General features: G+C 62.2%; 84 protein-coding genes and 1 pseudogene (1 of these 85 running past the window's edge). 41 read left to right on the top strand and 44 right to left on the bottom strand.

The window, feature by feature from the left end; genetic code table 11:
- Nucleotides 1–181: pseudogene (locus tag L6D82_RS21130) on the top strand (hypothetical protein); the annotation flags it as partial.
- A 201-nt stretch (nt 182–382) separates the two neighbouring features.
- Here the strand turns inward: L6D82_RS21130 and L6D82_RS21135 are convergent.
- Entirely contained in the window at nt 383–1,339 is a 957-nt protein-coding gene (locus L6D82_RS21135) for a threonine dehydratase (protein ID WP_102718720.1), read from the bottom strand.
- 97 nt (nt 1,340–1,436) lie between these two features.
- Here L6D82_RS21135 and L6D82_RS21140 point away from each other — a divergent pair, with 97 nt between their 5' ends.
- Nucleotides 1,437–2,282 (top strand): helix-turn-helix transcriptional regulator, encoded by an 846-nt coding sequence (locus L6D82_RS21140; protein WP_102687437.1) that lies wholly within the window; start codon nt 1,437–1,439, stop codon nt 2,280–2,282.
- Nucleotides 2,283–2,448: 166 nt separating this feature from the next.
- The gene (yghU, locus tag L6D82_RS21145; RefSeq protein WP_236191454.1) at nt 2,449–3,288 is read left to right on the top strand and encodes a glutathione-dependent disulfide-bond oxidoreductase; all 840 of its coding nucleotides are present in this window, start codon (nt 2,449–2,451) and stop codon (nt 3,286–3,288) included.
- Nucleotides 3,289–3,341: 53 nt separating this feature from the next.
- On the opposite strand, the gene L6D82_RS21150 is transcribed toward yghU, so the two are convergent.
- Both L6D82_RS21150 and L6D82_RS21155 read right to left on the bottom strand, forming a co-directional pair.
- On the bottom strand, nt 3,342–3,833 hold the full coding sequence (locus L6D82_RS21150) for a DUF2269 family protein (RefSeq protein WP_236191455.1): 492 nt from the start codon (nt 3,831–3,833) through the stop codon (nt 3,342–3,344).
- A gap of 2 nt (nt 3,834–3,835) precedes the next feature.
- Nucleotides 3,836–4,963 (bottom strand): saccharopine dehydrogenase family protein, encoded by a 1,128-nt coding sequence (locus L6D82_RS21155; protein WP_236191456.1) that lies wholly within the window; start codon nt 4,961–4,963, stop codon nt 3,836–3,838.
- Nucleotides 4,964–5,313: 350 nt separating this feature from the next.
- Here L6D82_RS21155 and glcD point away from each other — a divergent pair, with 350 nt between their 5' ends.
- From glcD to glcF, 3 genes are read left to right on the top strand one after another with little or no spacing between them, the layout of a single operon-like run.
- Nucleotides 5,314–6,813 carry a glycolate oxidase subunit GlcD gene (gene glcD / locus L6D82_RS21160; protein ID WP_236191457.1) on the top strand — a complete coding sequence of 500 codons (1,500 nt, stop codon included), beginning with the start codon at nt 5,314–5,316 and terminating at the stop codon, nt 6,811–6,813.
- A complete protein-coding gene (gene glcE / locus L6D82_RS21165) occupies nt 6,813–7,877 on the top strand; it encodes a glycolate oxidase subunit GlcE (protein WP_236191458.1) in 1,065 nt (354 codons plus the stop codon). The genes glcD and glcE overlap by 1 nt, the downstream gene beginning before the upstream one ends.
- A 3-nt stretch (nt 7,878–7,880) precedes the next feature.
- Complete coding sequence (glcF, locus tag L6D82_RS21170) at nt 7,881–9,098, top strand: glycolate oxidase subunit GlcF (RefSeq protein WP_236191459.1); 1,218 nt, start codon at nt 7,881–7,883, stop codon at nt 9,096–9,098.
- Between the two features lie 16 nt (nt 9,099–9,114).
- Here glcF and L6D82_RS21175 read toward each other — a convergent pair whose 3' ends face one another.
- Nucleotides 9,115–9,342 (bottom strand): hypothetical protein, encoded by a 228-nt coding sequence (locus tag L6D82_RS21175; protein WP_085748376.1) that lies wholly within the window; start codon nt 9,340–9,342, stop codon nt 9,115–9,117.
- A gap of 251 nt (nt 9,343–9,593) precedes the next feature.
- Between L6D82_RS21175 and L6D82_RS21180 the strand changes: the two genes are divergently transcribed.
- Nucleotides 9,594–10,364: a helix-turn-helix transcriptional regulator gene (locus L6D82_RS21180; RefSeq protein WP_102718727.1), complete on the top strand. Its 771-nt coding sequence runs from the start codon at nt 9,594–9,596 to the stop codon at nt 10,362–10,364.
- Between the two features lie 65 nt (nt 10,365–10,429).
- On the opposite strand, the gene L6D82_RS21185 is transcribed toward L6D82_RS21180, so the two are convergent.
- The 5 genes from L6D82_RS21185 to L6D82_RS21205 all read right to left on the bottom strand — a co-directional run bounded on the left by L6D82_RS21185 (nt 10,430) and on the right by L6D82_RS21205 (nt 41,494).
- A complete protein-coding gene (locus L6D82_RS21185) occupies nt 10,430–12,385 on the bottom strand; it encodes a MacB family efflux pump subunit (RefSeq protein WP_102718728.1) in 1,956 nt (651 codons plus the stop codon).
- Between the two features lie 2 nt (nt 12,386–12,387).
- Nucleotides 12,388–13,536 carry a macrolide transporter subunit MacA gene (gene macA, locus L6D82_RS21190; RefSeq protein ID WP_085748379.1) on the bottom strand — a complete coding sequence of 383 codons (1,149 nt, stop codon included), beginning with the start codon at nt 13,534–13,536 and terminating at the stop codon, nt 12,388–12,390.
- A gap of 66 nt (nt 13,537–13,602) precedes the next feature.
- Nucleotides 13,603–21,903, bottom strand: a complete 8,301-nt coding sequence (locus L6D82_RS21195) for a non-ribosomal peptide synthetase (RefSeq protein WP_236191460.1) — start codon at nt 21,901–21,903, stop codon at nt 13,603–13,605.
- Nucleotides 21,900–34,898, bottom strand: coding sequence for a non-ribosomal peptide synthetase (locus tag L6D82_RS21200; protein ID WP_236191462.1), 12,999 nt, complete (start codon nt 34,896–34,898; stop codon nt 21,900–21,902). Before L6D82_RS21200 ends, L6D82_RS21195 begins: the two co-directional genes overlap by 4 nt.
- A gap of 185 nt (nt 34,899–35,083) precedes the next feature.
- On the bottom strand, nt 35,084–41,494 hold the full coding sequence (locus tag L6D82_RS21205) for a non-ribosomal peptide synthetase (protein ID WP_236191464.1): 6,411 nt from the start codon (nt 41,492–41,494) through the stop codon (nt 35,084–35,086).
- Between the two features lie 490 nt (nt 41,495–41,984).
- On the opposite strand from L6D82_RS21205, the gene L6D82_RS21210 reads away from it, so the two are divergent.
- The 4 genes from L6D82_RS21210 (at nt 41,985) to L6D82_RS21225 (ending at nt 45,493) form a co-directional block, all read left to right on the top strand.
- Complete coding sequence (locus L6D82_RS21210; protein ID WP_179695468.1) at nt 41,985–42,779, top strand: helix-turn-helix transcriptional regulator; 795 nt, start codon at nt 41,985–41,987, stop codon at nt 42,777–42,779.
- A gap of 62 nt (nt 42,780–42,841) precedes the next feature.
- Nucleotides 42,842–44,260, top strand: a complete 1,419-nt coding sequence (locus L6D82_RS21215; RefSeq protein WP_236191465.1) for an efflux transporter outer membrane subunit — start codon at nt 42,842–42,844, stop codon at nt 44,258–44,260.
- Nucleotides 44,261–44,411: 151 nt separating this feature from the next.
- A complete protein-coding gene (locus L6D82_RS21220; RefSeq protein WP_039770777.1) occupies nt 44,412–45,017 on the top strand; it encodes an SCO family protein in 606 nt (201 codons plus the stop codon).
- On the top strand, nt 45,017–45,493 hold the full coding sequence (locus L6D82_RS21225) for a copper chaperone PCu(A)C (RefSeq protein WP_085748386.1): 477 nt from the start codon (nt 45,017–45,019) through the stop codon (nt 45,491–45,493). Before L6D82_RS21220 ends, L6D82_RS21225 begins: the two co-directional genes overlap by 1 nt.
- Nucleotides 45,494–45,576: 83 nt before the next feature.
- Here L6D82_RS21225 and L6D82_RS21230 read toward each other — a convergent pair whose 3' ends face one another.
- The 3 genes from L6D82_RS21230 to L6D82_RS21240 all read right to left on the bottom strand — a co-directional run bounded on the left by L6D82_RS21230 (nt 45,577) and on the right by L6D82_RS21240 (nt 48,339).
- Entirely contained in the window at nt 45,577–45,993 is a 417-nt protein-coding gene (locus tag L6D82_RS21230) for an organic hydroperoxide resistance protein (protein WP_236191467.1), read from the bottom strand.
- Between the two features lie 158 nt (nt 45,994–46,151).
- Nucleotides 46,152–47,165 (bottom strand): ABC transporter substrate-binding protein, encoded by a 1,014-nt coding sequence (locus L6D82_RS21235; protein ID WP_236191469.1) that lies wholly within the window; start codon nt 47,163–47,165, stop codon nt 46,152–46,154.
- A gap of 142 nt (nt 47,166–47,307) precedes the next feature.
- Complete coding sequence (locus L6D82_RS21240) at nt 47,308–48,339, bottom strand: sterol desaturase family protein (protein WP_236191471.1); 1,032 nt, start codon at nt 48,337–48,339, stop codon at nt 47,308–47,310.
- Nucleotides 48,340–48,626: 287 nt separating this feature from the next.
- Between L6D82_RS21240 and L6D82_RS21245 the strand changes: the two genes are divergently transcribed.
- The gene (locus L6D82_RS21245) at nt 48,627–50,837 is read left to right on the top strand and encodes an LTA synthase family protein (RefSeq protein ID WP_236191473.1); all 2,211 of its coding nucleotides are present in this window, start codon (nt 48,627–48,629) and stop codon (nt 50,835–50,837) included.
- 49 nt (nt 50,838–50,886) lie between these two features.
- On the opposite strand, the gene L6D82_RS21250 is transcribed toward L6D82_RS21245, so the two are convergent.
- Complete coding sequence (locus L6D82_RS21250) at nt 50,887–52,923, bottom strand: TonB-dependent receptor (RefSeq protein WP_236191475.1); 2,037 nt, start codon at nt 52,921–52,923, stop codon at nt 50,887–50,889.
- 326 nt (nt 52,924–53,249) lie between these two features.
- Here L6D82_RS21250 and katG point away from each other — a divergent pair, with 326 nt between their 5' ends.
- Entirely contained in the window at nt 53,250–55,517 is a 2,268-nt protein-coding gene (gene katG / locus L6D82_RS21255; protein WP_102687419.1) for a catalase/peroxidase HPI, read from the top strand.
- Nucleotides 55,518–55,585: 68 nt separating this feature from the next.
- Here katG and pepN read toward each other — a convergent pair whose 3' ends face one another.
- From pepN to L6D82_RS21285, 6 genes are read right to left on the bottom strand one after another with little or no spacing between them, the layout of a single operon-like run.
- Nucleotides 55,586–58,243, bottom strand: coding sequence for an aminopeptidase N (gene pepN, locus L6D82_RS21260; RefSeq protein ID WP_236191477.1), 2,658 nt, complete (start codon nt 58,241–58,243; stop codon nt 55,586–55,588).
- 10 nt (nt 58,244–58,253) lie between these two features.
- A complete protein-coding gene (locus tag L6D82_RS21265) occupies nt 58,254–59,084 on the bottom strand; it encodes a DUF2797 domain-containing protein (RefSeq protein WP_236191483.1) in 831 nt (276 codons plus the stop codon).
- On the bottom strand, nt 59,081–59,341 hold the full coding sequence (locus tag L6D82_RS21270; RefSeq protein ID WP_007956913.1) for a YeaC family protein: 261 nt from the start codon (nt 59,339–59,341) through the stop codon (nt 59,081–59,083). Before L6D82_RS21270 ends, L6D82_RS21265 begins: the two co-directional genes overlap by 4 nt.
- A gap of 30 nt (nt 59,342–59,371) precedes the next feature.
- Nucleotides 59,372–60,241: a rhomboid family intramembrane serine protease gene (locus L6D82_RS21275; protein WP_236191485.1), complete on the bottom strand. Its 870-nt coding sequence runs from the start codon at nt 60,239–60,241 to the stop codon at nt 59,372–59,374.
- Complete coding sequence (locus tag L6D82_RS21280; protein WP_172829526.1) at nt 60,238–61,212, bottom strand: metallophosphoesterase; 975 nt, start codon at nt 61,210–61,212, stop codon at nt 60,238–60,240. The genes L6D82_RS21275 and L6D82_RS21280 overlap by 4 nt, the downstream gene beginning before the upstream one ends.
- Nucleotides 61,209–62,099: an NAD(+) kinase gene (locus L6D82_RS21285; RefSeq protein ID WP_007956919.1), complete on the bottom strand. Its 891-nt coding sequence runs from the start codon at nt 62,097–62,099 to the stop codon at nt 61,209–61,211. The genes L6D82_RS21280 and L6D82_RS21285 overlap by 4 nt, the downstream gene beginning before the upstream one ends.
- Before the next feature lie 115 nt (nt 62,100–62,214).
- Between L6D82_RS21285 and L6D82_RS21290 the strand changes: the two genes are divergently transcribed.
- Nucleotides 62,215–63,165 (top strand): DUF1853 family protein, encoded by a 951-nt coding sequence (locus tag L6D82_RS21290; RefSeq protein ID WP_085748394.1) that lies wholly within the window; start codon nt 62,215–62,217, stop codon nt 63,163–63,165.
- Here L6D82_RS21290 and L6D82_RS21295 read toward each other — a convergent pair.
- Both L6D82_RS21295 and L6D82_RS21300 read right to left on the bottom strand, forming a co-directional pair.
- The gene (locus L6D82_RS21295; RefSeq protein WP_236191486.1) at nt 63,162–64,445 is read right to left on the bottom strand and encodes an arsenic transporter; all 1,284 of its coding nucleotides are present in this window, start codon (nt 64,443–64,445) and stop codon (nt 63,162–63,164) included. The two genes, L6D82_RS21290 and L6D82_RS21295, sit on opposite strands and share 4 nt — an antisense overlap.
- Nucleotides 64,446–64,547: 102 nt before the next feature.
- Nucleotides 64,548–65,105 (bottom strand): NADPH-dependent FMN reductase, encoded by a 558-nt coding sequence (locus L6D82_RS21300; protein WP_007956924.1) that lies wholly within the window; start codon nt 65,103–65,105, stop codon nt 64,548–64,550.
- A 185-nt stretch (nt 65,106–65,290) separates the two neighbouring features.
- Between L6D82_RS21300 and L6D82_RS21305 the strand changes: the two genes are divergently transcribed.
- Nucleotides 65,291–65,527: a hypothetical protein gene (locus L6D82_RS21305; RefSeq protein WP_007956926.1), complete on the top strand. Its 237-nt coding sequence runs from the start codon at nt 65,291–65,293 to the stop codon at nt 65,525–65,527.
- Nucleotides 65,528–65,612: 85 nt separating this feature from the next.
- Nucleotides 65,613–66,506, top strand: a complete 894-nt coding sequence (locus L6D82_RS21310; RefSeq protein WP_102717734.1) for a LysR family transcriptional regulator — start codon at nt 65,613–65,615, stop codon at nt 66,504–66,506.
- Here the strand turns inward: L6D82_RS21310 and L6D82_RS21315 are convergent.
- From L6D82_RS21315 to L6D82_RS21335, 5 genes are all read right to left on the bottom strand, one after another.
- Nucleotides 66,472–67,086, bottom strand: a complete 615-nt coding sequence (locus L6D82_RS21315) for a GNAT family N-acetyltransferase (protein ID WP_236191487.1) — start codon at nt 67,084–67,086, stop codon at nt 66,472–66,474. The genes L6D82_RS21310 and L6D82_RS21315 overlap by 35 nt on opposite strands.
- 14 nt (nt 67,087–67,100) lie before the next feature.
- Complete coding sequence (locus L6D82_RS21320; protein WP_085608958.1) at nt 67,101–69,356, bottom strand: Orn/Lys/Arg family decarboxylase; 2,256 nt, start codon at nt 69,354–69,356, stop codon at nt 67,101–67,103.
- A 154-nt stretch (nt 69,357–69,510) separates the two neighbouring features.
- Nucleotides 69,511–70,275 (bottom strand): DNA polymerase III subunit epsilon, encoded by a 765-nt coding sequence (dnaQ, locus tag L6D82_RS21325; RefSeq protein ID WP_085748398.1) that lies wholly within the window; start codon nt 70,273–70,275, stop codon nt 69,511–69,513.
- An 83-nt stretch (nt 70,276–70,358) separates the two neighbouring features.
- Nucleotides 70,359–70,820: a ribonuclease HI gene (gene rnhA, locus L6D82_RS21330; RefSeq protein WP_003224162.1), complete on the bottom strand. Its 462-nt coding sequence runs from the start codon at nt 70,818–70,820 to the stop codon at nt 70,359–70,361.
- 91 nt (nt 70,821–70,911) lie between these two features.
- A complete protein-coding gene (locus tag L6D82_RS21335; protein WP_102687410.1) occupies nt 70,912–71,670 on the bottom strand; it encodes a methyltransferase domain-containing protein in 759 nt (252 codons plus the stop codon).
- 65 nt (nt 71,671–71,735) lie between these two features.
- On the opposite strand from L6D82_RS21335, the gene gloB reads away from it, so the two are divergent.
- The 8 genes from gloB (at nt 71,736) to fabI (ending at nt 82,453) form a co-directional block, all read left to right on the top strand.
- A complete protein-coding gene (gene gloB, locus L6D82_RS21340) occupies nt 71,736–72,503 on the top strand; it encodes a hydroxyacylglutathione hydrolase (RefSeq protein WP_085748416.1) in 768 nt (255 codons plus the stop codon).
- A 99-nt stretch (nt 72,504–72,602) separates the two neighbouring features.
- A complete protein-coding gene (locus L6D82_RS21345) occupies nt 72,603–74,081 on the top strand; it encodes a transglycosylase SLT domain-containing protein (protein ID WP_102687409.1) in 1,479 nt (492 codons plus the stop codon).
- Between the two features lie 176 nt (nt 74,082–74,257).
- A complete protein-coding gene (locus L6D82_RS21350; protein WP_102717737.1) occupies nt 74,258–76,090 on the top strand; it encodes an extracellular solute-binding protein in 1,833 nt (610 codons plus the stop codon).
- Nucleotides 76,087–77,928 (top strand): extracellular solute-binding protein, encoded by a 1,842-nt coding sequence (locus L6D82_RS21355; RefSeq protein ID WP_085748401.1) that lies wholly within the window; start codon nt 76,087–76,089, stop codon nt 77,926–77,928. The genes L6D82_RS21350 and L6D82_RS21355 overlap by 4 nt, the downstream gene beginning before the upstream one ends.
- Before the next feature lie 4 nt (nt 77,929–77,932).
- Nucleotides 77,933–79,006 carry a microcin C ABC transporter permease YejB gene (locus L6D82_RS21360; RefSeq protein WP_007956943.1) on the top strand — a complete coding sequence of 358 codons (1,074 nt, stop codon included), beginning with the start codon at nt 77,933–77,935 and terminating at the stop codon, nt 79,004–79,006.
- 1 nt (nt 79,007) lies between these two features.
- On the top strand, nt 79,008–80,027 hold the full coding sequence (locus tag L6D82_RS21365; protein WP_085698849.1) for an ABC transporter permease: 1,020 nt from the start codon (nt 79,008–79,010) through the stop codon (nt 80,025–80,027).
- Between the two features lies 1 nt (nt 80,028).
- Nucleotides 80,029–81,639, top strand: a complete 1,611-nt coding sequence (locus tag L6D82_RS21370) for an ABC transporter ATP-binding protein (RefSeq protein WP_007956946.1) — start codon at nt 80,029–80,031, stop codon at nt 81,637–81,639.
- Between the two features lie 19 nt (nt 81,640–81,658).
- A complete protein-coding gene (gene fabI / locus L6D82_RS21375) occupies nt 81,659–82,453 on the top strand; it encodes an enoyl-ACP reductase FabI (protein WP_007956947.1) in 795 nt (264 codons plus the stop codon).
- 113 nt (nt 82,454–82,566) lie between these two features.
- On the opposite strand, the gene L6D82_RS21380 is transcribed toward fabI, so the two are convergent.
- From L6D82_RS21380 to L6D82_RS21395, 4 genes are all read right to left on the bottom strand, one after another.
- Entirely contained in the window at nt 82,567–83,532 is a 966-nt protein-coding gene (locus L6D82_RS21380) for a sensor domain-containing diguanylate cyclase (protein ID WP_236191488.1), read from the bottom strand.
- Between the two features lie 61 nt (nt 83,533–83,593).
- A complete protein-coding gene (locus L6D82_RS21385) occupies nt 83,594–84,172 on the bottom strand; it encodes a hypothetical protein (protein ID WP_102687405.1) in 579 nt (192 codons plus the stop codon).
- A gap of 1 nt (nt 84,173) precedes the next feature.
- Entirely contained in the window at nt 84,174–86,336 is a 2,163-nt protein-coding gene (locus L6D82_RS21390) for a xanthine dehydrogenase family protein molybdopterin-binding subunit (RefSeq protein WP_236191489.1), read from the bottom strand.
- A gap of 18 nt (nt 86,337–86,354) precedes the next feature.
- Entirely contained in the window at nt 86,355–86,810 is a 456-nt protein-coding gene (locus tag L6D82_RS21395) for a (2Fe-2S)-binding protein (RefSeq protein WP_007956954.1), read from the bottom strand.
- Nucleotides 86,811–87,050: 240 nt separating this feature from the next.
- On the opposite strand from L6D82_RS21395, the gene L6D82_RS21400 reads away from it, so the two are divergent.
- Nucleotides 87,051–87,881, top strand: a complete 831-nt coding sequence (locus L6D82_RS21400) for an alpha/beta fold hydrolase (protein WP_102687403.1) — start codon at nt 87,051–87,053, stop codon at nt 87,879–87,881.
- Nucleotides 87,882–87,916: 35 nt separating this feature from the next.
- Here the strand turns inward: L6D82_RS21400 and L6D82_RS21405 are convergent, their stop codons facing one another.
- Nucleotides 87,917–88,309 carry a GFA family protein gene (locus L6D82_RS21405; protein ID WP_085667809.1) on the bottom strand — a complete coding sequence of 131 codons (393 nt, stop codon included), beginning with the start codon at nt 88,307–88,309 and terminating at the stop codon, nt 87,917–87,919.
- A 109-nt stretch (nt 88,310–88,418) separates the two neighbouring features.
- Between L6D82_RS21405 and L6D82_RS21410 the strand changes: the two genes are divergently transcribed.
- On the top strand, nt 88,419–89,567 hold the full coding sequence (locus L6D82_RS21410; protein WP_085748407.1) for a GGDEF domain-containing protein: 1,149 nt from the start codon (nt 88,419–88,421) through the stop codon (nt 89,565–89,567).
- A gap of 38 nt (nt 89,568–89,605) precedes the next feature.
- Entirely contained in the window at nt 89,606–90,277 is a 672-nt protein-coding gene (locus L6D82_RS21415) for a class I SAM-dependent methyltransferase (protein ID WP_085748408.1), read from the top strand.
- Nucleotides 90,278–90,282: 5 nt separating this feature from the next.
- Here the strand turns inward: L6D82_RS21415 and L6D82_RS21420 are convergent, their stop codons facing one another.
- The 3 genes from L6D82_RS21420 to L6D82_RS21430 all read right to left on the bottom strand — a co-directional run bounded on the left by L6D82_RS21420 (nt 90,283) and on the right by L6D82_RS21430 (nt 93,200).
- Entirely contained in the window at nt 90,283–91,437 is a 1,155-nt protein-coding gene (locus L6D82_RS21420; protein ID WP_236191490.1) for an NnrS family protein, read from the bottom strand.
- Nucleotides 91,438–91,439: 2 nt separating this feature from the next.
- Entirely contained in the window at nt 91,440–91,688 is a 249-nt protein-coding gene (locus tag L6D82_RS21425) for a transmembrane sensor/regulator PpyR (protein ID WP_085748410.1), read from the bottom strand.
- A gap of 165 nt (nt 91,689–91,853) precedes the next feature.
- On the bottom strand, nt 91,854–93,200 hold the full coding sequence (locus tag L6D82_RS21430; RefSeq protein ID WP_236191491.1) for an FG-GAP repeat protein: 1,347 nt from the start codon (nt 93,198–93,200) through the stop codon (nt 91,854–91,856).
- A gap of 148 nt (nt 93,201–93,348) precedes the next feature.
- On the opposite strand from L6D82_RS21430, the gene L6D82_RS21435 reads away from it, so the two are divergent.
- Both L6D82_RS21435 and L6D82_RS21440 read left to right on the top strand, forming a co-directional pair.
- The gene (locus tag L6D82_RS21435) at nt 93,349–93,852 is read left to right on the top strand and encodes a VOC family protein (protein ID WP_085748412.1); all 504 of its coding nucleotides are present in this window, start codon (nt 93,349–93,351) and stop codon (nt 93,850–93,852) included.
- Between the two features lie 35 nt (nt 93,853–93,887).
- Complete coding sequence (locus L6D82_RS21440) at nt 93,888–94,718, top strand: helix-turn-helix transcriptional regulator (protein ID WP_236191493.1); 831 nt, start codon at nt 93,888–93,890, stop codon at nt 94,716–94,718.
- A 93-nt stretch (nt 94,719–94,811) separates the two neighbouring features.
- Here the strand turns inward: L6D82_RS21440 and L6D82_RS21445 are convergent, their stop codons facing one another.
- A complete protein-coding gene (locus L6D82_RS21445; protein WP_236191495.1) occupies nt 94,812–95,183 on the bottom strand; it encodes a DUF6124 family protein in 372 nt (123 codons plus the stop codon).
- Between the two features lie 327 nt (nt 95,184–95,510).
- The gene (locus tag L6D82_RS21450; RefSeq protein WP_102717744.1) at nt 95,511–96,098 is read right to left on the bottom strand and encodes a LysE family translocator; all 588 of its coding nucleotides are present in this window, start codon (nt 96,096–96,098) and stop codon (nt 95,511–95,513) included.
- Between the two features lie 142 nt (nt 96,099–96,240).
- On the opposite strand from L6D82_RS21450, the gene L6D82_RS21455 reads away from it, so the two are divergent.
- A complete protein-coding gene (locus L6D82_RS21455; RefSeq protein WP_236191500.1) occupies nt 96,241–96,996 on the top strand; it encodes a type 1 glutamine amidotransferase domain-containing protein in 756 nt (251 codons plus the stop codon).
- A gap of 8 nt (nt 96,997–97,004) precedes the next feature.
- On the opposite strand, the gene L6D82_RS21460 is transcribed toward L6D82_RS21455, so the two are convergent.
- Both L6D82_RS21460 and L6D82_RS21465 read right to left on the bottom strand, forming a co-directional pair.
- A complete protein-coding gene (locus L6D82_RS21460; RefSeq protein WP_236191508.1) occupies nt 97,005–99,242 on the bottom strand; it encodes an ATP-binding protein in 2,238 nt (745 codons plus the stop codon).
- Nucleotides 99,239–99,844: a biliverdin-producing heme oxygenase gene (locus L6D82_RS21465; protein WP_085748309.1), complete on the bottom strand. Its 606-nt coding sequence runs from the start codon at nt 99,842–99,844 to the stop codon at nt 99,239–99,241. Before L6D82_RS21465 ends, L6D82_RS21460 begins: the two co-directional genes overlap by 4 nt.
- A 274-nt stretch (nt 99,845–100,118) precedes the next feature.
- Here L6D82_RS21465 and L6D82_RS21470 point away from each other — a divergent pair, with 274 nt between their 5' ends.
- A complete protein-coding gene (locus L6D82_RS21470) occupies nt 100,119–100,739 on the top strand; it encodes a LysE family translocator (RefSeq protein WP_236191510.1) in 621 nt (206 codons plus the stop codon).
- On the opposite strand, the gene L6D82_RS21475 is transcribed toward L6D82_RS21470, so the two are convergent.
- Nucleotides 100,736–101,149 carry a VOC family protein gene (locus tag L6D82_RS21475; RefSeq protein WP_102717749.1) on the bottom strand — a complete coding sequence of 138 codons (414 nt, stop codon included), beginning with the start codon at nt 101,147–101,149 and terminating at the stop codon, nt 100,736–100,738. The genes L6D82_RS21470 and L6D82_RS21475 overlap by 4 nt on opposite strands.
- A gap of 109 nt (nt 101,150–101,258) precedes the next feature.
- On the opposite strand from L6D82_RS21475, the gene L6D82_RS21480 reads away from it, so the two are divergent.
- Both L6D82_RS21480 and L6D82_RS21485 read left to right on the top strand, forming a co-directional pair.
- A complete protein-coding gene (locus tag L6D82_RS21480; protein ID WP_236191512.1) occupies nt 101,259–102,341 on the top strand; it encodes a bifunctional transcriptional activator/DNA repair enzyme AdaA in 1,083 nt (360 codons plus the stop codon).
- 57 nt (nt 102,342–102,398) lie between these two features.
- A complete protein-coding gene (locus L6D82_RS21485; protein ID WP_236191581.1) occupies nt 102,399–103,025 on the top strand; it encodes a DNA-3-methyladenine glycosylase family protein in 627 nt (208 codons plus the stop codon).
- A 237-nt stretch (nt 103,026–103,262) separates the two neighbouring features.
- Here L6D82_RS21485 and L6D82_RS21490 read toward each other — a convergent pair whose 3' ends face one another.
- The 3 genes from L6D82_RS21490 to L6D82_RS21500 all read right to left on the bottom strand — a co-directional run bounded on the left by L6D82_RS21490 (nt 103,263) and on the right by L6D82_RS21500 (nt 106,462).
- Nucleotides 103,263–104,360 (bottom strand): extracellular solute-binding protein, encoded by a 1,098-nt coding sequence (locus L6D82_RS21490; protein ID WP_102687391.1) that lies wholly within the window; start codon nt 104,358–104,360, stop codon nt 103,263–103,265.
- 2 nt (nt 104,361–104,362) lie between these two features.
- A complete protein-coding gene (gene aguA, locus L6D82_RS21495; RefSeq protein WP_102687390.1) occupies nt 104,363–105,478 on the bottom strand; it encodes an agmatine deiminase in 1,116 nt (371 codons plus the stop codon).
- 99 nt (nt 105,479–105,577) lie between these two features.
- Nucleotides 105,578–106,462: a LysR substrate-binding domain-containing protein gene (locus L6D82_RS21500; RefSeq protein WP_085698792.1), complete on the bottom strand. Its 885-nt coding sequence runs from the start codon at nt 106,460–106,462 to the stop codon at nt 105,578–105,580.
- Between the two features lie 123 nt (nt 106,463–106,585).
- On the opposite strand from L6D82_RS21500, the gene L6D82_RS21505 reads away from it, so the two are divergent.
- Complete coding sequence (locus L6D82_RS21505; protein ID WP_236191515.1) at nt 106,586–107,074, top strand: GFA family protein; 489 nt, start codon at nt 106,586–106,588, stop codon at nt 107,072–107,074.
- 34 nt (nt 107,075–107,108) lie between these two features.
- On the opposite strand, the gene L6D82_RS21510 is transcribed toward L6D82_RS21505, so the two are convergent.
- Nucleotides 107,109–108,314, bottom strand: a complete 1,206-nt coding sequence (locus tag L6D82_RS21510) for a molybdopterin molybdotransferase MoeA (protein WP_236191583.1) — start codon at nt 108,312–108,314, stop codon at nt 107,109–107,111.
- Nucleotides 108,311–108,850, bottom strand: coding sequence for a molybdenum cofactor biosynthesis protein B (gene moaB, locus L6D82_RS21515; RefSeq protein WP_085608999.1), 540 nt, complete (start codon nt 108,848–108,850; stop codon nt 108,311–108,313). Before moaB ends, L6D82_RS21510 begins: the two co-directional genes overlap by 4 nt.
- Nucleotides 108,851–109,148: 298 nt before the next feature.
- On the opposite strand from moaB, the gene L6D82_RS21520 reads away from it, so the two are divergent.
- From L6D82_RS21520 to L6D82_RS21550, 7 genes are all read left to right on the top strand, one after another.
- Nucleotides 109,149–110,048 (top strand): LysR family transcriptional regulator, encoded by a 900-nt coding sequence (locus tag L6D82_RS21520; protein WP_236191518.1) that lies wholly within the window; start codon nt 109,149–109,151, stop codon nt 110,046–110,048.
- Between the two features lie 253 nt (nt 110,049–110,301).
- The gene (gene fdhD, locus L6D82_RS21525; RefSeq protein ID WP_085748300.1) at nt 110,302–111,144 is read left to right on the top strand and encodes a formate dehydrogenase accessory sulfurtransferase FdhD; all 843 of its coding nucleotides are present in this window, start codon (nt 110,302–110,304) and stop codon (nt 111,142–111,144) included.
- On the top strand, nt 111,141–111,626 hold the full coding sequence (gene moaC, locus L6D82_RS21530; RefSeq protein WP_085748299.1) for a cyclic pyranopterin monophosphate synthase MoaC: 486 nt from the start codon (nt 111,141–111,143) through the stop codon (nt 111,624–111,626). Before fdhD ends, moaC begins: the two co-directional genes overlap by 4 nt.
- Nucleotides 111,623–111,874 carry a MoaD/ThiS family protein gene (locus tag L6D82_RS21535; protein WP_007957033.1) on the top strand — a complete coding sequence of 84 codons (252 nt, stop codon included), beginning with the start codon at nt 111,623–111,625 and terminating at the stop codon, nt 111,872–111,874. Before moaC ends, L6D82_RS21535 begins: the two co-directional genes overlap by 4 nt.
- Nucleotides 111,875–111,877: 3 nt before the next feature.
- A complete protein-coding gene (gene moaE, locus L6D82_RS21540; RefSeq protein ID WP_085748298.1) occupies nt 111,878–112,339 on the top strand; it encodes a molybdopterin synthase catalytic subunit MoaE in 462 nt (153 codons plus the stop codon).
- A 391-nt stretch (nt 112,340–112,730) separates the two neighbouring features.
- The gene (gene chrA / locus L6D82_RS21545; protein ID WP_236191521.1) at nt 112,731–114,074 is read left to right on the top strand and encodes a chromate efflux transporter; all 1,344 of its coding nucleotides are present in this window, start codon (nt 112,731–112,733) and stop codon (nt 114,072–114,074) included.
- A gap of 425 nt (nt 114,075–114,499) precedes the next feature.
- Nucleotides 114,500–115,343, top strand: partial view of a glutamine synthetase family protein gene (locus L6D82_RS21550; protein ID WP_236191525.1) — the 5' portion only. Its footprint extends 521 nt past the window's final position; the window shows 844 of its 1,365 coding nt (coding positions 1–844); its start codon is at nt 114,500–114,502; the stop codon falls past the right edge of the window.

A 115,343-nucleotide genomic window follows, 5' to 3' on the forward strand; every position in this document is an offset into this window, starting at 1 on the left:
GATTTCTTCAACAACTTCAACCACTTGCGCTTCCGATCTCTCGTTAGCGGGAGGCGAATTCTACAGCGTTACACGCTGCTGTCAACACCTCTTTTTCTCCGCTTTCGACCGAGAAGATCGAACCGTTGAAAGCGCCAGACAAACCGGCATTTCCAACTCCTCCCAGGCTTCGATGAACTGAAGCGACCCGCCTTCGAAAACTACTTAACTCATTGAATCTCAAGGAGTTTTCCGTTTCGACTGCGCCGGAAGTGGGCGAATTATAGAGACTCAGAATCTGCCGTCAACCCCTAATTTGCGTTTTCTATCAAGAGAGGGAAAAAGGCCGTTTCTATATAGAGGCGAATGTATAGCTGTCACTGAATGCCGAGCCCGCCAGAAATCAACCAATCACCTTCGCATACACCGACCGGTCAATATTCCCCCCGGACAGAATCACCCCGACCTTCTTCCCCTCCATCCTCCCACGCTCCTGCATCAACGCAGCCAACGCTGAGGCGCCTGCACCCTCTGCAAGGTTATGGGTATCGGTGTAATACACACGCATGGCTTCGGCAATCTCGCCTTCGCTGACCGAGACGATCCTCGCCGCCCCTTCCTTATAGATGTCGAACGCCTGCGCAATCGGCTTGCGCACAGCCAGGCCATCGGCAAAGGTATTCGCCGACGCCGTTTCGCAGATCACATTCGCTTCGAACGACAGCTTGGCAGCCGCGGCCTCCGTCGACACCACGCCCACCACTTCAGTGTTCAGTCCTAGTGCGTCGCGAGCAGCAATGACACCACAGATCCCTGATCCGCAACCGATGGGCACGTACACCGTATCCAGATCCGGCGCCGCACCGAACAGCTCCAGCGCATAGGTCGCCACGCCCTTGACCAGTTCAACGTGAAACGGCGGCACCAGAAAAAGGTCATGCTCCTGCGCCAGGCGCGCCGCCTCTTCACGGGCCTCGTCAAAATCGCGCCCGTATTCGACCACTTCACCACCAAAGCCACGCATGGCGTTGTTCTTTTCCAGCGAATTGCCCTGCGGCACCACAATCAGCGCTTTCAGGCCCACGGCCCCCGCTGCCAGCGCCAGACTCTGACCGTGATTTCCACGCGTCGCGGAGACGATGCCTTTGACTGTCGGATGTTCACGCCGCAACCAGTGCATAAAGGTAATACCACCTCGCACCTTGAAGGCACCGGTCGGCGTGTGATTTTCATGCTTGACCCAAACGGTGCAGCCCAACCGCTCGGCCAGCAACGGCCAACGGTATTGGGCGGTAGGCGGCATCACCTGGTAAACCTGGCGGGCAGCGTTTTCGATATCGTCGCGAGTGAATGCGTGCATTTAGGTGGCTCCCTGAACTTTGGCCCAGTCTAGGCACGGACGCACCACGTCGGCTTTCAAAAAACTGACCTGACTTTTATCCGACCTCTTCTCTACTATGGTGGTCATGAACCATCGAAACCGGCGCCACCCCATAACCGTCGCTGAACCGATACGTCGTATCGAGGCCGGTCCGTGGGCGATCGAACTGCTGCCGGGCGCAGCCTACTCGGCGCGGTACGTGGCAACCCAGTCAGCGATCGGCTTTGCCTTCGACAGCCAGCACGGCGTGCACGCGATTGGTACTGACCGGATACGCCCCTTCGATGCGATGCCCAATGGCCTGGCGTTTGTTCCGGCTGGATGTGACGTGCTGTCCGAGTCGCCCATGGGCGGCGAGTACCTGCGAGTGATACGCACCGACGGCAAAGCACTGGCGGGTGACCGGGCGTTCAACAATCGCATCGACCCGCAGGCCATTCACCTCGCGTCGCGAATGCGCAGTGCGCTGCTGCAAGCCTCTCTGGATGATGACTGGGAACGCTGGGCGCTCGGTCTGGCGGAACGGGTCGAAGGTCATGAAGCGGTGTCGTCTCCAGGCTCGATCACCAGCAGCCGCATGCGCCTGCTGGATGATTTCATCGACGCCGGTCTCGGCAGCCCGCTCGCCGTCCCGGCGATGGCGCAATTGCTGGAGTTGTCCGAGGGTTACTTCATGCGTGCCTTCAAGCAGGCAACCGGCAAAAGCCCCCACAGTTACCTGATCGACAGACGACTGGCCAAAGCCCGAGCGTCAATGCGCGATACAACGGACAGTCTTTCGCAGATCGCCCTCGCCTGCGGTTTCAACTCGCAGGCGCATATGACCACAGCCTTCAAACAGCGCCTCGGCGTGAGTCCGGCGCAATTGCGCACAGATTCGCGCCATAGCTCTGTTACCGACAAACAACATTCTTCTATATAGAAGAAGCGGTCACCCGGCAGCTGCCCGGCATGTCTTTAGTCAAACCATTTCAGCGAACAACCAGTGGCATTCAAACGCCCTTCTGTGGTGTCCTGTTCGACAAGAGCCCGGCACGCTCACCGTCCGGCTCACTCCATTCCGGCATGCAACCGATGAGGTCCGTTTCATGAGCAAGGCGCCCTACGCACCACCCAAGGTCTGGAAACACATCGCTCCGTCCGGCGGCCAGTTCGCCAGCATCAATCGCCCGACTGCCGGGCCAACGCACGACAAGACGCTGCCGGTCGGCAAGCATCCGTTGCAACTGTATTCGCTGGCCACGCCCAACGGCGTGAAAGTGACCATCCTGCTTGAGGAGTTGCTGGCGCTCGGACGCACCGACGCCGAGTACGACGCCTGGCTGATCCGCATCAACGAGGGCGACCAGTTCTCCAGCGGCTTTGTCGAGATCAACCCCAATTCGAAAATTCCGGCGCTGCTGGATCGCAGTGTAGAACCGACCATTCGCGTCTTCGAATCCGGCTCGATCCTGCTCTATCTGGCGGAAAAATTTGGCGCTTTCCTGCCCAGCGACCTGGCGGGGCGCACCGAAACCCTGAACTGGCTGTTCTGGCAAATGGGCTCAGCGCCCTATCTGGGTGGCGGCTTCGGACATTTCTATGCCTATGCGCCGGAAAAACTCGAATACCCGATCAACCGATTCACCATGGAAACCAAGCGGCAGCTGGATGTGCTCGATCGCCGCCTGAGCGAAAGCCCCTACCTTGCCGGCAATGACTACACCATCGCCGACATCGCGGTCTGGCCATGGTACGGACAACTGGTGCGCAACAACGTGTACTCCGCCGCCGAGTTCCTTTCCGCTCACGAATACACCCACGTGCAACGCTGGGCGCAAGAGATTGCCGAACGGCCTGCGGTGATTCGTGGCCAACGCGTCAACCGGACGTGGGGCGATGAAGCGAGCCAGGTTCCTGAGCGACATCAAGCAAGCGATCTGGATTGAGCTTCGCCTGATACACGCGACGCCCGGTGCGGATTTATCGGGCGTTGCGTTCGCTACACCAACAGGTTGGCCCACTGCCCCGGCGTCATCTTCGTCACCATCAGCAGCACGATCACGAACATCCCCAGAAATCCGGCAATCCCCATCCAGGACCATTTTCGGTACACGCAGCTGTACTCATCAGGGAGCCCTGCCCCGGTCTCGACCGCGCTCGAAGCCATCACGTGCAAACGCTTTTGAAGCACCAGTACCGGCAACCAGAGCGAGCCGACACACAGGAAAATGATCAAGGAGGTCAGCACCCATTCCGTGGTCAGGGGCAGTCCGGCAAGCCTGGTCAACCCGTAACCCGTCGCGATCTGGATAAAGCCCGCCGGCGTGGTGATCCAGGCGTCGAAACGTACGACCATTCTCGCCACGTGAGCGATCACCAGAGGGTTGGCTGTACGGCTCGCGGCGATCAGGTAGAGGTAGGAGCCCATGCCGAATCCGAACAGAAAAACCGCGGCGATGATGTGAATGTATTTGAGGCACAGATAGAGCATGGTCAGTTCTGCCCGTCAGAGAAATGCATCGACAGGCTCAGATTCTGCGGATCGTTGATGGCCGCCATGTATTCAGCGACAGTGATCTCGCCCACGCAGGGACGTGCGCCAGCCTCGGGCCGATATCCCCGGGCGATTTTCGCGGCCAGGGCAACGGCTGCGCAGCTCGGGATCTCCGGTCCCTTGTCATTTCGGGCGGTGAGCTGCACCGTCATGGCCAGCGGTTTTCCGTCGATACCGAGTCCTGTCACGTCGATATACATCGCGCTTTTGCCATCACCGAATCGCTCGAACCAGGTACCCCAGCGATGAAGCCGCGCCGCCCAGGGAACATGATCACGAAACGCACCAAACCTGCGGGCCAGGGCGAACAGACCGTTGGCCACACCACCCAGCTTCAGGCCCGCGCCGGCCTTGAAACTCAAGGTTCGTGCGCCGTAGCGTTTTTCGAAGATATCCATGTCCGGAACATCGACGTTCGCCAGCACCCGAACGCCCAACTGAGGCATCCTGCGCAACGTCAGATCCAGCCAGCCTGCCACCTCATGAACCTGGCCATTCCTGAGTTGCCTGATCGGCTTGCCGGCGTAGGCCAGAACACCTTCAACCGTCGACAGGCCCGGCATTTTCGCCGACGAGGAAATACCATGTTCGATCGAATCGATGCGGGAGAAGCGATGCCGCTGTTCATCGATAAGGGCCGATGAAAGTGTCGGCACCGAACTGCAACCGCTGAGAATCGCCACGCCGGCCGGTTTCGCGCGGGTATCGAGAGCTCCGATGCCGTTGACGAAGGTTCGGCAGTCGGACAAGTCGCAATAATGCACACCCGCGTCGATGCAGCGCTCGGCGACCGCATAGGATTGCCCTTGAAACGGGCCGCCGGTGTGGATGACCAGTTGAATGCCCATCGATTTCAGAGCCGCGTCAAACCCGTCCCCCATCGCGTTGCCGCACCAACTCTCGCAGACAACGCCCGACCGGGCTTTCAGCTCGTCGACTTTGCGCACCAATTTCTGCGGGTCGCGGCCGGAGATCACCAGCTCGATGTCCGGCATCTCAATCAAATGCCGGCTGACAATGCTGCCGAAATTTCCGTAACCGCCAACCACTAAAACCCTGAGTGCCACGCAATACTTCCTTGAAATGGATGACTGATTTCAGTCGGACATCTTTTACTTACGCGACTGACCCAGCGGGACAGCGCAGGCCGGGTCAACACGCCCTTGGCGCGGGAGGCGAGCGCCGCGTAGAGCGTCAAGGATGTCACCGACAACGCCCGATCAAGGCGCGGCATTGCTGCCGCAGTTTCTGATCCTTGCCTCGATTTTCATCTCGTCGGAGTGAAGGGCCGCATATTACAGGAGCACGCGGGACAACGGACCAACGGCCGCTACGCTTTACTTCTCGGGGTCAGCGGCCCAATGATAGAAAACGGCACCGACCTCGAATAACGACAACGGAGGGTCGTCCACCGATCATGAACATTCTCTACGACGAACAGGTCGACGGCGTTTTGCCCGACGTCGACAAAGCCGCGTTGTTGCAAGCCCTGCAGCGCCAGTGGCCGGATCTTGAAGTCCTGCATCAGCTTGAAGAACTCAAGCCGTATGAGTGCGATGGCCTCTCCGCCTATCGCACCACGCCGTTGCTAGTGGTACTGCCACGGCACATCGATGAAGTTCAGGGCGTGTTGCGGATCTGCCATGAGCGGCGGGTTCCAGTGGTGGCCAGAGGCGCCGGGACCGGTTTGTCCGGCGGAGCCCTGCCACTGGAGAAAGGCGTGTTGCTGGTAATGGCGCGCTTCAACAACATCCTGCACATCGACCCTGAAGCCCGCACCGCGCGGGTTCAACCCGGGGTGCGCAACCTGGCGATTTCCCAGGCCGCTGCGCCGTTCGGGCTGTATTACGCGCCTGATCCTTCCTCGCAAATCGCCTGCTCCATCGGCGGCAACGTGGCGGAAAACGCCGGCGGGGTGCATTGCCTCAAGTACGGTCTGACCGTGCACAATCTACTCAAGGTCGAAATTCTTACCGTCGATGGCGAACATCTGACGCTAGGCTCGAACGCACTGGATTCCCCCGGTTTCGATCTGTTAGCACTGTTCACCGGTTCCGAAGGCCTGCTCGGCGTCATCACCGAAGTCACGGTCAAACTCTTGCCCAAACCCCAGACTGCCAAAGTGCTGCTGGCGGCGTTCGACTCCGTGGAAAAGGCTGGTCGTGCAGTGGCCGACATCATCGCGGCCGGCATTATTCCCGGTGGCCTGGAGATGATGGACAACCTGGCGATCCGCGCCGCCGAAGATTTCATCCATGCCGGTTATCCGGTAGACGCCGAGGCGATTCTGCTCTGCGAACTCGATGGCGTTGAAGCCGATGTCCACGATGATTGCGCGCGGGTCCGACAGGTGCTCGACCACGCCGGTGCCACCGAGCTGCGCCAGGCCCGGGATGAGGCCGAGCGCGTGCGATTCTGGGCCGGACGCAAGAATGCCTTCCCCGCCGTAGGACGGTTATCTCCGGACTATTACTGCATGGACGGCACCATCCCGCGCCGCGAATTGCCCGGCGTACTGCACGCGATTGCGCAGCTTTCAGCCGAATATGGCTTGCGGGTCGCCAATGTATTCCACGCTGGCGACGGCAACATGCATCCACTGATTCTGTTCGATGCCAATCAGCCCGGCGAACTGGAACGTGCCGAGGTGCTGGGCGGCAAGATCCTCGAACTGTGCGTGAAGGTCGGCGGCAGCATCACCGGCGAACACGGCGTGGGCCGGGAAAAAATCAACCAGATGTGCGCGCAGTTCAATCGTGACGAGCTGACCCTGTTCCACGCTGTGAAGAAAGCCTTCGACCCGGGCGGCCTGCTTAACCCCGGCAAAAACATTCCGACCCTGCATCGCTGCGCCGAATTCGGCGCCCTGCACGTACACCACGGGCAATTGCCCTTCCCCGAGCTGGAGCGGTTCTGATGGGTGAAAGGAAGGATTTCGATGCCAGCGCCGCGTTGCTCGAACAGGTCAACCGGGCACTGGAAAACGCTACCCCGCTGCGCATCCAGGGGGCCAACAGCAAGGCGTTTCTCGGACGCTTCGTCGGTGGCGAGATTCTCGACACCCGCGCCCATCGCGGCATCGTCAGCTACGACCCGACCGAACTGGTAATCACCGCACGCTGCGGTACTCCACTGGCAGAATTGCTGGCCGTGCTGGACGCTTCGCAACAGATGCTGGCTTGTGAACCACCCGCCTTCGCCGACGACGCCACGGTCGGCGGCATGATCGCCACGGGCCTGTCCGGGCCGCGTCGGCCCTGGTCGGGATCGGTGCGCGATTTCGTGTTGGGCACGCGGATCATCACGGGACATGGCAAGCATTTGCGCTTCGGCGGCGAAGTCATGAAAAACGTCGCCGGCTATGACTTGTCACGTCTGATGGCAGGCAGTTACGGCTCGCTGGGCATCATCACTGAAGTCTCGCTCAAGGTGCTGCCCAAACCGCGCGCGTGCCTGAGTCTCAGTCTGGAAATGACCGGCGAACAAGCCCTGCTGCGCCTGGCCGAATGGGGCCAGCAGCCGTTGCCGATCAGCGCCGCCTGTCACGATGGCCGGCAATTGCACTTGCGTCTGGAGGGTGGCGAAGGTTCAGTGGCGGCCGCCCATGATCGCCTTGGCGGCGCGTTGATCGACAGTTCGTTCTGGGCCGACCTCAACGAGCAACGCCTGGGCTTCTTCGATGAAGACCAACCGCTCTGGCGCCTGTCCGTGCCGCTGAACACGCCGCCGCTGAACCTGCCCGGCGAGCAGTGGCTCGACTGGGGCGGCGCGCAACGCTGGCTCAAATCGACAGCCGAAGCGGCGACCATTCGCAAAGTCGTCGGTGACGTCGGCGGGCATGCGACCTGCTACAGCCACGGCCTGATCGATGAACCGTTCCATCCTCTGGCGCCCGCCCTGCTGCGCTATCACCGCCAACTCAAACGACAACTCGACCCCCGGGGCATTTTCAATCCCGGGCGTCAGTACGCGGAGCTTTGAGCCATGCAGACCACCCTCAGCCCGCAAGCCCGACAACTGCCCCGCGCCGAAGAGGCCGAAAGCATCCTGCGCACGTGCGTTCATTGCGGATTCTGCAACGCGACCTGCCCGACTTATCAATTGCTCGGCGATGAACTGGACGGCCCGCGCGGACGCATCTATTTGATCAAGCAAGTACTCGAAGGCAACGAAGTTACAGCGAAAACCCAGCAACACCTGGATCGCTGCCTGTCATGCCGTAACTGTGAAACCACCTGCCCTTCCGGCGTGGACTATCACAACCTGCTCGACATTGGCCGAGCAGTGGTCGACGCAGCTGTCCCGCGGCCGCTCGGACAGCGCCTGTTGCGTGAAGGGTTGCGAAACATCGTGCCCAATCCGTGGTTGTTCAAAGGGTTGGTCAATGGCGGGCAGATGTTCCGGGCGCTACTGCCCGATGCCCTGCAAGACAAACTGCCACGCAACGCGGTGATGCCTGCATCACGTCCCGACATCCGCCATGCAAGGCAAGTGCTGATGTTGGAGGGTTGCGTACAGCCGGGTTTGTCACCCAATACCAATGCAGCAGCGGCACGGGTGCTGGATCGTCTGGGCATCAGCGTGATCCCGGCCCGCGAGGCTGGTTGTTGCGGCGCGGTGGATTATCACCTCGACGCCCAGGCCACCGGCCTTGACCGCGCCCGTCACAATATTGATGCGTGGTGGCCGGCCATCGAACAGGGTGCCGAAGCGATCGTGCAGACCGCCAGCGGTTGCGGTGCGTTCATCAAGGATTACGGGCATTTGCTTCACGCCGATCCAACTTATGCCGAAAAGGCCAAAGCCGTCAGCGCGCTGGCAAAAGATCTGGTTGAGGTGCTGCGTGAAGAGCCGCTCGAATCCTTCGGCATCCACGCCAATCAACGTGTGGCTTTCCATTGCCCCTGCACCTTGCAGCACGCGCAGAAACTTGGCGGTGTGGTGGAGTCGGTACTGGTCCGACTGGGCTTCGACCTGACTGCCGTCCCCGACGCTCATCTGTGCTGCGGCTCGGCAGGTACTTACTCGATCACCCAACCGACGCTGGCCAGGTCACTGCGCGACAACAAACTCGCTGCGCTGGAGAGTGGTCATCCCGAGATCATCGCCACCGCCAACATCGGCTGTCAGGCACACCTCGACGGCGCCGGCCGCACGCCCGTCAGGCACTGGATCGAACTGGTGGACGCGCATTGCCGCTGAATGTCCGGAGTGCCTGCTACCCTTCAAGCGGTGGCGCAGACAAGTCTTCATGACGGATAAAGATGTGGCCTGCATCGCGCACCAACTGTCGCCACTCGGAAGCGTTGATAAGTCCCTGCTCCAGCATCTCGTCGGCCCCCTTGAGCAACTCATCGTATTGATCCTGAGGGTCGAGCTGCTCCCGAGACTGTGTTGCCAGATTGCGCCAGGCCGACAGGGAGTCTTTTTTGCGTTGATCGAACATATCGAATGCCTCGCGAAGATGACATCGGGTAGAGCCGGTTCGGTTCTGCGTCGTTCGATACATGCGACGAGTGGAAGGCGATGCGGTTGCGGCACTCAATGTTCGTTGCTAATAACCCCTTCATTAAACGGTCGCTCAAACGTTGTACTAGGATAGGATCCAAATTTCCCGATTTGTGGTCGCCGGCCAAGGACACCAGCCGGAGAGTCGGGAAAGCGCAATTCCCCCATTGCTACTCATGGATGAAACACATGAACTCACATCTGTTCCCTCACATCGGCAAGGTCATCGCCAGCACCGGCAGCCGGCATTTTCCGCGGATGCTGCATGATCTGATCCTCACCCAACTGGCCGTGGATGCCACACATATCCGGCAGATGCGCGTGGAGCCGGTCGGACGTGCGCAACCGCGCAGCGAGCCTGAATGCCCCAAAGACGCGACACTGACGGCCGAGACGGTGTATTCCGAACTGAGCACCGATCCCGGCAGCAGCGACGTGCCCGCCCCCGAACCCTCCACGGTCACCGATGCGTCGCAGTTGCACCTGACCCGGCGCAAGGACGGTTACCGTTACGTGATTTCCGTGTACCGCTGCGGGCCGTCGAAGCGGTTTTCCGCCCGGGAGCGCAGCCTGTTACAGGACATCTCCCCGGTATTGCTGCCGATGGTGGAAAAGCACATCCACGCGCTGCAACCGGCGAATGCGGATCCCGAGGCGCAAGCCGCAGCGACTGAAGCCTCGCTGCTAGGCCTGGAAACCCTGCGATTGCGTTTTTGCGAGCGCGTGCAGCAACTGGGCTTGAGCCTGTCCAACCGTGAGATGGAAGTGTGCGTCGGCCTCCTCGCCGGCCGCACCGCGCCTGAACTGGCCGAACAGTTGCAGTTGAAGGTCAACACCGTCGAGAGCTACCTCAAGCGTGCCGCCATCAAACTGGGGATCAGCGGCCGCCATTCGCTGATGCGCTGGATGTATTCACCTGAAGACTGCCCGGCCGCCTGCGATCCGTCCAACGCGGCCTGATCGTTCGCACGCCTGTAAAAAAACCGCCGCCCTGCCAGGGACGGCGGTTTTTTCATGCCCGCCGGTCAGTCCCGCGCCAACGCCTCGATCGGGTCGAGCCGCGACGCATTGCGTGCCGGCACGAAGCCGAACACGATGCCGATCAGCGTCGAACAGATCACCGCCGTGAGCACCGAGGTCAGCGAGAACACCATTTCCCACTCCTTGATGAACAACGAGAACAGATGACCGATGGCGTAACTCAGCGAAATACCGATGGCCCCGCCGAGCAGACAGACCATCACCGCCTCCACCAGAAACTGCTGACGAATGTCCGACTGCCGCGCCCCGACCGCCATTCGGATACCGATCTCGCGGGTCCGTTCGGTGACCGATACCAGCATGATGTTCATCACCCCGATGCCGCCGACCACCAGCGAAATCACTGCAATCAGCGATAGCAACAGCGCCAGTGAGCGGCTGGTTTTCTGCACCGTCTGCATCACGCTGTCGAGGTTGTTGGTGAAGAAATCCTTGGTGCCGTGGCGCTGCAGCATCAGCTTGTTGACGTTGTCCTCCACGACCTTGCTCGGTTGGCCGTCCTTGATCCGCACGCTGATGCTGTCCAGGTAGCGCTGGCCCAACAGTCGACCGGCTGCGGTTTCGTAAGGCACCCAGACATTGAGCGACTTGCTCGACGAGAAGATGTTCTTCTTTTCTGCTGCCACACCGATCACGGTGCACGGCAGGTTGCCGATCAGGATCACCTGTCCCAGCGGATCGACTCCCTCGCCGAACAACCGTTGGCGGGTGTTGTGATCGATCACCACCACCTGAGCCTGGCGTCTAGCATCGTTTTCACTGAACGCAATGCCCGACTCCATCTTGATTCCGCGCACCTGAAAGTACAGATCGCTGACGCCGTTGACCTGGGCATCGAGGTCAATGTTGCGATAGCGCAGCAACAGATTGCGCCCGACCACCGGCGTGGCGCTGTCGACGTAATACAGCTGATTGAGCGCCGTCACATCCGCCGGCACCAGGGTTTCGATGGCCGCCGAACGGCTGTCGCCGAAACTGGTACCGGAATAGATATCGATGGTGTTGCTGCCGATGGCCTGAATGTCCTTGAGCACATAGCGCTTGGCCCCCTCGCCGATGGCCGAGATCGACACCACCGAGGTGATGCCGATGACGATCCCGAGCATGGTCAGCAGTGTGCGCATGCGATGCGAGATCAGCGCGACCCAGGCCATGTTGAACGCTTCCTTGAACAACCCGAGGCTGGCCACCAGACGCCGCGCTGCCGTGGATTTGGGCACCGCGTCCTCATTGGTCAGTGCCGTGGTGTCGCGCTCGTTGCGACGGTCGCTGAGGATTTCGCCGTCGCTGACTTCGATGATGCGCTCGGCGTTGGCCGCGACCTTGGGGTCGTGGGTCACCAGAATCACCGTGTGCCCGGCCGCGTGCAGTTCCAGCAAAATGCGCATCACCTCCTTGCCGCTGGTGGTATCGAGAGCGCCGGTGGGCTCGTCCGCGAGGATCACTTCGCCGCCGTTCATCAGCGCGCGGGCGATACTCACCCGCTGCTGCTGACCGCCCGAGAGTTGGCTCGGGCGATGGGTCAGGTGCCCCTCCAACCCCAGGCGCGCCAACAGCTCCCGGGCTCGGGCATGGCGCTGTGGTTCCGGCGTGCCGGCGTAGATCGCCGGCATCTCGACGTTGTGCATCGCGCTCAGGTGCGGCAGCAAGTGGTAGCGCTGGAAGATGAAGCCGAAATAGTCACGGCGCAGTTCGGCCAGTGCCTGATTGTCCAGATCCCGGGTTTCCCGACCGTTGATCTTGTAGCTGCCGGCCGTGGCGTAATCGAGGCAGCCGAGAATGTTCATCAAGGTCGATTTGCCGGAGCCCGAGGCGCCGATGATCGCCACCATTTCCCCGGCGTGGATCGTCAGGTCGATATTCTTCAGCGCCAGGAATTCACGGTCGCCCGCCGTGAAGCTGCGGCTGATGCCGGTCAGTTGCAGCAGAGGTTCGCTCATGCTCATGCCCCTGCCACTTTCGTCACCGGATCACCGATCACCACCCGGTCGCCTTCGGCCAGGCCTTCGTTGACCTGCACCTTGACGTTGTTGTTGATCCCGGTCTGCACATTGCGCGACTGCGCCTGGCCCTTGGCGTCCAGCACCCGCACCGGGAAACTGCCGTCGTTGTTGCGCGGGCCCAGCGCGGCCACCGGAATCGTCAGCACCGATTTGGCGGTGTCGAGCACCACCCGCACCTGAGCCGTCATGGAAATGCGCAAACGGTGATCGGGGTTGGGCACCTCGAACAGCGCGTTGTAGAACACCGCCGTGTTCTGCTTCGGCGTGCCGGCGGGCGGGGTTTCGAGGAAGTTCTGCGGCGCAGGCTCGGTACCGCGCAGCTTGCCGTAATAACGCTTGTCCTCGCCGAGAATGGTGAAATACACCTCCTGCCCCGGCGCGATGTGAATGACATCGGCCTCCGACACCTGAGCCTTGACGGTCATGGTGTCCAGGTCCGCCAGTTTGAGCAGGATCGGTGCCAGCTGGTTGGCGATCACGGTCTGGCCTTCCTGGGTCACGATGCCCACCACGTCGCCGTCGATGGGCGCGACGATCCGTGTGTAGGCCAGATTGACCTTGGCCGTATCGATCTGGATATGCGCGCTCTTGATCTGCGCGTCCAGCGACAACAGGTTGGCTTGCTGCACTTCGTAGTTCGATTGCGCGGTTTCGAAATCCTGCCGCGAGATCGAGGCGTCCTCCTGCAGGTTCTGATAACGCTCGTAGATCGCCTTGGTCTGGCGCAACTGAGCCTGAGTCGCCCGGCGCTGGGCTTGCAGATTCTCCTCATCGACCTGTGCCTGACGCAGGGTGTTCTGCAGCACCAACGGATCGATCTCCGCCAGCCACTGGCCCTTCTTGACCTTGTCGCCGACCTTGACCTTCAGCGACTTCAACTGCCCCGAAACCTGGGCACCGACGTCCACCTGCTTGATGCCCTCCAGCAAACCGGTGGCCAGCACTGCGTTTTCAATGTCAGCGCGTTCGACCGTGGCGGTCAGGTATTGCGGTGCCTCGGCCGGCGCCTGCACCGTGTAGAACACCAACCCGGCCACCAGCGTCAACGCGATTCCCAGACCGACTTTGCGCAACTTCGACTGTTCCATAAATGACCACGATTCCGTTCAGGGTTGAGCCCGGCCAGCGGCCGGGTTCCAGGATAAAGACTTCAATCAGGACAATACTTGACCCGCCGCCACCGTCAGCCCGTCATGCCACCACGCCGCGAGACTGAAGACGTTGGGCGCCTTGAGGATCGTGAAGTGGTTGCCCGGGCCGTACCACACCGCCAGATCCCTGGTCTCGCGCTGCCAGCCTTCGAGCATCGCCGCCTGTTCGCGCTGGTTGCCTGATGCGTCCAGCGTCGGGTCGTCTACCAGCGCCAGACGCACCGGCCCGGTGTAGGCCAGAGCCGGCCGATAGACCGTGCGCAGCGCGGTGGCGAAGGTCCGCACCGGGCCCTGCATCGCGTCGAATGACGCGCGTTCGGACAGCACACCGGCGCGCACCATTCCCTCGTGCAGCAGGCGCATTTGCGTGCTGTCGTCGGCTTCGGCGAAGGCCAGCGCATCGATACCCAGAGACTTGCCGCTGGACAATTGCAGCGACTCGATCAGTCTCAGCAGCGCTGCCGTGGTGGTGTAAGGCTTGCCCACCACGCTGTTGCCGCCCGGTGATTCACTGTCGATCAGGGTCAGGGACGCCACCTCGCGCCCCGCCGCCTGCAACTGCGCCGCCATGGCGTAAGCCACCCAGCCACCGAACGAATGCCCGATCAGATGCACCGGCCCTTGCGGATACAACTGCTCAAGCGCCCGCAGGTAGAACGTGGCGGCACTTTCGACCCGGCTGTGCGGCACCGTCGCGCCGTCGAGGCCTCGGGGTTGCAACCCATGAATCGGCCACTCCGGCCCCAGCGCCTCGGTCAGGTGGATGAACCCGGTAACACTGTCGCCAGCCCCCGGCACACAGAAAATCGGCGCATGCCCGGTATGGCCGGTCTGAATGGTCAAGATCGGCTGATAGGCCGTTGGCGCTGGCGCAGTCGCCGTTTCCAGCGCCTGAGTCAGGGCCTGCCCCAATGCCTGAACGTGGGGTGCTTTCATCATGCTCTGGTGATCGCCCGGTACGTCGATGCAGTGCAGCTGCGCACCTGGCAACTCCTCAGCCCAACCACGCGTGGCGCTGAGTCGTGACATTTGCGCCGAACGCTCCTTGGCACGCAGCAGATGCAACGGCAGACCGATCGGGTTGATCCGGTAATGGGCCAACGCATGCCCGTGGGCCACTTCCCGGTCGAGGTAATGCCAGGCATCCGCCGACGAGACAGCCGCCAGCTCGGGTCTGAGCAACTGCTGTTCGTGACAATGGTTGAACAAATCGGCGAACGCCCACTGCTCAAGTTCAGTCTGCAACACCGCCAGACGCGCCAATGCTTGCTGCCCCTGTGTTTCGTGCCCGGCCCAATGCGCCGTGCAATGCAAAAGCAGTTGGCGCTTGTGCACATGTGCATCGTTCCACTGCGCCTTGTTCGGATCGGCCAGGCGCGGCACGTAGGTGTCGATCAGCCCGACGAACGCCACTGACTCGTCCATCCCGAGCAGTTGCGCCGCGATTTCATAAGCCAGCACGCCACCGAACGACCAGCCGGCAAGCCGATAAGGGCCGTGGGGTTGTGTGGCGCGGATCACCTCGACCAGCCGGGCCGCCAGGCACTCCATGGTGCGCAGTTGCGCCATACCGGGATCGATACCCGGCAAGCCGTAAATCGGGAACTCGCCGCCGATATGCAGGCCCAGCGCCGGGAAATACAGGTCCCGACCACTGAACTCATGCACCAGGAACAACGGCGTGCCTTGGTCACTTGCACGCACCACGACCACGCCGTCATGGAGCGGCACAGCGTCACTGCGCTGGCACAGCAGCGTGGCAGTCCCCTCGACCGTGGGATGCTGGAACAGCTCGGCCAACGAAATCGGCCTGTCGGACTTTTGCATCAGATCGACAAGCCGCACCGCCAGCAGCGAATGCCCGCCCAGTTCGAAGAAGTTGTCATGGCGGCCTACCCGCCCGACTTGCAACACTTCAGCCCATAGCCCGGCCAGTGATTCCTCAAGAGGATTGGCCGGCGCTTCATAGTCACGTATGACCAGCGCTTGGTGTGTCGGCGCCGGCAAGGCTTTGCGATCGACCTTGCCGTTGTTGTTCAGCGGCAGGCTCTCCAGCGCCACCCAGGCGGTCGGCACCATGTACTCCGGTAACCTGGCTTGCAGCAGCGCGCGGAGGGTAGCGCCCTGCAATGCAGGATCGTGCGCCGTGTAATAGGCCACCAGCCGCGTTGGTTCCTGTCCGTCGCGTCGGGCCAGAACCACCGCTTCCTTGACCCCCGGACAGCTCAACAGGCGGTTTTCGATTTCTCCGAGCTCAATGCGGAAGCCGCGAATCTTCACCTGGTCATCATTGCGGCCGATGCATTCCAGTCGCCCCGGCGCCTGCCAGCGCACCAGGTCGCCCGTGCGATACATCAAGGCCTGCGGATTGTCGCTGAACGGATCCCGGAGGAATTTCTCGGCACTCAGTCGAGGCCGATTCAGATAGCCCAGCGCAACCCCCTGACCACCGATGTACAACTCACCGGTTACGCCGAACGGCACCGGTTGTTGCCGGTTATCCAGCACATACACGCGGGTATTGCCGATGGGGCCGCCAATCGAAACGCTGTCCGCTTCCGGCGCCACCTCACGCACTTCGAAGGTGGTGGCGTACGTCGTGGTTTCGGTCGGGCCATAACAATGCACCAGGCGCAGGTCCGGTGCTTCGGCGAGCAGCTTTCGAAACGCTGCCGGATCGCCACGCTCCCCACCGCACAGCAGGATGCGCAGCCTTTTGAGCGCCTCGGGAATCAATTGCACGTACTGATTGAACAACGCTGTGGTGACGAAGAGGATCGTCGCCCCGCACCGGTCAAGCTCCCTACCGAATGCCTGTGGGTCGAGCAAGGTCGCATGATCGATCACGGCCACCTGGCCACCGTTGAGCAAGGCGCCCCAGATATCCATTGTGCTCGCATCGAACGCCGGGTTCGAAGCGAATGCCACCCGGTCACTCGAGTTGAAATCGGCGTAGCCGCAGTCGATCACAAGGCGGGTAATGCCGCGATGCGGCACCATGACCCCCTTCGGGGTGCCCGTGGAGCCCGAGGTGTACATGATGTACGCCAGCGCCTCCGAGGACTGAGGCAGATCCGGGTTGTGCGAAGGACTCCCGGCAAGCGCCAGGGTATCCAGATCCATTCGCCGTACCGGGTACTCGATGACCTGATCGCTGCCGGTCAACAGCGCGACCGCCTGACAATCCTGCACCATGAATGCCTGACGCTCGGCGGGTGCGTTGATGTCCAGCGGCACATAGGCCGCCGCACACTTGATGATCGCCAACTGCGCGACCAACAACTCCAGCGAGCGTGGCAACAGAATCGCCACATGATCGCCGGGCTGCACACCTTGAGCGATGAGATGATGCGCCAGGCCGTTGGCGCTGCGGTTCAGTTCCGCGTAACTCAACACCTGCGTCCCGTGCACCGCGGCAACGGTTTGCGGATGCTCGGCGGCCTGCATCTCGAAGACCCGGTGCACGGTAAGCACTTGCGGACAGTCCGGTGCGGTGGCGTTGAATTCGTCGAGCAACTGCGTGCGTTCCTGATCCTCGATTATCTGCGCGTGTTCCAGCACTGCCTGGTCGTTGTTGACCATGGCCTGCAACAAGCGCTGGAAATAACCGACATAACGCCGTGCCGTCGCCTCATCGAACAGCGCTGTGGCGTACTCCATCCAGCCATTTATCCCGTTGGGCGATTCACCCAGGGTCAGGGTCAGGTCGAACTTGGCGAAGTGACTCGGCTCCGCCACCGCTTCCAGGGTCAGATCCCCCAGCGCCAATACCGGCCCGTCGCTGTTGCGCCAGTTGAACATGGTCTGGAACAGCGGGCTGTGGGCCAGGCTGCGGGCCGGTCGGGCAATTTCCACCACTTGCTCGAAGGGCAGGTCCTGATGGGCCTGGGCCTGCAGGGTCAGCGCCTTGACCCGCGCCAGCAGCGCTTCGGTGCTCAACTCACCGGAAGTATCAATGCGTAACGCCAGGGTATTGACGAACAACCCGATCAATCCGTCGATTTCGGCCCGGAAACGGTTGGCCACCGGCGAACCGACCACCACGTCCGATTGCCCGGCCAACCGGCTGAGCAGCATCGCCCACACGCTCAGCATCGTCATGTACAGCGTCACGCCATGGCGCTGGCTCAAGGCTTTGAGGCCGGCGCTCAAGCGCTCGTCCAGGCACACTTCGACGCTGCTGCCGGCGTAATCCTGTTGCGGTGGTCGCGGTCGGTCGGCAGGCAACGTCAGCAAGGCTGGCGCATCGGCCAGCGTGCGTTGCCAATATTCGCTCTGGCGCTGCAAAACCTCCCCGCTCAGCCAGCGTCGCTGCCAGACGGCATAGTCGGTGTATTGCAACGCCAGCGGCGGCAAAGGGTCCGCCAACCCCTGACTGAAAGCCTGATACAACGCCATCAGCTCGCGGGTCAGCACTTCCATCGACCAACCGTCGGAGATGATGTGATGCAAGGTGATCAGCAACACATGGTGATCGTCGGCCATACGCACCAGCCGTCCGCGAATCAACGGATCGTCCTGCAGGTCGAACGGGCCGGAAGCTTCCCCCTGAATCAGCGCCTGCAAGGCTTCGTCAGCCTGCGGGTGCTGGCGCAGGTCCTCGACCCGCAGCAGCACGCCACTGTCGGGCGGAGTAATCAGCACCTGGGCTTCGCCGTTGTACGGCATGAAACGGCTGCGCAGGCTTTCGTGGCGGGCGACAATCCGGGCCAGCGCCCGCTGTAGCGCATCGGCGTCGAGCACACCGCGCAGACGCAGGCTGATCGGAATGTTGTAAGCCGTGTTGGCACCTTCCATCTGCGCCAGAAACCAGAAGCGCTGCTGGGAAAACGACAGCGGCAATGCGCCTTCCCGTGGCACCGGCAGGATCGGCGGCTGCGTAGAGCGGCCGGCCCGGGTCAGCGACTGCGCCACCGACGCCAGTTCGGCATTGGCGAACAACTCGCCGAGCGCAAGCTCCACACCCAGCCGTTGACGCACTTGCGCGACCATGCGCATGGCCAGCAACGAATGGCCGCCCAACTCAAAGAAATGATCCTGACGCCCTATCCGTTCGACCTGCAGAACCTCGGCCCAGATCTGCGCCAGTGTGCATTCCAGCTCGCCTTGTGGTGCCTCGTATTCGCGTGTGAGCAGGGCTGTGCGCTCCGGTAACGGCAAGGCCTTGCGATCGAGCTTGCCATTGGCGGTCAGCGGCAAGCTGTCGAGCCTGACAAACGCGACCGGCACCATGTATTCGGGCAACTGGCCCAGCAAATGCTCGCGCAGCTGCGCTACCGCCAGTGGCTGCACCTGGGCCTGTTCGGTGAAATAGGCCACCAGCCGCGGTTGTCCTGGCTCGTCTTCACGAGCCAGGACAACCACTTCCTGAAGGCCGGGAAGCTGATGCAGACGGCTTTCGATTTCCCCCAATTCGATGCGCATGCCGCGGATTTTCACTTGATCATCGTTGCGCCCCAGATATTCGATCGTCCCGTCCGGGCGCCAGCGAGCAAGGTCGCCAGCGCGATACATACGCGCATTCGGTCGTTCACTGAAGGGGTCCGGCAGAAAGCGTTCAGCGGTCAGTTGCGCACGGTTCAAGTAACCGCGCGCCACGCCTGCGCCACCGATATACAGCTCGCCGGATACGCCGATCGGCACCGGACGCTGTTGGTCGTCGAGCAGGTACACCGAGGTATTGCTCACCGGTTTGCCGATGTGCAGCGCCTCCCCCGCCTCGATCCGTCCGGACGTGGCGACTACGGTGGCTTCGGTAGGGCCATAGTTGTTGATCACATCGAAATGCTGATTGCGCGAAAACTGACGCAAGCGGTCGCCGCCGATCAGCAGGGTACGCAATGTCGGGTGCTCGAGATGCCGGCTGAAGGCGTATTCGGCGACGGGCGTCGGCAGGAAACTCACGTCCAGCGGTTGCGCGCACCACCAGGCCAGCAGCCCGTCGACGTCTTCACCGCCGTCCTGCGCAGGCGCCAGGTGCAGGGTCGCGCCAACGGACAGAGCTGGCCAGACTTCCCATGCCATTGCGTCGAAGCCGAACCCGGCCAGACTCGACGTATGGCGACCGGCACACAGGTCAAAGGCGTTGCTGTGCCAGTCGACCAGATTGGCCAGTGTCTGGTGTTCGACCATCACGCCCTTGGGCAAACCGGTGGAGCCGGAGGTGTAGATCACGTAAGCCAGGTTCGCCTCGGACAAACCTGGTACCACCGGGTTTGCGTCATTGCCTGAGCGCCAGGTGCGCGGGTCGAGATCAAGCACCGGCAGCTCCTGCGCCGGTAGCCGTGCGAGCAAATCACGTGAGGTCAGGATCGCCACCGGTGCGCAATCACTCAGCAAATAGTTCAGGCGTTCGGCCGGGTGCGCGGGGTCGATCGGCACATACCCGGCGCCTGCCTTGAGGACGGCGAGCAATCCGGCCAGGGTATCCAGCCCTCGCCGGGCGACAATGGCTACCCGGTCATCCGGTTGCACGCCCAGTTCGATCAAGCGATGTGCCAGAAGGTTGGCCTGGCGGTTCAATTCGTGGAACGTCAGTTGCTTGTCCAGCTGCACCGCTGCCAGCGCTTGCGGTCGCGCGACGACCTGCGCCTCGAAGCGTTGATGAATCGTCTGTCCGCGTACGTATTCAACATCACTGGTGTTGAACCCCGTCAACAGCTGTTCGCGCTCCAGGGCGGGCAGAACCGACAGTTGGCTCAACGGCGTATCCGCAGCTTGCTCCAGTGTCTGCAACAGGTTTTCCATGGCACACACCATATAGCCGCAGATGCGCTGCGCCTCGACTTCACGGGTGGCCAGCAGCGTCAGGCTGAAGTGATCGCCAAAGTCATCGATGCTCAAGGTCAGCGGGTAATTGGTGCGTTCCTCCGCATGCAGGACGCTGATCCCCTCCCAGGCCGAGAGCGCTTCGGCACTGGCATTGGCACTCGAGGTGCTGTGCCGGTAGTTGAGCAGCGAACTGAACAGCGGCGATGACCCGACCACCCCGCTGCAACGCTGGGCCAGCACCAGCGGGGCGTGCTCATGGCGCATCAGACGGGTCAGACGTGCATGGGTGGCCTTCACCGACTCGCTTGCTGCCAGCGCGCTGACCTCGACACGGAACGGCAAGGTGTTGATGAAAATGCCCAGCGCGCGCTCGGTCGACTCCGCCCCTTGCATCCGCCCCATCAGCACGGTACCGAACACAACGGCGGACTTGCCGGTGAGTGCATTCAGAACCTGCCCCCAGCCGAGATGGAACAGACTCGCGACACTCACGCCTAGCGACCGGGCACTGGCTCGCAGGCGCTGCCCCAGCAACGGGTCAAGTGGCACACCGCACTCTTCGATGTCGCTGCCGTCGCCATGTACGCCTTGCAGGCCGAACGGCAACGTCGGCTCGTCGATGTCACCGAGCATCTCGCGGAAAAACGCCTCGTGCTCCGCCTCGCTGATGCCTAGCCGCGCCTGGGCGACATAATTGCGAAACGGTACGGGCGCTCCCAGTCTGGCGCTCTGCCCTGACAGGCAAGCCTGCATTTCCTCGCTGACCACAGCGAGCGCCGAGTGGTCCATTGCCATGTGGTGAAACAGCAATATCGCGACAATACGCCCGGACTCTGCATCCCAGGCATGGGCCAGGCGCAATAGCGGTGCACGTGTCACGTCGAGACGGAAATGCCGGGCGTCGAATCGCGCATGCAACTGCTCCAGAACATCGCCTTGAGCCACATCGAGCTGCACTTCTTCCACAGGTAACCCGACACGTCGCAGGACCACTTGCACCGGCGTGTCCAGTCCTTCCCAAACGATGGCGGTGCGCAGAATGTCGTGGCGTTCGATGACGGTCTGCAGGGCCTGGACGAATGCCTCGAACCGCTCGGGTCCGCTGAACGCGAATTTCGCCTGCATCACATACGGATCACCCTGTGCAGCGCTCGCGTGGTGGTAGAGGATGCCCTCCTGCAACGGCGTCAACGGGTAGATATCCTGGACATTGGCGCCGCCGCCAGGGATCTGCGCGACAATTTGATCGAGGGTGTCCTGGCTCAGGTCAACCATTGTCAGCATCACCGGGGTGACCCGTGTTGTGCCCGGTGAAATGCCATTGACCGGCACTGCAACCTGCCCTTCCCGTACGGGCGAGTAAACGCCCGCCTCGATCAGCTCGATCAACGCCGGTTTTTGCTCGCGCAATGCGGCCAGCAAGGCCGGTTCACTCAGGGCCTGCTTGTTTCCATTGACCCGTAATTGCCCGTCCGTGATTGCCAACTGGATGTCTTTTGTCTTCAGTGTCGCCAACAGTTCATTCAGGTTCACAGGACGATCTCCATTCTTTCCGTGATAGCCGCGTAACCAGCCAGAGTCGGTTGCTCGAACAACGTCCGGACATCGGCTTCGATACCTTCCTGTTGCAGGCGCCCGATCAGACTGACCGCCAGCAACGAATGCCCACCCAGCTCAAAGAAATGGTCTTGTCGCCCGACGCGCTCGACTTTGAGCAATTCGCACCACAGTCCCGCGAGGAGGATTTCCATCTCGCCGACCGGGGCTTCGTATTCGCGAATGCTGACTGCAGCCGAATCCGGTGCGGGCAGCGCCTTGCGATCGACCTTGCCGTTGGGGCTCAGCGGCAGGCTGTCGAGCGCGACAAACGCCGACGGCACCATGTAATCGGGCAAGCGTGCCAGCAAGTGTTCGCGCAACGCCTCGATCCCCGGTTGCCCGGCGTCGGCATGCCAGGTGAAGTACGCCACCAGACGCTCCTCACGCACCATCACCACGGCTTCGCGCAGCGCTGGATGGCTGACCAGTTGCGCTTCGATCTCACCCGGTTCCAGGCGCAGGCCACGCAGCTTGACCTGGAAGTCGTTGCGCCCGATGAATTCGAGCTGCCCATCGGCGCGGTAACGCACTAGGTCGCCCGTGGCGTACAGCCGATCGCCGGCCACGAACGGGCTCGGGATAAACCGTTCAGCCATCAACTGCGGCAGGCCCAGATAGCCCCGCGCAACCCCGGCACCACCAATGAACAACTGACCGATCACGCCCATCGGCACCGGCCGCTTGGCGGCATCGAGGACATACAGACGGGTGTTGTTGATCGGCCGCCCGATCGGCAACGCGCTGTCCGGCACCGGCATCGACGGTTCCAGCGTCCACACCGTGCTGTCGACCGTGGCTTCGGTCGGGCCGTAAACGTTGTGCAAACGCACTTGCGGCAAACGCTCGCGCACACGGCGAGCCAGCGCCGGCGTCAGGTCACCGCCGCCACAGAACACATCGGTGAGGCTGCTGCACTGGCTGACATCGTCCTGCTCGAGGAACTGTTGCAACAGGACCGGCACGAACTGGATCACGCTGATCCGTTGCTCGCGAATCACCTGCGCCAGATAAGCCGGCTCGCGGTGCCCGTCAGGACGCGCCAGCACCAGACGCAGGCCAGCGTTCAGAGGCCAGAACAGCTCCCAGACCGAGGCATCGAAACTGAACGGGGTTTTCTGCAACAGCGCGCCGTCCGTCACGGCGGGACACAGCTGCGAACTCCAGTGCAGCAAATTGCCGACGCCACGATGCTCGACCATCACGCCCTTCGGCGCACCGGTCGAACCGGAGGTATAGATCACGTAGGCCAGGTTCGAAGTGCTCAGGTTCGGCACTTGCGGATTGTCATCCGGATTGAATGTCCAGTGGTCCTGATTTAGATCGATCACCAGCGCGGTGCTCTCGCCCAGCAACTCACGCGTCGCCCCGTGCACCAGCACCGCTACCGGGGCGCTGTCCTTGAGCATGTAATCCAGACGTTCCGCCGGATACGCCGGGTCCAGCGGCACATAGGCGCCGCCAGCCTTGAGGATGCCGAGCAGACCGACCATCAGCTCCAGCCCGCGCTCGACACAGATTGCCACCCGAGAATCCGGCCCCACGCCCAGCTCGCGCAAGTGATGGGCCAGACGGTTGGCCTGTGCGTTGAGTTCGGCGTAAGTCAGCCGCTGTTCACCAGCCTGCAACGCAACGGCTAGTGGCGTGCGTTGTACCTGCACTTCGAACAGCCCGTGAACGGTTTGCTCCAGATCATCGGCGGTGCCGGTGACATTGAGGTCGTAAAGCACCCGCTGACGTTCTGCGCCGTCAAGGATCGGCAAGCGGTTCAGCGGCTGATCCGGTGCCTGTTCCAGAGCCTCCGCCAGTGTCTCCAGCGCGGTCTGCATGTAGTCGCAGATCCGCTGCGAACCGATGCTCGCCGGGGTCATGGCGGTGAGCACAAAACCGCTGCCCAGATCATCGACGCCCAGACTCAGCGGATAGTTGGTGCGCTCTTCGCTGCTCAGGGTCTCGATGCCCTGCCAGGCCTGACGCCGGTTTTGCTGTTGCGCCTCGTCGGCGCTGTGCCGGTAGTTGAGCATCGAACTGAACAGCGGCGACGGCGCGGCCACGCCGCTGCAACGCTGGGCCAGCGCCAGTGACGCGTGTTCATGGCCAAGCAGCGCACTGAGCCGCGCATGCGTCGCCCGAGCTCCTTCGCGCACCGGGGCTGCCCCCAGATCGACCCGCAGCGGCAAGGTGTTGATGAACATCCCCAACGCCCGGTCGGCACCCTCGCCGCCCTGCATCCGGCCCATCAGCACCGTGCCGAATACAACACGATCCTGCCCGGATGTCGCGGCCAGCACCTGTGCCCACGCGAGGTGGAACAGGCTGGCCACGCTGATGCCCAGTTGCCGTGCGAGGCTGCGCAGACGCTGGCTGGTCGCTTCGGTCAGGGCCTGTCGCGTTTCCTCGATGTCGCTACCGTCACCTTGCACATCCTGCAAACCGAACGGCAGGGTCGGCTCGTCGATGTCGCCGAGCATGTCGTGGAAGAACGCTTCGTGCTCCTGCTCGCTGACACCCAGCCGCGCCTGCGCCACGTAGTTGCGGTAAGGCACCGCCGCGCCCAGCGAGGCTTCGCGCCCTTGCAGGCAGGCGAGCATTTCGTGCTGCACCACGTCCAGCGCAGTGTGATCCATCACCACATGGTGGAACAGCAACATCGCGACCACCCGGTCGTGGGCCGGATCACGGGCATACACCAGACGCAGCAACGGTGCCTGGCTGATGTCGAGGCGGTAGTGACGGGCATCGAAATGCTCGTGCAACTGCTCAAGAACGTCGCCATCCGCCGGGTCGAACAGGATCTCCTGCACCGGTAACTCGACGTGACGCCATACCACTTGCATCGGCTCGGCCAGTTTCTGCCAGATCACCGCCGTGCGCAGGATGTCGTGGCGTGCAATGACCTTGCGCAGCGCCGCCGCGAAGCTGTCGAGCCGCTCGAGGCTGTCGAAAGCCAGCCACGATTGCAGCAAGTACGGGTCGCCCTGCTCCGCACTCAGGTGGTGATAAAGGATGCCTTCCTGCAACGGCGCCAGCGGATAAATGTCCTGCACGTTGGCGGCGCCACCCGGCACGCTGGCCACGATCCGGTTGATGCTCGGCTGATCCAGTTCAGTCAGGCTCAGCAAATCCGGGGTGATGCGGGTGCAGTCGGCAGGAATGCGATTGGCCGGCACTTCGATTTCGCGACCGCTGCCTACCGCTGCGGCCAGTGCAGCCAGCGTTGGTTGGCTGAACAGCACGCGCACATCGGTGTTCAGGCCGATCTGGCGCAGGCGTTCGATAAGGCTCACGGCCAGCAGCGAGTGGCCGCCCAGTTCGAAGAAGTTGTCGTGGCGACCGACTTTTTCCAGCTTCAGAACATCGGCCCAAATCTGCGCCAGCGTAGTTTCCACCGGGCCTTGCGGGGCCTCGTATTCACGGCTGAGCCATGCGCTTTGATCCGGCTCCGGCAAAGCCTTGCGGTCGAGTTTGCCGTTGGCGGTCAGCGGCAAAGTGTCGAGTCGCACATAAGCCGCCGGGATCAGCGCTTGCGGCAACCGGGTTTGCAGATGATTGCGCAGAGCTTCGATATCAGTCGGCGCTCGCTCGGTGAACCACACCAGCAACTGCCCGTCGCGCACCAGCGCTACTGCGTCCTGCACTGCCGGATGGGTACTCAGGGCGGCTTCGATTTCCCCCAGTTCAACCCGCACGCCGCGCAGTTTCACCTGATCGTCGTTGCGGCCCAGGTACTCGATGTTGCCGTCCGCCAGCCAGCGTGCGAGGTCGCCGGTTCGGTACATGCGTCCTTCGTTGAACGGATCATTCAGGAAGCGTTCGGCGGTCAGATCGGGACGGTTCAGATAACCCCGCGCCACCCCAGCGCCGGCGACGTACAACTCGCCCGTGACACCTACTGGCACCGGACGTTGCTGGTCATCGAGCAGATAGATTCGGGCGTTGGCCATCGGCCGGCCGATGTGCAGCGGTTGGCCGACTTCGACCGGCCCGGACGTGGCGACCACCGTAGCCTCGGTCGGGCCGTAGTTGTTGATCACCGAGAAGGTCTGCTCGCGATTGAACTGACGCAGCTTGTCGCCGCCGATCAGCAACGTGCGCAGGGTCGGATGTTGCAGTTCGCGGCTGAACGCATATTCGGCCACTGGAGTTGGCAGGAAACTGACCTGCAACGGCTGCGCCCGCCACCAGTCAAGCAGTTCGTCCAGATGCTCGTTGCTCACCGATTCCGGCGGCAAGTGCAACGTCGCACCGACGCAAAGCGCAGGCCAGACTTCCCAAGCCATCGCATCGAAACCGAACCCGGCCACGCTGGCGGTGTGGCTGCCGGCGTGCAGGTCAAAGGTTTCGGTGTGCCAGTGCACAAGGTTTTCCAGGGTCGCGTGTTCGACCATCACGCCTTTTGGCTGGCCAGTGGAGCCCGAGGTGTAGATCACGTAGGCCAGGTTGTCCGGCGTAAAATCGGCGACCTGCGGATCAGCAACCGACAGGTCTTGCCAGGTCTCATGGGCAAGATCAATCACAGGTACGCCAGCCTGATTCGGCAAAGCTACATCGCGAACCAGTAACACCCTCGGCGCACTGTCGGCCAGCATGTAAGCGATTCGCTCGGGTGGATAAGCCGGGTCGACCGGTACATAGGCGGCGCCGGCCTTGAGGATCGCCAGCAAACCGACCAGCATGTCCGGGCTGCGTTTGAGACAGATCGCCACTCGCGTATCGGTGGTAACACCCATCCCCTGCAGATGATGGGCCAGGCGATTGGCGCGCTGGTTCAATTGCCTGAACGTCAGGCGCTGCGTGCCGGCCTGAACCGCCACGGCCTCCGGCGTGCGCGCAACCTGCGCTTCGAACAGACGATGAACACCTTGCGCTGACGGGTAAACCGACGTGCTCGCGTTGAAGTCGCCAAGCAGCTGCGCGCGCGCCGCCGCTGACAGCACGTTGAGACGTTCAAAGGCCTGTCCGGGGTTGTCGGCCAACGCTGTCGCCAGCTCCGTGAGAGCGGTGTGCATCAGCTCGCAGACCCGCTGCGCCCCCACATGATCCGGGGTCAGTGCCGACAGATTGAAGCCATCACCCCGGTCGTTGATGCTCAGGGTCAACGGATAATTCGTGCGCCCGTCCTGGGCCAGGAATTCGATGCCTTGCCAGACCGGATCAACAGGCACTCGCGCAGCGTCGTGGCCGCCATGTCGATAGTTGAGTACTGCGCTGAACAGCGGCAAAGGCGCGGCCACGGCGCTGCAACGCTGAGCCAGTGCCAGCGACGCATGCTCATGTCCCAGCAAAGCCGCCAACCGCTCATGAACCGTGCGAACCGCTTCACTCACACTCTGCCCGTCAACCTCCACGCGCAGCGGCAAGGTGTTGATGAACATCCCCAAAGCCCGATCCGCGCCCTCGCCGCCTTGCATGCGCCCCAGCAGCACGGTGCCGAACACCACGTCCCGGCGTCCGGAAGTCGCCGCCAGCACCCGCGCCCAGGCGAGATGAAACAGGCTCGCGACGCTGACCCCGTATTGCCGCGCCTGGCGGCGCAGGTGCCGATTCAATTCCACTGGCAGCGCCAGCGAATGCTCCTCGATGTTGCGGCCATCGCCCTGTACGTCCTGCAAGCCGAATGGCAGGGTCGGCTCGTCAATATCACCGAGCATCTCGCGAAAGAAGCTTTCGTGTTCGTCCTCGCTGATGCCTTGGCGGGCCTGATGGACGTAGTTGCGGTAGGGCGCGGCGGGCGGCAAAGACTCAACCTGCCCCGGCAGATACAACTGCATTTCCCGGCGAACCACCTCCAGCGCGGTGTGATCCAGCACGACGTGATGAAACAACAGCACGCCTGCCACACGGTCATGCAGCGGATCTTCGGCATACACCAGACGGATCAGCGGTGCCTGACCGAGGTCGAGGCGATAATCCCGGGCATCGAAGCGTGCGCGCAACTGATCGAGGATATCGCCATCCAGCGGACTCAAATCGACCGATTGCACCGCCAGCGCAGCCTCTCGCCATACCACTTGCTGCGGGCTCGGCAATCCTTCCCAAACCAGACTGGTGCGCAGGATGTCGTGGCGCGCAATCACCTTTTGCAAGGCGTTGGCAAAAGCGCGCAGGCGCTCGATGCTGGCAAAGGCCAGACATGACTGTAATAAGTAGGGATCGCCCTCGGCGGCGCTCAGGTGATGGTAAAGAATGCCTTCCTGCAACGGCGCCAGCGGATAAATGTCCTGCACGTTGGCGGCGCCACCCGGCACGCTGGCCACGATCCGGTCGATGCTGGCCTGATCCAGTTCGGTCAGGCTCAGCAATTCCGGAGTGATGCGGGTGCAGTCGGCAGGAATGCGGTTGGCCGGCACTTCGATTTCGCGACCGCTCCCTACTGCCGCAGCCAATGCAGCCAGAGTCGGCTGGCTGAACAGCACGCGCACGTCGGTGTTGAGGCCGATCTGGCGCAGGCGTTCGATCAGGCTCACGGCCAGCAACGAGTGGCCGCCCAGTTCGAAGAAGTTGTCGTGACGTCCGACCTGCTCCAGCTTCAGGACATCGGTCCAGATCTGTGCCAACGCAGTCTCCACCGGACCTTGCGGGGCCTCGTATTCGCGGCTGAGCCAGGCGTTCTGATCCGGCTCCGGCAAGGCCTTGCGGTCGAGTTTGCCGTTGGCGGTCAGCGGCAAGGTGTCGAGTCGCACGTAAGCCGCCGGGATCAGCGCTTGCGGCAAACGGGTTTGCAGATGATTACGCAAGGCTTCGATATCGGCAGGCGCACGTTCGGTGAACCACACCAGCAACTGGCCGTCGCGCACCAGTGCCACTGCGTCCTGCACTGCCGGATGGCTGGCCAGCGCCGCTTCGATTTCCCCCAGTTCAACCCGTACGCCGCGCAGTTTCACCTGATCGTCGTTACGCCCCAGGTACTCGATGTTGCCGTCCGCCAACCAGCGTGCGAGGTCGCCGGTGCGGTACATGCGCCCTTCGTTGAACGGATCCTTCAGGAAGCGTTCGGCGGTCAGATCGGGACGGTTCAGGTAACCCCGCGCCACGCCCGCACCAGCGACGTACAACTCACCCGTCACACCCACGGGCACGGGGCGTTGCTGGTCATCCAGAATGTAAACTCTGGCATTGGCCATCGGCCGGCCGATGTGCAGCGGCTGGCCGACTTCGACCGGCCCGGATGTGGCGACCACCGTGGCTTCGGTCGGACCGTAATTGTTGATCACCGCGAAACTCTGTTCGCGGTTGAACTGCCGCAGCTTGTCGCCGCCGATCAGCAAGGTGCGTAGGGTCGGATGTTGCAGCTCGCGGCTGAAGGCATATTCGGCTACCGGTGTCGGCAGGAAACTCACCTGCAACGGCTGCGCCCGCCACCAGTCGAGCAGTCCGTCCAGGTGCTCATTGCTCACCGTTTCCGGCGGCAGGTGCAACGTCGCGCCGACGCACAACGCCGGCCAGACTTCCCAGGCCATCGCATCAAAACCGAAACCGGCCACGCTGGCGGTGTGGCTGCCCGCGTGCAGGTCGAAGGCTTCGGCGTGCCAGTGCACAAGGTTTTCCAGGGTCGAGTGTTCGACCATCACGCCTTTCGGCTGGCCGGTGGAGCCTGAGGTGTAGATCACGTAGGCCAGATGCTCGTGGGTCAGGTCCGGCAACTGTGGATTGCTGTCCGGCAGATGCTGCCAGGCGTCGCTGTCAAGATTGATCACCGGCACGGCACCCAGCAGGTCGCGAGTAGCCGTCTGTGCCAGCACCGCCACCGGATCGCTATCCTGCAACAGGTAAGCGATCCGTTCTGCCGGATGTGCCGGATCGACCGGAACATAACCGGCGCCAGCCTTGAGGATCGCCAGCAGCCCGATCAGCATCTGCGGACCACGCTGCACACAGAGCGCGACGCGGTCGTCCGGTTGCACACCGAGGCCGATCAGGTGATGGGCCAGGCGGTTGGCGCGGCGGTTCAAGCCGTCGTAGCTCAGGCTTTGCCCGCCCTGCACCACTGCCACAGCGTCGGGTTGGCTCGCCGCTCGCGCTTCAAACAATTGGTGCACCACATGGCCGTGGGCAAAGTCGCGACCGGTGACATTGAAACCGACCAGCACGCGTTGGCGTTCGGCCGCCGACAGAATCGACACCTGATTCATTGGCGCATGGCGATCCTGTTCCAGCGCGCTCAGCAAATTGTGCAATGCCGTTTGCAGGTAGTCGCAGACCCGCATGCCATCCACTTCGGGCACTGCCTGCACAGCAAGCCGGAAGCCCTGTCCAAGGTCATCGACGCTGACCACCAGCGGATAGTTGCTGCGCTCACGAGAATCGAGAATCCGGATGCCTTCCCATCCCGGCGTCGCCGTCTGCTGCGCGCTGTGGCGATAGTTGAGCAAGGTATTGAACAGCGGTTCCGATCCCGTCACGCCACTGCAACGTTGAGCCAGTATCAGCGGCGCTTGCTCATGCACCAGCAGCTGCGCCAGACGCTCGTGGGTCGCCCTGACACCCGCCTCCACCGCCGTGGCCCCGACATGGACCCGCAGCGGCAGAGTGTTGATGAACATGCCCAACGAACGATCGGCGCCCTCTCCCCCCTGCATGCGCCCCAGCAGCACCGTACCGAATACCACCTCCTCGCGCCCGCAGACTTGGGCAAGTACCTGACCCCAGGCCTGATGCACCAGACTCGCAACACTGATGCCCAGCGTGCGGGCCTGTTTGCGCAGGCGTGTGGCAAGACGCTCATCCAGTGCCAGCTCGCTGTCCACGATGTTTGTGCCATCGCCGAGTACGTCTCGCAGGCCGAACGCCAGGGTCGGTTCGACGATGTCGCCGAGCATCTCGCGAAAGAACGATTCATGTGCCTCGGCATTCGAACCGAGACGGGCCTGAGCGACATAGTTGCGGTATTGCACGGGGGGCGGCAGCGCGCCGACTTGCCCGTCAAGTGCGTCGCTCATCTCGGCCACCAACACCTCGAGCGCGGTGTGATCGAGCACGATGTGGTGCAACAGCAGGATTCCGACCCAGCGGTTTTGCAAAGGGTCTTCGGTGTAGGCGAAGCGCATCAACGGCGCACGCTGCAAGTCCAGGCGATAGTGTCGCGGATCGAAGCGCGCCTGCATTTGCTGCAACACATCACCGTCCTGCGGATCGGCATCCACCCGCTCCAGTGCCAGCGGCGCCGCACGCCAAACTACTTGCACCGGCTCCTCAAGGTTTTCCCTGACCACACTGGTACGCAGGATGTCATGCCGAGCGATGACGCTGTTCAACGCGCGAACGAACGCCTTGATCTGCGCCAGTCCGTCGAAGGCGAACTGCGCTTGCAGCACGTACGGGTCACCGTCGGCAATGGCCAGATGGTGATAGAGGATTCCCGACTGCAACGGTGCCAGGGCGTAGATGTCCTGCACGTTGTCGATACCGCCCTCGACGGTCTCGACGATACGGTCGATGGCCGCTTGATCCAGCGTGGCCAGCGGCAGCATGTCCGGGGTGATGCGGGTGCAACCGGGTTCGATGCGATTGGCCGGCACGCTGACCGTGGCGTCCCCTCCCAGCGTCGCCGCGAGTGCCGCCACGCTCGGCTGGCCGAACAGCACGCGGACGTCGCACTGCATGTCCTGCTGGCGCATGCGCTCGATCAGCTTCACCGCCAGCAGCGAATGACCGCCCAGCTCGAAGAAATTGTCATGTCTGCCCACCCGGTCCAATCCGAGCAAGGTCTGCCAGATTACAGCGATGCGGGTTTCGATTTCGCCAAGCGGTGCTTCAAACGCCCGCCGGGCGAAGGCTTCGTTGTCTGGCTGCGGCAACGCCCGGCGATCGAGTTTGCCGTTGGCCGTCAGCGGGAAGGCATCGAGGCGCACGAACGCGCCCGGCACCATATGCTCGGCCAGCGATGCCAGCAGGTGATCGCGCAATTGCGCAACGCTCGGTTCGACACCTTCGGCGGCCAGCCAGTAGGCCACCAGACGCGTGTCGCCGGGGCTGTCCTCGCGGGCGATCACCAGCGCATCGCGCACGCCGTCGCAGGCTGCAAGACGTGCCTGAATCTCGCCAAGTTCGATACGGAAACCACGGATTTTCACTTGGTCGTCGTTGCGTCCCAGGTATTCGAGTTCGCCCTCCACCGTCCAGCGTGCCAGATCGCCGGTCTTGTACAAACGCGCTTCGGCATGCTCGCTGAACGGGTCGGCAATGAAGCGCTCGGCGGTCAACGCATCACGATTCAGGTAACCACGGGCAACCCCGGCGCCACCCACATACAACTCACCGGTCACCCCGGCTGGCACTGGCTCCCGCCGAGCATCGAGGACGTATAGCTGCAGGTCGGGAATGCGCACGCCGATCGGGCTGCTGGCGGTCAATTGTGCGTCTGCCGCCACCAACGGACGGTAGGTCACATGCACCGTGGTTTCGGTGATGCCGTACATGTTCACCAGCCGGGTGCCGGCGTTGCCGACCCGCGCATACCAGGGTTTGAGCGATCCTGGCTCCAGCGCCTCACCACCAAAAATCACCTCGCGCAGCGAATGCTGCAACGGGCTGCGGCCCTGGGCGGCGACCAACTGCCGGAACGCGCTTGGCGTCTGGTTGAGTACAGTGACGCCCGAGCGGCAGAGCAACGCATAACACTCGTCCGGCGAGCGGCTGATGTGTTGCGGCACCACCAGCAACTGTCCGCCGTACGCCAGCGCACCCCAGATTTCCCAGACCGAGAAATCAAAGGCAAACGAGTGGAACAACGCCCAGACGTCTTGCGCATTGAACCGGAACCAATCGTGGGTCGCGCCAAACAGGCGTGCCACGTTGCGGTGCTCGACCATCACCCCTTTTGGCAGCCCGGTGGAGCCAGAGGTGTAGATCACGTAGGCCAGATGCGCCGGACTCAAGTCCGGGATCTGTGGATTGAACTCCGGTTCATTTTGCAAACCTTGGTCGTCGAGATCGATCTGCGGCACGGAGAGCCCGGCAATCCGATCCAGAGTCGCTGCCTGCATCAGCACCGCCACCGGCGCACTGTCTTGCAGGGTGAAGGTGATGCGCTCCAGCGGATAAGCCGGATCGATCGGCACATATCCGGCACCCGCTTTGAGCACGCCGAGCAGGCCGGCGATCATTTGCGGGCCGCGCTCGACGCAGATCGCTACCCGGTCATCCGGACGGATGCCAAGGGCGAGCAAACGATGGGCTACCTGGTTGGCCTGTCGGTTGAGTGCCTCATAACTGTAAGTCCTGCCCTCGAACAGCAACGCGACTGCCTCGGGCCGGGTGTGCGCATGCGCTTCGAATTGCTGATGGATCAACGGCGTGTCGGGAAACGTCGCCTTCGGTGAATTGACGCCATACAACCAGTGCTCACGCTCGGCGGGCGGCAGGATGTTGAGGCTGTGCAATGCGGCTTGCGGGTTGTTCTGCAGCGCATCGACAAGACTGCCCAGTGCCGTGCGCAGGTATCCGGCGATTCGGGAGGCGCCAAGCGTCGCGTCGGCCAGCACCGTGATGCGCAGGTCCTGACCAAGGTCATCGATGTTGACCGTCAGCGGGTAGTTGGTGCGCTCGCGGGCGCCCAATACGTGCACCCCCGGCGACAGCTCGATCACCTCGGCAACTTCCTCCACGCTGCTGTGGCGGTAGTTGAGCATGGCGCTGAACAGCGGCGTCGGCACCGCCACGGCGCTGCAACGCTGGGCCAGTGCCAGAGACGCCTGCTCATGGGCGAGCAGCGCGGTCAGGCGTCGGTGCGTCGCCAGCACGCCGTCATGAACGCTCGACCCGCCGACATCCACCCGCAAAGGCAGCGTATTGATGAACATCCCCAATGCTTGCTCGACACCGTCAGCCGCATTCATCCGTCCCAGCAGAACGGTGCCGAACACCACCGTCGAGCGCCCGCACAACTGCCCCAGCACGCGTGCCATGGCCAGGTGCATCAGGCTCGCCACGCTCACCCCCGATTGTCGCGCGTGGGTACGCAGGCGCTGGCTCAGATCGCTGTCGAGCATGCACGAGACTTCCTCAATGCCCTGACCGTCACCTTGAACATCATGCAAGCCACCGGGCAGCGTCGGCTCGTCGATGTCGCCGAGCATCTCGCGAAAAAATGCCTGGTGCGCTTGCTCATCCGACTCCAGACGTGCCCTCGCCAGGTGGTCGCGAAACGGCACCGCCCTCGCGACTTCGGCATCGCGGCCTGACAGGTAGGCCTGAATTTCCCGGCGTACCACATCGAGCGCGACGTGATCCATGATCATGTGATGGAACAGCAACAATGCGACCACCCGGTCGTTGGCCGGATCCTCGGCGAACACCAGCCGCAACAATGGGGCCTGTTGCAGGTCGAGGCGAAAGTACTGCGGGTCGTGGCGTGCCAGCAATTGCGCGAGTACGTCCTCGCGATCATTCAGATCGACTTCCTCACTGACCAGCGGGGCTTCACGCCAGACCACCTGCACGGGATCGTCCAGATGCTCCCAGAGGATGGCGGTGCGCAAAATGTCATGGCGCCCGATCACCCGACGCAGCGCGTCGGTGAATGTATCCAGCCGTCCGCGACTGTCGAACGTGAACCGCGCCTGCGACACGTAGGGATCCCCCTCCGGCGCGGAGAGATGGTGATAAAGCAGCCCCTCCTGCAACGGCGCCAGCGGATAGATGTCCTGCACGTTCACCACGCCGCCCGGCACGGTGGCGACGATGCGGTCGATGGCCGGCTGATCCAGCGGCACCAGCGGCAGCATGTCCGGGGTGATGCGCAGCGCCGGGCTCGACCAGTTGCCGCCGTGGCTCGCCACCAGTTCCAGCAACTGCGCCTTGTGTTTGGCGAGGCTGTCCCACAACGCATCGTCCAGTGCGTCGTCATCGCCCAGAATGACCAGGTCTTCATCGTCCTGTTGAAGGCGGATCGCATGGGTGGAAATAACAGCCATCAGCTCGCGAAATTGCATGGGGGTAACCTGCTGTAAATTCGGGAAAAAGGAGCGCGCAGCGGTGAGTCCGTGCGGCCGCGCGCAGCCCGGAAAAGCTAAAACATCGGGGCTTGGGTGTCTGACATGGGAAGCAGGGACAAGCCCCGTGACCGGGCAGTCATGGCGTCGATCCGCGGGAACCGCGAATCGACGCCGATGTCGGCTCAGAGCCGGCGTTTGCGGTTGAGCGTCGGAATGGTGGTTTGCGGCACCTCCAGCTGTTTTGCCTGCGCCGAGGTTTGCGCCGCCAGCGCGGCCAGAGTCGGCTGGCTGAACAGCGTTCGCGCATCGACGTGCAGCCCGGCCTGACGCATGCGCGCCACCAGACTGACCGCCAGCAACGAATGCCCGCCGAGTTCGAAGAAGTGGTCGTTGCGCCCGACCTGCTCCAGTTGCAGCACTTCGGCCCAGATCTGCGCCAGCCGGATTTCGACTTCGCCCTCGGGCGCCTCGTAGCGGCGACTGAGCACCGCCTCTGCCCCCGGTGCCGGCAAAGCCTTGCGGTCGACCTTGTCGTTCGGGGTCAGGGGCAATGCGTCGAGCTTCACGTAAGCACCCGGCGCCATGTACTCCGGCAAGCGCTCAAGCACGTGTGAGCGCAAGGTTTCGATGGGAGGCGCGTCGAAGCCTTCGCGCACGGTGAAATACGCCACCAGTCGCTCGTCACGCACCAGCACCACCGCTTCACGCACCGCCGGGTGCTCGATCAGCCGCGCTTCGATTTCCCCCGGTTCCAGACGCAAGCCGCGCAGCTTGATCTGGAAGTCGTTGCGGCCGAGGAATTCAAGGTTGCCGTCCGCCCGGTAGCGCACCAGATCGCCGGTGCGGTACAAGCGATCACCGGCCACGAACGGGCTGTCGATGAAGCGCTCGGCCTGCATGTCCGGCAACCCCAGATAACCCCGCGCGACCCCGACCCCGCCGATGTGCAAATGTCCGCTGACACCGAACGGCACCGGTTGATCGTGGGCATCCAGCACGTAGAGTCGGGTGTTGCTCAAGGCCTTACCGATTGGCACCACGGCTTCCGGCACCGGTTGATCCGGTTCCAGCGTCCAGCCGGTGCTGTCGACCGTGGTTTCGGTCGGGCCATAGACGTTATGCAGACGCACCCACGGCAGGCGCTCGCGGACGCGCCGGGCCAGTGCGGCGGTCAGTTCACCGCCACCGTTGAGCACGTCAGTCAGGCTGGTGCACTGGCTGACATCGTCCTGTTCGATGAACTGTTGCAGCAGCGCCGGCACGAACTTGACCACGGTGATCTGCCGTTCGCGAATCACCTGGGTGACATAGGCCGAATCGCGGTTGCCGTCGGGCCGCGCCAGCACCAGCCGCAGGCCGGAACACAGCGGCCAGAAAATCTCCCACACCGAACTGTCGAAGCTGAACGGGGCCTTCTGCAACAGCGCGCCATGTTCGGTCGGCGGACTGATCTGCGAGCCCCAGTGCACCATGTTGCAAGCGCTTCGATGCTCGATCATCACGCCCTTCGGCGTGCCGGTGGAGCCCGAGGTGTAGATCATGTAGGCCAGGTTCGCAGCGCTCAGACCCGGTATTTTCAGGTTGTCGGCGGACGCGTGCTGCCAGGTGCAACGGTCGAAATCGATGACCGGCACACCCGGCTCGCCCAACAGATTGCGGGTGGTCTCGTGTACCAGCACCGCCACCGGAGCGCTGTCCTGCAGCATGTAATGCAGGCGTTCCAGCGGATAGTCGGGATCCAGCGGCACGTACGCGCCGCCTGCCTTGAGAATGCCGAGCAGGCCGACTATCAGATCCAGGCTGCGTTCGACACAGATCGCCACTCGCGAATCGGGCTGTACACCGTGCTCACGTAGATGATGCGCCAGACGGTTGGCCTGCTCATTCAGTTGACGATAGGTCAGTTGCTGCTCGCCAGCCTGCAATGCGATGGCGTCGGGTCTGCGCTGTACTTGTTGTTCGAACAACACCTGAAGCGGCTGATCGAGCGAGCAATCGACTTCGCTGGCATTGAACTCGACCAGCAATTGCTCAAGCTCCGCCGTCGTCAGGATCGACAAGCGATTCAGCGGCTGTTGCGGAGTTTGCTCCAGCGCATCCACCAGCGTCTGCAACGCGGTTTGCACGTAGTCGCCGATGCGCTGCGCACCGATGCTCATCAGGGTTCGCGTGGTGATCTGCAAAGCGCTGCCCAGATCATCGACGCTCAGGGTCAGCGGGTAGTTGGTGCGTTCTTCGTTCTCCAGGGTCTGAATGCCTTGCCAGGCTGGGTCCGACGCTGCTTCCTGCGCCTCAAGGTCGGTGTGCCGATAGTTGAGCAACGCACTGAACAGCGGCGCCGGCGACGCAACGCCGCTGCAACGCTGGGCCAGCGCCAGTGACGCATGTTCGTGCCCGAGCAAATCGGTCAGTCGGGCGTGGGTGAGCAGCACCGCATCGCGCGCGCCTCGGTTCATGTCCACCCGCAATGGCAAGGTGTTGATGAACACGCCCAGCGCCCGGTCGGCGCCCTCGCCGCCTTGCATGCGGCCCATAAAAACGCTGCCGAACACCACGTGCTCCTGCCCCGACGTCGCTGCCAGCACCTGCGCCCAAGCCAGGTGAATCAGGCTGGCCACGCTGACGCCCGCCTGTCGCGCCTGAAGGCGCAAACGCCGATCCAATTCCGGCGCAAGCGTGCGTACGGCTTCATCGATACCGCGCCCGTCGCCCTGCACATCCTGCAAACCGAACGGCAAGGTCGGCTCGTCGATGTCGGCGAGCATCTCGCGGAAGAACGCTTCATGTTCCCGTTCGCTGACTCCAAGCCGGGTCTGGGCCACGTAATTGCGATACGGCACCGCTGGCGGCAAGGGCTCACTCAGCCCAAGCAAGTTGGCGCGCATTTCATGACGCAGGACTTCCAGCGCGATGTGATCCAGCGCCAGGTGATGAAACAACAGAATTGCCACGATCCGCCCATGAGCCGGGTCGCGGGCATACATCAGCCGGATCAGCGGCGCCTGACTGACGTCGATGCGATAACGCCGGGCATCGAAGCGCTCGTGCAATTGAGTGAGGACATCGCCCTCGGCCGGCTCGAGGGTGATTTCCTGTACCGGGAGTTCGGCTTCGCGCCAGACCACCTGCACCGGGTTGGTCAAGCCTTCCCATACCACGGCGGTACGCAGGATATCGTGGCGCGCCATGACCTGACGCAGCGCCGCCGCATAGGCCTCGACCCGCTCGACACTGTCGAACGCCAGCTGCGACTGCAGCAGGTACGGATCACCCTGCGCGGCGGTGATGTGGTGATAAAGAATGCCTTCCTGCAACGGCGCCAACGGATAAATATCCTGCACGTTGGCCGCCCCGCCCGGCACCGTGGCGATGATCCGGTCGAGGGTGGCCTGATCCAGTTCAACCAACGGCAACAGGTCCGGCGTAATCCGCGTGCAACCTTGCGGAATGCGGTTGGCCGGCACTTCGACCTCGCGGCCACTGCCCACCGACGCGGCCAGTGCCGCCAGGGTCGGCTGGCCAAACAGCACGCGCACATCGCTGCTCATGCCGAGCTGGCGCATGCGTTCGATCAGGTTGACCGCCAGCAACGAGTGCCCGCCGAGTTCAAAGAAGTGATCGTGACGCCCGACCTTTTCGACTTGCAGCACCTCGGCCCATATCTGCGCCAGGAGGATTTCGACGTCGCCTTGCGGGGCTTCATATTCGCGGCGGATCAACGCCTCCGGCCCCGGCGCCGGCAACGCCTGACGATCCAGTTTGCCGTTGGCCGTCAGCGGCAGCGCCGTCAGGCGCACGTAGGCCGATGGCAGCATCGCGCTGGGCAGACGGGTCTTGAGGTGAGCATGCAGCTGCGTGATATCCAGCGGCTGGCGTTCGGTGAACCAGGCCAGCAATTGCCCGTCGCGCACCTGCACCACCGCATCGCGCACGGATTCATGGCTGCTCAAAGCGGCTTCGATCTCACCGGGCTCGATGCGCACGCCACGGATCTTCACCTGATCGTCGTTGCGGCCCAGATACTCGATGGTGCCGTCCGGGCGCCAGCGTGCGAGGTCGCCGGTGCGGTACATCCGCGCATTGGGCTGGCGGCTGAAAGGATCGTCGAGAAAGCGTTCGGCGGTCAGCTCCGGCCGGTTGAAGTAACCCCGCGCCACCCCGGCGCCACCGACGTACAGCTCGCCGGCCACGCCAATCGGCACCGGACGCTGCCGGTCATCCAGCAGATAGGCCGTGGCATTGCTCACGGGTTTGCCGATGTGCAGCGCCCGGCCCGGTTCGATTCGGCCCGAGGTGGCGACCACTGTCGCTTCGGTCGGGCCGTAGTTGTTGATCACCGCGAACGTCTGCTCGCGATTGAACTGGCGCAGTCGATCACCGCCGATCAGCAGTGTGCGCAGGGTCGGGTGTTCGAGGTGACGGCTGAAGGCGTACTCGGCAATCGGGGTCGGCAGAAAACTCACGTCCAGCGGTTGCGCACGCCACCAGTCGAGCAGCGCGTCGATGTCTTCGCCGCCGTCACGGGACGGCGCCAGGTGCAGGGTCGCGCCAGCACACAGCGCGGGCCAGACTTCCCAGGCCATGGCGTCGAAGCCGAAGCCGGCGAGACTTGAAGTGTGGCAACCGGCGCTCAGGTCGAAGGCCGTGCAATGCCAGTCGACCAGATTCGATAACGTGTGATGCTCGACCATCACGCCCTTGGGCTGGCCGGTGGAGCCGGAGGTGTAGATCACGTAGGCCAGATGTGCAGTGGTCAGACCCGAAGCATCAGGGTTGAGATCGTTGATCGGCCAGGCACGCGAATCGATTTCAATCACCGGCACGTCAAGCACCGGCAAACGTTCGCGCAGATCGTGCTGGGTCAGGACCACGACCGGAGCAGTGTCGCGCAATAAATAGCTCAGCCGCTCCGCAGGATGAGCCGGATCGACCGGTACATAACCGGCGCCGGACTTGAGAATCGCCAGCAGCGCGACCAGCGTGTCCAGCCCTCGGCGGGCGACGAGCGCCACGCGGTCATCGGGTCGCACACCGAGCCCGATCAAATGATGGGCCAGGGCGTTGGCCTGTCGGTTCAGCTCGGCATAGGTCAGCCGTTGTCCTCGGGATTCAGCCGCTACCGCATCCGGTCGTGTCGCCGCTTGCGTTTCGATGCGCTGGTGAATGGTCAGGTTTTGAGGGTATTGCGCGCGTGTGTCGTTCCACTGCTGCAAGAGCGCCGATTCGGTCGGCAGGCTCAGGCTGAAATCACCCACCATCAGCGCCGGGTCTTCAAGCCCCTGCTCCAGCACCCACAGCAAGCGCCCGCTCAGCGCCGCGATTTCTTCGGCGTCAAAGTAGGCCTCGTTGTACACCATGTACAAACTGTCCTCGTAGTCACCACGGCTGCTCAGCAGGTGCACCGACAACGGCGTGCCCTCTGCGTGGTTCGACACTTTGACCACCCGCCCCTGCGCCTCGCCGTAGCGGTATTCATGCGCATCGCGCTCATAGGACACGGTCACTTCGAACAACTGCGAGCGATCCTCGCGCAGCAAGCCGAGGGCACGGTTCATTTCGCTCAAGGGAAAACGCTGGTGGCGAAAGTCTTTTTTCAACTCGTCGTGAATCGCCTTGACCAGCGTCTTGAATGACAACTCGCGGCCAAACCCCATGCGCACCGCGCTGACCTGGGTGAACAGCCCCAGGGTCGATTTGAACCGGGCGCCGGAGCGGTTGAGCAGCGGCACGCCCACCACCCATTCGTCACGCTGGGCGCTGCGGCTGAAATACACATGGATCGCTGCCAGCAACACATGAAACGCCGACGCGCCGTACTCTCGGGCCACCTGCTTCATGCGCTCGTGCAAGCGAGCCGGAAAGACTTGCGAGAAAATCCGGGTCGGTGCCGCAGCGCTGGCAAAGCGTTCCTGATAGCGCGGCAACAACAGCGGCTCGGGCCGATGTTGGTATTTGTCCAGCCAATACGCCCGGTCACGGGCGTAACGGTCGGACTGAAAATACCGCGCATCGTCACGGATGAAATCGACATAGGACGGCGCCGAATCGGGCGGCAATTGCCCGAGCGCCAGCGCGTTGTAAATCTCGTCGAGGGATTTGAGCATCTCGCCGAAACCCCAGCCATCGACGATCAGGTGATGGGCCTGGAGTGACAGCCAATGGCAGTCGTCATCGAGCCAGAGCAGACGAAACCGGAACAACGGCCCGCCGTCCAGCGTAAACAGCTGCTCGATGTTTTCCTGCGTCAGTTGGCGCGCTGCGGCGTATGGATCGGGATGGCTGCGTAAATCGTGCACCGGCATCGGCACCGGCATGGACCTGGCAAAACGCTGCAACGGCAGCCCATCATCGCCGGCCCCCGGCAGCAGGCTGGTGCGCATCGCGTCATGCCGGGCCACGAGCCCTTCAAGCGCTGCCTGCATCAGCGCCGGATCCAGCGACCCGGTCAGTTCGACATAGCCACCGATGTTGTACATCGGCGAATTCCCCTGACGCAGTTGGTCGAGCCAGATGTCACGCTGCGCAGCGGTCAACGGGAAGGCCTCGGAGATCGCGGACAGACCGTCCGCCGCATCGGCAGCAAATTGGTTCATAAGATCCATCTCACGTGATTTGGCGCGTATTCAAGCATCGGCCCCGAAACCCGCGTGACACGTAAAACCCGGACAACACTCCCCACTTTGTACAGCTGTGCGAGCCAACAGGGCCTGAGAAGTCAGCGATTTCCCTAAAAGTTCGGAAAGAAATGACTGAAAATCCTGTAGGACAATCGCCACACTTGCCTGCCCGCTAGCGTCCCGCACTGACGGGTGCGGCGGTCCGATCCCCGGATTTCGGGATTCGTACTAGACCGTACAGTCACGGACTACGCGACCTTGCACATTCACCTGACAGAAACGTGACGCCATTTTTTCGGAAATGGTGGCACTTTGTGTCCCTGTTTTCCCCTACAGACGTAGGACAAATGCATAGGCTTAAATCCCGCTCCAGACGATTTCAAGGAGAAAAGACTGGGTGGGCGCTTCAGGGGTGCATGCACGGCAGACGATTCGGCAATGGCTCTAAATCAGGGATGACAAGGATATGAATCTGACCGGCAGTCTTCGCAACATGGAAAATCCGCACTTTTATTGGCAGCTGGGGGAGTTGATCGCCAGCACCGGCAACGAGCGTTTTGCCACGAATATGTTCCAGTTGGTCGACAACCTCGTACCCGTCAATCGCGTCCATCTCAGTGAGTGGACCCTGGATGAACGGGAATCCAGCGTGGTCGAGATCAAGGCGTTGGGCAGTGCCGGTTTGCCGGACACCTTTCCGCCCCCGGATCCGTTGCAGCACCCGGACGACCACCCGCTGCTGCAACAGATGATCGAGATGAACGACTCGCTACTGATTCAACTGAAAGCCTCGCTCCAGCATCGACACCCGCACCACAGCGTCCACCAATGCAATCTGGTGTCTCGCACGTCCAATCGCCGTTGCGTCATTTCGTTCTACCGTCCCCACACGCATCGGGTGTTTTCCCTGCCGGAGCTGTCGTTTCTCAAGCGCCTGTCCGACACCCTGTTGCCCTTGATCGAGCGCCACGCGCACATCAGTCGACAAGCCATCGCCCGCCAACCCCGCGCGCCACAAGCCGATCAACCCCAGACGCCGTTGCAACAGGTGTTCGACGAACGCCTGGCGTTGGGCGACATCACATTGTCGGTGCGCGAGAAAGAAGTCTGCCTGGGTCTGCTGACCGGCGGCACCGTGCCGCAGATGGCGGAAAAGCTGCGAGTCAAGAACAGCTCGATCGAGACCTACCTCAAGCGCGCGGCCGCCAAGCTTGGGGTCAGCGGGCGACACGGTCTGGCGAAATGGATGGCCGGGGCCTGATCCGGCGTTTTTCTCATCACGGGCGCCCGGCGTCCGCTCTCATTCGTGAACGAGGCTGTTTGATGTTCAGATTGCCGATTTCCCTGCTGTCCGCTGCGCTGCTGCTGGGCGGTTGCTCGTTGATTCCCGATTACCAGCGACCGGCATCGCCGAGCGCTGCGCAGTATCCGCAAGGTCCGGCGTATGCCGCGCAATCCCCGGCCACTCTGCGCCTCGAGGACTGGCGCGCGCTGTTCAATGACCCGGCGTTGCAGCAATTGATTGAAAGCGCGCTGGTCAACAATCGCGATCTGCGGGTAGCTGCCCTGAATGTCGAGGCGTTTCAGGCGCAATACCGCATCCAGCGCGCCGACCTGCTGCCGGCGGTGTCGGCCAACGCCAACGAGCTGCGTCAGCGGCTGCCGTCCAGCGTGACCCGCACCAAGGCGGCGATCACCTCGACCTACTCGGTGAATCTGGGCATCAGCGCCTATGAACTGGACTTCTTCGGCAGGGTGCGCAGCCTCAGCGAGCAGGCGCTGCTGACCTGGCTGTCCACCGAAGAGGCCCGGCGCAGTGCGCAATTGAGTCTGGTGGCCAACGTCGCCAACGCGTACCTGACCTGGCGCGCCGATCAGGAGTTGCTGGCGCTGGCCCGGGAAACGCTGGCCGCCGACGAACGAAGCCTGCACCTGACCACCCGCAACCGCGAGGCCGGCAAGTCCTCGGCGCTGGATCAGATTCAGGCGCAGACCAGTGTCGACAGCACCCGCGCGAGCCTGGCCCGTTATCAGCGTCAGGTCGCCCAGGACTTGAACAGCCTGACGCTGCTGGTGGGTGCGCCAGTGTCGGAAAACCTGCCGGCGCGTCCGCTGGACAGTGATCTGGTGGCAACCGTGCCGGCCGGACTGCCCTCGGACTTGCTGCAACGCCGGCCGGACATTCTCCAGGCCGAATACAAACTGCGCGCCGCCAATGCCAACATTGGCGCGGCGCGGGCGGCGTTTTTCCCGAGTGTCAGCCTGACCGCCAATGCCGGGACATCCAGCCGCGATCTGTCCGGGCTGTTCAAGGGCGGCTCCGGTGCCTGGACATTCCAGCCGCAGATCAACCTGCCGATCTTCAGCGCCGGCAGTCTGTGCGCCAGCCTGGATTACGCGAAGCTGCAGAAGGACATCAGCGTCGCCGAGTACGAAAAGACCATTCAGACGGCATTCCAGGAAGTGTCCGACGGCCTCGCGGCGCGCCAGACCTACGAACAGCAACTCCAGGCCCAACGCGATCTGGTGCAGGCGACCCAGGATTACTACGACATGGCGCAGCACCGCTATCGAAGCGGCGTCGACAGCAGCCTGACGTTCCTCGATGCCCAGCGTTCGCTGTTCAGTTCCCAGCAAGGGCTGATTACCGATCGGTTGGCGCAGTTGGTGGCGCAAGTGAATCTGTACACCGCGCTGGGTGGTGGCTGGAGCCCGGTCGAGCCGCTTCCACCATCGCCTTGAGTCATTTTTTCTTACACCTTTTGTCGCCTGTTCCGACATTGACAGGTGATCAAAAACCGACCTGCCGGATCATTTTGGTATCATGCGCCGCTTTTACGGTTAACCCCCCCGCCTGTCCTGCCGACCGGCGGGCTCCAAAGGGCGGTATGAAATGACGGCTTTGTTGACTCGCCGCAAGGTGCTTGCGGGAATGGGCGTACTCGGTCTCGGCCTGCTCGCCGGCTGCGACACCCGCGGCGAACTGTCGTACAAGTACGGCAAGGATCTGAGCGACAAGATCCTCGGACGCACCTTCAAGCTCAAGGACACCGAAGGCAACACCGTGACGCTGTCGAGCTTTCGCGGCCTGATGCCGATGATCTTCTTCGGTTTCACCCAGTGCCCGGCGATTTGCCCGACGACGCTGGCCCGCGCCGCAAAAATCAAGAAGCTGATGGGCAAGGACGGCGACATCCTGCAAGTGGTGTTCATCACCCTCGACCCGGAACGCGACACCCCGGAAATCCTCGACGCCTACGTCAAGACCTTCGATCCAAGCTTCGTCGCGCTGTACGGCACCCTCGAAGAAACCAAGGCCACCGCCAAGGAATTCGACGTGTTCTACGAAAAAGTCCCGGCCGGCGACACCTATACCCTTTCCCACACCGCCACCAGCTATGTCTACGACACCCGGGGCACGTTGCGTGTGGGCCTGTCTCAATCGCTTTCTGCACAAGAGTGCACGGAAGATTTGCTTACCGTCATGGAGGTCTGCTGATGAACCCTTTTCTGAACCACATCAAACGTGCCGCACTGGGCCTGTCCCTGCTGGGCCTGGCTTTCCAGGTATCGGCGCAGACCAGGGTCGACGACGCCTGGGTGCGTGCGACCGTGCCGAACCAGTCGGCCAGCGGCGCGTTCATGACCGTCACCGCCGACAGCGACAGCAAGCTGCTCAGCGTTGCCTCGCCAGCGGCCAAGGACGTGCAGATCCATGAGATGACCATGAAGAACGACGTGATGAGCATGGGCCCAGTGAAATCGGTCGACCTGCCAGCGGGCAAGGCCGTCAACTTCGACCCGAATGGTTACCATGTGATGCTGATGGGCCTGACCGCTCAGCTGAAGGAAGGCGACAGCGTGCCGCTGACCCTGACCGTGGAAAACGCCAAGGGCGAAAAGGAAACCGTTGAAGTGAAAGCGCCGGTCAAGGCGCTGACCATGGAAGGCCACGATCACAGCAAGATGCATTGATCGTCGACGGACAGATTTACGGCTTCAAAAAACAAAAGGGGCGGCATGATCGACGATCATGCCGCCCCTTTTGCATCTGGATATCAGACCAGTTTCAATTCGACCTCGATATTGTTGCGCGTGGCCTTGGAGTACGGGCACACCTGATGCGCCGCATCCACCAGCTGCTGCGCCGCGCCGCGCTCCATGCCCGGCAGGCTTACATTCAGTCGCGCCTGCAACAGATACCCTTCCGAGTTGGTACCCAGGTCCACTTCGGCATCCACCGCCAGGTCCGCTGGCAGGCTGATTTTCTGCTGCCCCGCCACCGCTTTCATCGCGCCGATGAAACACGCCGACCAGCCTGCTGCGAACAATTGTTCCGGATTGGTCCCGCCGCCACTGGAGCCGGGCGACGACAGTTTTACATCGAGGATCCCGTCGGAACTGCGCGATGCGCCGTCACGTCCGCCGGTGGTGTGGGTTTTCGCGGTGTAGAGGACTTTTTCGATCTGACTCATGGCGATCTCCTGAATGAAAAACAGCAGATTGTTCACTCGGCGCCTCCCGTCGCAGCCTTGAGGTGCGCCACCCGTTTCACACAGCCCTCTCACTATAGACACGGGTTTGTCGCTCACCCGGCGAACGGACGTGCGGACTGCTCAGAAAAGACGAGTGTTCAACTCCCCGCCCCGCCATGCGCCTCTTCAAAGAAATAATCCTTCCAGCTGTCCGCCTTGTTTTTCAGCACGCCCAGCTCCTGCAATTTCTCTGCATAGATAAAGGTGCGCTGCGGCACCACAGTAAAATCGATTTCCGGATCGGTGACGATTTTCTCCACCAGCGCCAGCGGCAGCTTTGACTGTTCAACCCGAATGTAAGCTTGAGCCGCCGCAGGCTTGTCGGCCTTGATGATTTTCTCAGCCTCGGCCAGCGCGTCGTAGAACGCCTTGTAGGTTTTCGGGTTTTCTTCGTGGAATTTTTCCGTGGTGTAGAGCACGTTGAACGTGGCCTGGCCGCCGAGCACGTCGTAGGAACTCAGCACTTTATGCACGTTAGGATTCTGCAGTGCCTGATACTGGAACGGTGGGCTGGAGAAATGCGCGTTGATTTCCGAGCCGCCAGCGATCAGTGCAGCCGTCGCATCCGGGTGCGGCAGGCTGACGGAGATGTCGTCGAATTTCTTGTATTGGTCATTGCCGAATTCCTTGGCCGTTTCGATCTGCAGCGTGCGCGACTGGAAGCCCACACCCGCCGCCGGCACGGCGATGCGATCCTTGTCGCTGAAGTCCTTGAGGGTTTTCACGTTCGGGTTATTGGTCAGCAGGTAGTTGGGCATCGAGCCCAGCGAAGCGATGGCCTTGACGTTCTGCTTGCCCTTGGTGCGATCCCACACGGTGAGCATCGGCGGCACGCCGGCCGAGACCACGTCCAGCGATCCGGTGAGCAACGCTTCGTTCATGGCGGTGGCGCCGGAAATGCTGTTCCAGTCGACCTTGATGTCCAGGCCCTGGGCCTTGCCGTGCTTCTCGATCAAGTGCTGATCGCGCACCACATCCAGAATCAGATAACCGATGCCGAATTGCTGGGCGATGCTGATCTTGCCTTCGGCCTGAGCGGTGTTGCCGAGTAGCGAACCAGCCAGCGAAGCCGCCAGCAGCGTCAGTGCAGAACGTTTGAACGGTAGGGCCATGACAACCTCGCAGTGATTTCCAGGAAAATCTGTGAGGCCGGACTTTATCGCTATAAAAAACGAAATTTAAATACCGTTATCGCATATTGATATCACTGGAAAACCAGCTTCGAAAAACTGATGAATAGGCTGATACCGACGTTCAAGGCGTACGCTGGTTGAACCGGGTTCTAAGACCGTCGGCGTTCAATGACAGGCGCTTCGCGGTTTCCACGAACGGGGTGACGGTCAGGCTGTACAGCGTCAGATAACGCGTGCGGTCCTGCTCGCCCGTGCCGAAGCGCAAGGCTTCGGGCTTTGAGGTGGTGACGTACAGCGTGCCGAACAGCCAGTCCCACAGTGACAGATTGATCGCGAAATTCTTGTTGAAATGGCGCGGTGCGTCGCTGTGATGAATCTGGTGCTGGGCCGGGCTGCTGAGCACATGCTCGACCGCCGGCCCGAACGACAGCCAGACATGGCTGTGGCGCAGATTGGAGCCCAGGCTGTTGATGATCAGCGCCAGCCAGGTCACGCCGAATAGCGTGTAGCGGCTGATCTCGCCGCCGCAGGCATACCAGACCGCCCCGGCAAACGCGCCGAGGCCGGCGGTGATGACGATTCGTTCAACGATCGATTCGACAATGTGAATGCGGCTGGCGGTGGCCGGCACCAGCACCGGCGCCGAATGATGAACCTTGTGAAATTCCCACAGATAGCGGGAATGGAAGGCGCGGTGAATCCAGTAATGCAGAAAATCCCTGAACAGGAACACGCCCAGTCCGTAGAACAACGCGATCAACGGGTGTTCCGGCACTTGCTCGCGCGCGCCCCACAACTGAGTGAAAAACTGTGCGTAGTCGCCCGAACGCAGAATATGCGGGTCGACGAGGCCGACCACGGGCAACACCAGCGTCACCCGAAGAATCGCCTTGATGAAGTAATAACGGTAATCCAGCCAGGCCGAACGATGCCCGTGAACACGACCGCCGCCGACAAATTGCCAGAAGGATCGGGCTTGCGTCAGGTGCCGGGATTTTCGGTGGCGATAAAGGCCGTATGCCACGCCGTAGGATGTGAGCAGAAACACCACACCGAGGCGGCCGTTCAAATCGAACAGGCCAAGGAACCTTTCGGTGACCGGATCGATCACCCAGCGGCTGAGCTGCGCGTGAAGTTGCGCGAGTAAATCCACGACGAACGACTCCATCAGAAGTCGCGCATTGTAAATCGCACTGGTTCGCAAATGCAGCACGAACGGATCAAAGGCCGCTTAAACAGCCTGAAACAATAAAACCGCCGCCGCACTCAGGCCGGAAAACCGCCAAGACGGTCGCCGATCAAGGCCCCGCCCCTTGCGGATGGATCACAGCGATCTTCGGGACCGGATCACCCAGCCGTTTAAAAAGGCGATCAGACTGCCGACGCTTGGTATCATCGCCCACACTTTTATGACGGTTTAATGGCTGGAAGGTCTTTTTTGTGAGCGCTCTTTTTCAACGGCTGCGGCGCCTGGATGCCCGCCTTCTTTCTCTGGTTTTCCTGGTACTGATCGTGCCGGTGTGCCTTCGCGCGGCGCTCGGCTGGTCGAGCCTGTTCGGTTACCTGTCGGATCTGGCCATCGGCAGTCTGCTGGTGGTGCTGTTGCATCGTCGTCCCTGGTGGCTGGCGCTACCGGTGCTGCTGGTCTGGGGACTGCTGGCGGTGGCGACCGCTGAACTGGTCAGCGCAGTCGGTCGCCTGCCCACCGTGGCGGATCTGCATTACCTGATCGACCCGCAGTTCGTGGAAAACTCCACTGGCGGCGGATTCGCCCATCCCGGTGTGGCGGTTGCGCTGCTGGTGGCTCTGGCCTTTTGGTTGCTGAGTCATTGGACTCGACGCGGAAGAACCGTCCCCGCTCTGCCCCGCGCAGCCTGGGCGACGCCGGTACTGCTGTTCTCCGCGTACTGGGGCGCGCAGCACCTGAATCCGAGCGATGCCGACCCGTGGCGTCTGTACAACCTGCCGCACCAACTGCTCGCCGCGCAGGTCGCCGACGTGCAGATGCAGGCCGAAGAATGGCTGGACGGCGACACCCAGGTCGCGCCCCCACCGATGGCCGGGCTCACCGATGTCGATCTGAACGGTCACTCGTTGCTGGCAGCCAAGGGCCAGGCGCGCAACGTGCTGATCGTCGCCCTCGAAGGCATTCCGGGCGCCTACATCGGCGCCAATCGCCAAGCTATCGGCAGCCATTATCAGGAAGACCTGATGCCCAACCTCAGCCGCTGGGCCGAGCGCGGCATGAACACTCCGGATTACGTGCTGCACACCCATCAGACCATTCGCGGTCTGTACGCCATGCTCTGCGGCGATTACGACAAGCTCGACAACGGCACGCCCAAAGGCGTGGAAATGCTGACCCAGCACGAGCGCAATCAGGCGTGCCTGCCGGCCCAGTTGCGTCAGCACGGTTTTGCCACTCACTACCTGCAAGGCGCAGGGCTGCGGTTCATGGCCAAAGACAAGATCATGCCGCACATCGGGTTCGATGCGACCCATGGCCTGGAATGGTTCACCAACGCCAACTACCTGGAGTTCCCGTGGGGCAAGGATGACAAGGCGTTCTTTGAAGGCGCGCTGAAATACGTCGGCGAACTGAAGAAGCAGAAACAGCCGTGGATGCTCACGCTGCTGACCGTCGGCACCCACCAGCCCTACTCCGCGCCGGAGGATTACCTGCAACGCTACGACACGCCCAAGCAGGCCGCCGTCGGTTATCTGGACGATGCACTGGAACAGTTTCTCAGCGGCCTCGAACGCCAGGGCGTGCTGAAAGACACGCTGGTGGTGATCACTTCGGACGAGTCCCACGGCATCGACGGCGTACGCCTCGCGTCGTCCTGGGGCTTCAACCTGACCCTCGCGCCGGAGCAGGCGCAACTGCCGCGCCTGAACGCCGGGGTCTACGGTCACGTCGATCTGAGCGCGTCGATTCTGGATTACTTCGATTTTCCGGTGCCTTCCGCCCTCAGCGGGCGCTCGTTGTTTCGCGATTACGATTCGGGCCGCGAAATCATGTCGTTCACCAACGGCAAGCTGCGCTATCACGACGGTCGCGGCCTGCTGACTGAATGCGACATGCCGCGCCGTTGCCGCAATTACGCCAGCGAAGGGTTCATCGCCGAAAGCGCCACGTTCAAGGGCAATGCCAGCGGCCAGAACGCCCGGGACATCGCCGCCCGCGCCTCGGCCCTGGACCTGTCGCTGCTGCGCACCCCGCTGAACCAGCGCTATCAGTTCGGCAGCGCCAACGTCATCCCGCTGCAAGCGCAGATCAAGGACGACTGGGCCGACAACCTGATCGGCGCGCAATACCTGGAAATGCCCAAGGGCTCCCACACCCGCGTGCGCCTGACCGTGCGTTCGGTGGATCCGCAGCAGGCGGCGTACATTCAGCTCAAGGCCAAGGAGTTCGAACAGGACGTGCAACTGGGCCTGCCGACCGAGATGGTCGCCACGGCGGATCAGCCGCTGGAGATGGATTTCAGTTTCGACAACCCGCAACCGCGCAAGGCGTTTTCGTTTCACTTGTTGGGGTATGGCCTGGGCGCCGTGGAGGTCAGTGATTTCAGCGTGATCACCGAACTGCCGGGGCAACAGGATCTGCTGGACGAGATCCCGGAAGAAGACACCGCTCAATCGAGCTGAGGTGAACGCCAGCGTCGCAACGACGCTGGCGCCCGTCCGGTGTGAACGATCAGAACGTGGTGCGCAGACCGACCTGAATGCTGCGCCCTTCTGCCGGCGCAATATCCCGCAGGATCGAACTGGCATAACGCACGGTCTGGTTGGTCAGGTTCTCGGCATTGACGAAGGCCAGCCATTTGCTCTGGCCAACATCAAAGTGATAACCCACATTAGCCCCCAGCGTGGTGTAGCCGTCGGTGCTGCTTTCATTGTCCGGCACCCGGTGCTGGGAACTGGCGTGTTCCACATCGATCCGCGCCTGCCAGCGATCCAGCTCCCACAACAGACCGGTGTTCAACCGCAGCGGTGCGATGCGCGGCAGGTCCTGGCCGTTGTCGAGGTTCTTGGCGCGGGTGTAGTCGCCAGACAGCTCCAGCGCAAACTTGCCGTAGGCATTTTCGCCAAGGGTCCAGCGATCCTGCGCTTCGATACCGCTGAAGCGCGCCCGCACGCCGGAGTAGGTGTATTCGGGGATGCCGTCGGCGTCCTCCTCCCCTTCGTCATTCAGCGTGCGTCCGGTGCTGAGCAATCCGATGTAATTTGAGAAGTGGCTGTAGAACACGCCGACGCTGCCCTTGTGCGTACCGTTGTCGAAACGCAGGGCCAGGTCGCTGGAGACGGCTTTCTCTTTCGACAGCCCCGCGTCCCCGACTTCATAAGTGCCGGTGGCGACGTGGGCGCCGTTGGCGTAAAGCTCATAGAACGTCGGCGCGCGTTCGGTGTAGCCCAGCGTGGCGGCGACCGACCAGACCGGCGTCAGCGTGTACACCGCACCGGATGACAGGCTGCCGGCGGTGAAACTGCTGGAGCGATCGGCATTGGCGAAACGCTCGTTGCCTTTGGCGTCCGGGTCGACCGTGGTGTGTTCGAGGCGTCCGCCGAGGGTGAACAGCAGAAGATCCGTGGCTTGCAGCTCTTCGAGAATGAACAGTGCACCGGCGTCGGTATCGGTGTGCGGCACAAACGCTTCTTCGCCCAACGCCGAGAATTCGTTGCGGCTGACCTGCGCGCCAATCACCCCATTGAACGGCCCCAGCGGCTGATGCCGGGCCTCGACCCGCGCCTCGTAGCCCTTGTTCTTGAACGTGGTGCCGACCTCGCCGCCCTCGATTTCGCGGTGCTGGTAATCGGTGTAGCCGGCGTCGAACTTCACCGAGCTGAAAGGGCCGTCGAGGTTGCGAATTTCCGAGGCAAACGCGTAGTGCTCCTGCTCCATGCGGATGCGCACGTCGTCTTCGGCCGGCGAGCCGTAGTTCGAATCGTAATTGCTGTACGACAGCCCCGCGTAACCGTCATCCCAGGTGTACGACCCGCCCACCGCACCGCCGTCCTGACGACCATCGCTGTTGGCCAGCCGATGCTTCTTCGAATCGCCATCGTCGTTCGCCCGCTCACGACCGGTCTTGGCGTAGCCGGGGATTTTCAGGTCATTGAATTCGCGGGCGCTGGCGTCCAGGTGCAAGGCGAACTGGCCGTTGCTGGCTTCGAGCTTACCGGCGCTGCTGCGGGTAGTGTCGGCGCCGCCGTAGCGCAACTCGCCGGCACCGTGAATGCCGTCGATGGCTTCGGTCGGGATGCGGTTGTCGAAGGTGTTGACCACCCCGCCGATGGCGCTGCCGCCGTACAGCAAGGCCGCCGGGCCACGGACGATTTCGATGCGCTCGACGTTGACCGGATCCAGCGGCACCGCGTGATCGTAGGACAGCGACGAGGCGTCCAGTGCGCCGACGCCGTTGCGCAGGATGCGAATGCGATCGCCGTCCTGCCCGCGAATGATCGGCCGACTGGCACCCGGGCCGAAGTAGGACGACGACACACCCGGCTGCTTGTTCAGGGTTTCGCCGAGGCTGCCCTTTTGCTGCAGCGTCAGGTCATCGCCGCTCAACACGGTCGAAGGCGAGGCCAGGGTCTGACTGCCCAGCGGATTGCCGGTGATGACTTGCGGTTGCAGTTCCAGCGGGTCGGCGGCGAATGCGGGCGAAGCGATCAGCAGCGCCGAGGCCATGAGCGTCAGGCGGGGTTGGAAGGTGTGGAAACGGGAAGGCATTTCAGAGATCCGTCAGGCAGAAAGTGATGATCGAGGCCAGCGCTACAGAGGGTGTGTTGCCGGCATCGATCAGATCGAAATCATTTTTATGTTATACAATAACATTTCCAATGGCCATCACGTTTCTTCCACAAAATTGCAAACCATCGCTCAAGCACGGGCATTTCAGCGCCCTTCCCGGCATACGCTCACGGCTCGTCGCGTAAAAGACTGCGCCTATCACGCACCAATAGTCGGCCTATTAGCTGACTCGCCGAGTCGGGTCTAGCCTTACTACTCCGAAGTCGGCACGAGCCGGCCGCAGAAGACCTGATAAGGACCCGAACATGGCAAATGAATCGAAATGCCCGTTCAATCACGCCGCCGGCGGTGGCACGACGAACCGCGATTGGTGGCCGAATCAACTGAACCTGAAAATCCTGAGTCAGCACTCGCCCGCATCCGATCCGATGGGCAAGGACTTCGACTACGCCAAGGCTTTCAAGAGCCTGGATTTCCAGGCTCTCAAACGCGATCTGACGGCGCTGATGACCGACTCCCAGGAGTGGTGGCCAGCGGACTTCGGCCACTACGGCCCGCTCTTCATCCGCATGGCCTGGCACAGCGCCGGCACCTATCGCACCGCTGATGGCCGTGGCGGCGCCGGCTCCGGCCAGCAACGCTTCGCCCCACTCAACAGCTGGCCGGACAACGTCAGCCTCGACAAGGCCCGACGTCTGCTGTGGCCGATCAAGCAGAAATACGGCCGCAACATTTCCTGGGCCGATCTGATCGTGCTCACCGGCAACGTCGCGCTGGAATCGATGGGCTTCAAGACCTTCGGTTTCTCCGGTGGCCGCGCGGACGTCTGGGAACCGGATGAAGACGTGTACTGGGGCTCGGAAAACAAGTGGCTGGGCGGCGACAACCGCTACGGCAAGGACCCGGAATCCATGCAGCCGCCGGGCGAAGGAACACTGGTCGCGGAACCTGCCGAACACGGCAATGAGGAAAGCCGCACCAATCAGGGCGAACGCAACCTCGAGAACCCGCTCGCCGCCGTGCAGATGGGCCTGATCTACGTGAACCCGGAAGGCCCGGAAGGCAATCCCGACCCGGTGGCCTCGGCCAAGGATATCCGCGAAACCTTCGGCCGCATGGCCATGAACGACGAGGAAACCGTCGCCCTGATCGCCGGCGGCCACGCCTTCGGCAAGACCCACGGCGCCGGCCCCGCCGATAACGTCGGCCCGGAACCGGAAGCCGCCGGCCTCGAAGAACAAGGCCTGGGCTGGAAAAACAGCTTCGGCACCGGCAAAGGCGCCGACACCATCACCAGCGGCCTGGAAGTGACCTGGACCACCACCCCGACGAAGTGGAGCAACAACTACCTGGAAAACCTGTTCGGCTTCGAGTGGGAACTGACCAAAAGCCCGGCCGGTGCCCATCAGTGGAAACCGAAAAACGGCGCCGGGGCCGGCACCATTCCCCACGCCCACGACCCGAACAAACGCATCGACCCGACCATGCTTACCTCCGACCTGGCCCTGCGTTTCGACCCGGCCTACGAGAAGATTTCGCGGCGCTTCCTGGCCAATCCCGATCAACTGGCGGACGCCTTCGCTCGCGCCTGGTACAAACTGATCCACCGTGACATGGGCCCGCTGTCGCGTTATCTCGGCCCGGAATTGCCCCAGGAAGAACTGCTGTGGCAAGACCCGATTCCCGAGGCCAAGCATCCACTGGTGGACGACAGCGATATCAGGGCTCTGAAAGGCAAAGTACTGGCCTCGGGGCTGTCCGTTTCGGAACTGGTTTCCACTGCCTGGGCGGCCGCATCGACCTTCCGGGGCTCGGACAAACGCGGCGGTGCCAATGGCGGACGTCTGCGTCTGGCACCGCAAAAGTTCTGGCAGGCCAACCAGCCGGAGCAACTGGACAAGGTGCTGAAAGTCCTCGAAGGCATTCAGAACGAGTTCAACGCCGGGGCGGCAGGCAAGCAAGTCTCGCTGGCGGACCTGATCGTGCTGGCGGGTAATGCCGGTGTCGAACAAGCGGCGAAAAACGCCGGGCACACGGTGACCGTGCCGTTCAATCCGGGGCGCACCGATGCGACTCAGGAGCAAACCGACGTCGAGTCGTTCGGTTTCCTTGAACCGCACACCGACGGCTTCCGCAACTACGCCGCCAACACCTACCGCGTGCCGGCCGAAGCGTTGCTGATCGACAAGGCGCAACTGCTGACCCTTTCGGCGCCGGAAATGACCGTGTTGATCGGCGGCCTGCGCGTGCTGGACACCAACGTCGGCAAGACGAAACACGGGGTCTTTACCGACAAGCCCGGATCACTGACCAACGATTTCTTCCGCAACCTGCTGGACATGGGCGTGGAATGGAAACCGACGTCGAAAACCGAGTTCGAAGGCCGCGACCGTAAAACCGGCAGCGTGAAGTGGACGGCGACCCGGGTCGATCTGGTGTTCGGTTCCAACTCGGTGCTGCGGGCGCTGGCAGAGGTGTATGCCAGCTCCGATGCGAAGGAAAAGTTCGTCAACGACTTCGTTGCCGCTTGGGCGAAGGTGATGGATCTGGATCGGTTTGATTTGCGCCAATAAACCTTTTTCATCCACCCACAAAAAACGCCGCTCATCGAGCGGCGTTTTTTTATTGCCCTGAAACAGCGTCAAGCAAGGCTTTTGCTGACCACTTCATACACATCACTGGACAACTGACCGGACGCCAGAATCCGCTCCAGCTCCGCCTTCATCAGCGCCTGACGAGCGCCGTCATACTTGCGCCAGCGCGTCAGCGGCGCCAATTGACGCGACGCGATCTGCGGGTTGAAGCCGTTCAGTTCGATCACCAGATCCGCCAGGAAGCGATAACCCGAACCGTCCGCCGCGTGGAAGTTGATCAGGTTCTGTCCGGCGAACGCACCGACCAGCGCACGCACCTTGTTCGGGTTCTTGATGTTGAACGCCGGGTGCTGCATCAATGCCTTCACACGTTCCAGACCGCCCGGCAAGGTGCTGCCGGCCTGCACGCTGAACCACTGATCCATGACCAGCGGATTGTCCTTGAAGTGCTCGGCGAAACTGGCCAGCGCGGTCGCTTTCTGCTCGTCGAACGGCGAGTTGACCAGCACCGCCAGCGCGGTCAGGCGCTCGGTCATGTTGTCGCAGCTGTCGAACTGTTCCAGCGTTGCCGCCAGCACTTCCGGCTTGCCGCTGAGCATCAGGTACGACAGCGCGATGTTCTGCAACGCGCGACGGGCGAAGTGCTCGGCCTCGGCCACGTACGGGGTTTGCTTCGACAGGTCGCGGTTGGCCTGATAACGCAGCCACAGCGCCTCGAACAGATTGTCCGCCAGTTGCTGACGAGCGAATTCGCGGGCGGTGTGGATCGCGTCCACGTCGGCGACTTCGCTGATTTCGGTCAGGTAGGCTTCGCTTGGCAGCGAGAGCATTTCCGCGACCATCGCCTGATCCAGCGACTCGTCCGACAGCACGGTGCGCAGCGCGGAAACCAGACGTGGGTCGAGCACCAGGCTTTCGCCGTTCTGCTGCTGGCCGATCAACTCTTGCAGCACCTGCACCGACAGTTGCTGGCCGGCATCCCAACGATTGAAACCATCGGTGTCATGCTGCATCAGGAACATCAGCTGATCGCGGTTGTACGGGAAGCTCAGTTTCACCGGCGCCGAGAAGCCACGCAGCAACGACGGCAGCGGCTGTTCGGCGATGTCGACGAAGGTGAACGTCTGCTCAGCTTCGGTCACCGAGATCACTCGGCTAGTGCCTTGGGCCGAGGCTTCGCCGGCCAGACGCAGGGCAATCTCGTTGCCCTGGCTGTCGAGCAGGCCCAATTCGACCGGAATCACGAACGGCAGCTTTTCAACCTTGTCCGGGGTTTCCGGGCAGCTCTGGCGGAAGGTCAGGCTGTAGGTTTTCGCGGCGGCGTCGTAAGACTCGCTCACCGCCAGACGCGGTGTGCCGGCCTGGCTGTACCAGCGCTTGAACTGGGTCAGGTCGACGCCGTTGGCATCTTCCATGGCCTTGATGAAGTCATCGCAGGTCACGGCCTGGCCGTCGTGGCGTTCAAAGTACAGGTCGCTGCCTTTGCGGAAGCCTTCGGCGCCCAGCAGGGTGTGGATCATGCCGACCACTTCCGAGCCCTTTTCGTACACGGTCAGGGTGTAGAAGTTGGAAATCTCGATGAAGCTGTCCGGGCGCACGGCGTGGGCCATGGGACCCGCATCTTCGGCGAACTGGTGGGTACGCAGGTACGCCACGTCCTGAATGCGCTTGACCGTGGCCGAGTTCATGTCAGAGGAGAAACCGGCATCGCGGAACACCGTGAAGCCTTCCTTGAGCGACAGCTGGAACCAGTCGCGGCAGGTCACGCGGTTGCCCGACCAGTTGTGGAAGTATTCGTGAGCGACGATCGCTTCAACGCGCTGGTGCGCGGCGTCGGTAGCGGTTTCGGCACGGGCCAGCACGGCGCTGGAGTTGAAGATGTTGAGGCCCTTGTTCTCCATCGCGCCCATGTTGAAGTCGTTCACGGCGACGATCATGAAGATGTCCAGATCGTACTCGCGACCGTAGACCTCTTCGTCCCAGCGCATCGACTTCTTCAGGCTGTTCATGGCGTGCTGGCACTTGTCGATGTTTTCCGGCTCGACGTAGATGCGCAGCGCCACGTTGCGGTTGGTCATGGTGGTGAAGCTGTCTTCAACGCACCACAAGTCACCGGCCACCAGCGCAAACAGGTACGCCGGTTTCATGAACGGGTCTTCCCAGGTCGCCCAGTGTCGGCCGTCTTCGCCGGGGCCGCTGGCGATCGGGTTGCCGTTGGACAGCAGCACCGGATAGCTGTGCTGCTCGGCGACCACGGTGGTGGTGAACTTGCTCATCACGTCCGGGCGGTCGAGGTAATAGGTAATCTTGCGGAAGCCTTCGGCCTCGCACTGGGTGCAGAACATCGTGCCGGACTTGTACAGGCCTTCCAGTGCGGTGTTGGTTTCCGGGTGGATCCTGACGCTGGTGTCGACCGTGAAGGTTTCGCTGGCCGGTTGCAGGGTCAGGTGGTTTTCAGTCAGTTGGTAATCGCTCGCGCTCAGTTCCTGGTCTGCCAGGGTCACCGAGAGCAATTCCAGCTGCTGGCCATCGAGCACCAGCGGCGGCAGGCCCGGGCCACGGGCCGGGTTGCGGCGCATCACCAGTTGCGCGTGGACCAGACTGTGGTCCTCGAACAACTCGAAGGTCAGGTGTGTTTCATCGATCAGGTACTCGGGCGCCTGATAGTCCTTCAGGTAAATCATCTTCGGTTGTTCGGTGCGCATGCTGAAGTCCTTATTGATGCACGGCGAGCTGATAGGCCGTGTACTTGCGAATGTTGATCACGCCGGTGTCGAAGATCAGGTACTGGCCCTTGATCCCCAGCAGCGTGCCTTCGGCAATCGGGTTCTTGTCCAGGTTGAAGCTGACGATCTTGGCCGGGTACTGCTCGACCGGGTAGCGGATTTCCAACGGCTCGACATCGGCAATTGTCTGAATGGCCTGGAGACCGAATCGCTCCTGCAAACCTTGCAGACCCGGGGCGCAGCTTTCGAACAGTTGATCGCGCACCTGCGCCAGATCCACCGCCGCCGCGTCGCCTTTGAGCAAGGCGCGCCAGTTGGTCTTGTCTGCCACCTGACTGCGGAACAGGTCTTCGACGAAACCCGACTGCTGCCGCGTGGACACGCGCATGATCGGCAACGCCTGACTGGCGCCCTGGTCGAGCCAGCGGGTCGGCAACTGGGTGGCGCGGGTGATGCCGACCTTGATCCCCGACGAATTGGCCAGGTAGACGACGTGGTCGGTCATGCAGAACTTCTCGCCCCACTCCGGCTCACGGCAGGTGCCGGCCTCGAAGTGGCAGCGCTCCGGGCTCATGATGCAGATGTCGCACTGAGCCAGTTTGGTCATGCACGGGTAGCAGTAACCCTGACTGAAACTGGTCTTGGTCCTGCGCCCGCAATGGGTGCAGTGAATCGCCCCCAGGTATTCCAGACGCACCGTGCTGCCGATCAACGGGTTGACCGGCACCTCGACGTCATCCAGACGAAACGCGTACTGCACGTTCGGCCCGTCCAGGCGCGCCGACATTTTGCTGATTGCACCGCGGCCGATCTCGATCAATGGATGGCGTCCGACTTGAACAGGATGTTCGGCACTTCGATCGACTTCGACGCACATTCCTGCGGGCCCATGTAACCGGTGCGCTCTTCCTCGGGCAGGTTCTGCATTTCCCAGGCGATCATCGCCTGCAACGACAGTTCACGCTGTTCGGCGGTGAGCTTGCCACCGTCGGACCATTTGCCGATCTCTACGGCCAGTTTCAGGCTCTGGTAGATGTCGGGGGTGATGTTCTTGATCAAATCGTTAAAAGAGGACATCAGGGTCTCCGTGCTCTTTATTCAAAAAATTCAGGCGGCCAGTTTACGGCGGTTGTACAAACCGCCCAACAAACCGGTGAAGCATCCGATGAGTAACCCGCTGACGTGGGCAGCGTTGGCGATTTCGCCGAAACCGATCATCGAGATCAGCCCGGACATGCAGATCACCAGCCACACCAGCATCATCACCAGCACGCCGCGCGGCAGGCGATAGGCCGGGTTCGGCGCCAGCAACTGGAAGATCCAGCAGTGACCGAGCAATCCGTAAAGTACGCCGGACAGGCCGCCGAACAGGCTCGGGCCGCCCCACGCGAACTGCGCATAGTTGGAAACGAGGCCGAACAGCAGCGTCAGGCCGATCAGGTTGACGCTGCCCTGGCGCGACTCGATGCGCCGCCCCAGCTCCCAGTACCACATGCCGTTCATGGCCAGGTGCAGGATGCCGAAGTGGATCAGCATCGGCGTAAACAGGCGCCACCACTGCCCTGCCGCCAGGCTGTCGGCCAGCGGTGTGAAGTGGATGTAGTCGCCTACCACGCGGAAATCGAGGAAGGTCAGCCAACGCATGGTGTCGAGGTTATCGCCAAGGAACGTCAATCCGCCGACGATCAGGCTCAGCAGCAGAATGAACCCGGTGGCCTTGGCATGTTTCAGTTGCTCGGCGAAGCTCGGGCGCTTGAGCGTCGGCGCCGCCGGAATTTCCAGTTGCTGATCCGGGTCGCCCGCCGGGAAACGCTCGTACAGCGAACGTACGTCGTCGCTGATTTCCGAGGGCACCCACAACACCTGCTCGCCCGCCTCTTCACTGACGCGATGAGGCACTTGCATGCGTTGCAGCAGTTTGACGAACCCACTCAGGTCCGCCGCCAACGGCACACGCAAGACGGCTATGGTACTCATCGCAGCACCTCCGGCCGCTCGACGTCGACCCAGACAAATTTATGCGGATCGAGGCGGGTTTCCTGATCCAGACGATAGGCCACCAGTTTGCCGTACAGCACCGCGCTGTAATCCAGACACGCGAGGTTCGGCCGGATCGGCGCCGGTTTGCCGCTGCGCCAGTAGTGGCCGACGAACAGCAACGGCTCATCGACGCCGTAGCGCAGCAGGGAATTCTTTTCGCTGGAGGTCAGCGGCTTTTGCGCCACCGGTTCCGGCAATGCATCGGGTTGGAACACTATGTCGCCGTAGGTTTGCGGGTCGTCTTCCCAGAACTTGGTGCGGAAGAACGAGCGCACCAGGCCATCGCCGCTGGTCATGGTCAGGCCATCCGGCAGGCGCATGTCGGTGCCGCGCAGCAGGCGGTCGAACACGGTGCAGGCGAAACTGCCCGGCACGGCCGAGGCCTGGAGGAAGTGCTCATCGATGCAGCCATCGGGGAACAGCGCGCGCAGTGGCTCGATCAATCCGGCATCCCAGCAGGCATGCACCACGCGGAAACGTCCGGCGTCGACGAACAGCGGCAGTTGGTAGAACCACTGCTGGAAATCGTGCCAGTCGCCCGGATGGTTTTCGAATTGGGTCAGGGTTTCATGCAGCAAACGGGCGTGGCGCGGCGTGTGTTCACGGACGAATTGCTTGCCGCTGCCGGGAGGCGCCGGAGTGCTCCAGCCGAGGGCATTGAATTCGTGGTTGCCCATGATGCACAACGCCTGACCGGCTTCGACCATGTCGTGAACGATGTGCAACGCCTCGCGAATCCGCGGGCCACGGTCGATGATGTCGCCGACAAACACGGCCATGCGCGATGGATGTCGCCAGACCCCGCCCTGCTTGTGGTAACCGAGACGGTCCAGCAGGTGTTCCAGGGTCAGGGCGCATCCGTGCACGTCACCAATCAGGTCATAACTGCGCGCGGGATCGAGCATCAGTCGCCTCCACCACCCAACTTGCTGCCCCAGCCGAGCTTGGTCCGGCAGACTTCGTAGTAGTTGTGGTCGAGCGGATGGATCAGCCGCAGCTTCTGCGCTTTCTTGCTGACGGTGATGGTGTCGCCCGGCGCGCAGGTGAAGTGGTTCTGCCCGTCGCAGGAGACCTGCGGGTAGATCTGCATATCTTTGGACACGACGATTTTCAGCTCACTGTTGCCATCGACCACGATCGGTCTGCCCGACAAGGTATGGGGGTACATCGGCACAATCACAATAGCGTCAAGCTTGGGGTGCATGATCGGGCCGCCGGCAGACAGCGCGTACGCGGTGGAACCGGTCGGGGTCGACACGATCAGGCCGTCGGCCTTCTGGCTGCAGACAAACTGGCCATCGATGTACAGCTCGAACTCGATCATCCGCGTCGATTTGCCCGGGTGCAGCACCACGTCGTTCAGCGCATCGCCCTGGCCGATGGCCTCGGCGTGGCGACGGACTTCGGCTTGCAGCAGGAAGCGGTTTTCCACCAGATAATGGCCGTCGAGCACTTCGGCGACCTTGATTTCCAGCTCGTCGGGGCGGATGTCGGTGAGAAAGCCGAGGCTGCCACGGTTGATCCCGAGCACCGGAATGTTGTGCTTGGCCAGGGCCCGCGCGGCGCCGAGCAGGCTGCCGTCACCGCCGACCACGATGACCATGTCGCAGACTTCGCCGAGCATCTTGCGTGACGAAGTTTGCAGGCCATGGCCCGGCAGGACTTCGGCAATGGTGTCTTCGAGAATCACGTGCAGGTGACGATCGAGCAGGAAGCGTTTCAGTCGGCGGACGGTATCCAGCACCTGGGAGCTGCCCAGGCGACCGATGATGCCGATATTACGAAATTGCTCCATGGGACTCCTGCGGGGGACTGAGACGGCGAAAAGCACGATTATGGGCGAAAGCGCCGGATAGACAAAATCCTTTCAGCCCCGAGGATGCGCCGGTGTTTGAGGCTATGCTCGCAAGATGATCCTATTTCCCGATTTGCTTCAGCTGCCCCACCAGTTACGCCACCCCGAGGTGCGCGATCTGGCGTGGGTGATCCTCGCCCCGCCGATGCTCGCCGCAACCCCATGGCCGCAGCGCCATCCGCTGGCGGGCAGCGACTGGGTCGGCGACCCCGAGCGCCTGGAACACTGGCTGCGCCAGCTCGACCGCGACAGTTACGGCCTGCTGCACTGGCTGTCCCAGGCCCGCACCCGGCGCCTGGGCCTGTATTACGAGCGGTTGTGGCAATTTGCGGTGAAACACGCGCCGGGCATCGAACTGATCGCCGCCAACCTGCCGATCCGCCGCGAAGGCCACACCCTCGGCGAGCTGGACATGCTGCTGCGCGATCGCGACGGCGTGCACCACCTGGAACTGGCCATCAAGCTCTACCTCGGCCCGCAGAACGGCGACGGTCATGATCCGGCGTCGTGGCTGGGGCCGGGCTGTCATGATCGACTGGATCGCAAACTGGCGCACCTGAGCGAACATCAGCTGCCGATCTCCGCGCGCCCGGAAAGCCGCGAAGTGCTGGCGGCGCTGGATGTCAGGTCGTTCAGCGCGCAACTGTGGCTGGGCGGATACTTGCTGTATCCGTGGCCCGGTCAGTCCGTGCCGCCCAGCGGCGCCCACCCGCAGCATTTGCGTGGCAGTTGGCTGCATCAGAAAGACTGGCCGGCGTTTGTCGCCCAGCGCCCGGACGGACGCTGGCAACCCCTGCCCCGCCACGCCTGGCTGGCGCCGGCGCACTACCCGGCGGACCAGACCTGGAGCAACGGGCACTTGCAGGCCTGGCTCGATGAACTCGAACCGCTGGCCCCGGCGCAACTGATGGTGCGCCTGACCGAAAATGCCCGGGGCGAGTGGGAAGAAGCCGAGCGGCTGTTTCTGGTGTCGGATCTGTGGCCGAACGTGCCGGGGCAGAATTAAACCGACAACCGCACCGCCAGTGCGGCCAGCGTCACCAGCAACACCGGCACCGTCAGTACGATCCCGACCTTGAAGTAATAACCCCAGCCGATCCGGATGTTCTTGCGCTCCAGCACATGCAGCCAGAGCAAGGTCGCGAGACTGCCGATCGGGGTGATTTTCGGCCCCAGGTCACTGCCGATCACGTTGGCGTAGATCATCGCCTCCTTCACCACACCGCTGGCCTGACTGGCATCGATCGACAGCAAGCCGACCAGCACCGTCGGCAGGTTGTTCATGATCGATGACAACAAGGCCGTCAGCACCCCGGTGCCCATCGCCGCACCCCATACGCCGTGAACGGCGAACACATCGAGCCACCCGGCCAGATAATCGGTGAGCCCGGCATTGCGCAGTCCGTAGACCACCAGGTACATGCCGAGCGAGAAAATCACGATCTGCCACGGCGCCTCTTTCATGACTTTGCGCGTCGAGATCTTGTGCCCGCGCGCAGCAATCGCCAGCAACAGCGCCGCGCACACCGCCGAGATCGCGCTGATCGGAATCCCCAGCGGCTCCAGCGCGAAACAGCCGATCAACAAAATCACCAACACCGCCCAACCGGCGGAGAACGTGGCTTTGTCGTGAATGGCGGTTTCCGGGTGTTCAAGCTGTTCCGGGTCGTAAGCCTTGGGAATGTCGCGGCGGAAGAACCACAGCAGCATGCCCAGCGTGGCCGCGACGCTGACAAAGTTGACCGGCACCATCACCGCCGCATAGCGGTTAAAACCGATGTGGAAAAAGTCGGCCGAGACGATGTTCACCAGATTCGACACCACCAGCGGCAGGCTCGCGGTGTCGGCAATGAACCCCGCGCCCATGACGAACGCCAGAGTCGCCGCCGGGGAAAAGCGCAGGGCCAGCAGCATGGAAATCACGATCGGCGTGAGGATCAGCGCTGCGCCGTCATTGGCGAACAGCGCCGACACCAGCGCGCCGAGCAGCACCATGAAAGCAAACAGCTTGCGCCCGCTGCCCCGCCCCCAGCGCGCTACGTGCAAGGCGGCCCAGGCGAAGAATCCCGCTTCGTCGAGCAGCAGGCTGATGATGATCAGCGCCACGAACGTGCCGGTGGCGTTCCAGATGATTTGCCACACCAGCGGGATGTCGCTCAGGTGCACCACACCGAAAATCAGCGCGATGATGGCGCCGAACGTTGCACTCCAGCCGACCCCGAGGCCTTTGGGTTGCCAGATCACCAGGGTAATGGTCAGCAGGAAAATCAGTGACGCAGCGAACATTCGCGACAGCCTTCAATAAAAGGGGAAAGAATCAGACCACACAAAAAAACCTGTGGGAGCTGACTCCCACAGGTTCGATATCTTGTCAGAAAAATAAGTGGATCACTTCTTGTGTTGCGCCACCCACTCACCAAACGCATTGATGAAACTTTGCAGGAACGGCTTCACCGACTCGTTCAGTTTGCCCGCCTCGTCGAATGCCGTGCCCGCGCCGCCCAGATAGGCTTCCGGCTGCTGCATGCAAGGCACGTTGAGGAAAACAAAAGACTGACGCAGATGCTGGTTGGCACCGAAACCGCCGATGGCACCCGGCGAAACGCTGATCACCGCCCCCGGTTTGCCGCTCCAGACACTCTTGCCATATGGCCGCGAACCGACATCGATCGCGTTCTTCAAAGGCGCCGGCACCGAGCGGTTGTACTCCGGGGTGACAAACAGCAGAGCGTCGGATGAACCCACTTTTTGCCGGAAAGTGCTGTAGGCTGCCGGCGGTGAATCGCCGTCGATGTCTTCGTTGTAGAGTGGCAGATCGCCAATTTCGACAATGTTCAGCTTGAGGTTGGCCGGTGCCAGTTCCGCCAGCGCCAGGGCGACCTTGCGGTTGATGGACGCCTTGCGCAGGCTGCCGACCACTACTGCGACGTTATAGACATTGCTCATTGGAAGACTCTCGACTGTCCGTGGGAGGAGCCACTAGTTATAGATGATCCGGTGACGATTTCACCAGACGCCGAAGGTTATTTCCCGCGTCTGGATTATTTTTTTCCTGTAGGAAAACTTACCAAGCTCGATGAAGGTCTACCAAGCCGCAAATCAAGCGTTTTATCTCCAGAGGTTCTAAGCAGATGGCAGCAGTACTCGTCGGTCAGTTCCATGCAAGAGATGCGGAAGGCCGCGTTTATTCCGTGCATGAGTTCCAGGAATCCAACCCGTCGGCAGACGGTTTCACCGGCACGGAGCCCGTTACCACCTACAAACTGGCGATTGGCGACCGCGTCAACAAGATCGACGACAACGAGTTTTTGCTGGTTCAGTCGGGCATCACCCTGATCCGCGAACCCGAGCCATCGGTCGCTTCATAACCGATCGTTATGAGCAGAAGTCATCCGCGCCGAGTTGGGGTAGGATTCAGCCACTGACCCCAACGGCCGGACATGGACTTCACGCATGCGTTTACGTCATATCGAGGTGATTCAGGCGCTTTTGCAGACCGGTCACGTGGGCACCGCCGCCGAATGGCTGCAACTAGCGGCGCCCGAGGTCGAGGAGCGTTTGCGCGAAGCCGAGAGTCAGCTCGGGTTCATGCTGTTCGCCAGCGTACGCGGACGACTTCAGCCAACCCCGGAGGCCCGGGCGCTGCAAGTCGAGATCGGCCACATCTATGAAGCGCTGGAACCGGTGCAACGGCTGGCCAGCAGTCTCAAGCAATACCTCGCCCCACCCCTGCGGATCATCGGCACCCCGCCGCTGGCCCAGCAACTGCTGCCGCAAAGCCTCGCCGCCCTGCGCCGGCGCCTGCCCGACGTGCCCTGCACCCTGCTCAGTGAACCGACCCGCGACATCGTCCGCCACCTGCTGCTGCGCGACAGCGATCTGGGCCTGAGCCTGCACGATCCACAACACCCCGATATCCATTGCCAGCCAATGGCCCAGGGCAAGTTGCAATTGCTTGCGCCCCACGGCTGGCTGCAGCCGAAGCAGAAGTACATTTCCCTGCAGGATCTGGCCGGTCAGGCGATGGTCGGCCTCGAAGGTCAGGACCCGTTGAGTCCGGCCCTGGAAAACAAGCTCCAGGCCCTGCGCCCGGCGCCGACCATCCAGACCCGGGTGCAGACCCACCAGATGATGCGCAGCATGGTCGAGGCCGGCGAAGGCCTGGCGATCGTCGACCCGTTCACCGCCCTCGGTGCACGGGCGGGCGGTCTCGATGTTTGCCCGTTGTCGCCGGCGGTGCCGATCAGCCTGTATGCCCTGACCTTCAAACACGCCACGCCGTCAGCGGCGATTCAGACGCTGCTCGGGATCGTCACGGAACAAGCCGAGGCGATGCTGGCGAACTGATCGGATGTTCCAGCGGGTTATCGAACAATCGATACCAGAACAACGCCACTTCGGCGGTGTTCGGATCGATTCCGAGATAACGCAGGTGGTCGATGCCGCCGATCACATACCCGCAACGCTCATACAGGCGACAGGCGCCAAGGTTGTTGTTCTGGGTTTCCAGCATGATTCCCGGCAGCTTTTTCTTGCGGCTCCAGAACTGCGCCACGTCGAGCAAGGCCTTGGCCACACCATGGCGCCGCGCCGGGGCGTGCACCGCCAGTTCATCGATATGGGCGAAGCCGTTCCAGTTGGTGCTGATCACCAGATGACCGACCGGCTCGTCCTCCAGATACGCCATGAAGATCGCGCTGTCGGCGGCGTCGCGAAAACTGCTGAACTCCTCCGGATCGATGCCGTAGCACTTGCGATACGGCACGATGGCGGTCACGGCCCATTGCGCCACAGGCTTGCCGATTTCTGCCGCGCCGTAGGCGGCCACCTCGAAACTGAAATCGCTGCCCCAGATATATTCGGCGAAACCCTCGTCGGCGACCCGCACCGACAGCCCCGGGTATTTCGGATTCATGACCGGTTGCATACTCGGAAAAGCCCTCACTCCTTGACGCAATCGACGGTGTATTGCCGCCCATTGCCCTCATCTTCATGTTGCAGACCGTGCACATCGACCACGAAGCCCGGAAACGTTGCGTCGAACGTGCGGGCAAACCTGAGGTATTCGATGATCGAGCGCGTGGATTCGGTAAAGCGTTCGCCTGGCATGATCAGCGGAATCCCCGGCGGGTATGGCACCAGCATCACCGCCGCCACCCGACCTTCCAGCTCGTCGATCGGCACCGCCTCGACCTCGCCGCGCACCAGTTGGTCGTAAGCATGGGCCGGTTTCATGGCGATTTCCGGCAGCACGGTGTACATGCGTTTGAGGTGTTTGGCGGTGGCGTTGCTGCGATAGCAGGCGTGGAGCTGATCGCACAGATCGCGCAGGCCCATGCCGCGATAGCGCACAGGATCTTCCTGGGCGACGCACTTGAGGCAGGTATCGAGGCTGACGTTGGCGTCGTAGCTGCGCTTGAACTCCAGCAGTTCGGTCAACAGCGTGCTCCACTTGCCTTTGGTGATGCCCATGGAGAACAGCACCAGAAATGAATACAGGCCGGTTTTCTCCACCACCAGCCCGCGCTCCCAAAGGAAACGGCTGACCACTGCCGCAGGAATGCCCTTGTCGCTCAAAGCGCCCCCGGCGGTCAGGCCCGGCATGACCAAGGTGACCTTGATCGGGTCGAGCAGCACGTAGTCGTCGCTGACCTCGCCGAACCCGTGCCAGTCCGCATCCGGTTGCAGCAGCCAGTCCTCGGTCTGCACCCGGTCGATGCCTTCGACGCCCGGTGGCTGCCAGATCGAGAACCACCAATCGTCAGCGGCGATGTGCTGACGCAGATTGGCCAGCGCCCGGCGAAAACTCAGGGCTTCGTCGAAGGTTTCCTGTAGCAGCGAGCGGCCGGCCGGTCCTTCCATCATCGCCGACGCCACGTCCAGCGAGGCGATGATGCTGTACTGCGGCGACGTCGAAATGTGCATCATGAACGCTTCGTTGAACCGGTCGCGATCCAATTGCCGCGCGCCGCCGTCCTGCACATGAATCATCGAAGCCTGACTGAACGCCGCCAGCAGCTTGTGGGTGGAATGGGTGGTGAACACCAGCGGACTGTCCTCGCTGCGCGAGGTGGCCATGCCGTAACGGCCGGCAAAGAATTCGTGAAACGCCGCATAGGCGTACCAGGCTTCGTCGAAATGCAGGACTTCGACGCTGTTGCCCAGACTCTGCTTGATCAGCTCGGCGTTGTAACAGAGGCCGTCGTAGGTCGAGTTGGTGATCACCGCCAGTTTGACTTTCGGCTCGCGGCCCTTGGTCAGCGGGCTGGCATCGATCTTGGCCTGAATCGATTCGCGACTGAATTCACTGAGCGGAATCGGACCAATGATCCCCAGCTCATTGCGCTCCGGGCACAGGTACAGTGGAATCGCGCCGGTCATGATGATCGCGTGCAACACCGACTTGTGACAGTTGCGATCCACCAGCACCAGATCATCGCGCCCGACCATCGAATGCCAGACGATCTTGTTGGCGGTCGAGGTGCCATTGATCACGAAAAAGGTGTGATCGGCGCCGAAATTGCGCGCGGCTCGCGCTTCCGCCTCGGCGAGTGGCCCGGTGTGGTCGAGCAAGGAACCCAGCTCCGGCACCGACACCGATAAATCGGAGCGCAGGGTGTTTTCCCCGAAGAACTGGTGAAACGCCTGCCCCACCGGACTCTTGTGATACGCCACACCACCGCCATGACCGGGGGTGTGCCAGGAATAATTGGAATCGGCCGTATGCTGCACCAGCGCCTTGAAGAATGGCGGCAACAGCCCGTCCAGGTATTTGCGCGCCGCCCGCGCCACTTGCCGGGCGAGAAACGGCACGGTGTCTTCGAACAGGTAGAGAATGCCGCGCAACTGGTTGAGCTCGGCCATGGCATCGGCCGGGGCGTTTTCCAGGGTGACTTGCTCGCCAAGGGCAAAGATCGGCAGATCCGGCGCCCGCACCCGGGCCAGACCGATCAGTTCGGCCATGTTCTGCAACAGGTGGGAGTTGGTGCTGGCGTCTTCGGCGGCGATCAGCATGCACGCCAGACCATGGTGGGTTGACGCCACCAGCCGGCCTTCGGTGTAGTCCGTGGCCGAAACGATACTGAAACCTTCCAGCTCCAGCTCTCGGGCGATTCCGCGAATGCGGTCACCGGCAACCGTGTCGGCCTTGATGTCGCGGTGGACGATCAGCACCGGGAACTTCAAATCTTTGTACATGGGGCTCAGTGTCCTGAGGCGGCGGAGAGTGATCTGCCAATGTCCTCAGGGTAGAGGGTCGGAGCGGATGTGGCGAGGGTGGCCAGTTGTCAGTACTGCCAAAAACAAAGGATCGCCCGCACATGGCTTGGTGTTCGGACGATCCTTTAGTGCCTTACGCTTGAGCTTCAGCTTCAGCTTCCAGCAGCTGGGTCCACAGCGCCGGGGCGCCGGCCGACTTGGCGATGATTTCCAGACGCACCTGATGTTCGGCCAGCTCGGCTTCGGTGGCGCGAATGATTCGCCCCGGTTTGCGATCCGCCGGCAGACGGCGGATTTCGGTGGCGGAGTTGTCAGCGCCCTCGCCCGTGCCATTGCCGTCGGAGGCGTTGCCGGCCAGCGACAGGCTGGTCTGGCCACCGGTCATGGTCAGGTAGACGTCGGCGAGAATTTCCGAGTCGAGCAATGCGCCGTGCAGCTCACGGCCGGAGTTGTCGACGCCGTAGCGTTTGCACAGGGCATCGAGGCTGTTGCGCTGACCCGGGTGACGTTCCCGGGCCATCATCAGGGTGTCGAGGATCGTGCAGTGCTGCGTGATGTCCGCGCGATCCTGCTGGCCCATCAGCGCGAATTCGTTGTTGATGAAGCCAACGTCGAACGCCGCGTTATGGATGATCAGCTGCGCGCCGTTGATAAACTCGAAGAACTCGTCGGCCACTTCGGCGAAACGCGGCTTGCCGACCAGGAATTCATTGGTGATGCCGTGAACGGCAATCGCGCCTTCATCACTCTCGCGATCCGGTTGCAGGTAAACGTGAAAGTGTCGGCCCGTCAGGCGTCGACCGATCAGCTCGACACAACCGATTTCGATAATCCGGTGGCCGTCGGTCACCGGCATGCCGGTGGTTTCGGTATCGAGTACAACGGATCTGGTGGCCATCAGTGTTCAGCTCTCAACGGGGGTCAATCGTGCAAAAGCGGCGATGTTAACACGCTCGCCGGGAGTGTTTCAGTGGGAAGGATTCAGCTCTGCTTGTAACCGCGAACCTCATCCACCCCACGGTTGGCCAGCTGGTCGGCGCGTTCGTTGCCGTGGTGGCCGATGTGACCGCGGACCCATTTCCAGGTGACCTTGTGGCGGTTGACCTGCTCGTCGAGCTCTTTCCACAGGTCGGCGTTTTTCACTGGCTCCTTGGCGGCGGTTTTCCAGCCGCGCTTCTTCCAGTTGGCCATCCACTCGTTGATGCCTTTCATCACATATTGCGAGTCGGTCACCAGCAGCACTTCGCACGGACGCTTGAGGGCTTCCAGGCCGCGAATTGCGCCAAGCAGCTCCATGCGGTTGTTGGTGGTGTTGGCTTCGCCGCCCCACAGTTCCTTTTCAACGCCCTTGCACACCAACAGGGCGCCCCAGCCGCCCGGGCCGGGGTTGCCCTTGCAGGCGCCGTCAGTGAACAGTTCTACGCTATCGACGCTTTCGCTCATGCCAGTCTTTCCAGAAAAATACGTGGCCTCGCCGATCACGGATCGACAATGGCCGAGGCCGGGATACACCCGGCCATAAATAAAAGAAGGTTTACGGTTCGACGCGCCGGCGGTTGACCTTGGCCATCGGCAGCGGAATCAGCTTGCCCATCGGCTCGCGGCGTTCCTGACGCACCGGACGCAGGCCGACCACGATCTTGCGCGCAACCAGCAGATAGAAGCCGCCGCCCGACAGTTGCCAGTCGCCAGCCTTGCGTTCCCAGCCGGCCAGACGGGCCTGCCACTTGGGTGACGCGAGCGGCGGACGATAGCACCCGAAGCGGCGTTTCTCCAGCGCGAAGCCCAGCAGGTTGAGCCAGTCCGCCACCCGTGACGGCGAGATGCAGCGCGCCTGACGCAAAGCGTCATGGGCGAATACATGGCGCAGCCCCCAGGTACTCCAGGGGTTGATGCCGACGATCAGCAGATGCCCGCCGGGGCGCACGCTGCTGGCCGCTTCGCGCAAAAGTCCGTGGGGCGACAGGCAGAAATCCAGGCCGTGCTGCAACACCACCACGTCGGCGGCGTGCTCGCTCAACGGCCAGGCCTGTTCTTCGCAGACGATCTCCACGCCCGGCAACGGCGCGCCAAGCCGCACGTTGCGCTGCACCTGCGGCGCCGACGGCGGTGTTTCGGCGGACGGGCCGTAATGCACCAGATAGCCGCCGAAGAATCGGCCCAGCTCGTCTTCGAGCATGCGCCGTTCTTCGTCCAGCAGAAATTGCCCGAGGGGGCCGGACAGCCATTCACGGGCTGCACCGATCAGCGCGAGCCAGTCAGGATCGGCCTGAGCGAACGCTTTATCGATCATTGCATTCTCCAACACGCCAGGAACCTCTAAGATGCGCCAATGTTACCCGCTTGGCGAATTCGACGATGATACAGATCAGTGCCCTGCCCGCCTTCACCGACAACTACATCTGGTTGTTACAGGATCATGCCACCCAGCGTTGCGCAGTGGTCGATCCGGGGGATGCCGCCCCCGTGCAGGCGTGGCTCGACGCGCATCCGGGCTGGGTGCTCGGCGACATCCTCATCACCCACCATCACCACGACCATGTCGGCGGCGTCGAGACGCTGAAAAAGGCTACCGGCGCCACGGTCTACGGGCCGGCCAGCGAAAGCATCCCGGGGCGTGACGTGGCCCTCAAGGACAACGACACGGTGCGCGTGCTCGGCTGGGACTTCGACGTCTACGCCGTGCCTGGCCACACCCTGGGACACATCGCCTACTACCATCATGGCCTGCTGTTCTGTGGCGACACCCTGTTCGCTGCCGGTTGCGGCCGCCTGTTCGAAGGCACGCCGCAACAGATGCACCAGTCGTTGAGCCGTCTGGCGGCGCTGCCGGAAGACACGCTGGTCTACTGCACCCACGAATACACCCTGAGCAACCTGAAATTTGCCGCCGCCGTGGAGCCGGGCAACCGGGACATCGCCGCCCGTCTGGAAAAAGTCAGCCAGCAACGTGACAACGGTGTGATGACCCTGCCCTCGACTCTCGCGCTGGAAAAGCTCACAAACCCCTTTTTGCGCACCGGTGAAATATTAGTTACACAAAAAGTGGACGAACGGAACGGCCCTCAAAACCGGGCGCCGAGTGAGGTTTTTGCGGCTCTGCGGGCATGGAAAGATACGTTCTAAGTGGCTCACCGCTTGGTACAAAAATTCTGAATGGTTGACCGCAGGGGGTGCGCTTTCTAGAATCGCCCGACATTTTTGCCCGGAACTTACTTCCAGCCAATGTCGTCATCCATACGTAAGTCCGTCAATTCAGATGCTTTGACCCGCCTGGCGCAAGCCATCGCGGTGGCTGTGTCCGCCACACTGGCGGGCTGTTCCAGCCACGCTCCGCAGACTGAAGCGACACATACGCCGAACATTGCTGCGCGAGCCAAGCAGAAGCCTATCTGGTTGTCCGAAAAGCCCAGCCCGCAGGTGCCTCAGGACATCTGGGAGCGCATGCGCAGTGGTTTCCAGCTGCAGGAAGGTCTGGGCGTGAACCCGCGCATCGAGCAACAGCGCCTGTGGTTCGCCAGTAACCCTTCCTTCCTCGAGAACGCCGGCGAACGCGGCAGCCTCTACATTCATTACATCGTCGAGCGCCTCGAAGAACGCAACATGCCGCTGGAGCTGGCGCTGCTGCCGGTCATCGAAAGCGCCTACAACCCGATGGCCTATTCCCGGGCCGACGCAGTGGGCCTCTGGCAGTTCATCCCGTCCACCGGGCGCTACTTCAACCTGCGCCAGACCCGTTTCTACGATGGCCGTCGCGACATTACTGCCTCGACCACGGCAGCGATGGACTACCTGACCCGCCTGCACGACATGTTCAACGGTGACTGGCTGCTGGCCCTGGCCGCGTACAACGCCGGTGAAGGCACGGTCAGCCGCGCTATCGAGCGCAACGAAAAGCTCGGCCTGCCGACCGACTACTGGAACCTGCCTCTGCCGGCGGAAACCCAGGCTTACGTGCCGAAACTGCTGGCGCTCTCGCAAGTGGTACTAACGCCTGAAGCTTATGGCGTAAACCTCAACCCGATCGCCAACGAACCGTATTTCCAGGTCGTCGAAATCAACCAGCGCATGGACCTGTCCAAGGTCGCAGCGGTGGCCAACATCGACGAAGACGAGCTGTTCCAGCTCAACCCGGCGTTCAAGCAGCGCACCACCATCGACGGCCCGCAGCACCTGCTGGTGCCGACCTCGAAGGCGCAACTGCTGACCGCCAGCCTGCAGACCATGCGTCCTGAAGAGCTGATCAGCCCGCGTTCGCTGAAACCGGTGTTCGAAGGCGCCGATCCGAGCGAGATCGCACAGGCCAAGCGCGCTTATCGGGTCAAGCGTGGCGACAACCTCGGTTCCATCGCCAAGGCCAACAAGGTCGAGGTCAAGGACCTGCAACGCTGGAACAAGCTGACCGGCAAGAACCTCAAGGTCGGCCAGACCCTGGTCATGCGCGACACTACCCAGCGCACGCCTACCCGCAAGAGTGGCGGACGCATCAATACGGTCGTCGCTGCCAACAGCAAGACCAGCAGCAAAGCTAAAGCCCAGGACGACAGCAAGCAGCAGACCCAATACAAGGTCAAACGTGGCGACACGCTGTACGTCGTGGCCAAGCGCTTCAACGTCGAGATGCAACATCTCAAGCGCTGGAATCCGGGCGCCGGCAAGGCGCTCAAGCCTGGGCAGATGCTCACGGTCTACCAGCCGCACTGACAAAGAGCCCCTGAATTTCAGGGGCTTTTTTTCGCCTGTCATTTTTTTGATATTTCCATAGATCGGCGCAGACAGCCCCCACAATTAACCGCGCATTAAGCACCTGTCTTTTTCCTGTCCATACAAGCTGTTACTGTACGGCCCACAAAGCCCAAGCCGCCTGGATCGGATCTGACTTGAAGCGTCCCCTCCTCCTGCTCCTGATCAGCCTGGCCTTGAGCTCCCCCGTCAGCGCGGCGATCACCGAAAGCCACGGTTATGCGCAGTTCGGCACGCTCAAGTACCCGGCCAGATTTACCCACTTCGACTGGGTCAACCCGCAAGCGCCCAAGGGCGGCACCTTGCGGGTGATGGCGTTTGGCACCTTCGATACGCTCAACCCCTACACCTTCAAGGGCACCAGCCCGGTCACCACGGCGAATTTCCTGCAATACGGCATCAACGAGCTGAACGAGCCGCTGATGGTCGGCACTGGGCAATACGCACCGTCCGGTGACGAACCGGCGTCCAGTTACGGCTTGATCGCCCAATCGGTGGAGTACAGCGAAGATCGCAGCTGGGTGGTGTTCAATCTGCGCCCGCAAGCGCGCTTCCACGACGGCACGCCGATTACCGCGTACGACGTGGCGTTCTCCTATCGCCTGCTGCTCAAGGAAGGTCATCCGCTGTACCGCACCGCCCTTCAGGAAGTGCTGCGGGTTGATATCCTCAACCCGCAGCGCATCCGCTTTGTACTCAAGCGCAGCGGCAATCCGTTGCTGATCCTGCGTCTGGGTGAGTTGCCGGTACTGCCCCAGCATTACTGGAAAGGTCGCGACTTCAAGGCCACCACCTTCGAGCCGCCGCTGGGCAGCGGGCCGTACCGCATCACCTCGGTCACGCCGGGGCGGCAGTTGATTTTCGAGCGGGTCAAGGACTACTGGGGCAAGGACCTGCCAGTCAACCGCGGCAAATACAACTTCGATCGCATGGAAGTCGAGTTCTACCGCGACAGCGATGTGGCCTTCGAAGCATTCAAGGCCGGCGAGTTCGACATTTATATCGAGCATCAGGCGAAGAACTGGGCCAACGGTTACAACTTCCCGGCGATCCGTCGCGGCGACGTGATAAAGGCGCAGATCCCGCACCAGATCCCGACCCAGAGCCAGGGCTTGTTCATGAACACCCGGCGCGCGACCTTCGCTGACGTCAAGACCCGCGAAGCCCTCGGCCTGATGTTCGACTTCGAATGGACCAACCGCGCGCTGTTCAGCGATGCCTACAAGCGCACCACCAGCTACTACCCCAACAGCGAGTTCAGCGCCGTCGGCCTGCCGGTCGGCCATGAATGGCTGATGCTCAAGCCGTACAAGGATCAACTGCCGGCGCGCCTCTTCACCGAACCGTTCACGCTGCCGCAGACCGACGGTCGCGGCATCCCTCGGGAAACAATGCGCAAAGCCCTGGCGCTGCTGGCCGAGGCCGGCTGGAAGCTCAATGGCCAGCGCTTGCAGAACACCGCCGGCCAGCCGCTGCGTTTCGAGCTGCTGCTGGTCAATCCGAACCTGGAGCGGATCCTCCAGCCGTACATTGAAAACCTCAACAGCATCGGCATCGACGCGCGCCTGCGCACCGTGGATCGTGCCCAGTACAAACAGCGTCTGGATCAGTTCGATTTCGACATGATCCTGATGACCCTCAACCAGACCCTCAGCCCGGGGCTGGAACAGTGGCAGTACTTCCACTCCAGCCAGGTCGGGGTCAAGGGCAGCAAGAATTACGCGGGCATCGCCAATCCGGTGGTTGATCATCTGCTTGAACACTTGCTCGCCGCGCAAACCCGCGACGAACAAGTCGCTGCCGGCAAGGCACTGGACCGCGTGCTGCTCTGGCAGCACTACAGCATTCCCAACTGGTACCTCAATTATCACCGTCTGGCGTACCGCAACCGGTTCGCCTTCGTCACCACGCCGCCCTACACCCTGGGCCTGAGCGCGTGGTGGCTGAAATCTTCGGAGAAAGATCGATGAAGCCTATCCGCGCCCTGCTCGTGCAGGCCAGCGGTCTGTTGTTCACCGGGCTGGCCTTGGCCGCCCCGCAACACGCCGTGACCCTGTACAACGAGCCGCCGAAGTACCCCGCCGACTTCAAGCACTTCGACTATGTAAACCCTGACGCGCCCAAGGGCGGGATCTTCCGCCAGGCCGGCTTCGGCGGCTTCGACAGCCTCAATCCGTTCATCAGCAAAGGCGTGCCGGCGGACGATATCGGCCTGATCTACGACACCCTGGCCAAACAGGGTCTGGACGAGCCATTCACCGAATACGGCCTGATCGCCAGCAAGATCGAAAAGGCCCCGGACAACAGCTGGGTGCGCTTCTACCTGCGTCCCGAAGCGAAGTTTCACGACGGCCACCCGGTACGCGCCGACGATGTGGTATTCAGCTTCCAGACCCTGACCAAGGAAGGCGCGCCGATGTATCGCGGCTACTACGCCGACGTCGAGGAAGTGATCGCCGAAGACCCGCTCAAGGTGCTGTTCAAGTTCAAGCACACCAACAACCGCGAACTGCCGCTGATCCTCGGTCAGTTGCCGGTGCTGCCGAAACACTGGTGGGCCGAGCGTGATTTCAACAAGGGCAACCTGGAAATCCCGCTGGGCAGCGGCCCGTACAAGGTTACGCAAGTGAAGGCCGGGCGTTCGGTGCGTTACGAGCGGGTCAAGGACTATTGGGGCAAGGATCTGCCGGTCAATCGCGGTTTCTACAACTTCGACGTAATGACCACCGACTATTACCGCGACAACACCGTCGCGCTGGAAGCGTTGAAAGCCGGGCAGTTCGATTACTGGCTGGAAATGGCCGCGAAAAACTGGGCCAACGCCTACAACGTGCCGGCAGTGACCGAAGGGCGGCTGATCAAGGAACAGATTGCCAACAGCAATCCGACCGGCATGCAGGGCTTCGTCTTCAATTTGCGCCGTCCGGTGTTTCAGGACGTGCGGGTACGCCAGGCCCTCGGCCTGCTGTTCGACTTCGAATGGACCAACAAGCAACTGTTCAACGGCGCTTATGCGCGCACCCGCAGTTATTTTGAAAACTCGGAAATGGCCGCCACCGGCCTGCCTGATGCAGAACAGGTGGCGATCCTCGATCCGTTCCGCAGCCAGCTGCCGGCGCAGGTGTTCAGCGAAGCCTTCGAAAATCCGAAAACCGACGCCAGCGGCATGATCCGCACGCAACAGCGCGAGGCGTATCAGTTGCTGCAAGAGGCTGGCTGGAAAATCGTCGACGACAAAATGGTCGACGCGACCGGCAAACCGGTGGTCATCGAGTTCCTCCTGGCGCAGACCGAATTCGAACGCGTGTTGTTGCCGTTCAAGCGCAACCTCAGCGACCTCGGCATCGATCTGGTGATCCGCCGTGTCGACGTGTCGCAATACGTCAATCGCGTGCGCTCGCGAGACTTCGACATGATGGTCGGCAGCTTTCCGCAGTCCAACTCGCCCGGCAACGAGCAGCGCGAATTCTGGATGAGCGCCGCCGCCGACAAGTCCAGCAGCCGAAATTCGATCGGCCTCAAGGACCCGGTGGTCGATCACCTGGTGGAGAACCTGATCAACGCCGACTCGCGCAAAAGCCTGGTGGCCCACGCCCGTGCCCTCGACCGTGTGCTGCAATGGGGCTACTACGTGATCCCCAACTGGCACATCAAGACCTGGCGCGTGGCGTACTGGAACCACATCGGCCACCCGAAAGTCTCCCCCAAATACGACATCGGCATTAACACCTGGTGGGTCAAACCCGATGCGAAGCCGGCGGTAGAAGTCGAAACCCAACTGCAAGCCGACCCTGTGGGCACGGAGTAATCAGATGCTGGCGTACATTTTTCGGCGACTGCTGCTGATCATCCCGACCCTGTTCGGCATTCTGCTGATCAACTTCGTGATCATCCAGGCCGCGCCCGGCGGGCCGGTGGAACAGATGATCGCCAAGCTCGAAGGCTTCGAAGGCGCCACCAGCCGCATCGCCGGCGGCGGTGCCGAAGTGTCGGTGGCCGGCTCCTCCTATCGCGGTGCGCAAGGGCTGGACCCGGCGCTGATCAAGGAAATCGAGAAGATGTACGGGTTCGACAAATCGGCCCCGGAACGTCTGTGGATCATGGTCAAGAACTACGCCCGGCTGGATTTCGGCGACAGTTTTTTCCGCGATGCCAAGGTCATCGACTTGATCAAGGAAAAGATGCCGGTGTCGATCTCCCTCGGGCTGTGGAGCACGTTGATCATGTACCTGGTGTCGATTCCGCTGGGGATCGCCAAGGCCACGCGGCACGGCAGTCATTTCGACGTATGGACCAGTTCGGCGATCATCGTCGGTTATGCGATCCCGGCGTTCCTGTTTGCGATTCTGCTGATCGTGGTGTTTGCCGGCGGCAGTTATCTGGACTGGTTTCCTCTACGCGGCCTGACCTCGAACAACTTCGATGAGCTGAGCCTGGGCGGCAAGGTTCTCGATTACTTCTGGCACCTGGCACTGCCGGTGACGGCGCTGGTGATCGGCAACTTCGCGACCATGACCCTGCTGACCAAAAACAGCTTCCTCGACGAGATCAACAAGCAATACGTGGTCACCGCCAAGGCCAAGGGCCTGACCCGCCACCGCGTGCTCTACGGCCATGTGTTCCGCAATGCGATGCTGCTGGTGATTGCCGGGTTTCCGTCGGCGTTCATCGGCATCTTCTTCACCGGCTCGTTGCTGGTGGAAGTGATCTTCTCCCTCGATGGCCTCGGCCTGATGAGCTTTGAAGCGGCGATCAACCGCGATTACCCGGTGGTGTTCGGCACCCTGTTCATCTTCACCCTGCTGGGGCTGGTGGTGAAACTGATCGGCGACCTCACCTACACCCTTGTCGATCCGCGCATCGACTTTGCCAGCCGGGAGCATTGAGATGAACCTGTCCCCTCTCAACCGCCGGCGCTTCGAACTGTTCAAGGCCAACAAGCGTGGCTGGTGGTCGCTGTGGCTGTTTCTGATCCTGTTCGGCCTGAGCCTCGGCGCCGAGCTGATCGCCAACGACAAGCCGCTGGTGGTGCATTACGACAACAACTGGTATTTCCCGGCGATCAAGCGCTACCCGGAAACCACCTTCGGCGGCGAATTTCCGCTGGAAGCCAACTACAAGAGCCCGTACATCCGCGAGCTGCTCAAGGCCAAGGACGCGTGGGTGCTGTGGGCGCCGATTCCGTTCAGCTACCAGAGCATCAACTACGACCTGAAAGTCCCGGCCCCCGCCCCGCCATCGGCGGACAACCTGCTGGGTACCGACGATCAGGGCCGCGATGTGCTGGCGCGGGTGATCTACGGCTTCCGTATCTCCGTGCTGTTCGCCCTGACCCTGACCGTGCTCAGCTCGATTATCGGCGTCATTGCCGGCGCCTTGCAGGGTTTCTACGGCGGCTGGGTCGATCTGGCCGGCCAGCGCTTTCTGGAGATCTGGTCGGGCTTGCCAGTGTTGTACTTGCTGATCATCCTCGCCAGTTTCGTCCAGCCGAACTTCTGGTGGCTGCTGGGAATCATGCTGCTGTTCTCGTGGATGAGCCTGGTGGACGTGGTGCGCGCCGAGTTCCTGCGCGGGCGCAACCTCGAATACGTGCGCGCAGCCAGAGCGCTGGGCATGCAGAATGGCGCGATCATGTTCCGCCACATCCTGCCTAACGCGATGGTTTCGACCATGACTTTCATGCCGTTCATCCTGACCGGCGCCATCGGCACCCTCACCGCCCTGGACTTCCTCGGTTTCGGCTTGCCGGCCGGCAGTCCGTCGCTGGGTGAGTTGGTGGCTCAGGGCAAATCCAACCTGCAGGCGCCGTGGCTGGGCATGAGCGCGTTTGCGGTGCTGGCGCTGATGTTGAGTTTGCTGGTGTTCATCGGCGAGTCCGCTCGCGATGCCTTCGACCCGAGGAAGTGACATGAATCAGGACAATCTGATCGAAATCCGCGACCTGGCCGTCGAATTCGGCATCGGTGATCGCGTGCAACGGGTGGTCGAAGGCGTGAGTTTCGACATCAAGCGCGGCGAAACCCTGGCGCTGGTGGGCGAATCAGGCTCGGGCAAGTCGGTGACGGCGCATTCGATCCTGCGCCTGCTGCCCTATCCGCTGGCGCGGCATCCGGCCGGCAGCATCAATTATTCCGGGCAAAACCTGCTGGAGCTGGGCGAAAAGACCATCCGTCACATTCGTGGCAACCGGATCGCGATGATCTTTCAGGAGCCGATGACCTCGCTCAACCCGCTGCACTCGATCGAGAAGCAGATCAACGAGGTGCTGGGCATCCACAAGGGCCTGACCGGCAAGGTCGCGACCAAGCGCACGCTGGAGTTGCTGGAGATGGTCGGCATCCCCGAGCCGCACAAGCGCCTCAAGGCCCTGCCCCACGAATTGTCCGGCGGCCAGCGCCAGCGGGTGATGATCGCCATGGCCTTGGCCAACGAGCCGGAACTGCTGATTGCCGACGAGCCGACCACTGCGCTGGACGTGACCGTTCAGCTGAAAATCCTCGACCTGCTCAAGGAATTGCAGGCTCGATTGGGCATGGCGCTGTTACTGATCAGTCACGATTTGAACCTCGTGCGAAGAATTGCGCATCGTGTATGTGTCATGCAGCGCGGTTGCATCGTCGAACAGGCATCGTGCGAAGAGCTGTTCCGTTCGCCGCAGCATCCGTACACTCGGGAACTGCTTGGCGCGGAGCCCAGCGGAGGCCCGGCGAGCAATAAAATCGGGGCGCCGCTGCTTGAAGTCGAGGATCTGAAAGTCTGGTTCCCGATCAAGAAAGGCCTGCTCAAGCGCACGGTGGATCACGTCAAGGCAGTGGACGGCATCAATTTCAGCCTGCCTCAGGGTCAGACCCTGGGGATCGTGGGGGAAAGCGGTTCCGGCAAATCCACCCTGGGTCTGGCGATCCTGCGGTTGATCGGCAGCAAAGGTGCGATCCGTTTTGAGGGCAAGCAGCTAGACTGCCTGACGCAAAGCGAAGTCCGGCCGCTGCGCCGGGAGATGCAGGTGGTGTTTCAGGATCCGTTTGGCAGCCTGAGCCCGCGGATGTGCGTGAATGACATCGTTGGCGAAGGCCTGCGGATCCACAAGATGGGCACCGCCGCCGAGCAGGAAGCGGCGATTATTGCGGCATTGAAGGAGGTAGGTCTGGATCCGGAAACCCGGCACCGCTACCCCCACGAATTTTCCGGTGGGCAACGGCAGCGAATTGCCATAGCCCGGGCCTTGGTGCTCAAGCCGGCGCTGATTCTGCTGGACGAGCCGACTTCGGCGCTCGACCGGACGGTGCAGCGGCAAGTGGTGGAGCTGTTGCGTTCACTGCAAGCCAAGTACAACCTGACGTATTTGTTCATCAGCCATGACCTGGCTGTCGTCAAAGCGCTGAGCCACCAACTGATGGTGGTCAAACATGGCCAAGTGGTCGAACAGGGAGACGCGCAAAGTATCTTTGCCGCCCCCCAACATCCGTATACACAGCAGTTGCTGGAGGCCGCTTTCCTGGCACCAGCCACTGCGCAATAACCTGAAAGAGGAGCAACACATGGGTTTTCTCGCCGGTAAGCGCGTACTGATCGTCGGTGTCGCCAGCAAGCTGTCCATCGCATCCGGCATCGCTGCCGCCATGCATCGCGAGGGCGCTGAGCTTGCCTTCACTTATCAGAACGACAAACTGAAAGGTCGCGTCGAAGAGTTCGCACAGGGCTGGGGTTCGAGCCCTGAGCTGTGCTTCCCGTGCGACGTGGCCAGCGATGAAGAAATCGCCAAGGTCTTCGAAGAACTGAGCAAAAAGTGGGACGGCCTGGACTGCATCGTGCACTCCGTCGGCTTCGCCCCGGGCGACCAACTGGACGGCGACTTCACCGAAGCCACCACCCGTGACGGTTTCCGCATCGCTCACGACATCAGCGCCTACAGCTTCGTGGCCCTGGCCAAAGCTGGCCGTGAAATGATGAAAGGCCGCAACGGCAGCCTGCTGACCCTGTCGTACCTGGGCGCCGAGCGCACCATGCCGAACTACAACGTGATGGGCATGGCCAAGGCTTCGCTGGAAGCCGGCGTACGTTACCTGGCCGGCTCCCTGGGCCCGGACGGCACCCGCGTCAACTGCGTATCGGCCGGTCCGATCCGTACCCTGGCAGCTTCGGGCATCAAGAACTTCCGCAAGATGCTGGCCGCCAACGAAGCGCAAACCCCGCTGCGCCGCAACGTCACCATCGAAGAAGTCGGCAACGCCGGCGCCTTCCTGTGCTCCGACCTGGCGTCGGGCATCAGCGGTGAAATCATGTACGTGGACGGCGGCTTCAACACCACCGCCATGGGCAACATCGAAGAGTAATCTTCGCGCTGCCGATAAAAAGCCCGCCTATTCAGGCGGGCTTTTTCATGCCTGCGATTTCGTTAACATCGTCTTTTTCTGTGGGAGCCAGCCTGCTGGCGATAAGGCCAGAATCAACAACGCTTCAACGCTTGCTTGTGCTCATACATCGCTGCATCCGCATCCGCCAGTAACTTGTCCACGGTGTCATGGCGCTGCGGGTTGTATTCGATCTGGCCGACGCTGAAGCGAATCGCGTAACCCCGGTGCAACGTGGCATTGCGCTCTTCGAGAATTTCCTTGAGTCGCGCCATGATCGCCGTGGTTTCGACATGGCTTGAGCCGGTCAGCAGCGCCACGAATTCATCGCCGCCCAGCCGCCCGACCACATCGCTCTCGCGAAAGGCGATGCGCAGCACATCGGCGAAGGTCTTGAGCGCGCTGTCGCCCTCGGCGTGCCCATAAAGGTCGTTGATCTGCTTGAAATCATTGAGGTCGAAAAACAGCAGCGTCGCCGGTTTTTCCAGGCGTGCGCAGGCGTCGAGCGCGTGCTGGGCCAGCATCTTGAAGCCGCGACGATTGGACAGCAGCGTCAGCTCGTCCATGCTCGCCATCTGCACGGCCATCAGTTCCTGCTCGGCCATGCCGGCCAGATCGCGCAGCAGGGCGCGCTCCTCGTCGTCGAGATCGCGGGGTTTGGTGTCGATCAGGCACAAGGTGCCCATCTTGTTGCCGCTGGGTACGGTCAGCGGATAACCGGCGTAGAACCGGATTTTCGGCTCCCCGGTAACCAAAGGGTTGTCGTGGAAACGCTCGTCCTCTCGGGCGTCAGGTACCAGCATGAGCTCGTCCTTGAGAATCGCATGGCCACAGAATGAAACAGAGCGTGGCGTTTCGGCCGTGTCCAGCCCCACGCAGGACTTGAACCATTGCCGCTCCTTGTCCACCAGCGTGACCAGCGCGATCGGCACGTTGAACAGACGCTTGGCCAGTCGCGTCAGCCGGTCGAAGCGCTCCTCCGGTGCGGTGTCGAGCAGCTTCAGGTCCTGCAGCGCTTGAATGCGCGCAGCTTCATTGGCGGGTTTGCCGGGTACCAGCATCACACACTCCTTTGTCGTCGATGCAGTTGAGCGTAGCCCGAATCAGCAATGACTCAACTTCTCATCCACCGGCCACCGGACACGGCCCGCCCGCATCGGCCCAGAGTTTGAACTGGGTCACGAAGATATCGTGCGGCACCGGCACCGGCGCGCGCCCTGCCCCGGGATTCCAGCCCCAGAGCACCAGTTTGTCCTCGCTGACGTGTTTGATCAGCGCGGCGAAGTCCCGGTCGCCGTTGCTGGCGCGGTCCTTGATCATTGCGCACAAGCGATCCGGCGGCAGACCGATCCAGGCCATCTTGTGGGCGGCAGGCGGCAGGCTCCAGTGAGGCGCGCCCGGTGGCGCATGGGGGCCGTAACTGGCCGGCGGATTGCTTTCGGCGTGACAGGTGGCGCAGGGCAAACCGGCGGCGCCCTTGCCGTCCATGCCGCGTACCACGTTCATCGCGTGGGGGATGCCGGCGTCGAACTGCAACGGCGAATCGCCGGGAATGTGACAGTTCTGGCAGCGCGGGCTCTGGAAGACTTTCTGCACCGTGCTGAAGGCCTTCAAGGCTTCCTGATCGTCAGCGAACAGATCCGACGCGTAACCGCCCAGCCCAAGCAGAATCACCGTGCCCAACAACAAATGTCGTTTCATCTCACACCCCCGACAATTGCAGCGGCATTTCCCGCAGGCGCTGCCCGGTCAGGGCGAATACCGCGTTGGCCACCGCCGGCGCCGTGGGCGGTACACCGGCCTCGCCGATGCCGCCGGGTTTCTCGCTGCTGGGCACGATGTGCACCTCGACCAGCGGCATTTCATTGAGCCGCAACACCTGATAGTCGTGATAGTTGGACTGCACGACATGGCCGTCCTTGAGCGTCAGTTTGCTGTGCAGCGCCATGCCCAGGCCGAAGGTGATGCACGACTCCATCTGCGCAGCGATGCTCTGCGGGTTGACCGCAATCCCGCAGTCCACCGCGCAGACCACGCGATGCACGCGGATCGCCAGATTGTCCTGTGACACCTCCGCCACCTGCGCCACGTAACTGCCGAACGATTCGTGCACCGCCACGCCCAGCGCATGGCCGTCCGGCAGCGGGGCTTTCCAGTTGGCCTTCTCCACCGCCAGATTCAACACGCCGAGATGCCGGGCATGATCCTTGAGCAGCGTTCTTCGGTACTCCACCGGGTCCTTGCCCGCCGCCGTGGCCATTTCATCGATCAGCGACTCCATGACAAACGCGGTGTGGCTATGACCCACCGAACGCAGCCACAGCACGTTGATCCCGGTGGTCGGCGAGTGCAGATCGACCTGATGATGGGCCAGGCCCTTGATGTACGGGCTGTCCGAAACGCCTTCGACCGACGTCTGGTCGACGCCGTTCTTGACCATGGTTTTCTCGAGCATGGTGCCGGCCATGATCGATTGCCCGACCAGCACATGCTGCCAGGCCAGCGGCAGGCCGTCGGCGCCGAGGCCGATCTTCGCCTGATGCAGAAACATCGAGCGGTAGTAGCCACCGCGAATATCGTCTTCGCGCGACCACACGGTTTTCACCGGCATCGCCGCAGCCTTGGCCACTTGCACCGCTTCGGCGACAAAGTCCGAGGTCGGGTTGGCCCGCCGGCCGAAACCACCACCGAGAAATTCGGTGTGAATCTCCACCTGCTCCGGCTTGAGCCCGGTGATCTTGCCGGCAACCATCTGATCCAGCGTCTGGAACTGGGTGCCGGTCCAGATCTCGCACTTGTCGGCGCTGATCTTCACCGTGCAGTTGAGCGGCTCCATCGGCGCGTGGGCCAGGTATGGCACGCTGTATTCAACATCGATTTTCTTCGCTGCCTTGCCGAAGTTGCCCTTGGCATCGCCGGCCTGCGCCGCCGAAGTGCCCGGCGTGGCCGCCAGTTTGCGGAAACTCGCCAACAGCTTTTCACTGCTCAGATCAGCGTTCGGCCCCAGGTCCCAATCGACCTTCAACGCATCGCGACCGAGTTTTGCCGCCCAGTAATGCTCGGCGACCACCGCCACACCGGTTGGCACCTGCACCACTTTGTGCACGCCGGGGATCGCCAGGGCTTCTGCGCCTTCGAAGGATTTCACCGTGGCGCCGAACGCCGGCGCCCGCGCGACCATCGCCGTCATCAATCCCTCGAACTGCACGTCCATGCCGAACTTGGCGCGGCCGGTGATTTTCTCCGGGGTGTCGAGACGTTTGGTGGGTTTGCCGATAACCTTCCAGTCCTTGGCTTCTTTAAAGGTGATCGACTTCGGATCCGGCACCGGCAGTTGCCCGGCGGCGTCCGCCAGTTCGCCGTAGGTGGCGCGGTTGTCGCCGGCAATCACCACGCCGGATTCGGTGCGGATCGTCGACGGTGCCACGTTGAAACGCTTGGCCGCCGCTTCGATCAGCATCTGCCGCGCCGTGGCACCGGCGAGCCGGTAACGGTCGAATTCCATCCAGGTTGAAGTGGAGCCGCCGGTAATCTGCATCCCGCCAAAACCTGGCATGCCGTAATCGGCTGCCGAGGCGGGCGAGTGCTCAACGCGAATCTTCGACCAGTCTGCGTCCAGCTCTTCGGCGATCAACATGGTCAGGCCGGTCCAGATGCCCTGGCCCATTTCCGAATGGCCGAGCAGCACGGTCACGCTGTTGTCCGCTGCAATACGCAGGAACGCGTTCGGCGCAAACACCTTGCCTTCGTTCTCGGCTGCCTTGGCAAAGCGATTGCCGCCGGGCACCACGAACGCCACCACCAGACCACCGCCAAGCACGGCGCTGCCCTTGAGAAATCCGCGACGGGATACAGGACTGTTCATCACTCACCTCCCCCTCGCTCAGCCGATGTCGGCCGCGCGTTTGACCGCCGCGCGGATTCTTGGGTACGTGCCGCAGCGGCAGATATTGCCGGAGAGCGCCTGATCGATATCGCTGTCGGTGGGTTTGGGGATTTTCGCCAGCAACGCGGCGGCGGACATGATCTGCCCGGACTGGCAGTAGCCGCATTGCACCACGTCCAGTTCGGCCCAGGCCTGCTGTACCGGGTGCGAACCGTCGCTCGACAGGCCTTCGATGGTGAGGATCTTCTGGCCATGGGCGACGGCCGTGGCCGGGGTGATGCAGGAGCGCAGCGGTGCGCCATCGACGTGCACGGTACAAGCACCGCACTGGGCCATGCCACAACCGAATTTGGTACCGGTCAGGTGCGCGACATCGCGCAGGACCCAGAGCAACGGCATGTCCGCGGGGACATCGAGCTCCTGATCCTTGCCATTGATGTTCAAGGTCAGCATCGGGGACTTCCTCAGACTCACGGTGTTCTGAAGGGCGCTGCTCCGGCTCTCGATGTCCGTGCGCGCCTCGGCTTATCCCTTTCAGCTAAGCGCATTTTGACCCGACGACCAGCCGCTGCGACCACCGGTCATGCCGCACCGTTCGGGAATTCTTCGACCAAAGTGCCGACTTTGCTCCTACAGTTGATTCCGGTTGTCATCGCAAGACCTGCCCTTTCACACTTTCCAGGAGTCGCGAACATGGGATTTGTCACAACGAAAGACGGCGTCGAAATCTTCTACAAGGACTGGGGCCCGAAAGACGCTCCGGTGATCCACTTCCACCACGGCTGGCCGCTCAGCGCGGACGACTGGGATGCGCAGATGCTGTTTTTCCTGGCACAGGGCTTCCGGGTCGTGGCCCATGATCGACGGGGTCACGGGCGTTCGAGCCAGGTCTGGGACGGCCACGACATGGATCACTACGCCGACGATGTGGCGGCGGTAGTCAATCATCTGGGGACGCAGAAAGCCGTGCACGTCGGCCACTCCACCGGTGGCGGCGAGGTGATTCACTACATCGCCCGGCATGGCGAGGATCGGGTATCGAAAGCCGCGATCATCAGCGCCGTGCCGCCGCTGATGGTGAAAACCGAGAGCAGCCCCGGCGGTTTGCCCAAGTCAGTGTTCGACGATCTTCAGGCGCAACTGGCGGCCAATCGTGCGCAGTTCTATCGCGACGTGCCCAGTGGGCCGTTTTACGGCTACAACCGCCCTGGCGCCAAGCCATCGGAAGGGATCATTGCGAACTGGTGGCGTCAGGGCATGATGGGCGGCGCCAAGGCGCACTACGACGGCATCGTTGCCTTCTCACAGACCGACTTCACCGCCGACCTGAAAAGCATCTCGATCCCGGTGCTGGTGATGCACGGCGACGACGACCAGATCGTGCCCTATGAAAACGCCGGTGTGCTGTCGGCGAAGCTGCTGAAAAACAGCACGCTGAAGATCTATCCGGGCTTCCCCCACGGAATGCCGACCACCGAGGCGCCGACGATCAACGCGGATCTGCTGGCGTTCATTCGCGGCTAATAGTGGCCGGGGTCAGGCGCCCTGCCTGACCCCGGTTACTCTTCGGTTCGCCCCGTTCTCTCGCGATCACGCACGTAGTGTCGGGCCAATGGGAAGGCCGGCAGCCACGACTCGCGACGCACCGTCCACAGCTCATAGGTGGGCTGGAATTGATCCGGCGCATCCAGCGCGCCCAGATTCACTTCGACTTCATCGCCACTGCGGCCAAACACCGACGAGCCACAACGCGGACAGAAATGTCGCCCGGCATAGTCACGGGTCTCGCCGCTGATCGTCACCGCGTCCTCGGGAAAGATCGCCGACGCGGCAAACAGCGCGCCATGGTGTTTGCGGCAATCCAGACAATGGCAAACGCCAACCCTGTAGGGTCGCCCGGACGCCTCAATCCGCACTTCGCCGCACAGACAACCGCCGGTCAATCGGTCCATGGGACACCTCGCCTGAAAATGGAATATCCGGTGAGTGAAAATAGCAGCCCATTGGGGGAACGCTTACAATCGTGGCCCATTAACACTATCCAGGCAGACCTGTCCTTTCATGGCGCTCGATCCTCTCACGATGCTCACCATTTCCACCGCCCTGGCCGCGGCGGCCGCCCTGTATCTGGCGGTCGAATGGCGCAGCATCCGCGAACCTTCCCTGCTGTTCTGGAGCGCCGGTTTCGCCACCATCACCGTCGGTTCGAGCCTGGCCCTGTTGCGCGCCAATGGTTATCCGCTGATCGGCATCTGGTTCGCCAACGGCCTGCTGGTGGTCGCGCACTGGCTGTTTCTGCTTGGGGTCGCGCGGTTTACCCAGCAGCGCTTGTCACGCGCCTGGTACTTGATGTTCCTGCTCTGGCTGGCGTTGCTGCTGCTACCGGAAGATCCGTCGTGGTCGAAGATCATGCTGATGGCTAACTCGCTGCTGGTGGCCGCGTTGATGCTGCGAGCCAGCCTGTTGCTGCGCCCGCACGGCAAATCGTTGAGCGTCGGCGCGGTGCAATTGCGTTATGTGCTGCTGATCCACGGCGCGTTCTATTTCGCCAAGGCGATCATCGCGGTGATTCCGGGCACGTTGATCGATCTGGCGTCGCTGCGTGGCGAAATCATTCAGATTTCCCTGGTTGAAGGCGCGATGGCGATCATGCTGATCGCGCTGTCGATGACCGGCACCGAGCGCTACCGGCGGGAAAAGCAGATTGCCGAACTGGCCGCCCGGGATCCGCTGACCGCGCTGTACAACCGCCGCGCCCTGGAAGTCCGCGCACCGCGCCTGCTCGACGAAGTCTCCAGCGCCCGCCCCGGCGCCCTGCTGCTGATCGACATCGACAACTTCAAACTGATCAACGATCTGTACGGCCACACCGCCGGCGACCGCTTGCTCATCGCCCTCAGCGAAATGATCCGCGCGGTACTGCCCAAAGATGCGCTGGCAGCACGGCTGGGCGGTGACGAATTCGTGATGCTGCTGGGCGATGCGTCGCACGCACAGATCATGGTGCTGGGCAGTGCGCTGCGTGAGCAGTTCCAACAGATGACTTCGCAGACCTACACCACACCGCAGGCCGTCACCCTGAGCATCGGTGCCAAGGTGTTCGATCAGCCGCCGGCCAGCCTCGCGGCGTTGATCGAGCAAGGTGACAGCGCGCTCTACGAATCCAAACGCGGCGGTCGCAACCGGATTCAACTGGCCGACTACACCTGACCTATCCTTGCCTGCATCCCGCGATCCCGGAGTCCGTCATGTCCTCGCCTGAATCCACCCTCCTCCAGAGCTGGCACCACAACGCCCGGGCCTGGACCGAAGCCGTGCGCAGCGGCGCCATCGAGAGTCGCCGGCAGGTCACTGATCAGGCCATTCTGCTGGCGGTAATGGGGCGTCAGCCCGAGCGCGTGCTCGATCTGGGATGCGGCGAAGGCTGGCTGTTGCGGGCGCTGGCCGAGCGAGGGTTTGACGCAGTCGGCGTGGACGGTGATGCGACGCTGGTCGAGGCCGCGCGGGTGGCAGGTTCATCGCCCGTGCATGTCGCCAGTTACGAAGATCTGGTTGAGGCGAAGGTCGACATTGGCCGCGACTACGACCTGATCTGCGCCAACTTTTCCCTGCTGCATCAGGACATCATTCCGCTGCTCGCGGCGATGAATGCCCTGCTCGTGCCCGGCGGTGCGCTGGTGATCCAGACGCTGCATCCGTGGTCGGTCGCGACCGGTGATTATCAGGATGGATGGCGGGAAGAAACCTTCGACGGTTTTCAGGGCGAGTGGCAACCGATGCCGTGGTATTTCCGCACCTTGTCCAGTTGGCTGAATGCGCTGGACATGGCCGGCCTGCAGTTGACCGGCCTGCGCGAGCCGCAGCATCCGCAAAGCCCGATGCCGCAGTCGTTGTTGATGATTGCCGAGCGTCGCGGATAAAAACCCTAGAGCCTCGGCTTAAGCAGGATCCCGGTGTAATGCCGCAAAAACAGCGCGAACCCCGCGCACCAGAGCACCACCGACAGCCCCAGCCCCAGACTGGAAAACGGCACCAGCAACACCCGGCAACCCGCCGCGATCAGCACCAGCGCAAAGCCCAGCACCATGCCTTTCGAGAGCTGCAACAACCGGCCGGTGTGACCGAGACTGACCCGCGCAATCATCGCCAGAATCAACCCGCCCACCCCGCCGACCGCCAGCGCATGGGTCGCCAGGCTTTGCTGGCCGATCAAACCCAGATGCCACAGCGCCATGGCCCAGATTGCCAACGCCATCCAGCCGTAAGCCAGATACAACGACCAGAGCAGCGGCACCCGCCACATCCCGCGATCATGCCAGCGGATCAGCCGCATCAACTGCAAACTGCCGGTCAGCACAAACAGGCCCGTCAGCCACAGCCGGGGCGAATCATTGAGGCCTGCCGCAAAAGTGACAGCGGTCAGCAGGCTGCCGATCAACAGCAATCGGGTTGGCAGTGGATTGGCGACGGGTGCCGGCGGACGGTTCAAGCCGCGCTGAATAAAGAACGGAATCACCCGCCCGCCAATCACGGTCATCAACGCCGCCACCAGCCACAATGCGCCCAGCACACCCTGGCGTTGCAGGCCGGCATCGTCGTTGTACAGGCCGATCAAAGTCAGCGCCTGACAACCCGCCATCAGCCCAAGCACCAACACAATCGGGTAGTTATCACGTTTGCGGGCGGCGACCAGATCCCGTCCCAGCATCACCGCCAGCAGCGGCAGAAAACCCCATTGCAGCGCCAGAATCAGCCCGGTCGGCAACGGCAGCCACCAGGCTACACGCCCGAGCAGCCAGACCGAGACCAGCGCGATCAGCGCCCCGCCGCGCACTCCGGGAATGCCGGTCCAGTTGGGCACCGCCGTCAGCAGAAACCCGGCAACGATCGCCGCCGCGAAACCGAAGGGCATTTCATGTCGATGCCACGCAAGCATGCCGCCCACCGGTTGCAGATCGAACCAATGTCCGTAAAGCCACAGACCCCAGATCAGGATCGCCAGCGCGGCGAATCCTGCCCCGGCCAGAAACAGCGGCCGGAAGCCCAGGCTGAACAGCGGCGCATCGGCGAGTCTGCGCATGTTCAAACCACCACGGCGGCGTGATGTGGGCCCAGCCGATATTGAGACAGGAGCCGCATCACATAGCCGATCTTGATCAGCGTCGGGCCAACGATGGTCATGGCATGCATCGCCACCAGCAACGCAATCGGCATGTGGCCCTGATACAGATAAGCGCCGTAGATCCCGGCCAGCAACATGACCAGACCGGCGACGAGCACTTTGCTCGACAGGTGCAGAACGTTCAGCGGATTCTCGAAGAAGGTGAACATGTTTCGTACTCCTGAGCGGATCAGTTTGTACGATTGATATATCAATTCGTGTGCCAGATTTTTTTACTTTAAAGATCAGCTAGATAAGCCATAAGAAGTCAATATGACTCAACCCAGAAAGAGTCATATCGACTTCAGTGATAGTCATAAAGACAACAATCGCCTTCAGGGTTGCTTTGCGTAAGCCCCTCTGAAATCAGAGAACTCACCGGCACCCTCTACTTGCACCGCTCCGTCGAGCAGTCGCAATCGATAGAGTGGCTCGGCGATCTGATCCTGACCAATCACCAGATTGCCCGCCTGCAACGGCCACTGCCGGTTCTCCTCACGGGGTGGTTTGCCCGGTTGCGTCACGGCCATCTGGATCAACGCCTGCTCACCCGCACACGTCTCGGTGGCCGGCACGATTTTGATCGTCAGCCACGCCGATCGCTCGTCCGGCGCCATCATCACGTAACGTCCTTCACGCTGATCGCCCGTGGGCGTCTGAAACTTTTGCGGTGCAACCCGGAACGCCGTCGGCCGTGCTTCGAAGATCAGAGACTTGTCGCCGTCGTGCCATGTTCCGCCCTGAAAGCCGTGCTCATCAGGCTCACCTGCCACGTACCAGTCGCCGGTGACACGGCCCTGGGCGTCCAGCTCATGCAGCAACACAGCTCCGTCATCGTAGGTCTCGCCCACCAGTCGGATCGGTTGGCCATTGCCCGTTTTCGTATAACGAACCTCGCCAATGTAGACGCCACCCAGCATCTGCCACCACAGCTCGAATGGGAGCTTGCCATCGAGCTTGCCCCGCAGCATCACCGGCGCTTCACCCACGGGCCCTTCAAGGCGACGCTGTTCCCGCCATTTGCCTTCCTTCAATTCCCGCTGCGTGACGTCGGTATAACCCGCCGGCATCAGCGGGCTGCCTTCCGACGGCCGCTGTGCCACCTCGATGATTTCGGTCACCTTGACCGGCGAATTGTCCTTCACCTGCCAGGTACTGCTCTGGCGCCAGCAGCAACCGCTCTTCGCGTGTGTGACAAGGTGGCGAGCGGCGCCATCGACTTCAAACAATCCCAGATACGGTTCGCGAGTCAGCGCCGACAAAGCCTTGTTCGGCACCAGCACCGGGCTCGACGGCTTAAACAGATAGACGTCATAGGACGCCGCGCCGTAGCCACCGTCGTTACCGTTACGGAGCGCCAGATCCTGGTGTCCATCGAAATTGAAGTCGCCAAACACCACCAGACGTTGCTCATCGCATCGCAAGGCCTTGGCTGAATCGTTGAGCGGAACCAGGTCGACGGCATCGGCCGTGTCGATTCGTTGCAACACTTCGCCACTGGACTTGTCGCGCAGGATGACTTGCGCCGCCACTGGCTCGAAGTTCTGCGTCGGTGGATGCTCGATGGTCACATCGACGCTGTACCTGTTTGCCGGATCCGAGAGCTGACAGCTCAACGGTTCGGCACTGGCCGACGCGGCGGCAAACAGGCAGAAAAAAATCCATGTACGAGAGGCAACCATGATGCAGAGCGTCCTTGCGGCAAAATCGGGCCGGCAAGTCTAACGACAAACGTTTTTGGGCGCACTTGTCGATCTATGGCGCCTACGACCCGCTTCGGACTGACTACGCTTTTAATCCAGCGTGTCTAACCTGCCGAGGATGACTGCCATGCAACGCTTTCAAAAGCTGACCCCGTGCCTGTGGTTCGACGATCAGGCCGAGGCGGCGGCCAAGTTCTACTGCTCGATCTTCGATCACTCGAAAATCACCGCCCTCACCCACTACAGCAAGGTCGGCCAGGAATTCCACGGGCGCCCGGAAGGCTCGGTGATGACCGTCAGTTTCGAACTCGACGGCCATACCTTCACCGGGCTCAATGGCGGGCCGATGTTCAAGTTCAATGAGGCGATCTCGTTTCAGGTCAATTGCCAGAATCAGGAAGAAGTCGACCATTTCTGGGGCAACCTCAGCGCCGGCGGGCCGGTGGAAGCCCAGCAATGCGGCTGGCTCAAGGACAAGTTCGGCGTATCGTGGCAGATCGTGCCGGTGGCCTTCATGCACATGATGACCGACCCCGACCAGACCAAGGTCCAACGGGCGATGCAGGCCATGTTCCGGATGAAAAAACTCGACATTGCCGAACTCGAACGAGCCTTCGCCGGCCAGAGCTAATACACTCGGGCACTGGTCTGCCGAGAACCACAACGATGAAAGCTGCCGCCAAGAACCCTGAACAAGCCCCGCGCTTCTGGCGCGACGACGCCCTGCCCTTCATCGAAGCGCGGGCCATCGCCGATGGGCGCGAGGTCTGCTATTCACGGCACTCCCACGCGCACTTTTCCATCGGCGCGATCACCGCCGGGCGCAGCACTTACGTGCATGAGCAATCATCTTTCGAAGTGACGGCCGGCACCGTGGTGCTGATGAATCCGGGGGACGTGCACGCGTGCAACCCGATCGATGACCAGCCGTGGTCGTATTTGATGTTGTATGTGGAAACGCCCTGGCTGACGGATCTGCAGCATCAGCTGGGGTTCAGCGCGGAGCTTGAGTTTCGGCGGTTTGCCGATACCCATTTGAATGACGCCCACCTGTTTCGCGACTTGAATGCGTTGTACGCGATATTGGTCGACGAGCAGCAAGACGTGCTGCGCAAACAGAGCGCTGCGGTGGAGTTTTTCAGCGAGCTGCAACTGCGCCTGAATCCTGTCGAACCACCGTTGCGCGAACCGAACTTCAAACTCGAACGCGCCGCCGACTTCATTCGCCAGCATTGCACCGACCTGCTCAGCCTCGACGACATTTGCGCCGCCGCCGAGCTGTCACCGTCCTATTTGATTCGCGCCTTCAAACAGCATTTCGGCATGACGCCCCATGCGTTCTTGGTCAACCAGCGCATTCAGTTTGCCCGAGAGTGTCTGAGGCGCGGGCAGTTGATTGCGGATGTGGCGCTGGAGGCGGGGTTTGCCGATCAGGCGCATTTTCAGCGGGCGTTCAAGCAGCATCTGGCGGCTACGCCGGGGCAGTATCGGGGTTAAACGAAAAAACGGCCCGCATTGGGCCGTCTCGGTTTGGAAGGGACGCGGAGCGTCCCGGGCTGCATTCCCACGCAAAGCGTGGGAACGATCAGGTTACAGAGGCGCCTCGGCCTTCAACTCCAGATTATCCAGCGCACGATTCACCGCCAGTTCACCCAGCATGATCAATTGCGCAATCCCCAACAGCACATGCCGATACGAGCCATCCACCAGCCCGGCGAAGTCGGTGGCCATGGTTTTGGCCGAGGTCAGGGTTTCGCAGGCGTCGGCCAGCAGTTCTTCGCTGTCGATGCCGGGGGCGATGAGGTAGCGGGTGTTGGGTTTGAGCATCGGTTTTCTGGGGTGGAACGGATTGAGGTAGTGGTCGAGAGCGCGGTCGGCGGCTTCGTGGAATTTCTTGGAGTCGAGGGTTTCGTAGGGCGAGGTCGGGTCGGTTTCGGGTGGGTTTGGTGTTGGTTTGATCATGATTGAATCTCCAGAGTCATGGAGCCGCCACGATTCGCTGCGATACGAAGAGGTGGCAGCTATACGCGGGTCGCAGACCGGGACTCTAGAACCGGCAGACCCGAGGGTCTCCCACGTACAGCCGCCATAAAACTGGAGGGTGTTGTGCGTCTAGAGATCGCGGGCTGCGAGACCCGATCGCTGATTCGTCAGCGACCGGCAAACAATAGAACCCGCTCCCAAGGCGCACAAGCCGGCGGATTCTGGCGGATGCGTAGGCAATGGCGCAAGTTCGCGTGGTTTGTCGGACGCATCCTTAAACACCTTTAAACCCAAGCCCCGTCACACTCACGGCAGCAACAGATACCCCGCACTCACCGCCAACAGCAACGCCATCACCCGGTTGAACAAGCGCATCCCCGCCGGGTTGCCAAGATAACCGCGCAAGAACGTCCCGGCATACGCCCAACAGCCGACCGACAGATAACAGATCACCAGATACACCGCTGCAAACTGCCACACCAGCCGCGCCTCGCCATCGGCGACAAACGCGCCCATCCCCGCCACGCAGGCCAGCCAGGCCTTGGGATTGAGCCACTGCATCACTGCGCCGTAGAGCATCGACGGCGCCCTGCCCGATTCTCCCGCATTCAACTGGCCGTCATCCGTGGCCAGTTTCCAAGCCATGAACAGCAAAAACGCCACCCCGGCCAGTTGCACCACGCGGGTCAGCGCCGGCCACAGCTTGAGCACTTCGTGCAGCCCCAGCCCCATCAACACCAGCAACAACACAAATCCCAGCGTCGCCCCGGCCACATGCCTCTGACTGGCGCGAAAGCCGAACTGCGCCCCCGAGCTCAACGCCACGATATTCACCGGCCCCGGGGTAATGGACGCGGCCAGGGCAAACGCCGCCATCGACACAATCAGACTCATCGCACACCTGCTTCAAATCGAGGAACAAGGCGCCCACAGTAGCCAGCGCACACCGGGCAGTATTGAAGGAAATTACCCCCGCTCACGCAGACCCACTACGCTCTGGCTATGCGATCACTTTTGACCAGGAAGTCTGCCCTCGATGATTCTGATTCTGTTGCCCTGCGCCGATTACGACCCCACCGAAAGCAGTGTGCCCTGGCAGGCCATGCGCGACGCGGGGATCGAGGTACGTTTTGCCACGCCGCAAGGCTTGCCCGCCCACGCCGATCCACGGCTGGTGGATATCGGCTTCGGCCTGTTGAGTTCGATGCTGATGACGCGCAAGGCCGATCTGGACAGTTACACGCAGATGATCGAGTCCGAAGCGTTCAGGCAGCCGCTGGCGTATGCCGATGTCGACACGAATCGATTCGATGGTCTGCTGATCCCCGGCGGGCATGCCAAAGGCATGCGCACGTTGTTGGAATCCACGCAGGCCCAGCAGATTGCCCTGCAATTTTTCAAAGCCGAAAAACCCGTGGCGGCGGTGTGTCATGGTGTGCTGTTGCTGGCGAGGACGCTCGACCCCGATACCGGGCGGTCGGTGTTGTTCGGGCGCAAAGTGACGGCATTGCTCGCGGCCACCATGGAGTTGCCGGCGTGGCTGATGACAGCTGCGTGGCTGGGGCGCTACTACCGCACCTACAAGCAGACCGTCGAAGCGGAAGTGAAAACCGCGCTGGCCAGCAAAACCGACTTCAAACGCGGTCCGCTGATCGCCAAGCGCGATTGTGCGCAGAAACTGCAATCGGGATTTGTGGTGCGCGACGGGCAACTGCTGACGGCGCGCTGGCCCGGCGATTGCCATCGATTCGCCGCCGAGTGGGTGGCCATATTGCAGCCACCCGAGCGCTGATCCGCGTTTCAGTCCAGACGCGGCACGGTGAAGCGGAATTCACTGCCCTGCCCCGGCTCACTCTCGGCAACGATCTGCCCGCCATGGGCCTCGACGATGCCCTGCGTGATGTACAGGCCCAGCCCGGTGCCGGTCGGATTGCCTTCCTTCACCGTCCAGTAACGGTCGAACACGTGCGGCAAGTGATCCTTGGGAATGCCTTCGCCGCTGTCGCGTACTGTGAAGACGATGTCGTCACCGACCGATTTGGCATACACGTCGACCGTACCTAGGCGCGGGGTGAATTTGATCGCGTTGCCGACCAGATTCGACAGCACCTGAAACAACCGCTCGGGGTCGGCATGGATGCTCAGGTCGGGATCGGCCTCGAACGAGATGCTGATGTCCTTGTCCAGCGCCAGCGGCGCCAGCAGCGATTGCGCCTCTTCGAACATCTGCGCGACATCGAGTTTCTGCGGCGCGATGGTGTAGCGGCCGGCGTCGATTTTCGAAGTGTCGAGCAAGTCTTCCAGCAGCGTGTTCATGCGCCCGGCGGCTTGTTGCATGGTGTCGATCGCAGTCGAGATGCGCCGCGAAGTGTGCGGCCCGTCGGAGCTGAAAGCCTTCTGCATCATGCCGCACAGCATCGAGATCACGGTCATCGGGTTGCGCAGGTCGTGGGAAACCACCGCTACCAGCTCGTCGCGGGCACGCACTGCTTCCTGCTCGCGGCGTACCTGGCGGGCCAGATCGTTTTCCAGGGCCGAGCGACGCAGGTCGTTGGCGGCAAACAGATCGCCGTGGCTCCATTTGGTGGAAATCCCGGCCATCTCGACCTTCCAGATTTCGAACGAGGTACGCGGCCGCAGACGAAGGCCGGCGTCAGAGTTTTCCAGATCCAGCGGCTTGCGCGGGTCGCCGCTCCAGTTGATGTTCTCTTTGACTTCGGGGCGGAACCACAGCACGCCGTTGTCCACCGGTTTGGGCAGGCTCATGGCGAGCACGCCGCTGGCGACCTGCTGATAGTGCGCGGCCGGCGGGTAGACGCTGGCCAGGTGATGACTGGCAAACACCGGCTCGCCACGCTCCTGCAGCCATTTGTGCAGGGCACGGATCTCTTCCGGCTCCGGGCAATTACCGTAACGGTGCAATTGCTTGTCTTCGATGATCGCGATGCCGCCGGCATTGGCCAGCGCCATCAGAACCTGTGGCTGATTGGCCAGGCCATCGAAGACGTTCTGTGGCGAGTCGATCATCGCCTGATTGAGCAGCGCCAGCGCCTCGACCTTTTCCTCGCGTTGACGGCTGACTTCCAGCGCTTCCATCGCACTGATCTGCAACGACAGCACCTGGCCGATGGTCTGGCATGCCGTGCGCAACTCGTGCGGCACGTGCAGCGGCTGACGATTGCCGCAACTGATCAGGCCCCAGAGCTTGTCGCCCTTGAGCAGGGAAATGCTCATCGAGGACAGCACGCCCATGTTCTTCATGTACTGGCAGTGGATCGGCGACACGCTGCGCAGCGTCGCGAAACTCAGGTCCAGCGGGGTCTGGGTGTCCGGGCGCAACTTGGGTACCAGCGGCACCGGTTGGTAGTCGGCATTCGGAATGATCCGCAGCCAGTTGGTGCGGTACAGCTCGCGGGCCTGCTCGGGGATGTCGGAGGCCGGGAAAAACAGACCGTTGAAGACTTCCATCGACGGATCGGACGCTTCGGCGATGACCTGACCGTGGCCCTCCTCTTCGAAGCGATAGATCAGCACCCGGTCGTAACCGGTCATGGCCTGGATTTCCTTGACGCTGATGTCGTACAGCGCCTGCAGGCTCTGGGCCTTTTGCAGGCGCGCGAGCATCCGCCCGAGGTGGGTTTCGGTGCCGGCGACGTTACGCGGCTGGAAGTTCTCGACGTGGATTTCCAGCTCCAGGATCAGCACATCCTGATGCCGATGCAGCAAACCTTCGAACGCGGTGCCGTTGAGGCGAAAGTGCAGCGGCGGCGCATCGGACAAGGCCGGTTGCTGCAAGGCCTCGCGAACCTGCGCGGCATGGGCATCGCCGATCAGGCTTTGCAGTGGCTGGCCGATCAGTTCCTGTGCCGGCCGGGCGAGCAAGGTCTCGACGTTGGCGCTGATCTGAATGATCGAAAGGTCCGGCTCGCTCAGGGTCAGCAGCAAACCGTGCGGCTGGATCGCGCCGGGAAAGCGGATCGGCTCGTCGGCGCAGTTGGCCAGCAACTCTTCAAAGACTTCTTTGTCTTGCGGGTTCATACCAGAACCTCCTGACTTTCGAGCCACTGCTCGAAACAACTGAATGTAGTGTGGGCCGCCGCCACGACGGCTTTACGCTCGTCGGTGTCCATCGGGCGACTGCCCAGGTATTCGATGAAATCGAGCCAGCGCCGGCCGGTGGCGGCACCGTAAACGTCCAGAAACGCCGCGCCGTTTTCCGCGCCCAGGCTCAGCCGTGTGGCGATCTCCCGACGCAGGATCTGCCCGCCGAGAGTCGCGCCTTCCAGCACATACAACACCCCCAGACACGCGGCGGCGGAGTCGATGACGGGCAACCGGCGGCAGATCGGAAAATCGCCACCATTTGCGCCCAGCGCTTGCAGATCGCGTTGCAGGGTCGGTGCCTTGAGGCGGGAAGCCAGATCAAAATCAGCGGGAATCGCGTCGCTGTCCTGCAGCACGGCTTCCAATGGCTGATAGAAGCCGTAATAGGCGCGCATCAGTCGCTCGAAAGCGTGCAGATCAAGGGTGTCGGAGAAAAAAGGAAGGCGCTTTTCAAGTGCAATGTGCAGTTCGGCCGTGCCGGCGCGCAGATCCTGCAACACCGGTGGTACATGAACCTCGCGGGCCTTTGCTTGCATGTAGTCGCTCGTACAGTGGGCCGCCTGGGGCCATGGGGGAATGGAGAAGCATGGCGCGAAAGCTTACACGGCAATGGTAGTTTCTGACCCGGCAGATGGGATTCTCTGATGAATTCATCAACCTGTGAAGGGTTAAGAGCTGACCGGACGGCAGAAAGTTCGAAGGAATTCACTGCCGATAGTCGCTGTACCGCGACTCTGGCGCCTGACTGTACGGTTCAGGCCCGCACACCCGCGTGATAAAAATACCGCTCCCGTCACCGGAGCCCGCACCATGGATCTCGCCACCCTCTCCCTGTTTCTGCCCGCCTGTTTCGCCCTGAACATGGCACCGGGGCCGAACAATCTGCTGTCGGTCAGCAACGCCACCCGTTACGGCTATCGGCGCGCCTGCGTGGCGGGTGTCGGGCGATTGCTGGCGTTTGCCGGGATGATCGCCCTCGCGGCGGCGGGGCTGGCGGTGGTGCTGCAAACGTCCGAGCTGTTGTTCTATGGGATCAAGATTGTTGGCGCGGGGTATCTGTTGTATCTGGCGTGGCAGCTGTGGCGGGCAAATCCTGCCGCCGAAGACGCGGTGACTGCGCCGACGAGCGGGATTCTGGCCCTGGCGCGTCAGGAATTCCTGGTGGCAGCGGGAAATCCAAAAGCAATCCTGATCTTCACCGCCTTCCTGCCGCAATTCGTCGACCCGACCCACGCCATCACCCCACAATTCATGCTGCTGGGCGTGCTGTTCCTGCTGCTGGAATGGATCGCCATCAGCGCCTACGCGTACATGGGGCTGCACATGCGCCGCTGGTTCGCCGAGCCGCGCGGCAAGCGGATTTTCAACCGTTGCTGCGCGGGGTTGCTGTCGGCGGCGGCTTCGGTGTTGCTGATGGCCAAGCGGGCCTAAGCTTCGGACGGGCCTTTGAGTTCGACCTGATTGCCGTCCGGGTCGAAGCAGTACAGCGACAGGCCGTAACCCTCGGCGCCAAAACGGGTGGCGGCTTTTTCGACGCTCAGGCCGCAGGCTTGCAAATGACTGATCAGCGCCGCTTCATCGAACGGCTCGATGCGCAGGCAGAAGTGATCGACATTGCGCCGTTCGCTGCCGGCGGCCGCGCCGCCCTTGCGGCCGATTTCGCCGTCGAGGTCGACCAGATCGATCATCGACGTGCCGGCGCGCAGGTGCACCAGACCGAACTTTTCGTTGCGCTTGACCACTTCGGCGCCGAAGACCCGGTCGTAGAAATCAATGCTGCGTTGCAGATCGGCGACGCGCAGCACGATGTGATCGATGTGTTGAATCGTGAACGGTGGCATACCTTCATTTCCCGAGTTGTAGCGACCCGATCACTGTAGTGCAGCGGCCCGAAAATTCACTGTCGATTTTTCGGTGGAGCCATCGAATAACTGGTTTTATCCTCGGCCCATGAACATACAGACCGCTGTCCTGCCCCCTCACGCCGAAATGGTTCGCGCCATGCTCGCAAGCGACACTGCCTATGAAGGCGTGTTCTTCACGGCCGTGAAAACCACCGGGATCTTTTGCCGCCCTACCTGCACGGCGCGCAAACCGAAACCGGAAAACGTCGAGTTCTTCGCCCACGCTGACGACTGCTTGTCCGCCGGTTACCGCGCTTGTCTGCGTTGTAAACCGCTGGACGCCGCGGCCATCGCCCCGGACTGGGTGCAGCGGCTGCTCAAAGCTGTCGACGCCGATCCTGAGTTGCGCTGGAGCGATGCGCAATTGCTCGCCGAGGGCATCGAACCGCTGAAGCTGCGGCGCTGGTTCAAACAGCATTTCGGCATGACTTTCCATGCGTGGCTGCGCACCCGCCGGCTCGGTGTGGCATTGGGCGGGATCAAGCAAGGCACGTCCATCGATCACGCGGCGTTCGATTCCGGCTATGAATCCCTCAGCGGTTTTCGCGATGCGTTCCAGAAGTCGTTCCACATCACGCCGGGACGCGCGGCAGCCAGCGAGCCGCTGCTGTTCACCCGCCTGACCACGCCGCTGGGGCCGATGATCGCCATGGCCGAGCGACGCGGGCTGGTGCTGCTGGAGTTTCTCGACCGTCCGGCGCTGACCCGCGAAGTCGAAGAGCTGCAAAACCGCTACGGCTACGTGGTGGCACCGGGGCAGAACGCGCATTTGCAGCAGATCGACAACGAGCTGGCGCTGTACTTCGCCGGCAAGCTGAGCGAATTCAGTGTTCCACTGCACCTGCCCGGCAGCGAGTTTGCCCGGCAGGTCTGGAGCGAACTGCGGCAAATCCCCTACGGCCATACCAGCACTTACGGCGCCATCGCCGCACGCTTGGGCAAACCCGGCGCCAGCCGAGCAGTGGGGCTGGCCAACGGGCACAATCGGCTGTCGATCGTGGTGCCGTGCCATCGGGTGATCGGTGCGGACGGCTCATTGACGGGCTATGGTGGTGGGCAACCGCGCAAGGCGTTTTTGCTCCGGCTGGAAAACGCCGCCGTGCAGCTGACGCAACAACTGGCTTTCTGACAAATCGACACCCACGCCCCTCCCGGCTTTCAAATCAACGGATCACCGAAGTTGCCGATACCCGATCCCTATCAACCGGCCAGCGAGTTTCTGGCCAGCCTCGACGCCGACTGGCAGCGCCACATTGCTGCGGTTGGCCCCTGCCTGCATCAGCCGCATCCGGCGCGCGATCCCTATGAGTCGCTGGTGCGGGCGATTGCCTATCAGCAACTGCATGCCAAGGCTGGCGATGCGATTGTCGGGCGGCTGGTGGGGTTGTTTCCCGGGCAGACGTTTCCGCGTCCGGAGCAGGTTCTGGCGACGGACTTCGACCGATTGCGCAGTTGCGGGTTTTCGGCGGGCAAGATTGCGACGATTCAGGGGATTGCCCAGGCGACTCTGGACGGCGTGGTGCCGGATTACTCGACCGCGCTGGCGATGGAGGATGAGGCGCTGATCGAGCGGTTGGTCAGCCTGCGCGGGGTTGGGCGCTGGACGGTGGAGATGTTGCTGATCTATAGCCTGGAGCGGCCGGATATTCTGCCGGCCGACGATTTTGGGGTGCGCGAGGGGTATCGGCGGTTGAAGGGGCTGGAGGTGCAGCCTGCACGCAAACAAATGATTAAGATCGGGCTGGATTGGAAGCCGTTTCGGACGGTGGCGGCGTGGTATTTGTGGAGGGTGCCGAAAAGCCCCTCACCCTAACCCTCTCCCGGAGGGAGAGGGAACCGATCGGGGGATATTGGAGAGCTCCGCCGACCTGAAACATCAACTCTGAATCCATAGGCGCCAAGACGTGAGCGAACCCATAGTTGCCAACACGTTGGTGAATCCATAGTCGCCTCGGTGTTTCAGGTCGATGTATAGCGTAAGACACCTCGGTCGGCCCCCTCTCCCTCCGGGAGAGGGCTGGGCGGGCGGCGTTCCGATGAGGGTTGCTTTTCAGAGGCCCGACTTCAACCGGCTGAATGCTCGGATCAATGCCCGGTTGAACGCCTTGCCATTGTCATTCTTGCTGTACAGCGAAGCCCTCACCGCCTCCGGCGGATACGTCCCCGGATCATTGCGAATCGCCGGATCAATCAACCCGTCCGCCGCCGTGATCGCGTTGGCATAGTGAATCGTATCGGTAATCGGCGCGATCACCTCGGGCGTCATCAAATAATCCATCAGTGCCAGCCCGGCCTCGGGGTGCGGTGCATCCTTGGGAATGACCATGGCATCGAACCAGATCAGCGTGCCCTCCTTCGGAATCCGGTAATTCAACTTGAACGGCTTTTTCGCCGCTTCAGCCTGACCTGCCGCGATGGCAACGTTGCCGTTCCACGACATCGCCACGCAGGTGTTGCCGTTGGCCAGGTCGCTGATGTTCAGGTCATTGTCGAAATAGCGGATGTACGGGCGGATCTTCGCCAGTTGCTGCTCGGCGAGTTTCAGGTCGTCGAGGCTCTGGCGGTTGATGTCCAGGCCCATGTACTTCATGACTGCCGCGAACACTTCGTTCGGGTCGTTGAGCAGGCTCACCCCGCAATCGGCGAATTTCGACACCACTGCCGGATCGAACAGCATCGCCCAACTGTCCCTCGGCGCGTCCGGCAGGCGCTGCTTCACGGCCTCCTCCTGATAGCCGACGCCAGTGGTACCCCAGGCGTAGATCCCGGCGTAGCGGTTGCCCGGATCGAACACCGCCATGTGCTGACGGAACTCCTCGCCGACCCCGGCAAAGTGCGGGAGCTGCTGCTTGTTCAGGGTCTGGATCGCGCCGCTCTCGATAGCCCGCGACAGGTGCTGGCCGGCGGTCAGCACCAGGTCGTAACCGCTGCGCCCGGTGAGCAGTTTGGTCTCGACGGTTTCCAGCGAATCGAAGTGATCGGCGACCACCCGAATCCCGGTTTTCGCCTCGAAATTCTTCAGGGTATCCGGGGCTAGGTACTCGCCCCAGATGTACAGGTTGACAACCGGTTTCGCCGTTTCGGCAGCCTGCACACACAGGGGTGCAAGCACCAGCAATAACGCTTTACTCAGTTTGTGCAGGCCCATGGTCAGGCTCCTTTTTTCTGGCCGGCGTATTGCGGCATGGTGATGCACGCGACGTTGCCGCCACCGAGCAGGATTTCCCGGGAGTTCTCGATGCCGACGATCTTGTGCTGCGGGAACAGTTCGGCGAGGGTCGCCAGCGCCACCTGATCGTTGCGATCACCGAACAGCGGCACCACGATCGAGCTGTTGCCGGCGTAGTAGTTGATGTACGACGCACAGATTTTCGTGCCGGTCTGACGGGTGTGGGTGCTGTCCTGCTGATCGAGGCCTTCGGCTTCTTCAGCGGTCCACTCCAGCACGTCCGGTTGCGGCAGTTTGTGCACGATCAGCTCGCGGCCACGGCTGTCGCGGGTGCTGCGCAGGATGTCGTAGGCCTCTTGATAGATTTCCCATTGCGGATCGTCGCGGTTGTCGGTCCATTGCAGCACCACTTCGCCGGGGCGCACGAAGCACGCGAGGTCGTCGACATGGCCGTCGGTTTCGTCAAACTTGCAACCGCGTGGCAGCCAGATCACTTGCTCGGCGCCGAGGTAATCGGTCAGCCGGCGGGTGACTTCGTCCTTGCCCAGGTGCTGGTTGCGATTGCGGTTGAGCAGGCATTGCTCGGTGGTGAGGATGCTGCCCTGACCGTCACTCTGGATACCGCCAAGCTCGGCAATCAATGGCGCGCGATAGCGGTCGAAGCGTTCGATTTCGAGGATCTTGCTGGCGATCTGATCGTCCTTGTCCCACGGGTAGTAGAGCCCGCCGTCGAGGCCGCCGTAGGCGTTGAATTCAAAGTCGACACCACGCACTTCACCGCTCTGGTCGTTGACCACGAAGCACGGGCCGCTGTCGCGGAACCAGGTGTCGTTGCAGGTCATTTCCACCACCCGCACTTGTGGCGGCAACTGGCGGCGGGCCGTGGCGAACTGGGAGGCCGATGCGCAGACCGTCACCGGCTCGCTCTGGGAGATCGCGGTGACAATCTGCACCCAGACTTTCTGTGCAGGCTTGGCGCCGTTGCGCCAGACGTCGGTGCGCTCCGGCCAGCCGAGCCAGCAGCCGGACTTGGCTTCGAATTCGCCGGGCAGACGGAAGCCGTCCTGTTTCGGGGTGGTGTCGAGCAAACGTGCCATGGTCAAACCTCGTCGTCGGGATGGGAATGACCTCAGGCTACGGTCGCGGGCAGTCGGGCCGCCAACGATGATTATTTCGGAACAGTTGAATTCAACTCATCAATCCGCCAGTTGATCGTTGAACCATTCCAGCATCTGCGCCACCGCCGGACGCTCCAGCCGCACCCGCTCGCAGACCAGCGCGTATTGCCCCAGCGCGGTCATGCTGGAGGTGAACGGGCGCACCAGACGCCCGCTCTGCAAATCCTCCTGCGCGGTGAGGTTGTCGCCCATCGCAACGCCCTGCCCTTGCGCCGCCGCCTCCAGCGCCAGACCGGCGTGGGCAAAATACAACTGGCGCTCCGGACGCAGGTCGCCGGCATGGCTGGTGAGCCACGCGGTCCAGGTCTTGCCGTCCTGATCGTCGTGCAGCAGGCAATGGCGGGCCAGGTCCTTCGGGGTTTTCAGGGTGCCCTGGTTGAACAGGCCGGGGCTGCACACCGGGAAGAACTGCAGCGCCGGCAACGGGCGGACGAAGTACGCGCTGCTGTCCACCGGGCCGGTGCCGTAGGTGATCGCCAGATCGATGTCTTCGCCGGGCGCGGTGGCGTCGATTGGCTGCTCGTAAAGATGCAAGGTGATGTGCGGATAACGCGCGTAGAAATCGGTGAGACGGTTCATCAGCCACTTCTGCGCCAGCTCTGCCGTGACCGCCAGCCGCAACACGGCGAGCGAGGACGGATCGCGCAACTCGTCGCAGGCATCGCCGATCAGTTCGAAGGCCTGTTGCAGGCTCTGCATCAGTCGCCCGGCGGCGATGGTCGGGCGAATCTGCCGGCCCTCGCGGATGAACAGCGACACGCCCAGTTGCTCTTCGAGCTGGCGGATCTGATGGCTGACGGCGCTGTCGGTGACACACAGCTCAGCGGCGGCGCGGCCGAAATGCGCGTGGCGGGCGGCACACTCGAAAGTTCGCAGGGCGGCCAGGGAAGGTAGTCGGCGCATGGGTGTGGATCCCTTTTTTGCGGACATGCTGACCGGGCTTTTCGCAGGCGTCCATAGCGGCGGCACAGGCAAGAGATCTCTTCTAGGCTGAATCGCACCAACAAAAAACACCGGAGGCCACTCATGCACCTCGAAGGCTCCTGCCACTGCGGCGCGGTTTCATTCACCCTCGACAGCGCCCACCCCTACCCTTATCAGCGCTGCTACTGCTCGATCTGCCGCAAGACCCAGGGCGGTGGCGGCTTTGCGATCAACCTCGGCGGCGACGCAGCCAGCCTCAAGGTGCGCGGGCGCAAACACATCACGATCTACCACGCGAAAATGAAAGACGAAGGCGATGCCCGCGCCCACCGCAGCAGCGCCGAACGGCACTTCTGCTCGCAGTGCGGCAGCGGCCTGTGGCTGTTCAGCCCGGAATGGCCGGCGCTGATCCACCCGTTCGCCTCGGCCATCGACACGCCGTTGCCGGTGCCGCCGGAACACACTCATCTGATGCTCGGCTCGAAAGCCCCGTGGGTCGAAGTGCAGGCGAGCGCCACGGATCAGCAGTTCGAGGTCTACCCCGAAGAATCCATCGCCCAATGGCACGAACGGCTGAAGTTGACCCGGTAGCTGCCCCCAGTCTTCGACAGATTGTTGATCGCGCTCAGAACAGCTCGCTGAACGGAATGAAACGCAGCGGATCACCCATCTGCAAGATGCTGTTCTCGGGGATTTCCACCAATCCGTCGGCCCAGGTCGCGCCGAGCAGAACCCCGGAACTCTGGTTCGGATACAGCGCCGCCTGCCCGCCCTCCAGACGTACCCGCAGATACTCCCGACGGCTGCCAGGTTTCGGCCAATCGAAGCCGGCGTTGACCGTGAAGCTCAGCGGCATCACCTCTTCCACGCCTTGAATGCGCAGCAGGTACGGGCGCGCCAGCAGGCCGAAGGTCACCAGCGCCGAGGTCGGATTGCCCGGCAGGCCGATCACCGGCACCGAGCCAAAATGCCCGACCGTCAGCGGTTTACCGGGTTTGATCGCGAGTTTCCACAGCAGCGGTTTGCCGTTGTCGCGCAGCACCTGACCGAGGCAGTCGGCATCACCGGCAGACACGCCGCCCGTAGTCAGAATCAGATCGGCTGCCACTTGCAGTTGCTCGAGTTTGAGCCGTGTCTGCGCCGGGCGATCGGGCAGAATCCCGGCGTCGATCACTTCGCAACCCAATTCCCGCAACCAGTGGTCAAGCAAGGTGCGGTTGCTGTTGTAAATGCTGCCGGGGCGCAGCGGTTGCCCTGGTTCCACCAGTTCATCCCCGGTCGAGAGCAACGCCACGCGCGGACGACGCACCACCGGCAAATGGGTCATGCCCTGCCCTGCGGCGACGGCCAGTTCGAACGGGCCGAGGCGTTTGCCGGCGCGCAGCAAGGTGTCGCCGACGCGGTTTTCCTGGCCCTGGGCGCGGATGTTCTGCCCGACCTTCAGCGGTTGCAGGAAACGGACGCGGCCGTCTTCAAGCACCTCGACGTTTTCCTGCATCTCTACGCAATTGGCGCCGGGCGGCAACGGCGCACCCGTGAAAATCCGTGCGCAGGTGCCGGGCAGCAAGGCGTCCGGCGCCATCCCGGCGTAGACCCGCTGTGACACGCTCAACGGCTGGCGATGCAGGTCGGGGAGGTTCAAGGCATAACCGTCCATGGCGCTGTTCGGCCACGGCGGCAGATCAAGTGTGGCGACCAGATCGCTCGCCAGCACCCGCCCGCGCGCTTCGTTGAGCGGCACCGATTCGCTGTCCGGCAGACGTTGTTCATCGGCCATCGCCAACAGTTGGTCAAGGGCGTCCTCGACCGGCATCAACCCCGGCTTGCTCATCCGCGCGGCCCGCAGGCTTGCACCGGCTTGAGGTGCGGGACGAAGTTGCACGGGCGATGACGGTTATCCAGTTGTTCAGCGAGGATACCTTCCCACGCGGTGCGGCAAGCGCCGGTGGAACCCGGCAGGCAGCACACCAGCGTGCCGTTGGACAGCCCCGCCAGCGCGCGGCTTTGCACAGTCGAGGTGCCGATGTCGAGAATCGAGATGGCGCGGAACAGTTCGCCAAAACCGTCGATCTGCTTGTCCAGCAGGCAGGCCACAGCTTCCGGAGTGCTGTCACGCCCGGTGAAACCGGTGCCGCCGGTGATCAGCACCACTTGAATGTTGTCGTCAGCGATCCACTGCGCGACCTGGGCGCGGATCTTGTACAGGTCGTCCTTGAGCAGGTTGCGTTCACTCAAGGTGTGCCCGGCCTCCAGCAGGCGGCTGACCAGCAACTGGCCGGAGGTGTCGCTGGCGTAATCGCGGGTATCGCTGACCGTCAGCACGGCAATATTCAGGGGAACGAACAAGGCATCCGATTTAACACTCATGGCACTCTCCGGCCGTCGTCAATTCAATGGATGACGAGCCTAAGTGCCGCTTGTGAAGCCTGTCTAATCACTCTGGCCAACCACACTATCGACCTGCTCTATCGGTGATTTTTTTCAGCCCCTCGACCGCTGTCCGGGCCAATGAAACCGGGGGTCATCGAAACCCTCGATAGGCTCGTAAACACTGCCGATTGGACGAAAAAAGCCCTCGATGGGATCGTCGCTGCCTGCGCTTTTCGTGCGCCGTACGCATCTGCGTCAATACTCAATCAAAATTCCTTATCGAGCAGGTGCCGTCGTGGACATCAAACAACTCAAGTTTCTGATCGCGCTGGACGAAACCCGCCACTTCGGCCAGGCCGCCGCGCGCTGCCACATCACCCAGCCGACCCTGTCGATGCGCCTGCGCAATCTGGAAGACGAGCTGGATCTGGTGCTGGTCAATCGCGGCCAGCGCTTCGAAGGGTTCACCCAGGCCGGCGAGCGCGTCCTGGCCTGGGCCCGCACGTTGCTGGCAGCCCACGACGGGCTGTTTGCAGAAGCTGCAGCCTGCCGCGGGCAACTGGTCGGTAGCCTGCGCCTGGGGCTGGTGCCGCTGAGCAACTTCAACCCGGTGAATTACATTCAGGGTTTGTCCGGGACTTACCCGGAGCTGAAATACAGCCTGTCGTCGCTGAGTTCGGACGAGATCATCGAGGGCCTGGGCAACAATCAGCTGGACCTGGGCGTGTGTTATCTGGATCACGTCAACCCGAACTATTTCGAGTTTTTCGAGATCGGCGAGACCCGCGTCGGCCTGCTCTACGACACCCGTCACTTCCAGTTCGAAGGCCCGGAAATGAGCTGGGAAGACGCCGCCGAACTGCCGCTGGGGATGATCACCACCGGCATGCACTACCGCAAATCCATCGACCTGAGTTTCCGCAGTCGCGGGTTGAATCCGCAGCCGATCCTGGAAAGCGACTCGACCTATCAACTGCTGCAGGCGATTCACCAGGGCTTCTGCTGCTCGATCATGCCGCTGGACAGCGGGCTGAAAGAGCCGATCGAACACCTGGCCTTCATCAACCTGCCGGATGCCAGCGTACTCGCGCCGCTGGGGCTGGTGATGCGCAAGACCGAACCGCGCTCGGCGATTGCCGAGAAGTGTTTTGCCGAGGCGCGCAAGATGTTCGGGATCGAGGCGCCTGCCGAATAAATGTGTTGAATGTCAGGCCGCCATCGCTGGCAAGCCAGCTCCCACAGTGATTGAGTTAGTCACAAATTCTGTGTTTGACACGAAACCTTGTGGGAGCTGGCTTGCCAGCGATGAGGCCTTATCAGTCAACACCTATTCTCGGCCTGAAAGCGGTGATCGACCAATCCAATCACTGCATCGGCACAAGCGATTGGACGCACTTTTCGCTGCCCCGTAGCCTGAACTCACTTCAGCGCTTCGGGGACTTTTCAAGATGCTGTGCCAAGTTGAACAACTCATCGAACCGGGCGACGCCAACGCCCCCGCGCCACAACCGGCGCAAGTGGCCTACCGCGAATACCTCGACGACGCGCCGGTGTCCCACGCGGCGCTGGCGGCCGAAATCGCGCTAGCCATCAGCTACAACGGCTTGAATCAGGCCGTGATGATGGTCTCGCCAGGCAACATCGAAGACTTCATTCGAGGCTTCAGCCTGAGCAACGCCATCGTCGACCGCCTCGACGATATCCACGACATCCGCCTGACCCATTTCGACCAGGCCTGCCAGGCCGACGTGCAGATTTCCAGCCGTGCGTTCTGGGCTCTGAAAGATCACCGGCGGCAGATGGCGGGCACCAGCGGTTGCGGCCTCTGCGGTGTGGAAGCCCTTGAGCAGGCGCTGCCGCAACTGGAGATCCTGACCCCGACACCGTTGCCACCGGCCGCGCATTTCAACGGCATCCGCCAGCGCATCGAGCAGGCCCAGCAACTGGCCCGCAGCAGCGGTGCCCTGCACGCGGCGCTGTACTTCGGCGCCGACGGCGAAGCGCTGTTGTGCCGCGAAGACATCGGCCGCCACAACGCCCTCGACAAGCTGATCGGCGCACTGCAGTTCGAAGGCCTCGATGCGCGTCAGGGTTTCGTCGTGGTCACCAGCCGTTGCAGCCTCGAACTGATCCACAAAGCCGTGCGCGCCCGCCTCGGCACCCTCGTCAGCCTGTCCGCCCCCACCGCGCTGACCGTGCGCTGGGCGCTCAAGCACCGCCTGAACCTGATCCACGTTCCGCACCGCAATGCCCCGCGAATCTACAGCCCGATCCAGGAGCCCACCGCATGAGCAACACCCTCACCCACCTCGACGAACAGGGCCGCGCCAACATGGTCGACGTCAGCGACAAAACCGCGACCCGCCGTGAAGCCACCGCCCAGGCCTGGGTGCAGATGCGCCCGGAAACCCTGCAAATGATCCAGTCCAACGGCCACCCCAAGGGCGATGTGTTCGCCGTGGCGCGGATCGCCGGGATTCAGGCCGCCAAGCGCACCTACGAGTTGATTCCGCTGTGTCATGCGCTGCTGCTCAGTTCGATCCACGTCGAGCTCAAGGCCTGCGAGCCGGACCGCGTGCAGATCACCAGTACCTGCCGCCTCACCGGCCAGACCGGCGTCGAACTCGAAGCCCTGACCGCCGCCAGCGTCGCCGCGCTGACCATCTATGACATGTGCAAAGCGGTGGACCGGGCGATGGTGATCGGCGATATCCGCCTGCTCAGCAAACAGGGCGGCCGCTCCGGCCACTTTCAATGGGAGAACCCGCAATGATTCTGATCAACTACTTCGCCAGCTACCGTGACCGGCTCAATCTGGGCGGTGAAAAGATTCCGGCCAGCGACACCCTCGCCTGTGTTGAAGACGTGCGGCAGATGCTGATGCAACGTGGCGATGTGTGGCGTGAAGTGCTCGGCGCCGGCAACCTGATGTGCGCGGTGAATCAGGAGCTGTGTCAGCCGGATCAGGCGATCGAGGATTTCGACGAGATCGCGTTTTTCCCGCCGGTCACGGGGGGTTGAGGCATGGGTGTTCGAGTCCAGCGTAAAGGCTTCGATGCCGGTCAGTTGATTGCCGACCTGCATGCGCGCAATCCACGGGTGGGCGCGGTGGTGAACTTCATTGGTTATGTGCGGGATCTGAACGTCGGGCAGTCGGTGACCGAGCTGTTTCTGGAGCATTATCCGGGCATGACCGAGAAGGCTCTGGAGCATATTGCCGAACAGGCCCGCGAGCGTTGGCCGCTGATGGCGGTGGAGATTGTGCATCGGGTCGGCGCATTGTCGGTGACCGAGCCGATCGTGTTTGTTGGCGTCAGCAGCAAGCATCGGCATGCGGCGTTTGAAGCCTGTGCGTTCATCATGGATGTGCTGAAAACGCGTGCGCCGTTCTGGAAGCGTGAGACTACCCAGGAGGGTTCGCATTGGGTCGAGGCGCGGGAGAGTGATCAGGATGCGGCGGTTCGCTGGAGTCTGGCGCATGCCTGAAGACCGAAAGCCCTCACCCTAGCCCTCTCCCAGAGGGAGAGGGAACCGACCCGGGGATATTGCAGTACTACGCCGACCTGAACCTATAGCGTTGAATCCGGATGCCGGTCTGAACGCATAGGACTGAATCCGAATACCAGTCTGAGGGCAGTTTGCCGAATCCGAATACTGAACTGAACGCATAGTGTTGAATCCGGATGCCAGTCTGAGGGCGGTGTGCTGAATCCATAATCGACTCGATTCTTCAGGTCGATGTATGACGCAAGACACCTCGGTCGGCCCCCTCTCCCTCCGGGAGAGGGCTGGGGTGAGGGCTGCAATCTGGATACCACTCCTTAACAAAAGCCTGATTAGATAGCCGCTCCACCACAACTCAACTCGGGAGCCACACTTGAGCCAAACGCCAAAAGACTTGCCCCGTCCTCAACCCATCACCCTGCGCCAGGCCTGGCCGTTCTGGCTCAAACTCGGCTGCATCGGCTTCGGCGGGCCCGCCGGGCAGATCGCGATCATGCATCAGGAACTGGTGGAGCGTCGGCGCTGGATTTCCGAGCGGCGCTTCCTGCATGCGCTCAACTATTGCATGTTGCTGCCGGGCCCGGAGGCCCAGCAACTGGCGACTTACATCGGCTGGCTGCTGCACCGAACCCGTGGCGGCGTGCTGGCCGGTGCGCTGTTTGTGTTGCCTTCGCTGCTGATCCTGATCGCTCTTTCCTGGATTTATATTGCGCTTGGCGACGTGCCGGCGGTGGCCGGGGTGTTTTACGGAATCAAACCGGCGGTGACCGCGATTGTGCTGCACGCGGCCCATCGCATCGGCTCCCGAGCCTTGAAGAACAGCTGGCTGTGGGCGATCGCCGGGGCGGCGTTCGTGGCGATTTTTGCCTTCAACGTACCGTTCCCGCTGATCGTGCTCGGCGCGGCATTGATCGGCTATTTCGGCGGACGCTGGGCGCCGCAGCGCTTCAGCAACGGCGGCCATCGCGGCGGCGAAAAATCCTTCGGCCCGGCGCTGATCGATGACGACACACCGCCGCCCGAGCATGCGCGGTTCCGATTGCCGAGGCTGCTGCGTCTGGCGCTGATCGGTGCGTTGCTGTGGTGCCTGCCGATGGCGTTGCTGACCGCGTTGTTCGGCTGGGACGGCACCTTCACGCAGATGGGCTGGTTTTTCACCAAAGCGGCGCTTCTCACCTTCGGCGGCGCTTACGCTGTGCTGCCTTACGTGTATCAAGGCGCGGTCGGGCATTACGGCTGGCTGACGCCGACGCAGATGATCGACGGCCTGGCCCTGGGCGAAACCACGCCGGGGCCGCTGATCATGGTGGTGGCGTTTGTCGGGTTCGTCGGCGCTTACGTGCAACCGACGTTCGGCCCGGAACACGCGTTCGCCGCCGGCGCGCTGGCCGCGACGCTGGTGACCTGGTTCACCTTCCTGCCCTCGTTCCTGTTCATCCTCGCCGGCGGGCCGTTGGTGGAGTCGACGCACAACGAACTGAAATTCACTGCGCCACTGACCGCGATCACCGCAGCGGTGGTCGGGGTGATCCTCAATCTGGCGTGTTTCTTTGCCTGGCACGTGTTCTGGCCCAATGGATTCGCCGGGCAACCGGACGTTTTCTCGATCCTGCTGGCCCTGGCTGCCGCCGTCGCCCTGTTCTTTTTCAAGCGCGGCGTGATCGAGGTGTTGATCGTTTGCGCCCTCGTCGGGCTGGGGTTTTACCTGCTGCGCTGAACCGGGGTGCACGCCACCGCTCGCGGAATCAGGCGTTTACTTATCCGGGGATTCCCCCTTACTATCCAGCCACACCGGCATGGCGGGACACTCCCGCCGCCGACGTTTTCCGCCAACGGAAACACGCGTCATGAGCACGTCACTCCAACAATCAGAATCGTTGAACGTCTCTGCACTGTGCGCCCTCCTTCACAGGGGCCGCGCATGAATCGCATCGTCAATCTCCCCATGGCCCTGAGCCGTTCCAAGCTGCGTCACTCCGCACGCCCGCCGGATATCTGCCTGCCCGTCTGATCGCGCCGGTAAAAAATCGCGACAGCTCCCCCTCTTTTTTCGATATCCCTGCCAGGACGCCCGCGCCTTTTGCCGAGCTGCGTCCAGGCCGAATCTGCGCGCCTGTGCGGCGCCATCGTGAGTGATTGATTATGAAATTCGCAGCCATTGAAGACGCTCGTAACTTTCTTGAGCAGAACCCCGACATCGACATGATCGAGCTGTTCATCCTCGACGCCAACGGCGTGCCGCGCGGCAAGCTGTTGCACCGCGAAGAACTGCTCGCCGTATACGAAAGCGGACGCCCGCTGCCAAGCACCATTCTCGGCCTCACCGTGCATGGCGAAGACGTGGAAAACTCCGGTCTGGTGTGGGACGTCGGCGATATCGACTGCCGCGCCTACCCGCTGGAAGGCAGTCTGGTGCGCTTGCCGTGGCGGCAGATTCCGACCGCTGCAGTGCAGGTCAGCATGCACCCGGAACAAGGCATGCCGGCGAGCATTGCCGACCCGCGTCACCTGTTGATCAAGGTCATCGACCGCTTGAAAGCCGAGGGTTACCACCCGGTCATGGCCTGCGAGCTGGAGTTCTATCTGCTCGACGCCAAACGCGATCACAACGGTCGCCCGCAACCGGCGCTGGATGCCGACGGTGGTCGACCGAGGCACACGCAGGTCTACGGGTTGCGTGAGCTGGAGCAGATCGAACCGTTCCTCGCCGACCTCTACAGCGCCTGCAAACTGCACGGCATTCCGGCGCGCACGGTGATCTCGGAATACGCGCCGGGCCAGGTGGAAATCACCCTCGAACACGGCGATGCGCTGGAGGCGATGGACCAGGCCGTGCGCTACAAACGGCTGGTCAAAGCCGTGGCGCACAAGCACGGGATGCAGGCGACGTTCATGGCCAAGCCGTTCGATCACCTCGCGGGCACCGGCATGCACATGCACGTCAGTCTCGCCGATGCCGAGGGGCGCAATCTGTTTGCCTCCGAAG

Origin of the sequence: Pseudomonas paraglycinae, assembly GCF_021601625.1 — a bacterium.
GTDB classification, from domain to species: Bacteria; Pseudomonadota; Gammaproteobacteria; order Pseudomonadales; family Pseudomonadaceae; genus Aquipseudomonas; species Aquipseudomonas paraglycinae.

Excerpts from the sequence above, each read along its gene's own strand:
- L6D82_RS21385 (WP_102687405.1), bottom strand. The coding sequence starts at position 84,172 with ATGAAACGACATTTGTTGTTGGGCACGGTGATTCTGCTTGGGCTGGGC.
- L6D82_RS21205 (WP_236191464.1), bottom strand. The coding sequence starts at position 41,494 with ATGAACCAATTTGCTGCCGATGCGGCGGACGGTCTGTCCGCGATCTCC.
- L6D82_RS21300 (WP_007956924.1), bottom strand. The coding sequence starts at position 65,105 with ATGAGCAATGTCTATAACGTCGCAGTAGTGGTCGGCAGCCTGCGCAAG.
- rnhA (WP_003224162.1), bottom strand. The coding sequence starts at position 70,820 with ATGAGCGAAAGCGTCGATAGCGTAGAACTGTTCACTGACGGCGCCTGC.
- L6D82_RS21490 (WP_102687391.1), bottom strand. The coding sequence starts at position 104,360 with ATGGGCCTGCACAAACTGAGTAAAGCGTTATTGCTGGTGCTTGCACCC.
- L6D82_RS21410 (WP_085748407.1), top strand. The coding sequence starts at position 88,419 with ATGGCGCTCGATCCTCTCACGATGCTCACCATTTCCACCGCCCTGGCC.
- L6D82_RS21360 (WP_007956943.1), top strand. The coding sequence starts at position 77,933 with ATGCTGGCGTACATTTTTCGGCGACTGCTGCTGATCATCCCGACCCTG.
- L6D82_RS21460 (WP_236191508.1), bottom strand. The coding sequence starts at position 99,242 with ATGAACCCGCAAGACAAAGAAGTCTTTGAAGAGTTGCTGGCCAACTGC.
- L6D82_RS21185 (WP_102718728.1), bottom strand. The coding sequence starts at position 12,385 with ATGAGCGAACCTCTGCTGCAACTGACCGGCATCAGCCGCAGCTTCACG.
- L6D82_RS21535 (WP_007957033.1), top strand. The coding sequence starts at position 111,623 with ATGATTCTGATCAACTACTTCGCCAGCTACCGTGACCGGCTCAATCTG.
- L6D82_RS21315 (WP_236191487.1), bottom strand. The coding sequence starts at position 67,086 with ATGCAACCGGTCATGAATCCGAAATACCCGGGGCTGTCGGTGCGGGTC.
- L6D82_RS21220 (WP_039770777.1), top strand. The coding sequence starts at position 44,412 with ATGACGGCTTTGTTGACTCGCCGCAAGGTGCTTGCGGGAATGGGCGTA.
- L6D82_RS21310 (WP_102717734.1), top strand. The coding sequence starts at position 65,613 with ATGCGTTTACGTCATATCGAGGTGATTCAGGCGCTTTTGCAGACCGGT.
- L6D82_RS21230 (WP_236191467.1), bottom strand. The coding sequence starts at position 45,993 with ATGAGTCAGATCGAAAAAGTCCTCTACACCGCGAAAACCCACACCACC.
- pepN (WP_236191477.1), bottom strand. The coding sequence starts at position 58,243 with ATGCGCACCGAACAACCGAAGATGATTTACCTGAAGGACTATCAGGCG.
- L6D82_RS21455 (WP_236191500.1), top strand. The coding sequence starts at position 96,241 with ATGATTCTGATTCTGTTGCCCTGCGCCGATTACGACCCCACCGAAAGC.
- fabI (WP_007956947.1), top strand. The coding sequence starts at position 81,659 with ATGGGTTTTCTCGCCGGTAAGCGCGTACTGATCGTCGGTGTCGCCAGC.
- L6D82_RS21465 (WP_085748309.1), bottom strand. The coding sequence starts at position 99,844 with ATGCAAGCAAAGGCCCGCGAGGTTCATGTACCACCGGTGTTGCAGGAT.
- moaB (WP_085608999.1), bottom strand. The coding sequence starts at position 108,850 with ATGAGTGTTAAATCGGATGCCTTGTTCGTTCCCCTGAATATTGCCGTG.
- aguA (WP_102687390.1), bottom strand. The coding sequence starts at position 105,478 with ATGGCACGTTTGCTCGACACCACCCCGAAACAGGACGGCTTCCGTCTG.
- L6D82_RS21475 (WP_102717749.1), bottom strand. The coding sequence starts at position 101,149 with ATGCCACCGTTCACGATTCAACACATCGATCACATCGTGCTGCGCGTC.
- L6D82_RS21405 (WP_085667809.1), bottom strand. The coding sequence starts at position 88,309 with ATGGACCGATTGACCGGCGGTTGTCTGTGCGGCGAAGTGCGGATTGAG.
- L6D82_RS21440 (WP_236191493.1), top strand. The coding sequence starts at position 93,888 with ATGAAAGCTGCCGCCAAGAACCCTGAACAAGCCCCGCGCTTCTGGCGC.
- L6D82_RS21390 (WP_236191489.1), bottom strand. The coding sequence starts at position 86,336 with ATGAACAGTCCTGTATCCCGTCGCGGATTTCTCAAGGGCAGCGCCGTG.
- L6D82_RS21250 (WP_236191475.1), bottom strand. The coding sequence starts at position 52,923 with ATGCCTTCCCGTTTCCACACCTTCCAACCCCGCCTGACGCTCATGGCC.
- gloB (WP_085748416.1), top strand. The coding sequence starts at position 71,736 with ATGATACAGATCAGTGCCCTGCCCGCCTTCACCGACAACTACATCTGG.
- glcF (WP_236191459.1), top strand. The coding sequence starts at position 7,881 with ATGCAGACCACCCTCAGCCCGCAAGCCCGACAACTGCCCCGCGCCGAA.
- L6D82_RS21420 (WP_236191490.1), bottom strand. The coding sequence starts at position 91,437 with ATGCGCAGACTCGCCGATGCGCCGCTGTTCAGCCTGGGCTTCCGGCCG.
- L6D82_RS21135 (WP_102718720.1), bottom strand. The coding sequence starts at position 1,339 with ATGCACGCATTCACTCGCGACGATATCGAAAACGCTGCCCGCCAGGTT.
- yghU (WP_236191454.1), top strand. The coding sequence starts at position 2,449 with ATGAGCAAGGCGCCCTACGCACCACCCAAGGTCTGGAAACACATCGCT.
- L6D82_RS21510 (WP_236191583.1), bottom strand. The coding sequence starts at position 108,314 with ATGAGCAAGCCGGGGTTGATGCCGGTCGAGGACGCCCTTGACCAACTG.
- L6D82_RS21225 (WP_085748386.1), top strand. The coding sequence starts at position 45,017 with ATGAACCCTTTTCTGAACCACATCAAACGTGCCGCACTGGGCCTGTCC.
- L6D82_RS21275 (WP_236191485.1), bottom strand. The coding sequence starts at position 60,241 with ATGAGTACCATAGCCGTCTTGCGTGTGCCGTTGGCGGCGGACCTGAGT.
- L6D82_RS21435 (WP_085748412.1), top strand. The coding sequence starts at position 93,349 with ATGCAACGCTTTCAAAAGCTGACCCCGTGCCTGTGGTTCGACGATCAG.
- L6D82_RS21140 (WP_102687437.1), top strand. The coding sequence starts at position 1,437 with ATGGTGGTCATGAACCATCGAAACCGGCGCCACCCCATAACCGTCGCT.
- L6D82_RS21215 (WP_236191465.1), top strand. The coding sequence starts at position 42,842 with ATGTTCAGATTGCCGATTTCCCTGCTGTCCGCTGCGCTGCTGCTGGGC.
- L6D82_RS21290 (WP_085748394.1), top strand. The coding sequence starts at position 62,215 with ATGATCCTATTTCCCGATTTGCTTCAGCTGCCCCACCAGTTACGCCAC.
- L6D82_RS21285 (WP_007956919.1), bottom strand. The coding sequence starts at position 62,099 with ATGGAGCAATTTCGTAATATCGGCATCATCGGTCGCCTGGGCAGCTCC.
- fdhD (WP_085748300.1), top strand. The coding sequence starts at position 110,302 with ATGCTGTGCCAAGTTGAACAACTCATCGAACCGGGCGACGCCAACGCC.
- L6D82_RS21425 (WP_085748410.1), bottom strand. The coding sequence starts at position 91,688 with ATGTTCACCTTCTTCGAGAATCCGCTGAACGTTCTGCACCTGTCGAGC.
- L6D82_RS21470 (WP_236191510.1), top strand. The coding sequence starts at position 100,119 with ATGGATCTCGCCACCCTCTCCCTGTTTCTGCCCGCCTGTTTCGCCCTG.
- glcE (WP_236191458.1), top strand. The coding sequence starts at position 6,813 with ATGGGTGAAAGGAAGGATTTCGATGCCAGCGCCGCGTTGCTCGAACAG.
- katG (WP_102687419.1), top strand. The coding sequence starts at position 53,250 with ATGGCAAATGAATCGAAATGCCCGTTCAATCACGCCGCCGGCGGTGGC.
- L6D82_RS21370 (WP_007956946.1), top strand. The coding sequence starts at position 80,029 with ATGAATCAGGACAATCTGATCGAAATCCGCGACCTGGCCGTCGAATTC.
- L6D82_RS21270 (WP_007956913.1), bottom strand. The coding sequence starts at position 59,341 with ATGTCCTCTTTTAACGATTTGATCAAGAACATCACCCCCGACATCTAC.
- dnaQ (WP_085748398.1), bottom strand. The coding sequence starts at position 70,275 with ATGGCCACCAGATCCGTTGTACTCGATACCGAAACCACCGGCATGCCG.
- glcD (WP_236191457.1), top strand. The coding sequence starts at position 5,314 with ATGAACATTCTCTACGACGAACAGGTCGACGGCGTTTTGCCCGACGTC.
- moaC (WP_085748299.1), top strand. The coding sequence starts at position 111,141 with ATGAGCAACACCCTCACCCACCTCGACGAACAGGGCCGCGCCAACATG.
- macA (WP_085748379.1), bottom strand. The coding sequence starts at position 13,536 with ATGGAACAGTCGAAGTTGCGCAAAGTCGGTCTGGGAATCGCGTTGACG.
- L6D82_RS21180 (WP_102718727.1), top strand. The coding sequence starts at position 9,594 with ATGAACTCACATCTGTTCCCTCACATCGGCAAGGTCATCGCCAGCACC.
- L6D82_RS21395 (WP_007956954.1), bottom strand. The coding sequence starts at position 86,810 with ATGCTGACCTTGAACATCAATGGCAAGGATCAGGAGCTCGATGTCCCC.
- L6D82_RS21210 (WP_179695468.1), top strand. The coding sequence starts at position 41,985 with ATGAATCTGACCGGCAGTCTTCGCAACATGGAAAATCCGCACTTTTAT.
- L6D82_RS21445 (WP_236191495.1), bottom strand. The coding sequence starts at position 95,183 with ATGATCAAACCAACACCAAACCCACCCGAAACCGACCCGACCTCGCCC.
- L6D82_RS21505 (WP_236191515.1), top strand. The coding sequence starts at position 106,586 with ATGCACCTCGAAGGCTCCTGCCACTGCGGCGCGGTTTCATTCACCCTC.
- L6D82_RS21335 (WP_102687410.1), bottom strand. The coding sequence starts at position 71,670 with ATGATCGATAAAGCGTTCGCTCAGGCCGATCCTGACTGGCTCGCGCTG.
- L6D82_RS21355 (WP_085748401.1), top strand. The coding sequence starts at position 76,087 with ATGAAGCCTATCCGCGCCCTGCTCGTGCAGGCCAGCGGTCTGTTGTTC.
- L6D82_RS21415 (WP_085748408.1), top strand. The coding sequence starts at position 89,606 with ATGTCCTCGCCTGAATCCACCCTCCTCCAGAGCTGGCACCACAACGCC.
- L6D82_RS21480 (WP_236191512.1), top strand. The coding sequence starts at position 101,259 with ATGAACATACAGACCGCTGTCCTGCCCCCTCACGCCGAAATGGTTCGC.
- L6D82_RS21430 (WP_236191491.1), bottom strand. The coding sequence starts at position 93,200 with ATGGTTGCCTCTCGTACATGGATTTTTTTCTGCCTGTTTGCCGCCGCG.
- L6D82_RS21320 (WP_085608958.1), bottom strand. The coding sequence starts at position 69,356 with ATGTACAAAGATTTGAAGTTCCCGGTGCTGATCGTCCACCGCGACATC.
- L6D82_RS21365 (WP_085698849.1), top strand. The coding sequence starts at position 79,008 with ATGAACCTGTCCCCTCTCAACCGCCGGCGCTTCGAACTGTTCAAGGCC.
- L6D82_RS21200 (WP_236191462.1), bottom strand. The coding sequence starts at position 34,898 with ATGCAATTTCGCGAGCTGATGGCTGTTATTTCCACCCATGCGATCCGC.
- moaE (WP_085748298.1), top strand. The coding sequence starts at position 111,878 with ATGGGTGTTCGAGTCCAGCGTAAAGGCTTCGATGCCGGTCAGTTGATT.
- L6D82_RS21345 (WP_102687409.1), top strand. The coding sequence starts at position 72,603 with ATGTCGTCATCCATACGTAAGTCCGTCAATTCAGATGCTTTGACCCGC.
- L6D82_RS21400 (WP_102687403.1), top strand. The coding sequence starts at position 87,051 with ATGGGATTTGTCACAACGAAAGACGGCGTCGAAATCTTCTACAAGGAC.
- L6D82_RS21150 (WP_236191455.1), bottom strand. The coding sequence starts at position 3,833 with ATGCTCTATCTGTGCCTCAAATACATTCACATCATCGCCGCGGTTTTT.
- L6D82_RS21450 (WP_102717744.1), bottom strand. The coding sequence starts at position 96,098 with ATGAGTCTGATTGTGTCGATGGCGGCGTTTGCCCTGGCCGCGTCCATT.
- L6D82_RS21235 (WP_236191469.1), bottom strand. The coding sequence starts at position 47,165 with ATGGCCCTACCGTTCAAACGTTCTGCACTGACGCTGCTGGCGGCTTCG.
- L6D82_RS21380 (WP_236191488.1), bottom strand. The coding sequence starts at position 83,532 with ATGCTGGTACCCGGCAAACCCGCCAATGAAGCTGCGCGCATTCAAGCG.
- L6D82_RS21175 (WP_085748376.1), bottom strand. The coding sequence starts at position 9,342 with ATGTTCGATCAACGCAAAAAAGACTCCCTGTCGGCCTGGCGCAATCTG.
- L6D82_RS21295 (WP_236191486.1), bottom strand. The coding sequence starts at position 64,445 with ATGTTCGCTGCGTCACTGATTTTCCTGCTGACCATTACCCTGGTGATC.
- L6D82_RS21305 (WP_007956926.1), top strand. The coding sequence starts at position 65,291 with ATGGCAGCAGTACTCGTCGGTCAGTTCCATGCAAGAGATGCGGAAGGC.
- L6D82_RS21500 (WP_085698792.1), bottom strand. The coding sequence starts at position 106,462 with ATGCGCCGACTACCTTCCCTGGCCGCCCTGCGAACTTTCGAGTGTGCC.